The 115,343-nt window shown below is 45.7% G+C and carries 113 protein-coding genes and 2 pseudogenes (2 of these 115 cut by a window edge); 51 read left to right on the forward strand and 64 right to left on the reverse strand.

The annotated features are described in order from the left end of the window. The 16 genes from ORJ00_RS04190 to murJ all read right to left on the reverse strand — a co-directional run. Positions 1-515 carry the 5' portion of a PilW family protein gene (locus ORJ00_RS04190; RefSeq protein WP_306139074.1) on the reverse strand. 439 nt of this gene lie to the left of the window's left edge, so 515 of the gene's 954 nt are visible here — the first part of the coding sequence; it begins with the start codon at positions 513-515; the stop codon falls past the left edge of the window. A 2-nt stretch (positions 516-517) separates the two neighbouring features. After that, complete coding sequence (gene pilV, locus ORJ00_RS04195; RefSeq protein WP_306139075.1) at positions 518-1,012, reverse strand: type IV pilus modification protein PilV; 495 nt, start codon at positions 1,010-1,012, stop codon at positions 518-520. Positions 1,013-1,092: 80 nt separating this feature from the next. Next, complete coding sequence (locus tag ORJ00_RS04200; protein ID WP_306139076.1) at positions 1,093-1,503, reverse strand: type IV pilin protein; 411 nt, start codon at positions 1,501-1,503, stop codon at positions 1,093-1,095. 11 nt (positions 1,504-1,514) lie between these two features. After that, complete coding sequence (locus ORJ00_RS04205) at positions 1,515-4,928, reverse strand: pilus assembly protein (RefSeq protein ID WP_306139077.1); 3,414 nt, start codon at positions 4,926-4,928, stop codon at positions 1,515-1,517. Between the two features lie 17 nt (positions 4,929-4,945). Next, complete coding sequence (locus tag ORJ00_RS04210) at positions 4,946-5,455, reverse strand: pilus assembly PilX family protein (protein ID WP_306139078.1); 510 nt, start codon at positions 5,453-5,455, stop codon at positions 4,946-4,948. Between the two features lies 1 nt (position 5,456). After that, positions 5,457-6,440 (reverse strand): PilW family protein, encoded by a 984-nt coding sequence (locus ORJ00_RS04215; RefSeq protein WP_306139079.1) that lies wholly within the window; start codon positions 6,438-6,440, stop codon positions 5,457-5,459. Further along, on the reverse strand, positions 6,437-6,859 hold the full coding sequence (pilV, locus tag ORJ00_RS04220; protein WP_306139080.1) for a type IV pilus modification protein PilV: 423 nt from the start codon (positions 6,857-6,859) through the stop codon (positions 6,437-6,439). Before pilV (ORJ00_RS04220) ends, ORJ00_RS04215 begins: the two co-directional genes overlap by 4 nt. Before the next feature lie 3 nt (positions 6,860-6,862). Then, positions 6,863-7,429: a GspH/FimT family pseudopilin gene (locus ORJ00_RS04225; RefSeq protein WP_084153535.1), complete on the reverse strand. Its 567-nt coding sequence runs from the start codon at positions 7,427-7,429 to the stop codon at positions 6,863-6,865. A 123-nt stretch (positions 7,430-7,552) separates the two neighbouring features. Continuing rightward, a complete protein-coding gene (locus ORJ00_RS04230) occupies positions 7,553-8,263 on the reverse strand; it encodes a LytR/AlgR family response regulator transcription factor (protein WP_027670775.1) in 711 nt (236 codons plus the stop codon). A 10-nt stretch (positions 8,264-8,273) separates the two neighbouring features. Then, a complete protein-coding gene (locus ORJ00_RS04235) occupies positions 8,274-9,296 on the reverse strand; it encodes a sensor histidine kinase (protein WP_306139082.1) in 1,023 nt (340 codons plus the stop codon). Positions 9,297-9,376: 80 nt separating this feature from the next. Beyond that, positions 9,377-10,306, reverse strand: a complete 930-nt coding sequence (ispH, locus tag ORJ00_RS04240) for a 4-hydroxy-3-methylbut-2-enyl diphosphate reductase (protein ID WP_027670773.1) — start codon at positions 10,304-10,306, stop codon at positions 9,377-9,379. Positions 10,307-10,308: 2 nt separating this feature from the next. Continuing rightward, positions 10,309-10,746 carry an FKBP-type peptidyl-prolyl cis-trans isomerase gene (fkpB, locus tag ORJ00_RS04245; protein ID WP_306126055.1) on the reverse strand — a complete coding sequence of 146 codons (438 nt, stop codon included), beginning with the start codon at positions 10,744-10,746 and terminating at the stop codon, positions 10,309-10,311. Then, positions 10,743-11,231, reverse strand: a complete 489-nt coding sequence (gene lspA / locus ORJ00_RS04250; protein WP_037054128.1) for a signal peptidase II — start codon at positions 11,229-11,231, stop codon at positions 10,743-10,745. Before lspA ends, fkpB begins: the two co-directional genes overlap by 4 nt. Then, positions 11,231-14,059 (reverse strand): isoleucine--tRNA ligase, encoded by a 2,829-nt coding sequence (gene ileS, locus ORJ00_RS04255; RefSeq protein ID WP_306139083.1) that lies wholly within the window; start codon positions 14,057-14,059, stop codon positions 11,231-11,233. Before ileS ends, lspA begins: the two co-directional genes overlap by 1 nt. Continuing rightward, positions 14,056-15,039 (reverse strand): bifunctional riboflavin kinase/FAD synthetase, encoded by a 984-nt coding sequence (gene ribF, locus ORJ00_RS04260; RefSeq protein WP_370298057.1) that lies wholly within the window; start codon positions 15,037-15,039, stop codon positions 14,056-14,058. The genes ileS and ribF overlap by 4 nt, the downstream gene beginning before the upstream one ends. A gap of 41 nt (positions 15,040-15,080) precedes the next feature. Further along, positions 15,081-16,655, reverse strand: coding sequence for a murein biosynthesis integral membrane protein MurJ (murJ, locus tag ORJ00_RS04265; RefSeq protein WP_306139084.1), 1,575 nt, complete (start codon positions 16,653-16,655; stop codon positions 15,081-15,083). A 175-nt stretch (positions 16,656-16,830) separates the two neighbouring features. On the opposite strand from murJ, the gene rpsT reads away from it, so the two are divergent. After that, the gene (rpsT, locus tag ORJ00_RS04270) at positions 16,831-17,100 is read left to right on the forward strand and encodes a 30S ribosomal protein S20 (RefSeq protein WP_027670768.1); all 270 of its coding nucleotides are present in this window, start codon (positions 16,831-16,833) and stop codon (positions 17,098-17,100) included. Between the two features lie 50 nt (positions 17,101-17,150). Here the strand turns inward: rpsT and ORJ00_RS04275 are convergent, their stop codons facing one another. Then, positions 17,151-17,456: an ArsR/SmtB family transcription factor gene (locus tag ORJ00_RS04275; RefSeq protein WP_027670767.1), complete on the reverse strand. Its 306-nt coding sequence runs from the start codon at positions 17,454-17,456 to the stop codon at positions 17,151-17,153. A 257-nt stretch (positions 17,457-17,713) separates the two neighbouring features. Between ORJ00_RS04275 and ORJ00_RS04280 the strand changes: the two genes are divergently transcribed. Beyond that, positions 17,714-19,045, forward strand: coding sequence for a M20/M25/M40 family metallo-hydrolase (locus ORJ00_RS04280; RefSeq protein WP_306139085.1), 1,332 nt, complete (start codon positions 17,714-17,716; stop codon positions 19,043-19,045). A gap of 1 nt (position 19,046) precedes the next feature. Here the strand turns inward: ORJ00_RS04280 and ORJ00_RS04285 are convergent, their stop codons facing one another. Beyond that, positions 19,047-19,454 (reverse strand): hypothetical protein, encoded by a 408-nt coding sequence (locus ORJ00_RS04285; RefSeq protein ID WP_305976461.1) that lies wholly within the window; start codon positions 19,452-19,454, stop codon positions 19,047-19,049. Positions 19,455-19,636: 182 nt separating this feature from the next. Between ORJ00_RS04285 and ORJ00_RS04290 the strand changes: the two genes are divergently transcribed. Both ORJ00_RS04290 and smrA read left to right on the forward strand, forming a co-directional pair. After that, positions 19,637-19,924 (forward strand): hypothetical protein, encoded by a 288-nt coding sequence (locus tag ORJ00_RS04290; protein WP_027670764.1) that lies wholly within the window; start codon positions 19,637-19,639, stop codon positions 19,922-19,924. 73 nt (positions 19,925-19,997) lie between these two features. Next, complete coding sequence (gene smrA / locus ORJ00_RS04295) at positions 19,998-20,576, forward strand: DNA endonuclease SmrA (RefSeq protein WP_306126051.1); 579 nt, start codon at positions 19,998-20,000, stop codon at positions 20,574-20,576. A 314-nt stretch (positions 20,577-20,890) separates the two neighbouring features. On the opposite strand, the gene ORJ00_RS04300 is transcribed toward smrA, so the two are convergent. Together ORJ00_RS04300 and ORJ00_RS04305 are read right to left on the reverse strand one after the other, a co-directional pair. Next, positions 20,891-21,481: a GNAT family N-acetyltransferase gene (locus ORJ00_RS04300; RefSeq protein WP_306139086.1), complete on the reverse strand. Its 591-nt coding sequence runs from the start codon at positions 21,479-21,481 to the stop codon at positions 20,891-20,893. Position 21,482: 1 nt separating this feature from the next. Then, positions 21,483-22,403, reverse strand: coding sequence for a 2-hydroxyacid dehydrogenase (locus tag ORJ00_RS04305; RefSeq protein ID WP_306139087.1), 921 nt, complete (start codon positions 22,401-22,403; stop codon positions 21,483-21,485). Positions 22,404-22,491: 88 nt separating this feature from the next. On the opposite strand from ORJ00_RS04305, the gene ORJ00_RS04310 reads away from it, so the two are divergent. The 6 genes from ORJ00_RS04310 (at position 22,492) to ORJ00_RS04335 (ending at position 30,377) form a co-directional block, all read left to right on the forward strand. Then, the gene (locus ORJ00_RS04310; protein ID WP_306126048.1) at positions 22,492-23,277 is read left to right on the forward strand and encodes a UDP-2,3-diacylglucosamine diphosphatase; all 786 of its coding nucleotides are present in this window, start codon (positions 22,492-22,494) and stop codon (positions 23,275-23,277) included. A 92-nt stretch (positions 23,278-23,369) separates the two neighbouring features. Continuing rightward, positions 23,370-25,076, forward strand: a complete 1,707-nt coding sequence (gene olsF, locus ORJ00_RS04315) for a bifunctional ornithine lipid synthase OlsF (protein WP_305976465.1) — start codon at positions 23,370-23,372, stop codon at positions 25,074-25,076. Positions 25,077-25,253: 177 nt separating this feature from the next. Then, on the forward strand, positions 25,254-26,669 hold the full coding sequence (locus ORJ00_RS04320; protein WP_306139088.1) for a DUF3300 domain-containing protein: 1,416 nt from the start codon (positions 25,254-25,256) through the stop codon (positions 26,667-26,669). A 131-nt stretch (positions 26,670-26,800) separates the two neighbouring features. Continuing rightward, positions 26,801-27,499: an OmpW/AlkL family protein gene (locus ORJ00_RS04325; RefSeq protein ID WP_305976467.1), complete on the forward strand. Its 699-nt coding sequence runs from the start codon at positions 26,801-26,803 to the stop codon at positions 27,497-27,499. A 104-nt stretch (positions 27,500-27,603) separates the two neighbouring features. Beyond that, positions 27,604-29,460, forward strand: a complete 1,857-nt coding sequence (locus ORJ00_RS04330) for a bifunctional acetyl-CoA hydrolase/transferase family protein/GNAT family N-acetyltransferase (RefSeq protein ID WP_306139089.1) — start codon at positions 27,604-27,606, stop codon at positions 29,458-29,460. Next, entirely contained in the window at positions 29,460-30,377 is a 918-nt protein-coding gene (locus tag ORJ00_RS04335; protein WP_027670756.1) for a histone deacetylase family protein, read from the forward strand. The genes ORJ00_RS04330 and ORJ00_RS04335 overlap by 1 nt, the downstream gene beginning before the upstream one ends. A 39-nt stretch (positions 30,378-30,416) precedes the next feature. Here the strand turns inward: ORJ00_RS04335 and ORJ00_RS04340 are convergent. The 8 genes and pseudogenes from ORJ00_RS04340 to ORJ00_RS04375 form a co-directional block, all read right to left on the reverse strand. Then, a pseudogene (locus tag ORJ00_RS04340) lies at positions 30,417-30,531 on the reverse strand (type II toxin-antitoxin system prevent-host-death family antitoxin); the annotation flags it as partial. Between the two features lie 297 nt (positions 30,532-30,828). Further along, positions 30,829-31,251: a DUF4124 domain-containing protein gene (locus tag ORJ00_RS04345; RefSeq protein WP_305977223.1), complete on the reverse strand. Its 423-nt coding sequence runs from the start codon at positions 31,249-31,251 to the stop codon at positions 30,829-30,831. 34 nt (positions 31,252-31,285) lie between these two features. Continuing rightward, positions 31,286-33,046 (reverse strand): ABC transporter ATP-binding protein, encoded by a 1,761-nt coding sequence (locus tag ORJ00_RS04350; RefSeq protein ID WP_305977224.1) that lies wholly within the window; start codon positions 33,044-33,046, stop codon positions 31,286-31,288. After that, positions 33,043-33,612, reverse strand: coding sequence for a hypothetical protein (locus tag ORJ00_RS04355; RefSeq protein ID WP_306139090.1), 570 nt, complete (start codon positions 33,610-33,612; stop codon positions 33,043-33,045). The genes ORJ00_RS04350 and ORJ00_RS04355 overlap by 4 nt, the downstream gene beginning before the upstream one ends. Further along, positions 33,605-34,123, reverse strand: a complete 519-nt coding sequence (locus ORJ00_RS04360) for a MauE/DoxX family redox-associated membrane protein (protein WP_306139091.1) — start codon at positions 34,121-34,123, stop codon at positions 33,605-33,607. The genes ORJ00_RS04355 and ORJ00_RS04360 overlap by 8 nt, the downstream gene beginning before the upstream one ends. 5 nt (positions 34,124-34,128) lie before the next feature. After that, entirely contained in the window at positions 34,129-35,004 is an 876-nt protein-coding gene (locus ORJ00_RS04365; protein ID WP_305977227.1) for an SDH family Clp fold serine proteinase, read from the reverse strand. Then, a complete protein-coding gene (locus ORJ00_RS04370) occupies positions 34,992-35,996 on the reverse strand; it encodes an MvdC/MvdD family ATP grasp protein (RefSeq protein ID WP_306139092.1) in 1,005 nt (334 codons plus the stop codon). The genes ORJ00_RS04365 and ORJ00_RS04370 overlap by 13 nt, the downstream gene beginning before the upstream one ends. Positions 35,997-36,053: 57 nt before the next feature. Beyond that, on the reverse strand, positions 36,054-36,230 hold the full coding sequence (locus ORJ00_RS04375; protein WP_305977229.1) for a hypothetical protein: 177 nt from the start codon (positions 36,228-36,230) through the stop codon (positions 36,054-36,056). 377 nt (positions 36,231-36,607) lie between these two features. Here ORJ00_RS04375 and ORJ00_RS04380 point away from each other — a divergent pair, with 377 nt between their 5' ends. The 3 genes from ORJ00_RS04380 (at position 36,608) to ORJ00_RS04390 (ending at position 38,997) form a co-directional block, all read left to right on the forward strand. Continuing rightward, positions 36,608-37,636 (forward strand): DJ-1/PfpI family protein, encoded by a 1,029-nt coding sequence (locus ORJ00_RS04380; RefSeq protein ID WP_306139093.1) that lies wholly within the window; start codon positions 36,608-36,610, stop codon positions 37,634-37,636. A 6-nt stretch (positions 37,637-37,642) separates the two neighbouring features. Continuing rightward, complete coding sequence (locus ORJ00_RS04385; RefSeq protein WP_306137482.1) at positions 37,643-38,608, forward strand: GlxA family transcriptional regulator; 966 nt, start codon at positions 37,643-37,645, stop codon at positions 38,606-38,608. 164 nt (positions 38,609-38,772) lie between these two features. Further along, positions 38,773-38,997 (forward strand): hypothetical protein, encoded by a 225-nt coding sequence (locus ORJ00_RS04390; RefSeq protein WP_305977232.1) that lies wholly within the window; start codon positions 38,773-38,775, stop codon positions 38,995-38,997. A gap of 48 nt (positions 38,998-39,045) precedes the next feature. Here the strand turns inward: ORJ00_RS04390 and ORJ00_RS04395 are convergent, their stop codons facing one another. The 3 genes from ORJ00_RS04395 to ORJ00_RS04405 form a co-directional block, all read right to left on the reverse strand. After that, entirely contained in the window at positions 39,046-39,471 is a 426-nt protein-coding gene (locus tag ORJ00_RS04395; RefSeq protein ID WP_370304636.1) for an EAL domain-containing protein, read from the reverse strand. 184 nt (positions 39,472-39,655) lie between these two features. Further along, on the reverse strand, positions 39,656-40,507 hold the full coding sequence (locus ORJ00_RS04400) for a hypothetical protein (RefSeq protein ID WP_306139094.1): 852 nt from the start codon (positions 40,505-40,507) through the stop codon (positions 39,656-39,658). Positions 40,508-40,610: 103 nt separating this feature from the next. Then, a complete protein-coding gene (locus ORJ00_RS04405; RefSeq protein WP_306139095.1) occupies positions 40,611-41,813 on the reverse strand; it encodes an anhydro-N-acetylmuramic acid kinase in 1,203 nt (400 codons plus the stop codon). Positions 41,814-41,950: 137 nt separating this feature from the next. Between ORJ00_RS04405 and ORJ00_RS04410 the strand changes: the two genes are divergently transcribed. From ORJ00_RS04410 to ORJ00_RS04435, 6 genes are all read left to right on the forward strand, one after another. Continuing rightward, the gene (locus tag ORJ00_RS04410; RefSeq protein WP_305977187.1) at positions 41,951-42,811 is read left to right on the forward strand and encodes a MurR/RpiR family transcriptional regulator; all 861 of its coding nucleotides are present in this window, start codon (positions 41,951-41,953) and stop codon (positions 42,809-42,811) included. 142 nt (positions 42,812-42,953) lie between these two features. After that, positions 42,954-44,510 (forward strand): cytochrome ubiquinol oxidase subunit I, encoded by a 1,557-nt coding sequence (locus ORJ00_RS04415; protein ID WP_306139096.1) that lies wholly within the window; start codon positions 42,954-42,956, stop codon positions 44,508-44,510. 1 nt (position 44,511) lies between these two features. After that, positions 44,512-45,648 carry a cytochrome d ubiquinol oxidase subunit II gene (gene cydB / locus ORJ00_RS04420; RefSeq protein WP_305977189.1) on the forward strand — a complete coding sequence of 379 codons (1,137 nt, stop codon included), beginning with the start codon at positions 44,512-44,514 and terminating at the stop codon, positions 45,646-45,648. A gap of 17 nt (positions 45,649-45,665) precedes the next feature. Next, on the forward strand, positions 45,666-45,779 hold the full coding sequence (gene cydX / locus ORJ00_RS04425) for a cytochrome bd-I oxidase subunit CydX (RefSeq protein ID WP_027670741.1): 114 nt from the start codon (positions 45,666-45,668) through the stop codon (positions 45,777-45,779). Then, on the forward strand, positions 45,751-47,490 hold the full coding sequence (cydD, locus tag ORJ00_RS04430; RefSeq protein WP_306139097.1) for a thiol reductant ABC exporter subunit CydD: 1,740 nt from the start codon (positions 45,751-45,753) through the stop codon (positions 47,488-47,490). The genes cydX and cydD overlap by 29 nt, the downstream gene beginning before the upstream one ends. Next, positions 47,483-49,111 (forward strand): amino acid ABC transporter ATP-binding/permease protein, encoded by a 1,629-nt coding sequence (locus tag ORJ00_RS04435; protein WP_306139098.1) that lies wholly within the window; start codon positions 47,483-47,485, stop codon positions 49,109-49,111. Before cydD ends, ORJ00_RS04435 begins: the two co-directional genes overlap by 8 nt. Positions 49,112-49,311: 200 nt before the next feature. On the opposite strand, the gene ORJ00_RS04440 is transcribed toward ORJ00_RS04435, so the two are convergent. From ORJ00_RS04440 to ORJ00_RS04450, 3 genes are all read right to left on the reverse strand, one after another. Then, positions 49,312-50,586, reverse strand: coding sequence for an ammonium transporter (locus ORJ00_RS04440; protein ID WP_306136855.1), 1,275 nt, complete (start codon positions 50,584-50,586; stop codon positions 49,312-49,314). 12 nt (positions 50,587-50,598) lie between these two features. Next, positions 50,599-50,937 (reverse strand): P-II family nitrogen regulator, encoded by a 339-nt coding sequence (glnK, locus tag ORJ00_RS04445; RefSeq protein WP_027672351.1) that lies wholly within the window; start codon positions 50,935-50,937, stop codon positions 50,599-50,601. A gap of 114 nt (positions 50,938-51,051) precedes the next feature. Beyond that, complete coding sequence (locus tag ORJ00_RS04450) at positions 51,052-51,189, reverse strand: hypothetical protein (protein ID WP_306139099.1); 138 nt, start codon at positions 51,187-51,189, stop codon at positions 51,052-51,054. A gap of 85 nt (positions 51,190-51,274) precedes the next feature. Between ORJ00_RS04450 and ORJ00_RS04455 the strand changes: the two genes are divergently transcribed. Then, the gene (locus ORJ00_RS04455) at positions 51,275-54,628 is read left to right on the forward strand and encodes a sensor histidine kinase (protein ID WP_306139100.1); all 3,354 of its coding nucleotides are present in this window, start codon (positions 51,275-51,277) and stop codon (positions 54,626-54,628) included. On the opposite strand, the gene ORJ00_RS04460 is transcribed toward ORJ00_RS04455, so the two are convergent. The 3 genes from ORJ00_RS04460 to ORJ00_RS04470 all read right to left on the reverse strand — a co-directional run bounded on the left by ORJ00_RS04460 (position 54,625) and on the right by ORJ00_RS04470 (position 60,225). Continuing rightward, positions 54,625-55,011 carry a YacL family protein gene (locus tag ORJ00_RS04460; protein WP_306139101.1) on the reverse strand — a complete coding sequence of 129 codons (387 nt, stop codon included), beginning with the start codon at positions 55,009-55,011 and terminating at the stop codon, positions 54,625-54,627. The genes ORJ00_RS04455 and ORJ00_RS04460 overlap by 4 nt on opposite strands. A gap of 175 nt (positions 55,012-55,186) precedes the next feature. After that, on the reverse strand, positions 55,187-57,784 hold the full coding sequence (gene acnB, locus ORJ00_RS04465; protein WP_306139102.1) for a bifunctional aconitate hydratase 2/2-methylisocitrate dehydratase: 2,598 nt from the start codon (positions 57,782-57,784) through the stop codon (positions 55,187-55,189). Positions 57,785-58,152: 368 nt separating this feature from the next. Beyond that, entirely contained in the window at positions 58,153-60,225 is a 2,073-nt protein-coding gene (locus ORJ00_RS04470) for a M13 family metallopeptidase (protein ID WP_306139103.1), read from the reverse strand. A gap of 149 nt (positions 60,226-60,374) precedes the next feature. Here ORJ00_RS04470 and ORJ00_RS04475 point away from each other — a divergent pair, with 149 nt between their 5' ends. Genes ORJ00_RS04475 through ORJ00_RS04485 form a run of 3 tightly spaced genes read left to right on the forward strand, consistent with a single transcriptional unit; the run spans position 60,375 to position 62,868 of the window. After that, positions 60,375-61,337: a DUF2157 domain-containing protein gene (locus ORJ00_RS04475; protein WP_027672356.1), complete on the forward strand. Its 963-nt coding sequence runs from the start codon at positions 60,375-60,377 to the stop codon at positions 61,335-61,337. Further along, on the forward strand, positions 61,334-62,374 hold the full coding sequence (locus ORJ00_RS04480; RefSeq protein WP_306139105.1) for a DUF4401 domain-containing protein: 1,041 nt from the start codon (positions 61,334-61,336) through the stop codon (positions 62,372-62,374). Before ORJ00_RS04475 ends, ORJ00_RS04480 begins: the two co-directional genes overlap by 4 nt. Beyond that, entirely contained in the window at positions 62,371-62,868 is a 498-nt protein-coding gene (locus ORJ00_RS04485; RefSeq protein ID WP_306139106.1) for a GDYXXLXY domain-containing protein, read from the forward strand. The genes ORJ00_RS04480 and ORJ00_RS04485 overlap by 4 nt, the downstream gene beginning before the upstream one ends. Before the next feature lie 131 nt (positions 62,869-62,999). On the opposite strand, the gene ORJ00_RS04490 is transcribed toward ORJ00_RS04485, so the two are convergent. Next, positions 63,000-64,451 carry a DUF3612 domain-containing protein gene (locus tag ORJ00_RS04490; RefSeq protein WP_240474930.1) on the reverse strand — a complete coding sequence of 484 codons (1,452 nt, stop codon included), beginning with the start codon at positions 64,449-64,451 and terminating at the stop codon, positions 63,000-63,002. Between the two features lie 392 nt (positions 64,452-64,843). Here ORJ00_RS04490 and ORJ00_RS04495 point away from each other — a divergent pair, with 392 nt between their 5' ends. The 3 genes and pseudogenes from ORJ00_RS04495 (at position 64,844) to ORJ00_RS19065 (ending at position 66,829) form a co-directional block, all read left to right on the forward strand. Further along, positions 64,844-65,356, forward strand: coding sequence for an aldolase/citrate lyase/malate synthase family protein (locus ORJ00_RS04495; protein ID WP_027672360.1), 513 nt, complete (start codon positions 64,844-64,846; stop codon positions 65,354-65,356). Between the two features lie 273 nt (positions 65,357-65,629). After that, positions 65,630-66,304 (forward strand): annotated as a pseudogene (locus tag ORJ00_RS19060) (PAS domain-containing protein); the annotation flags it as partial. 27 nt (positions 66,305-66,331) lie between these two features. Beyond that, on the forward strand, positions 66,332-66,829 hold the full coding sequence (locus ORJ00_RS19065) for a methyl-accepting chemotaxis protein (protein ID WP_440480643.1): 498 nt from the start codon (positions 66,332-66,334) through the stop codon (positions 66,827-66,829). Positions 66,830-66,953: 124 nt separating this feature from the next. Here the strand turns inward: ORJ00_RS19065 and ORJ00_RS04505 are convergent, their stop codons facing one another. From ORJ00_RS04505 to glsB, 5 genes are all read right to left on the reverse strand, one after another. After that, positions 66,954-68,069, reverse strand: coding sequence for an ABC transporter permease (locus ORJ00_RS04505; protein WP_305977011.1), 1,116 nt, complete (start codon positions 68,067-68,069; stop codon positions 66,954-66,956). Continuing rightward, positions 68,047-68,979, reverse strand: a complete 933-nt coding sequence (locus ORJ00_RS04510) for an ABC transporter ATP-binding protein (RefSeq protein ID WP_027672469.1) — start codon at positions 68,977-68,979, stop codon at positions 68,047-68,049. Before ORJ00_RS04510 ends, ORJ00_RS04505 begins: the two co-directional genes overlap by 23 nt. Continuing rightward, a complete protein-coding gene (locus tag ORJ00_RS04515; RefSeq protein WP_306139108.1) occupies positions 68,976-69,914 on the reverse strand; it encodes an HlyD family secretion protein in 939 nt (312 codons plus the stop codon). The genes ORJ00_RS04510 and ORJ00_RS04515 overlap by 4 nt, the downstream gene beginning before the upstream one ends. Next, positions 69,907-70,554 (reverse strand): TetR/AcrR family transcriptional regulator, encoded by a 648-nt coding sequence (locus ORJ00_RS04520; RefSeq protein WP_027672471.1) that lies wholly within the window; start codon positions 70,552-70,554, stop codon positions 69,907-69,909. Before ORJ00_RS04520 ends, ORJ00_RS04515 begins: the two co-directional genes overlap by 8 nt. 119 nt (positions 70,555-70,673) lie before the next feature. Beyond that, on the reverse strand, positions 70,674-71,600 hold the full coding sequence (glsB, locus tag ORJ00_RS04525; RefSeq protein ID WP_306139109.1) for a glutaminase B: 927 nt from the start codon (positions 71,598-71,600) through the stop codon (positions 70,674-70,676). Between the two features lie 397 nt (positions 71,601-71,997). Here glsB and ORJ00_RS04530 point away from each other — a divergent pair, with 397 nt between their 5' ends. The 5 genes from ORJ00_RS04530 (at position 71,998) to ORJ00_RS04550 (ending at position 75,467) form a co-directional block, all read left to right on the forward strand. After that, positions 71,998-73,323 carry a methyl-accepting chemotaxis protein gene (locus ORJ00_RS04530; protein WP_306139110.1) on the forward strand — a complete coding sequence of 442 codons (1,326 nt, stop codon included), beginning with the start codon at positions 71,998-72,000 and terminating at the stop codon, positions 73,321-73,323. Between the two features lie 230 nt (positions 73,324-73,553). Then, positions 73,554-74,039 (forward strand): RDD family protein, encoded by a 486-nt coding sequence (locus ORJ00_RS04535; protein ID WP_306136862.1) that lies wholly within the window; start codon positions 73,554-73,556, stop codon positions 74,037-74,039. Between the two features lie 87 nt (positions 74,040-74,126). Further along, positions 74,127-74,498 carry a VOC family protein gene (locus ORJ00_RS04540; RefSeq protein ID WP_027672473.1) on the forward strand — a complete coding sequence of 124 codons (372 nt, stop codon included), beginning with the start codon at positions 74,127-74,129 and terminating at the stop codon, positions 74,496-74,498. Between the two features lie 10 nt (positions 74,499-74,508). Continuing rightward, a complete protein-coding gene (locus tag ORJ00_RS04545) occupies positions 74,509-75,219 on the forward strand; it encodes a cupin domain-containing protein (RefSeq protein WP_306139111.1) in 711 nt (236 codons plus the stop codon). After that, complete coding sequence (locus ORJ00_RS04550; protein WP_027672475.1) at positions 75,216-75,467, forward strand: TIGR03643 family protein; 252 nt, start codon at positions 75,216-75,218, stop codon at positions 75,465-75,467. Before ORJ00_RS04545 ends, ORJ00_RS04550 begins: the two co-directional genes overlap by 4 nt. Before the next feature lie 33 nt (positions 75,468-75,500). Here ORJ00_RS04550 and ORJ00_RS04555 read toward each other — a convergent pair whose 3' ends face one another. After that, positions 75,501-76,682, reverse strand: a complete 1,182-nt coding sequence (locus ORJ00_RS04555; RefSeq protein WP_306139112.1) for a nuclease-related domain-containing protein — start codon at positions 76,680-76,682, stop codon at positions 75,501-75,503. Positions 76,683-77,042: 360 nt separating this feature from the next. Here ORJ00_RS04555 and ORJ00_RS04560 point away from each other — a divergent pair, with 360 nt between their 5' ends. Both ORJ00_RS04560 and ORJ00_RS04565 read left to right on the forward strand, forming a co-directional pair. Continuing rightward, positions 77,043-77,264 carry a hypothetical protein gene (locus ORJ00_RS04560; protein WP_027672476.1) on the forward strand — a complete coding sequence of 74 codons (222 nt, stop codon included), beginning with the start codon at positions 77,043-77,045 and terminating at the stop codon, positions 77,262-77,264. Between the two features lie 215 nt (positions 77,265-77,479). After that, entirely contained in the window at positions 77,480-78,070 is a 591-nt protein-coding gene (locus ORJ00_RS04565) for a carboxymuconolactone decarboxylase family protein (RefSeq protein ID WP_306126345.1), read from the forward strand. Positions 78,071-78,095: 25 nt separating this feature from the next. On the opposite strand, the gene ORJ00_RS04570 is transcribed toward ORJ00_RS04565, so the two are convergent. After that, positions 78,096-79,478 (reverse strand): ADP-ribosylglycohydrolase family protein, encoded by a 1,383-nt coding sequence (locus ORJ00_RS04570; RefSeq protein WP_306139113.1) that lies wholly within the window; start codon positions 79,476-79,478, stop codon positions 78,096-78,098. Between the two features lie 248 nt (positions 79,479-79,726). Between ORJ00_RS04570 and ORJ00_RS04575 the strand changes: the two genes are divergently transcribed. From ORJ00_RS04575 to ORJ00_RS04585, 3 genes are all read left to right on the forward strand, one after another. Then, complete coding sequence (locus ORJ00_RS04575; RefSeq protein ID WP_306139114.1) at positions 79,727-80,476, forward strand: substrate-binding periplasmic protein; 750 nt, start codon at positions 79,727-79,729, stop codon at positions 80,474-80,476. A 177-nt stretch (positions 80,477-80,653) separates the two neighbouring features. Then, positions 80,654-81,361 carry a PepSY domain-containing protein gene (locus ORJ00_RS04580; RefSeq protein WP_306139115.1) on the forward strand — a complete coding sequence of 236 codons (708 nt, stop codon included), beginning with the start codon at positions 80,654-80,656 and terminating at the stop codon, positions 81,359-81,361. 127 nt (positions 81,362-81,488) lie between these two features. Beyond that, positions 81,489-82,691 (forward strand): acyltransferase family protein, encoded by a 1,203-nt coding sequence (locus ORJ00_RS04585; RefSeq protein WP_306139116.1) that lies wholly within the window; start codon positions 81,489-81,491, stop codon positions 82,689-82,691. 130 nt (positions 82,692-82,821) lie between these two features. Here ORJ00_RS04585 and ORJ00_RS04590 read toward each other — a convergent pair whose 3' ends face one another. Beyond that, positions 82,822-83,172 (reverse strand): barstar family protein, encoded by a 351-nt coding sequence (locus ORJ00_RS04590; protein WP_306139117.1) that lies wholly within the window; start codon positions 83,170-83,172, stop codon positions 82,822-82,824. Further along, on the reverse strand, positions 83,172-83,591 hold the full coding sequence (locus ORJ00_RS04595; protein WP_306139118.1) for a guanyl-specific ribonuclease: 420 nt from the start codon (positions 83,589-83,591) through the stop codon (positions 83,172-83,174). The genes ORJ00_RS04590 and ORJ00_RS04595 overlap by 1 nt, the downstream gene beginning before the upstream one ends. Positions 83,592-83,941: 350 nt before the next feature. On the opposite strand from ORJ00_RS04595, the gene ORJ00_RS04600 reads away from it, so the two are divergent. Next, positions 83,942-84,265: a hypothetical protein gene (locus ORJ00_RS04600; protein ID WP_306139119.1), complete on the forward strand. Its 324-nt coding sequence runs from the start codon at positions 83,942-83,944 to the stop codon at positions 84,263-84,265. A 163-nt stretch (positions 84,266-84,428) separates the two neighbouring features. Here the strand turns inward: ORJ00_RS04600 and ORJ00_RS04605 are convergent, their stop codons facing one another. The 3 genes from ORJ00_RS04605 to ORJ00_RS04615 form a co-directional block, all read right to left on the reverse strand. Beyond that, positions 84,429-84,563 (reverse strand): hypothetical protein, encoded by a 135-nt coding sequence (locus tag ORJ00_RS04605; RefSeq protein ID WP_306139120.1) that lies wholly within the window; start codon positions 84,561-84,563, stop codon positions 84,429-84,431. A gap of 165 nt (positions 84,564-84,728) precedes the next feature. Next, positions 84,729-84,938: a cold-shock protein gene (locus ORJ00_RS04610; protein ID WP_027672545.1), complete on the reverse strand. Its 210-nt coding sequence runs from the start codon at positions 84,936-84,938 to the stop codon at positions 84,729-84,731. Between the two features lie 316 nt (positions 84,939-85,254). Then, positions 85,255-85,815, reverse strand: coding sequence for a hypothetical protein (locus tag ORJ00_RS04615; RefSeq protein ID WP_306139121.1), 561 nt, complete (start codon positions 85,813-85,815; stop codon positions 85,255-85,257). Between the two features lie 302 nt (positions 85,816-86,117). On the opposite strand from ORJ00_RS04615, the gene ORJ00_RS04620 reads away from it, so the two are divergent. Then, positions 86,118-86,969 (forward strand): hypothetical protein, encoded by an 852-nt coding sequence (locus tag ORJ00_RS04620; RefSeq protein WP_306139122.1) that lies wholly within the window; start codon positions 86,118-86,120, stop codon positions 86,967-86,969. A 76-nt stretch (positions 86,970-87,045) separates the two neighbouring features. Here the strand turns inward: ORJ00_RS04620 and ORJ00_RS04625 are convergent, their stop codons facing one another. The 10 genes from ORJ00_RS04625 to ampD all read right to left on the reverse strand — a co-directional run bounded on the left by ORJ00_RS04625 (position 87,046) and on the right by ampD (position 98,896). Next, positions 87,046-87,438 (reverse strand): T6SS amidase immunity protein Tai4 family protein, encoded by a 393-nt coding sequence (locus ORJ00_RS04625; RefSeq protein ID WP_306137010.1) that lies wholly within the window; start codon positions 87,436-87,438, stop codon positions 87,046-87,048. Between the two features lie 91 nt (positions 87,439-87,529). Continuing rightward, positions 87,530-88,942, reverse strand: coding sequence for a dihydrolipoyl dehydrogenase (gene lpdA, locus ORJ00_RS04630; protein WP_027670856.1), 1,413 nt, complete (start codon positions 88,940-88,942; stop codon positions 87,530-87,532). A gap of 156 nt (positions 88,943-89,098) precedes the next feature. Beyond that, positions 89,099-90,769 carry a dihydrolipoyllysine-residue acetyltransferase gene (gene aceF / locus ORJ00_RS04635; RefSeq protein WP_306139123.1) on the reverse strand — a complete coding sequence of 557 codons (1,671 nt, stop codon included), beginning with the start codon at positions 90,767-90,769 and terminating at the stop codon, positions 89,099-89,101. Between the two features lie 11 nt (positions 90,770-90,780). After that, a complete protein-coding gene (gene aceE, locus ORJ00_RS04640) occupies positions 90,781-93,447 on the reverse strand; it encodes a pyruvate dehydrogenase (acetyl-transferring), homodimeric type (protein ID WP_305977347.1) in 2,667 nt (888 codons plus the stop codon). Positions 93,448-93,512: 65 nt separating this feature from the next. Beyond that, positions 93,513-94,271, reverse strand: coding sequence for a pyruvate dehydrogenase complex transcriptional repressor PdhR (pdhR, locus tag ORJ00_RS04645; RefSeq protein WP_027670859.1), 759 nt, complete (start codon positions 94,269-94,271; stop codon positions 93,513-93,515). A 213-nt stretch (positions 94,272-94,484) separates the two neighbouring features. Beyond that, entirely contained in the window at positions 94,485-95,735 is a 1,251-nt protein-coding gene (locus ORJ00_RS04650; RefSeq protein WP_306139124.1) for a sensor histidine kinase, read from the reverse strand. Next, positions 95,732-96,427, reverse strand: a complete 696-nt coding sequence (locus ORJ00_RS04655; RefSeq protein ID WP_306139125.1) for a response regulator transcription factor — start codon at positions 96,425-96,427, stop codon at positions 95,732-95,734. The genes ORJ00_RS04650 and ORJ00_RS04655 overlap by 4 nt, the downstream gene beginning before the upstream one ends. Beyond that, a complete protein-coding gene (locus ORJ00_RS04660; protein WP_305977605.1) occupies positions 96,427-97,344 on the reverse strand; it encodes an alpha/beta hydrolase family protein in 918 nt (305 codons plus the stop codon). The genes ORJ00_RS04655 and ORJ00_RS04660 overlap by 1 nt, the downstream gene beginning before the upstream one ends. A gap of 140 nt (positions 97,345-97,484) precedes the next feature. Next, complete coding sequence (gene ampE, locus ORJ00_RS04665; RefSeq protein ID WP_306139126.1) at positions 97,485-98,342, reverse strand: regulatory signaling modulator protein AmpE; 858 nt, start codon at positions 98,340-98,342, stop codon at positions 97,485-97,487. Next, positions 98,339-98,896, reverse strand: a complete 558-nt coding sequence (ampD, locus tag ORJ00_RS04670; RefSeq protein ID WP_306139127.1) for a 1,6-anhydro-N-acetylmuramyl-L-alanine amidase AmpD — start codon at positions 98,894-98,896, stop codon at positions 98,339-98,341. Before ampD ends, ampE begins: the two co-directional genes overlap by 4 nt. Before the next feature lie 68 nt (positions 98,897-98,964). Between ampD and ORJ00_RS04675 the strand changes: the two genes are divergently transcribed. The 12 genes from ORJ00_RS04675 to yacG all read left to right on the forward strand — a co-directional run bounded on the left by ORJ00_RS04675 (position 98,965) and on the right by yacG (position 110,124). Further along, on the forward strand, positions 98,965-99,498 hold the full coding sequence (locus tag ORJ00_RS04675) for a retropepsin-like aspartic protease family protein (RefSeq protein ID WP_306139128.1): 534 nt from the start codon (positions 98,965-98,967) through the stop codon (positions 99,496-99,498). A 2-nt stretch (positions 99,499-99,500) separates the two neighbouring features. Next, positions 99,501-100,370: a carboxylating nicotinate-nucleotide diphosphorylase gene (nadC, locus tag ORJ00_RS04680; protein ID WP_306139129.1), complete on the forward strand. Its 870-nt coding sequence runs from the start codon at positions 99,501-99,503 to the stop codon at positions 100,368-100,370. An 87-nt stretch (positions 100,371-100,457) separates the two neighbouring features. Then, the gene (locus ORJ00_RS04685) at positions 100,458-101,123 is read left to right on the forward strand and encodes a DUF1294 domain-containing protein (protein ID WP_306139130.1); all 666 of its coding nucleotides are present in this window, start codon (positions 100,458-100,460) and stop codon (positions 101,121-101,123) included. Positions 101,124-101,451: 328 nt separating this feature from the next. Continuing rightward, positions 101,452-101,811: a pilin gene (locus ORJ00_RS04690; protein ID WP_306139235.1), complete on the forward strand. Its 360-nt coding sequence runs from the start codon at positions 101,452-101,454 to the stop codon at positions 101,809-101,811. 70 nt (positions 101,812-101,881) lie between these two features. Beyond that, positions 101,882-103,288, forward strand: coding sequence for a sulfatase-like hydrolase/transferase (locus ORJ00_RS04695; protein WP_306139131.1), 1,407 nt, complete (start codon positions 101,882-101,884; stop codon positions 103,286-103,288). Between the two features lie 91 nt (positions 103,289-103,379). Further along, on the forward strand, positions 103,380-104,465 hold the full coding sequence (locus ORJ00_RS04700) for an acyltransferase family protein (RefSeq protein ID WP_306139132.1): 1,086 nt from the start codon (positions 103,380-103,382) through the stop codon (positions 104,463-104,465). Positions 104,466-104,544: 79 nt separating this feature from the next. Next, positions 104,545-106,242: a type IV-A pilus assembly ATPase PilB gene (gene pilB / locus ORJ00_RS04705; protein WP_306139133.1), complete on the forward strand. Its 1,698-nt coding sequence runs from the start codon at positions 104,545-104,547 to the stop codon at positions 106,240-106,242. Positions 106,243-106,323: 81 nt separating this feature from the next. Further along, positions 106,324-107,556: a type II secretion system F family protein gene (locus ORJ00_RS04710; protein WP_306139134.1), complete on the forward strand. Its 1,233-nt coding sequence runs from the start codon at positions 106,324-106,326 to the stop codon at positions 107,554-107,556. A 13-nt stretch (positions 107,557-107,569) separates the two neighbouring features. Further along, positions 107,570-108,439, forward strand: a complete 870-nt coding sequence (locus tag ORJ00_RS04715) for a prepilin peptidase (RefSeq protein WP_370304637.1) — start codon at positions 107,570-107,572, stop codon at positions 108,437-108,439. Then, positions 108,439-109,044 (forward strand): dephospho-CoA kinase, encoded by a 606-nt coding sequence (gene coaE / locus ORJ00_RS04720; RefSeq protein ID WP_306139136.1) that lies wholly within the window; start codon positions 108,439-108,441, stop codon positions 109,042-109,044. The genes ORJ00_RS04715 and coaE overlap by 1 nt, the downstream gene beginning before the upstream one ends. Before the next feature lie 46 nt (positions 109,045-109,090). Next, a complete protein-coding gene (gene zapD, locus ORJ00_RS04725; RefSeq protein ID WP_027670870.1) occupies positions 109,091-109,837 on the forward strand; it encodes a cell division protein ZapD in 747 nt (248 codons plus the stop codon). 59 nt (positions 109,838-109,896) lie between these two features. Further along, positions 109,897-110,124, forward strand: a complete 228-nt coding sequence (gene yacG, locus ORJ00_RS04730; protein ID WP_306139137.1) for a DNA gyrase inhibitor YacG — start codon at positions 109,897-109,899, stop codon at positions 110,122-110,124. A 35-nt stretch (positions 110,125-110,159) separates the two neighbouring features. Here yacG and mutT read toward each other — a convergent pair whose 3' ends face one another. Together mutT and secA are read right to left on the reverse strand one after the other, a co-directional pair. Continuing rightward, positions 110,160-110,579: an 8-oxo-dGTP diphosphatase MutT gene (mutT, locus tag ORJ00_RS04735; protein ID WP_205623199.1), complete on the reverse strand. Its 420-nt coding sequence runs from the start codon at positions 110,577-110,579 to the stop codon at positions 110,160-110,162. An 87-nt stretch (positions 110,580-110,666) separates the two neighbouring features. Beyond that, a complete protein-coding gene (gene secA / locus ORJ00_RS04740) occupies positions 110,667-113,384 on the reverse strand; it encodes a preprotein translocase subunit SecA (RefSeq protein WP_306126326.1) in 2,718 nt (905 codons plus the stop codon). Positions 113,385-113,582: 198 nt separating this feature from the next. Here secA and ORJ00_RS04745 point away from each other — a divergent pair, with 198 nt between their 5' ends. Then, positions 113,583-114,056, forward strand: coding sequence for a DciA family protein (locus tag ORJ00_RS04745; protein WP_306126325.1), 474 nt, complete (start codon positions 113,583-113,585; stop codon positions 114,054-114,056). A gap of 32 nt (positions 114,057-114,088) precedes the next feature. Here the strand turns inward: ORJ00_RS04745 and lpxC are convergent, their stop codons facing one another. Both lpxC and ftsZ read right to left on the reverse strand, forming a co-directional pair. Further along, positions 114,089-115,000: a UDP-3-O-acyl-N-acetylglucosamine deacetylase gene (gene lpxC, locus ORJ00_RS04750; protein ID WP_305975263.1), complete on the reverse strand. Its 912-nt coding sequence runs from the start codon at positions 114,998-115,000 to the stop codon at positions 114,089-114,091. A 132-nt stretch (positions 115,001-115,132) separates the two neighbouring features. Next, positions 115,133-115,343, reverse strand: the end of a protein-coding gene (gene ftsZ, locus ORJ00_RS04755; RefSeq protein WP_027670876.1) for a cell division protein FtsZ. The gene runs 959 nt beyond the window's last position; only the last 211 of its 1,170 coding nucleotides appear in the window; its start codon lies beyond the right edge, outside the window; its stop codon occupies positions 115,133-115,135.

Below are 115,343 nucleotides of genomic sequence, written 5' to 3' on the forward strand. Positions count from 1 at the left end.
AATCCTGCGCTATCACTACTAACAAAGCGGCTATGCTGCCATTGAGTTTCAAGATAAAACCGATTCTGTCGCATCTCGGCTATTGGCGTTTGTAAACCAATTAACCGCTTAACTTGCAAAAATTCAGTCTGTGGCAGTGGTTCTGGCAGACAGTTTAGTTGGCGGCCACCATTAACAAACTGCGCATAAAGGGTAACAAAATGTTGATCTTGGCTTGGAAAGCTACCGCTATCCAGTGCTGGTTCCAAACAATCTCCGACTGGCAAGATTGGTAGAGCAAACGTTGTGGCCATAGCGGGTGCTGAACGCCCACCCCAAAAGCCGACATTCGCCAGTTCATTGTGAAATAAACTGATTAACAGTTGTGCGTTTTGCTGCAATTCAGCCAGCTGCTGAGCTTGCCGTGTGGATTTACTAACAGCACTAAAGGCAGTTATCGCCATGCTAAGCAGAATTAACCCCAGCATCATGGCAATAAGTAACTCAGTTAAAGTGAAACCTGATAAGCGCTTCATTGCTACCACCCACCGCCTTCAACAGCTAAAGCACTGCGGCCGGTTGCAGCATAGCAAGACGCCGTATCTTGTGGTGACTGTGCTGAGCGTTGCTGCCAACTCATTTGCAGCAAAAATGAAGGCCCCTGCGACTGCAAACACATTGTCGGATTACTAATATTACCGCCAGCAGTACTTTGAAAACTGCCAAACCAGTTATTAAGTTGGTTAGCACCAATTTGCATGAGATTACATTGGGAAGGGGGTGTACAGTCCGGTGCGGGCGGCAATTCAGAGCTAATTGTTAACTGCTGACCAATCACATTAGCCAGTTGCCGATTGGCCTGTAGTTCACTCAATAGGCTATGGCTTAACGCAACAGCCTGAGTTCGCTGTATTGCATCTTGAAGCTGGCGCAAGCTCATTGTTTGCGCCACCAAAAGCCCCAGCAAACCCACTTTTAAAATCAGCAGTGTTACTAAGACTTCAACAAGACTAAATCCATGTTGTAACCGCATATCCCTATGCTCTTAGTTAATTAAAATTAACTATAAAGTTACAACATTATTTCAAAAGATCAAATTTTCAAATCAATATATTACCAACAACTTCTAACAGCATTAGCATCAACCCCACCAGCGGCACCCTTTTGACCAGATTGGTTTAAAGTTAACGTGCCGCATTCAGAATCGTTTTGTAATGACGTTGGAGCAGCAGACAAAGTAAATGTTCTTGCTGCATGATTTCCTAATGTGATGGTATAGCGTTGAGATAACTCAGTAATGCATTGGATCGGCGGCAACACAAAACCAGCCGGATTATAGGCCATGTTTTGTGTATATGTGCGTTCAAAAATCTGAGATAACTCTACTAAACATGCCGTTGCTGCAGTTCGATTTGCCTTAATAACATACCGCTGATAAGCAGGTAAAGCGACGCTTGCCAGAATACCAACTATCGCAACAACAACCATTATTTCAATTAATGAGAAGCCCATATCTTTTTTCATACCATACTTCCTCAATTTGACATCTCACGCCAAGATACACGGCCAGCTATCGTACCGGTATTAATATTAATAACTTCTAATGGCTGCACAAATCCTTCTTCACCAACAATTAAAATATCACCCGACATTCCATCAAATTTAACACCACTTGCCACAGAGGCATCTCCCGAATCAGGGTCTGTTATTGCATCATCACCATCAAAATTACCATCCTTAGAGATATCAAAATAATGCACTGCTAACCGGCCTCCCGTAAACGGATTGACCGCCATTACCCAACCATCGCTTGAAGGACTACAGAAATCACTGGTTGGCACAGTGGATGCAACAATTAATCCACTACCCAGGGTGCTGCCTAAATTCACTGAACGCACTTGAGGTTTTTGCACAATACGCTCACGAGTATCAACCAAATCGATAAACCATCCCCGCTTGGCTGCAAGATCATTCGTCGACACATCTTCGATACTTCTCGCTTCAGAGCTAACATTTGTCATAGTTCGCTCTACTAACTGAGAATCGCGGCTAATAATAGGACTGCCATCTTTTATGCCATACCATGACTGTTGATCAGTATTGATAGGGTCGGCATTTGATAATAGTTTACCTGTACCAAAATAGACCCAAAGCTGTCCGGTACCTGGCTCTCGCGCCAATGAAATACCACCAGTTATAGATTGCTTTACACCTGCTCCTGATTTTGCGGTAAATAACGGGGTATTACTGTAAGCAATACCATTAGCTGTAGGATCTGCAACGGTTAAATCAAACTTCCAAACATTACCGTGTAAATCGCCGGCAAAAACCCAATCTAAATTGCCATCTTCATCAGCATCCCAACCTTCAAGCTGGCCAAAACCATTATCGGTAGCAACACTGTTTGGTAAATCAATTTGCCACAACACTTCACCGTTATTGCTTAAATCTATTACCAGTAAACCACCTTTATTTGACCGCTCGTTATTGTAGCCATAGCCAATAATGGCAACCCATTTATTATTCTTCAAGCGTGCTACTAAGGGTTTAGCTGTTGTTACACCCAAAGCAGAGTAACTTCTGTCCCATAAAACATTGGTTTTTGTGAAACTAGTTGGCTCAGTGATATCCAGTGCGAATAAACTGTTGCCACCTCGACCCATACTGCCTAACAAGATACTTTTCCAATTACCACTTGAATCCTGAATGTCTGCAACAATAGGAGAGCCATCAACATAATAGCGGTGCACATAATCTGGGTCTGTTAGTTTGTCAATATTTTCCATTGCGGCAACAGGAATGTACGCAAAACGTTCATCTCCAGTAGCGGCATTAAAAGCATGCAACATACCGTCATTAGCGCCGACATAAACCGTTGGTGCACGAGTTAACCTGTCTTTTCGGAAAGACTCATAACCTGCGCCCCAGCTATATAGTTGATAATTACGATTCGTAATACCTTCGACTAATAATGGCGTAGAATTAGCGATGTCACCCAATATAGAGCCACGATTTCTGAAGTTGCCCCCATTTTTTTGCTCTTTGGTTGTTTCACCTCGTAAATAGTCTACTTGATCATCAGTTAAAATTGAGTCGGTAACATTTGCTCCAACAAAAATATCAGCAGTCGTATTGGTTTTACCAAAATATATCATCCGGCTTGCAGGAGCTCGGGTGTCAAGTTTACTGGCGGCTGACCATGTTTGGCTGAACGCATTATTGGTATCTACTGCAACTAAATCACCAGACCAGTCACCACTATTAAAACTGGCGCTAAACAAACCGGCTTCAGACTCCAAAGAGGTTGTTGACCCCGCCAGGTTGGATGCACTTCCTGTTGCTTCAGAAATACTACGCAAAATTCGTTGAAGTGCCTGAGTAAACTCGTCAGGTTTAGAGGCTGCAATAAACTCACCACGCCCGTTTACTGCAGCATGCCATAAGTCGTCTATTTTTTCGCCATTGCCATTACTGGGGTTGGGCCAATTTCCTGGCGCATCTGATTTTGGATCTTTAGTACCTTTAACACCAATTGACACAGCATAAGTTGACATATGCTGCCAAAAAGCAGGGTTTTTGCCACTATTGGCCAAGGGTACATTATTATCGAGATCTGTACGTAAATCATTTTTCCAATATTTCATGGCAACGTCAGCCAGAGTATTTGAATGGCCATCGTTATAAGGTTCTTCAGCTATATACTGAAAATTATTGTTGGTATTTGTTGGATGTACAAATTCTACCCCATTGGCGTTATCAATATTACCTACACCGGGCGACGCCCCATTGTAATATCCATCTGTTGTTACAATGGCAAAAGACTGGCGACAACTTATTTGATCATCATCAGACGCAGGCCCCCAAGGCCCCGCAGCATCGGTACGAGTATACTGATCTCCCACCCATTTAATCGCATTACGCAAAGGGGTGCTATTGTTCATTGGCACCTTAAACAGCAAATCAAACCAGTTATTTTTATTGCCGTCTGAGAAAGTGCCTTTTTCAATATCGCCCAGTGAAGGCAGTGGAATGGCTAAGGTGTTACTCGCAGTTTTTGAAGCGGCAAGAGTAGTAAAGCCAATACGATAGTCAGCTGTTACATCGGCAAAGGCAATACTGGTACCGGCTCTGGCAGCAAGGATACGAGAACGATAATACGAGAACCAGTTTGCGAAGTTTTGTTTTTCCTCTGAAATTGAGCGCGTAAAGTTCTCTGTAACTGAATTTCCTAGAGCATCAACCACTGTTCTTTGCCAGCTGAAAGCATCATATTTTCTAGTCCATGAGCCATTACTGCTCATGTTTTTTTCATAAACACGGTTGCCTTGGATACTATAACCTTTGTAATTATCAGGATCGGTAGTACTACCGCTCCCGTCGTAAACAAAAAAGGTCATTGGCCAATAATTTTTTGAAGAGGAACTAGTACTATAGCTATTTAAATTGGACCCGTGCGAATACCAGCGATCAAATGACTGCTGCGCAGTTAAATTGATACTGCCAACAGAACTTACGTAGGGGTCCCAAAGCGCATTGGTGGGTGACATATTGCCAAAGCTACTGCCGTCACTTTTTATCCAAGGTTGATAAGTAACACTCGGATTATAAAATACCTTATTGATTTCAGCTGAACGTTTAATAATGTGGTGAATGTTATCGTCATCAAACTCAGGAATATTTTTAGTGAAATGATTTGCTCCCTGGTACATTTGTGCAGGAATAGGAAACAAATACCCAAGAATATTCGAATTTACAAACGCATAATCGTCTGGCATCACTTCCCACTGCATTGAACCAGAATCATCTAACACAAAATAAATATTGGGGGCTACAGCGCTACCTGTTTGTAATGGTGCTTCGGCAATTTCAACAGCCGCGTTTGCTATGTTAATGCCAAGCCCTAAGCCAATCAAAAACGCTAGCTGTACCGATTTTAAAAAAGTTTTCATAATTGACCTCATCGCCATCATATACGGAATATAGATTGCAGCATGACATTCGCACCGCCTGCATCTGTTGTACGAGCAGTGATACGCCAAGTATCGCGTAAACATTCTTCAGGAATTTCTGCCTGACCAGCATTTGAGCAGCTGTCTATAGCAGTGTTAACCCACTGCCCCATATACTCTGCAATATATTCTGCAGTACCAAGTTGGCCGTCATCGGGGCCATCATTACCCCATACCGTATTCACGGCCACCCATCTATCTGCAAGCGTGGGGTCTGGCTGACAGTAAAATCCTGTACGCCCGCCTCCACATAACAAAAAAGGGTTGGCAACATTAACTTGTTGCTGGGCAAACATTAACGTTGCTTCAACAAGCTGATAAGCCAGCTCACGCTCCGTAAGATTGGATGTCATACGCTCTTGTAAAGAACTGTCGCGCATTGATGATACGGCTAACAATGTAATTGCCAGTAATAGTAACAAACCTACAATTAACGCTATGCCTTGCTGTGCTTTAACAGATTTCATATCATTGCATCCTATTTCTGTTAGCAACCATATGGTTCATTGTGTTCAGGTTGTCCGACATCTGTGTACCATTTTCCATTGTTAGGACAACGCGCACACTAATAACAAGCCCCCAACTGGTTGCAGGAACATTATTTGCCGACATCCAAACGCCCGGAGGCGCCGTGCCTTGAAGCACTTCATATTCAAATTGCAAATTATCGACGCCATCTATAATTTCATCTGCCTGTTCAGCCCCATTCACCACAATTGAACGGTATAACGATTTTCCATTGTTTTCGTTTTCTGCTACAAACCATGCAACTGACTCCAAAGGCATAACCATTGCACCTAAACCAAAGGTTGTAGGTGAGCCAAGAGGCAGCCCTAAAAAACCGCTGGCATTACTGGCAGCGCCTTGCAAATGCCGGACTTGAAACGGAACCGCATTCGCAATATTGGTTATTTCGAACAATGCGGCCTTTGCGCTTGCATCACAAACTAAAGCTAGCTCACCAACCACAAACCCGTTTGCGGCAGGGCTAAGGTTTACGGTAAAGGTGCTACTGGCAACATCGTGGCCAGAAACGGTTACACCATCACCGGTACCGTACATTAGTCTGATTGCATCAGTTCCGGCAAAAGGTGTCATACCAGCGATTTGTGGCAGGGCGGTATCATAACCAAGTACGCCGCCATTCCAAGTTGCCCATGGCGCTGCAGCTGCGTTAAATGCAGTGGTTACATTGACCACGTTCGGGTTGTTACCGCAACCAGAAAAGGATGCACTACGTAAATCACGGGAAAGTAATTGAAAAGACACGCGTGCAGATGTTTGAAGTTGGCTAAGTTGACTATTTATTCTACTGGTTTCTTGATTAGCTAAAAAAATGCCAATGACACCACCTAACAAGATAATACCAAGTACCATGGCAATCATTAACTCTATGAGTGTAAAACCATGGTTTTTATTCTGCCAAGACGAGATATCAGGTTTTCTGTTCATGGTGTTACTCGAAGTGATAAAGAAGAATCTGGACCCAAGGCAATTCGCTCATCGGACCAACTTAAGGTGAGGACATAGGTTGCCGTATCTGCTTGCCAGTCTATTTCAACACAAGCACTGTCGTTATTTAAAGCAGTCCTTACCATGCCAGTCCAAGTGGCTAATGCTGCGTTGTCGCACTCAATATCATAATTCCCTAACCGAGCACTTCGAGCATCCGCTCGCAGCGTTTCGGCTAACATGTCCATTAGAATAACGGCTTGAGAGCGCTCATAAGAACTTTGAACATTTCTTAAACTTGCCGTTTGCAAACCTGCAACCCCCAAAATACCAATTCCAAGCACCAGCATTGCAATTAACACTTCGAGCAACGTAACGCCTTTTTGCCGGTTTAATACACGTATCGAACGCATTTTCATCGTTTAAACCTCCGGCTTCGCACAGGTGCCACTATTGGTTAAAAAGCGCTCTATCATAATACGCCCTCCACTGCTAATCTCTACGTCACGCCCATTTGAATCCAGGGCAGAATCCACTACACAAACACGTATAATGCCGTTATACGGTAAGCGGGTATTTGCCGCATTTCTGGCTAACCCCATTGGGGTAAATACAATAGTATCATTTGTCATACCGGTGTCCGAAAGCACATTCAAACTTGAATTTATAATATGACTGGTTCGTAAAACCCCATTTAGAGGGTCAAGCACTAACCATTGCTGCCACGCACCGGATGTAGAGTTGCAAGTAGCACCATCAGTCGTATTACAAAACATAATGTTTCTATTCAACCTTATTGCTTCTGAACGGCTGTAAGTAATTGCAGATAACATTTCATTTGCCTGAGCACTCAAGCGATTAGCAGCAATAAAACGTCCATAAGAAGGGATAGCGATGAAGGCAACGATTCCTACAACAGCCACGGATATCATTAACTCCACTAAGGTAAACCCTTTGTTCAAACTCCTGTTTGTAATATGACTTTTCATTTATATACCACTAGTGTTTTGAGGCTGTAATAGTTTAATTTCACAGGTTAATATATAGAAGCAGATATTGAAAGTACAAGGCTTACTGATTAACGGTAAGTTGTAACGACGAATGGTAAGTTATCACAAAATGACTGCCGCAGATTTAACAGACGACACGGCCCGTCGGCTAACTTTTAACTTTATATCTGTTTGGTTTAGTGTTATCCAATGCTGACCTTCAATTAAGTACAGGCGCTGGATGTAACTGATATTGACCAAATTCTGACGATGAATTCTCAAAAAAAGTTCAGGCTTTAATGTTTCAAGGTGTGCCAAGCTTTGCTCGATCAATGCATCACCATCGCGGTATACCATGCGAACGTATTTGTCTTCAGCGGTGAAATATAAAATATCTTTCATCGCGATTTTACGAGAAACGCCGCCTTGCATAAAAGTAAATTTGGCTTCTTGTTGCTTCTTTTCAATGTGCGCTTTTGTCTGCTTGCCAACACGCTCAAGTGCACTAAGCAACCTTTGTTCCGACACAGGTTTTAACACGTAATCTGCAGGTGATGCCTGATAAGCTTCTAACGCATATTCAGGATGTGCAGTAACGTAAATTAGAGCAGGTGGCGTGGGCAACGCTAGAATGCGCTTGCCTAAGCTAAGCCCGTCTTGCTGCGGCATCTCTATATCAAGTAATAAAACATCTGGCTGTAGAGCACCAACTAATTCAAATGCCTGCTGCGCCGTTTCTGCTTCACCAATGCAGGTGTAGTTTGTATACCCCGCGATTAAACGCTTTAGTCTTGCTCTGGCAAGTGGTTCATCATCGACAATTAAAATTCGCATTTATACTCCGTTAAGACTTTGGAATGACAAGCTTAACCCGATACAACCCTTCACTATTACCGAAGGTTAAACTTGCGCTGCTGCCATATTGCAGCATAAGACGCTGGCGAATGTTATCCAAAGCAATACCATTTCCTCCACTGCTTTTAATGCTTTGATAATAAGGATTAGTAATTACTATTGTTAGTGCATTGCGGCTTTCTATAGAAAAGATATTCAGTTTGCCGACTTCTGCACTATTTTCAATGCCGTATCTAATGGCGTTTTCCAATAATGGCTGAATTGTTAAAGCAGGGATCTGAATAGCGGGTAAGGCATCAGGAATTTGCCAATTAACGTTCATCCGACGCCCAAGCCGCCACTGTTCTAATGACAAATATTGCTTAGCTAATTCCAGTTCAGTCTGCAATGGCACCAGCTTTCCTACATCCAACGCAGCTCGAAACAATGCTGATAACGCCAACAACGATTTTTCCGCGGCATCAGCATCAATATGGGTAAGTTCGGCTACGGTGTTTAGAGTATTGAATAAAAAGTGCGGTTGTATTCTAGCTTGTAACGCGTTTAGTTCTGCATGGGTTTGAGCGTTTAATTGCTCGCTTTTCTCGGCATGCACAATCAAAAACTGCACAGCAACCAAGGCAACAATAAAGGCAACCATCAGGTTTTTCGCCAAAAAATCACTCATTTCATGGTTAATGCTATTAAAAAGCGTGCTGAATAGTGAAAATGCAACTGCGCTAACAATAAGAGTTAGCGTTAAAAAAATACACAAAACCACACTAATTATGCTAATGGGCTTAAGTTGGTTAATCTTATGCCGCGCAGCACATAAACATAGTGTTGTGATAATAGAAATCCAGTGCACAAAAACACTAATGAAACCCAGTCGAGCCCATACGTCGCCATAAACACCCGGGGCAAAAGCCAACACAACAGCAACGGCCTGAGACACCACTAACACCCTGACCATAAACTGGCCATGACATAGAAAAGGAATTTGCAACTTGGGCAAGGAGAGTTGGGTAAGCATTACGCCATTCTTTTTAACAGTTATATCGAAATACTACACCCAACACTTACAAACATGAACACGTTGATGAATTTAACAAATTATCTAAGCTCCGCTGGAATCGCAAAAACCACGTTTTCTTCCCGTCCGGGGTTCTCACTGACGGTTTTACCGCCCCACTGCTGCAACTGTTTCACCACTTGCTGCACTAGTACCTCAGGTGCAGAAGCCCCAGCCGTAACGCCAACCGCCTGCACGCCGTCTAGCCAGTGTTGCTGAATATCATTCGCCGTATCAATTAAATAGGCTTTACAGCCCATCTTATCAGCCAGTTCGCGCAATCGATTTGAGTTGCTGCTGTTTTTAGCTCCCACCACCAATAACAAATCGGCCTTGCTGGCTAAATCACGCACCGCATCCTGACGATTTTGTGTGGCATAACAAATATCGTCTTTGCGTGGCCCTTCAATACCAGGAAAACGTTGACGCAGCGCGTCTATTACATCCGCGGTGTCATCTACTGACAACGTCGTTTGACTGCTAAAACAGAGCTGCTCTGGGTTTTTAACGTGTAATGTGCCTACGTCTTCTGCTGACTCAACCAGGTAAATGCCACCAGCCGGGTTATCATACTGCCCCATGGTGCCTTCAACTTCAGGGTGTCCTGCATGACCAATTAAAATGCATTCAATGCCTTTGCGGCTGGCTCTGGTTACTTCCATATGCACTTTTGTTACTAGCGGGCAAGTTGCGTCAAACACTTTTAATCCGCGTTGCCTGGCGGTTTCGCGGACGGCCTGCGACACACCGTGCGCGCTGAAAATAACAATATTGTCATCTGGCACTTCGGTTAGTTCATCAACAAACACTGCGCCGCGTCGACGCAAACCATCTACAACAAACTTATTGTGTACCACTTCGTGGCGCACATATATTGGCGGTTCGTATAATTCTAACGCACGCTCAACAATGCTAATAGCCCTATCTACCCCGGCACAAAAGCCACGCGGATTCGCTAATAAAATGTCCATATTCAATTTACCTGCACAATTTCAACGCTAAAGGTCAATGTTTGCCCGGCTAAAGGATGGTTAAAATCTATTGTCACTGACTCGCCAACCACTTCGCGCACCAAACCCGGCATTTCAGAACCGTCAGGCATGGTAAAGCCAATAATCGTTCCCGCTTTAGCTGGAGCATCAGCTGAGAACTTACTGCGATCAACATAGTAGATATTGTCAGGGTTTGGCATACCGTAAGCATCTTCTGGCGCCAGCGTGAAGGTTTTTTTGTCTCCCGCTTTTAGGCCAGTTAGCTCAAGTTCAAACGCTGGAGAAATACTGCCATCACCCATTTGCAGCTTAGCAGGCTTATTATGTACCCGGGTACTCTCTGCCGCACTGCCGTCGGATAACTTAATGTCAAAGTGAAAAATAACGCTACTTTTAGCGCCGATTACTACGTCTGTCATTTTTTCACCTCGTTACTACTAAAACTGTCCCAAATCAATAATCCTGCACCAATACAGATAGCTGAGTCAGCTATGTTAAATGCCGGATAGTGCCAGTTCTGATAATAGACATGCAAAAAGTCTATTACGTAACCATAAACGCTGCGATCAATAAGGTTACCAATAGCCCCTGCCAACACCAGGCTAAGCGCTAAATTCAACTTGAGCTGTTCTTTGTTGTTACGCGCCAACCATACCGCTAGCACACAACTGATAGCCACTGCTATAAACGTGAAAAACCAACGCTGCCAGCCTCCGGCATCACTTAAAAAGGAGAATGCCGCACCGTAATTTCTAACATAGGTAAAGTTAAAAAACGGCAACAGTTCAATTGACTCAAACAGCTGCATATTGGCGATAACCACTTGCTTTGTCAGTTGGTCAGCCAATACCAGCAACAGCATTAGCCACCATAGTCGCCAGCCTGTATCTTTAAATAGCGTCATTATGCAAAAGCCCGCAATTCGCCATCACCTTCAACATTGTCGATACAACGCAAGCATAAACCCGGATGCGCGGTATTAACGCCAACATCCTGACGATGGTGCCAACAACGTTCACACTTAGCGCCAGCTGAAGCAACTACCTGAACACTTAACCCAGTCAGTTCAGTTTTTACCGCATCTGTAGGTGCGTTATCAGTGCTAACATTTGCTGTTGAAGTAATTAATACAAACCGCAGCTCGTCGCCTAATTTAGCTAAATCTGCTGCAAGCTGACTAGACGCGTATAACGTCACTTCGGCTTGCAGTGATGCACCAATTTTTTCTTCCCGACGTGCCGCTTCAAGTACTTTGTTTACTTCATCGCGAACCTGCAGCAGTTGCTGCCAAAATGCATCATCAAATTTACCTGCCGGTATGCCGGCAAAACCGCTATACCAAACATCGGTAAAGACAAACTCATCACGCTCACCCGGGAGCGCCTGCCAGATTTCCTGAGCAGTAAAGCTCATAATAGGTGCCATCCAACGCACCATTGCTTGTGCAATGTGATAAAGCGCCGTTTGACAGGAACGACGAGCTAAACCATCAGTGTGCGCAGTGTATTGCCGGTCTTTAATCACATCCAGGTAGAAACTGCCAAGCTCGACCGTACAGAAGTTCATTAGCTTACTGCTGACCTGATGGAACTGGTAATTGTCATAGGCATCAACAATTTCTTGTTGCAATTTGGCTGCACGGCTTACTACCCACAAGTCCAATTCAACCATTTGGTCAAACGGAACAGCATCCGTTGCCGGATTAAAACCGTTCAGGTTTGCAAGTAAAAAACGTGCAGTATTACGAATACGGCGATACTTATCAGCAGCGCGATTTAAAATTTCATCTGATACCGTCATCTCTGAGGTATAGTCAGTGGTTGCCACCCACAAACGCAAGATATCTGCGCCAAGTTTGTTCATTACATCCTGTGGCGACACCACATTACCAAGCGATTTTGACATTTTGCGGCCATCACCATCAACGGTAAAGCCGTGGGTTAACACCTGCTTGTAAGGCGCTTTATGGTTAATGCTTACGCCCGTCATTAATGACGACATAAACCAGCCTCGGTGCTGATCTGAACCTTCCAGATACAAATCGGCCTGCTCGGCACCGCCGAATTCAGCTCGTGCGCCCACGACACAAGCATGGGTAACGCCAGAATCAAACCAAACGTCTAGGGTGTCACTTACCTTAACATATTGTTCTGCATCAGCGCCCAGTAGGGTTTCAGCGGCTAAGTCAAACCAAGCCTGAATACCCTCTTTTTCTACCAACTGTGCAACTTGCTCCATCAACGCAGCAGTATTCGGGTGTAAAGCCCCCGTGTCTTTATCGACAAACAACGCAATAGGGACACCCCAGGTACGCTGCCGTGAAATACACCAGTCCGGGCGCCCGGCAACCATTTTTTCAATACGCTGCTGGCCCCAATCTGGTATCCAACGCGTTTGGCCGATTTGTTCTAAAGATTGACTGCGCAAACCCTGTTTATCCATACTGATAAACCATTGCGGCGTGGCACGAAAGATAATAGGTGTTTTGTGGCGCCAGCAATGAGGATAGCTATGTTTGTAAGCTTTATGCACCAGCAAAGCCCCTGCTGCGTTAAGCGCTTCAACGACAGAGTCATTAGCCTTAAACACGTGCTGACCAGCAAACAGTGGCGTATCAGGTAAATAAACCCCATTGGCACCAACGGGATTAGCCACTTCAAGGTTATACAATTTACCAACGATAAAGTCTTCCTGACCATGGCCGGGCGCAGTGTGTACACAACCTGTACCGGATTCGGTGGTTACATGCTCCCCCATAATCAGTGGCACAGTAAAGTCATACAGCGGATGCCTAACCTGCACCAACTCAAGCGCTATACCTTTAGCAAAACCTAAGGCGTGATAATGTTCAATACCTGCACGCGCCATAACATCTTGTACTAAATCGGTAGCAATAATTAACCGCTCAGCACCGTTTGGCCCTTGCTCTACCTGAACCAGGCTATAATCCAACTTAGCATTTAACGCAATGGCACGGTTGGCGGGTATCGTCCAGGGCGTCGTTGTCCAGATCACCACAGACACCTTGCCATTACCGCGTTTTTCTTCAGGATGGTCAAAGCGGTCTACTGCTGTCTCGTCAACCAAGGCAAAACGCACGTCGATAGCAGGTGAGAGTTTATCTTGATATTCCACTTCAGCTTCAGCTAACGCAGAGGCGCAGTCGGTACACCAATGAACCGGCTTAAAGCCTTGTTGTAAGTGACCATTGTCGATGATTTTACCCAATGAACGAATAATATTGGCCTCAAAGTCAAAATCCATCGTACGGTATGGATTCTGCCAATCACCGAACACACCTAAGCGGATAAAGTCTGTGCGCTGAGCATCAATTTGTGTTGCCGCATACTCACGGCATTTTTGTCGAAACTCTGCCGCGGTTAATTTAGTACCGGGTTTGCCATATTTCTTTTCAACGACTAATTCTATTGGCAAGCCATGGCAGTCCCAACCTGGCACATAGGGCGCATCAAAATCTGACAGTGTTTTCGCTTTAACGATAATGTCTTTTAGAATTTTGTTAACTGCATGCCCAATATGAATATTGCCGTTGGCGTATGGCGGGCCGTCATGCAAAATAAAGCTCTTTTTGCCTTTTTTTGCTGCACGGATCTTGCCGTATAAGTCTGCTTCGGTCCATTTTGCCAGCATTTGCGGTTCACGCTGCGCCAGATTGGCGCGCATCGCAAAAGCCGTTTCCGGCAAATTAAGGGTATGCTTGTAGTCGCTCATCCGTTCTGTTCCGTCTTATCAGTAGTTGCGCTTGCTTCCAATAAAGCATTGCGCTGAAAAAATAATTCTGCTGCCGTTACGTCTGCAGCAATTTGTTGTTGCAGTGCCTCAAGGCCATCAAAGCGTTGTTCTGGCCGAAGCTTATGCTGCAGCTGTACTTCAATTTGGCTACCGTATAAATCGCCTTTAAAATCGAGCAAATGCGCTTCAAGTTGCTGTCGTTGCCCCTGCACCGTAGGCCGATTGCCAATATTTGCTACGCCATAAAAACGACCAAACACCGTATTTGCCGTTATCGCATATACACCCGCTACAGGCAGCTTACGCCGGTACAAAAACACATTTGCCGTAGGGAAACCCAAGTCACGGCCTAACTTACGGCCATGCCGTACCCGGCCGGTAAGTGAAAATGGCCGGCCTAACATTTGCGTTGCTAACACCAGGTTGTCCTCGGCCAACGCTTGGCGTATTAATGTACTGCTAATACGTTGCTCAGCCATAATCAGGCTGGATGTGTTACACAGCCCAAACTGATGCTGCACTGACGCCAGCGCTAACAGGTCAAAACTACCACTACGGTTTTTACCAAAGCGGAAGTCATCACCAACAATAAGATGTTCAACGCCTAGCTGTTTTAACAACAATTGCTGAATAAATTGCTGTGGCTGTTGTGCTGCAAAAGCGGCTGTAAAATTAACGCACAGCAAACGATCAATACCAAGCTGTGCCAACGCCGTGTACTTTTCGCGAAAACGACTTAATCGCGCAGGCGCCGCTGTACCAGCAAATACCTCAAGTGGTTGCGGCTCAAACAGCATGACACATGAGGGCAGTTGCTTTTGCTTAGCAATAGCAACCACTTTCGCTAATACTGCCTGATGCCCAAGATGCACCCCATCAAAGTTACCAATAGTGAGAACGCAACCGCGGTGCTGAGGCTGAATATTATGTAATCCGCGAATTAACTCCATGCCTGCCATATTTAACTGCTGCTTATAAACCGCGCATTATAACCACTTAATCAATTGCTTTCAGCAACAGAATTGGCTTTAAAATGTTGCAAACGTACACCTAACACCCATAACAGCGCAAAATACGCGACAACTGCCAGCACACACAGTGTACTCAAACGCCAAACCTGAACAGTTAAACTAAGTTGCACCCAATCAGTCAGTGTTGGTGTATACCAATACAGCACCGCGGCCATCAGGCTACTCGCTATCAGCAATTTCAGCAAAAATAGCATGCTAGCTTTACTTAGTTGGTACACCCCAACCTGTTTTAAACCACGATACAATAAAAATGCATTTAAACTGGCAGACATTGCTGTTGCTAACGCCAAACCGACATAGCTTAAAAAAGGCGCTAACATGAGGTTAAATACCATATTCGCCACCATGGCAATAATGCCAATGCGTACCGGCGTTTTTATATCCTGGCGCGCGTAAAAGCCGGGTGCCAGCACTTTTATCAGCATGTAGCTAAGCAAACCGGTGCTGTAGGCAATTAAACTGTACGACACCATTAACACATCATTTTGCGAAAATTCGCCGCGCATAAACAGTAGCGCAATTATCGGCTGCGCCAGCACGATTAAACCTGCCATTGCCGGTATACCAAATAACGCAACAAAGCGCAGTGACCAGTCCAGTGTTTGGCTAAAACGCAGGGTATTTTCATTTGCATGGTGACGCGACAAATTTGGCAAAATCACTGTTGCGATAGCAATACCGAATAATCCCAGCGGAAACTCAATTAGGCGGTCAGAGTAATAGAGCCAGCTAACGGCGCCAGTAAGCAAAAAAGAAGCAATAACCGTATCTAATAACAAATTGATCTGACTAACTGACACGCCAAATAACGCCGGCAGCATTAATTTGCGTATTTTCACTACGTTGTCATCGCGCCAGCCCCACTTTGGCCACACCAACAAGCCGGCTTTGGCTAAAAATGGCAACTGAAATAACAACTGGACCACACCGCCAATAAACACCCCCCAAGCCAGAGCCAATGCAGGTTCTTGTAGCGTAGGCGCCATAAATAAAGCACAGGCAATAATGGCGATGTTCAAGAATACTGGCGTAAAGGCGGCTACAGCAAAACGGTTATAGGTATTGAGTACCGCACCAGACAACGCGACTAAACTAATAAACCAAAGGTACGGAAAGGTAATTTTCAGCATCAGGCTGGCCAGTTCGAACTTATGCGCATCAGGGCCGTCGTTTAACCATTCAACAAACCACCCCATACCAAACAGCATAGCCACTAACGGCGACGCTATTACGCCAAATAGGGTGACCAAGGTAACAACCACTCCCAGACTTCCTGCTACTTCAGCCAGCAATTCGCGCACGGCATCATCACCATGTTTGGCTTTCACCTCAGCCAGCACCGGTACAAACGCCTGAGAAAAAGCGCCTTCGGCGAATAAACGTCGTAAAAAGTTGGGTATACGATTAGCAAAAAAGAACACGTCAGCTGCAGCGCCAGCACCAATAAAGTTGGCCACCACCACATCCCGCACCAAACCTAATACTCTGGAAATCAATGTCATAGCACTGACGATAAGGCCTGATTTTAATAACTTTGCCGACACTGATATGTCCTTATATAATGAAGTCGCTATTTTGCCTTGTTATGACAACTGATTACCAGTAGGTTCACAGATTAAAATCTGTAACTTTACCGTTAAAGCATTTGACAACGGGCCATTAAATAGGCATATTATGCGGCCTTTGATGGGTCCGGTTTAGTTTTTTAGGAGTGTTACCTTGGCTAACATTAAGTCTGCTAAGAAGCGCGCAATTCAATCAGAAAAACGTCGTCAGCAAAACGCTAGTCAACGTTCAATGATGCGTACTTTCATTAAGAAAACCTACGCGGCGGTATTAACTGCTGACGTAACTGCTTCAACTGAAGCATTCAAGAAAATGGTGCCTGTTCTGGATCGTATGGCCTCTAAAGGTCTGATCCACAAGAACAAAGCAGCACGTCATAAAGCTCGTTTAAATGCACATGTTAAAGCATTAAGCGCAGCTTAAGACACCAGTTACAACAAAAAAGCCGGCTTACGCCGGCTTTTTTGTTGTTGTTAGTTTATCGGATCTGAGCAATACAACTTGTGCAGCAAGGCAATCAACTCTTCTGCTTCTTTACTCTGCAGGCTGTAATATACCGTTTGTGCTGCCTTACGCGTTTTAACCAACTTATGCTTGCGTAATAACGCCAAATGTTGCGACAAAGCAGACTGACTCAATTCAAGCTTTTGATTCATTTCACCTACTGACAACTCACCTTCTAATAAGTGACAAAGAATAAGTAAACGTCGCTCATTCGACACCGCTTTAAGCAACTTCACGGCTTTAGCCGAGTTTTCCAGCATATCTTGTAAATTCATTACGCCTGACTCTGTCTTTCGTGATGCCTAATCTTACCGATTTAAGGACAAATCGACAATATAATCATTCTTATTTAACAAAGAATAACGTTTTAACGACCTGCACACTGAGCGGCCTTACTGCCATACACGTATCCTTAATGACTGAATTCATTCCATCGGACAAATACACACTTCTACCGGTTGTTATTGTAGAACCAAAGTAAAAAGGTGTTAAAGTCATAACTAATTTAGCAATAACGGGACACAGTAAAAAGATGAAATGCTGGCTAACTACTCTTACAGCGGCACTGAGCCTAAATGTCGCGGCAAATGACCTGATATTGGACCACAATCTGGCCTATCAACTAACAGAATCACTCACGGTAGAAGTGGGCCAGCGTCTTGCTGGCAGCGAAGCAGACGCACGTGCCGTCGCCTGGGCTGAGCAAAAATTTAACCAGTTGGGGTATGACAAAGTCTGGACCGAACCGTTCAACATGCAATACTGGGAGCGTGGTCAGGCAAGTTTAACTGTCAGCGCGCCGTTCAAACAAAGCTTGGTCGTCACTGCGCTTGGAGGCTCCATTGCCACTCCAGTTGATGGCATTAACGCGCAAGTTGTCATGTTTGACAGTCTGGAACAACTGAAAGCCGCAGCATCGGCCCAAGTTAAAAACAAAATTGTATTTATTAACAAAGGCATGGGCAAAGATAAGCTCGGCAGTTTTTATGGTGCTGTCGTCGGTGCTCGCGCAACAGGTGCCATTGAAGCAGCCAAACTTGGTGCTAAAGCTATTGTTATTCGCTCGGTTGGAACCAGCATTAATCGTTTCGCCCATACCGGAATGATGCGCTACAGTGATGAAGTAGAACGTATCCCGGCAGCTGCTATATCAGTACCTGACGCGTTGCAACTGGCTAAAATGCTGAAACTTAAACCAGAGCTTAGCTTGCAACTTAACATGCAAAACAAATTGCCCGGTACCGTCACCAGCTATAATGTGATTGCCGAAATTACTGGTAGTAAGTACCCGGAAGAAATCGTATTAATTGGTGCTCACCTGGACTCATGGGATGAAGGTACCGGCGCGCTGGATGACGGTGCTGGTGTCGGCATAGTAATGGCCACTGCTGCTTTACTGAAACAACAAGCGCGCCCAGAACGCACCGTGCGTGTTGTGTTATTTGGTAATGAAGAAGGTGGCTTAATAGGCGCCCGCGCCTATGCCGCCAAGCATGCTGGAAACTTATCTAACCATGTATTTGCTTCTGAATCAGATTTTGGCGCTGGGCTTATCTGGCGGCTAGATACCGGTTTTGGTGAAAATTCCTTAGCATTTGGCCGTACATTACAAGAAAAGCTGGCACCTTTTGGTGTAACAATGGGTGATAACACCGCCTCCGGTGGACCAGACATTTCTGTACTCAAAGCCCAAGGCGTGCCAGTTGTTAGCCTGCAACAAGATGGTACGGATTACTTCGACTATCATCACACACCAAATGACACTCTGGATAAAATCGACCCAGCTAAGCTGCAGCAAAATCTACAAGTTTGGCTAACGACAATAACGACGATAGCCAATAGTCAAATTGATCTGAGAAAATAATTTAGATCCGATGATGCAGTGGTCTGTATCTTTTTACCAATACAGGCCGCTGATGTTTGCGAGAACTTACACGAAGCATCCACACGTGAATTCCAATTACTAGCATCAACATAGCAAACGGATAAGCGTATGTATTTTCGCTACTAACAAATAGTAACAGTGCAGCCGAGCAATAGCTAAATGGTAGCATTTCATAAAGCCAGAAAGGCAGTACTCCGCCGTATTTCTCATTAGCGTTTTTTACATCTGAACGACGATTATTAGAGCGTAATATCCAAATCACTGCACCTGCGGCTGCGATATAAAGCCCTGGCAATATAGCCAGCCAAGAATCGAACATCAACAGAGTGCCCAAGCCTAATCCGACATATGCATAAGGTAACACTTCGTACACTTTTCCAGGCAACATAATCTACCCTCCATGTTTAGCTCCAATTAAGTGTAGAACACTTTTTAACCAGCAGCGCAAGCTTTGATTTAATGCATCAATTTAACTAATCTGAATGCGGTAAAATTACTCAGTTGAGCAAGCTAATTCAGATCAGCATAATGCGCACAAATTTTGGTCAGACAAGCAATTGGAAACGCACCATGGAACATATCGTGTTCGACATTATTAGCTGGATTGGTTTAACAATCTGTATTGGTGCGTTTTTTATTAAAGACGTTTTTTGGCTACGCCTCGCCACTTTAGTAGGATGCAGCCTGCTCTTTGTTTATTACAGCCATATCGCTATTCCACAAGGTGTGATTTCTAATTTATTAGTATTATTAATTAATGCTTATTACTTATTACACTTCGCAAAAGCCCGACGAGCGGAAAAAGCAAGTCAGCAGTCGGCTATTCCGGCTCGTTCGTTGACGACTGAAGCGGAGTAACAGCGGCTTACTTCTTTTGTCTCGTCTTTAAGCGGGTTATAATTATTGACCCGCTAAGATAAGAGTATCCAGAATGCAAAACGATGACATAGACATGTTTCTGCAAGAGATGTCTGGTGTTAAACCTCTGTCACAAGATGAGGTATTGCTGGAGCCAGGTGAATTCAGTCCAACCTTGGCTCAACAAGCCAGACGTAAAGCAGCAGAACAGGAGATGGAATACGACGCTAACTATCTCAGCATGGAATATGTTGACTTAGTCAAACCCGATGAGCCGTTTACCTACAAGAAAGATGGGGTTCAGGATGGCGTTTATCGCAATCTGCGCTTAGGAAAATATCAGCTGGATGCTACGCTAAACTTGCTTGGCAAAACGCTGGCCGATGCACGTCGTGAACTCTTTTTCTTCATTGAAGACTGCCACAGACGCGGTATTCGTACCTTATTAATTCATCACGGTATGGGACGAAACAGTAAGCCTCATCCAGCTATTTTACGTAGCTACGTGTTTAAATGGCTACCTCAAATACCGATCGTTTTAGCGTGTAATACGGCGCAAAAACAACATGGCGGTTATTCAGCTACTTATGTACTTTTACAGAAAAATTCTGAACAAAAAAGAGAGAATCGGGAACGACATAGCAAACGCTAGTCACTTAAAACATCAAGGGGCCGGTACCGCGTTCACAGTACAGACCCCTTGAATTTAGGTCAATCCATTTGACCAGATTCGGTTCCTGCTATCCACACAAAAGGCAGACAGCTTCGGCTTTGGTTAAAAATGCCGATAACGCCATTAAACATACAACAACAGCGATTGCGGTAAAGCCAAAACCACGATTGGACGCTTTACTCATAATAAACCTCAAAACACATTTTATTATTTTATTTAGTATCTTGGCTTAAATTATCTTAAGCCGGTACAGAGTGTAGTTAAATTGTAATAAAGTTACAATAACTGTATATTTAACCAGCATTTTCAGCATGATACGCCAAAGCTGAATAAACAAAATCTGCCGCAAGAATACGGCCATCATTTAACTGCGGTAATGCCTCTTGCGTTGTTTCACTATGGGTCAAAGTAAACCCTGCTCGTTGATAATTTTTTAACGCAGAAGGATGATCCGCAGAACAGGTATGCAGCCATATTTTTGTTGCCTGCCATTGTGCCGCAAGCATCACGGCGGCCTGTGCTAAAGGCTGGCCTAATCCTTGCCCGATAAACTGAGGCAACAAACCAAAAAATTTAATTTCAACACTGCCATCGTCATGCTTTAGCAATTCAACATACCCCGCTGGGGTACCTTTTACCCACAACAGCCAGGTACGTACTTGTTGTTGTGTTAAATACTGCAGCCATTGCTGATAAGTCCAGCTTAGCCGACTAAACCAACGCCAAGGCCCGCCAACGGTGCGAAACATAAATTGATTTAATTCTGGGCTAGCTATTTCTGCCTCTACCAACTGCACCTTGTCAGGCCACGCCACGTGTGAGGGGATATCTGCATCAAACTGCAAAAACCAGGTGGTAATTTCGATTATATCGTTTGTCGACATATTAATAGCCCCGCTTAATATCTACCAGATTCAGCATCATTTCGCCGCGCATACTACGCCGATAGTTTTCAGCAATCTGTGCCACCGCCGTATTCACGTTTGTCACGGCAGAAACGTGTGGTGTGATCATAATGCCAGCATGCTGCCAAAACGGATGATGCTTGGGCAACGGTTCTTGCCGAAAGACATCAAGACAAGCTGCTTGTAACTGGCCACTATCCAGCGCCTCCAGCAAGGCGTCGTCATCGACTATGGCGCCGCGTGCCACATTAATAAATACCGCACCCTCTTTGAGCTGTTGAAAAAACGCTGTATTTATCCGGTTTTCTGTAGCAGGCGTTAATGGCAGTAAACAAATTACAATATCGGCGGTTGCCACTGCAGCAGCTAAGCCATCATCACCAAAATGGCAGACAATGTTGTCTAGCGCTTTGCGGCCTCGAGACCACCCATGAACGCTATAACCCAGTTGAACAAAATGCTGTGCGACAGCAGCACCTAATTCACCCAGCCCTAACACAGAAATAGTGCTAAATTTTCTGGGACTTTTCGCTTTCCAAACTCGCTGCAACTGCTGAGCACTAAACTGATCCAACCTTAGCCGATAGTGATTCACCACCCCATCCAGGTAACGCACCATGGTGTCGGTTAGCGTTGGATCTACAATGCGTGCTATGGGCAAGGCTGGCAACGAAGGATCTGACAAGATAGCATCAACGCCCGCACCAAAACATTGAATAGCTTTTAGGTTTTTCATGCAGGCCAGGCTGCCATGTGGCTGCTTCCATACTACGGCAAAATCAACCGTGTCAGGCTCAGCGATTTGGGGCCAGATTTCAATGTGGGTATCGGGTAGCAAATTCGCCAAACGCAGGCGTAAGTCATCTAATTTACGATCAGGGATGATCAGGGCAAGGCTCATAGGTCACCAAAACGTCAAAAATGCGTCATACCGTTGACACAGCCAACAGTAATGCTGGAACGGTTCAAAGATAACATGGTACAGACTGATGCTGAACTGCCGCACTATCTTTTTATCTGACGTACATCTGGGCTGTAAAGACTGCCAGGCTGATTATCTGCTTAACTTTCTTGAGCAAGCTAAGGCCGATACCATTTACCTGCTGGGCGATATCGTGGATCTCTGGGCTATGCGTAAACAAGTTCATTGGAAATTAAGCCAGAATAAAATTGTGCGTTGTTTGCTGGATAAAGCCGAACAAGGCGTCAAAATCGTGTATATCCCTGGTAACCATGATGAAGCAATGCGGCTTTACGCCGGGAAACGCTTTGGCAATATTCATATTGCACTACGTGGTAGCCATACCACAGCACAAGGCAAAAAATTGCTACTACTTCATGGTGATGAATTTGACAAAGAGGTGAATTTTGGCCGCGCCCAAGCCTGGCTTGGCGATAATCTCTACGATTTGCTGCTATTTTTAAACCGTTGGTATAATCGGCTGCGTCGTCTTACCGGTGGCAGTTATTTTAGTCTTGCCGCTTACATTAAAAGTAAAGTCCCTGGCGCACAAAATGCTATTGCCCGTTATCGCGATGCGGCTATCGCCAAAGCCAAACGTGGGGGTTTTGATGGCGTGGTATGCGGCCATATCCATCACCCCGAAATTCGGCTACAACAGGGTATTATCTATTGTAATGATGGAGACTGGATTGACAGCTGCACGGCCTTAGTTGAGCAGTTAGATGGCTGTCTGGCGTTGTATCATTGGACAGAACAAGCCGAGATAATTGCTGGTCTTCCGCTAACGGGTAACAGTAAAAAGGCTGCCTGAAATTTCCACAAACTGCCATAAAAAAGACACCTGACTGTCATACAACACCATTAGCCTGACTGCAGCCTATTGCAGTGCTACCGGAGCTAAGTATGATCAATGTTGAACAAGTGCTTTCACAAAACCTTCCCGGGCTAACCAGCAAGCCCTGGCTTTATAAGCCGGTAAAAGGTGCCTTGCGCCGGTTGTTGCATGAACAGGATTTTATCCACTTTGCTGAACGCTACCCGCATTTACAAGGGTTAGAATTTGTTGAGCAGGTACTGGATTACTTTAATTTTCGCTATGCCGTACGCGATAACGAAATAGAACGCATACCCTCGTCTGGCCGCATCGTTATTATTGCCAATCACCCAATAGGTTCGCTGGACGGCTTAGCCTTACTAAAGCTGGTAAGCGATATTCGGCCAGATGTAAAAGTTGTTGCTAATCAGCTACTCATGGCGCTAAAGCCACTGCACAACTTATTGCTACCGGTAAATAATATGCAGGGGGGTACTGAACGGCGTGCGCTGGATAATATTCAGCAGCATTTAGCCGCAGAAGGCGCATTAATCTTGTTCCCTTCAGGCGAAGTATCCAGGCTGCGCCCAGATGGCATTCGGGACGGTAAGTGGCATAACGGCTTCCTACGTTTTGCCAGCAATGCTAAGGCACCCATTTTACCCGTATTTATTGATGGCCGAAATTCGGCACTATTCTATGGCGCTTCTATGCTGTACAAGCCGCTGGCAACCATGTTGCTGGTGCAGGAAATGTTTAAGCAGCAACGCAAAAAACTCGAAATACGTATTGGCGAGCAAATCCCTTATGACGCTTTTGCTAATTTAGCATTGGAAACCCAGGCCAAAGTTAAGTTATTTAAAAAACATTTGTATCGTCTGGCCAAAGATAAGCCGCCGCTTTTTACTACCCAAAGTGCCATTGCTCATCCGGAAGAACGGATAGTGCTTAAAAAAGCGGTAGAGAACTGCGAGTTGCTGGGCGAAACCGCCGACGGTAAACAGATTTATCTTTATCAACATCAGCAAAGCTCTCCTGTTTTAAGGGAGATTGGCCGCCTGAGAGAATTTGCATTTAGAGCCGTGGGCGAAGGCAGTGGGTTACGCCGTGATATCGACCGCTTTGACAGCTACTATGAACAGCTTATTTTATGGGATAAAGATGATCTGGAAATTGTTGGCGCCTACCGTTTTGCTAACACCCGCAATATTATTGCAAAGCACGGTTTAACAGGGCTTTATACCGCATCTTTGTTTCAATTCGACAGCAGTATGAAGCCTTATTTAGATGCGGGGCTAGAGCTTGGACGCAGCTTTGTTCAACCCCGATATTGGGGTAAACGTAGCTTAGAATACTTATGGTATGGCATTGGCGCATACTTAAAGCGTAACCCGGATATACGCTATTTATTTGGTGGCGTGAGTTTGTCACATAGCTATCCGCAGGCAGCACGTGATTTGATGGTGTATTTTTACAGTTTGTACTTTAGTGATCCAAGCTGTGCCGCCGTATCAAAACAGCCTTATCAGCTACCACAGGCGATACTCACTGAGCTGCAACAACACTTTTGTGGCAATAACTACCTTGGCGATTTTACCCAGTTAAAACATTTACTGGCCAATATGGGCGTTAGCGTGCCCACACTGTATAAACAATACAGTGAGTTATGTGAACCTGGCGGCGTGAAGTTTTTAGCCTTCGGCACGGATCCTGATTTCGCTAACTGCGTTGATGGCTTGGTGCTGGTTGATATGACGATGTTAAAAGCGAATAAAAAAGCACGCTATATCGACTAACCTCCTTCTTCACTTCTATTCTTATAAACCAGCGCTGGCAGAAAATACTGCCAGTGCTTTAATGTAAAGGTTACGTAAAGTTCAGTTTCAATTCAGCCCCAGCCCCCTATAAGCTATACAGTGTTCAAAAAGCCATCAGCGCAACAATACCCTGACGGTGAAACTGAGGATAGCAAGATGAAAAATTTCATGCTGCAAGTAAGCCGGCTACTAGCCGCTGTTTTAATTCTGCTTAGCACAGCGAGCATTGCACTAGCCAATGAAGACGCTTTAACTCAAGCAGAACTGGATCAGATGCTCGCACCTGTTGCGTTGTATCCTGATACCGTATTAACCCACGTACTGATTGCGGCAACTTATCCACTTGAAGTGGTGCAAGCATCACGTTGGGTAAAAGCGAACCCTAATCTAACGGGTGAAGACGCTGTAAACGCGGTTGAAGATAAAGGCTGGGACCCAAGTGTTAAAGCTTTGGTGGCATTTCCACAGCTACTGACACGGCTCAGTGATGATTTAGACTGGACCGAACAACTGGGTGAGGCTTTCTTAGCCGATGAAACCACCGTTCTTGCCAGCATTCAAACCCTGCGGCAAAAAGCGTATGACAATGGCGCGCTAGATGATAACCAACACATTGTGGTAGAACGTGAACGCGAAATCATCATTATAGAACCGGCGCGTCAAGAAGTCGTGTATGTGCCGGTATATGATACTCGTGTTGTTTATGGTAACTGGTGGTGGCCTTCTCACCCGCCGGTATACTGGCACACAGCAGGCGCATACTATCGTAATAGTCCATTTTATTGGGGTGTAAGTGTCAACGTTCGTCCCTGGTTCTATTTTGGCATATTCGACTGGCGTCAACGCCATGTGGTCGTTCAACACAATTACTATCGCACACCGCCACGGTATTACCCCAAACGCCATAAACATTATACGGATGCCCGTCGCTGGCACCACAACACCGAACACCGTCGCGGCGTACACTACCGGCATGAACGTTTAAACCGCGATTATAATGCCGGTTATGGTTACCGCCAGCCTACACGCGAAACGAAAAGTACTGCAGTACGGCACACTCGCAATGATCGTGATGTGTCGGTGCGTGAACACAAACAACAGTATCAACGTAAAACTGCCGAACAAGTTACCGTGCTAAAACGCGAACAGCGAATTGGCGATGGTGATGCACGCCAGCGCAATGAGGCCCTGCGCCAGCAACGCAGCAAGTATGATGAGCAGAAAGTACATGCTAACAATAACCGTGATGAGCTGCGGCAAAAAGCCCAGCAACGTTTGAATGAGCCTCTACGCGACCAGCGAATGGTTAGGGAACCGGTTACTACAAGAGCCGTAAGTACTGAACAGTTACGCCAGCGCGATACGGCTCAAACACAACAGCGCGTAACTCCTCGGCAAGAGCCTCAGTATCGCACTCCGGCGGTACCACAGCGTCAGCCACAGGTCACAGTTCAGCGCCAGGTGCAAAGCGCTGCTGAGCCAAAAGCAGTGACACACCGTGCGCAACGAGAGTCCCCTTCCCGTCAAACTACGGCTAGAACGTCGGAACGCCAGGCTAGAAGTATCGATTAGGTGTTATTTTATTGATGCAAAACAAATTACGGGGCTGAATATTAATTCAGCCCCGTTTTTATTGATCCAGACCAATATTTATCATCGCCAAAAGCAGACAATCTACGCAGAACTTATCTGTGGAGAGTGTTATGAAAAAAACGATATCCTGCCTTACTTTAGTTACAGTGCTGGCTTCAGCACCAGCTTTGGCAGATTTTGCAATAAACGTCGGCGCTATCAGCGTCGCACCTGACGACAGCAGTAGCAGCTTAAATGTCATTGAACAAGTTGCCGGTTTGCCAACGGGTTCTACAGCAGTAGGTGTTAATTCAAATACTCAATTAGGCCTGACGGTAGACTACCAATTTACACCACAGTGGTCAGTGCAGCTAATTGCTGCAACCCCATTTAGCCACGACATTGCTGTTAAAGGTTCAGCCATTGACGGTTTAAAAGTAGGCAGCACTAAACATTTACCACCAACATTGCTAGCGCAATATCACTTTATGCCAGCAAACGCTACATTCGATCCTTTTGTTGGCGTGGGCCTGAACTACACAGTTTTCTTTGATAGCCAAACTGACACTGAGCTTGAAGGCGCTCTTTCTGCGTTAAATGTTACAGGCCCAAATGACGTAGTCGATTTAAAACTAAAAAACTCTTTTGGTTTGGCTTTACAAGCAGGGATAAACATTAGTTTTACTGACAATCTTGGTCTGCATTTAATGTTAAGCAAAATAGACATTGATACCACAGGCCGGGTACAAGTAAATGGCAGCACAGTGCAAAGTGTTGATGTCAATATTGACCCCTATGTTGCCATGGTTGGTTTGCGCTGGCAGATATAATATCGAAAGCGTGGTCAACTAGACTAAAGGCGACTGCAATACTGTCGCCTTTTTACGTTACACTGGTATCAATCAGTTACACATGAGCCAAACGGAGCCTAACAGTGGCAAAAGATCCGGAAAAACTAAACTGGCAGCAGTTGTTAAAATCTGGCGATCGTATTTTTATTGGCTCACATGCCGCCACACCCACCTTGCTGATAAACGATTTAATTACTAACGCCAAACAACTGCACGATATTGAAATAGTGCAGGTGTACTCCTTGTCAGATAATAAGTGGGCAGAACCAGAACACCAACAGCTGTTTAAAATTAATGCCTTGTTTATTGGTGGTGAGCAGGTACGCCGCGCGGTAGCAGAAGGCCGCGCCGACTATACACCCTGCTTTATGTCTGACATACCTTCGCTATTTAGCGACGGCATATTACCCTTGGATGCAGCGCTGATAATGGTTAGTCCGGCTGACGAACACGGATATCACTCGCTTGGTGTCTCTGTTGATATTGTTTCAGCGGCTGCAAAAGCAGCAAAAAAAGTTATTGCTCAGGTAAACCTGTCAATGCCGATCACCTATGGACAGTCGTTTATTCATAAAGATCAAATCAGTGCTTATTTATATGCCGAACAACCCCTTGCACAGATGCCGGCAGTAAAGTTGGACACCGTTACCGAGCGCGTTGGCCAGTATGTGTCTTTATTGGTTGAAGATGGTGCAACCATTCAAATTGGTGTTGGCAAAATGTGCGATGCAGTGCTGCGCTACCTGGGCAACCACAAAGATTTAGGCATTCACAGTGAAATGATCACCGACTCCATGATGGAGCTGATGAAAAAAGGCGTCGTAACCAATCGCAGAAAAACGTTTCACCCAGGCAAAACCGTGGCCAGTTTTTGTGTGGGCAGTAAAGCGCTATACGACTTTGTGCACTGCAACCCGCATATGGGCTTTTACCCTAGCGAGTATGTTAACTCACCGGCCAATATTGCCCGCAATGACAATATGGTATCCATTAACAGCGCAATAGAGGTCGATTTGACTGGCCAGGTTGTCTCTGACTCTATTGGGCATTTATTCTACAGCGGTATTGGCGGTCAGGTCGATTTTAGCCGTGGCGCTTCGATGAGTAACGGCGGCAAGCCCATTATTGCTATGCCCAGCACAGCAAAAAACGGCACAGTATCACGCATTGTTGCCCATTTAAGCCAAGGTGCAGGTGTTGTCACTTCGCGTGGCCATGTACATTATGTCGTTACCGAATTTGGCGTGGCGTCTTTACGTGGTAAGAGCATTCGCGAGCGAGCCCTGGAGTTAATCCGCGTAGCACACCCGAAGTTTCGCCAGCAACTGCTGGAGCAAATCCGTCTGCATTTCTGGGTGCCGCATTATCAGTTACATACCCCCACCGAAGTGCCAGAACTTGGCAGTATTGGCTTTAAAGAACTGTTTATTGATGGCGAAGAGTTTGATCTGCGGCCACTAAACCCGTCAGACGAGCGCCGGTTACAAGAGTTTTTTTACTCGCACACCAAAGAAACACTGCAACTGCGCTACAGTGCTGTGCCAACACAAATGAGCCGGGAGAAATCTTGCACACTGGTTGGCGTCGATCAATCCAGAGATTTGGCGCTGTGTATTGTTAAGCAAAAAGGCTCAGCGGTACAAATCCAGGCCGTAGGCCGTTATTATTTACTCAATGATAATCAAGGTTGTGAAGTGGCCTTTGTTACGCGTGAAAAGTATCAGGGTAAAGGCATGGCCAAGCGCCTGCTGCAAGAACTAATAGAGGTAGCCGAGCAACGTGGTCTGAGTAATATGCTGGCTTTTGTCCGTGCCGAGAATAAAGCCATGCTGGCAGTATTCCAAAAAGCCGGCTTTGCGCGGCTTCCTGGTGACGACCCAACCGAAGTGTATTTGCAATTGCGCTTACCACGCGTAACAAGCAATGGAGAACCTAGCTGATGGCCATTACCATGTTTAGTCACCCCAGCTGTTACCAGCACCTAGCCGGCGATGACCATCCTGAGCAACCAGCCCGCCTCAGTGCGATTAATGATCAGTTAATACGCTCGGGTATGGAGTATATCGTGCAGCAGCGCGATGCCACTGCTGCCACCAAAGATGCGGTCTATCGCGCGCACAGCAACTTATACGTCGATGAAATTTTCGTTAAGACACCTGGTGAGGGTCATATCTGGCTGGATCCGGATACCCAGATGATGAAGCACAGCCTAAACGCGGCCCTGCACGCCGCTGGCGCGGGTATTAATGCGGTAGATTTAGTGATGCAAGAGCCCAATCAGCAAGCATTTTGCAGTGTGCGCCCACCTGGACATCATGCTACCCGCGGCGAGGCCATGGGCTTTTGTATTTTTAACAATATTGCTATCGCAGCTTTGCATGCACTTGAACAGCATAAGCTTGAACGTATCGCTATCGTCGATTTTGATGTGCACCATGGTAACGGTACAGAAGATATTTTTGCTGGCGATGAGCGGGTGTTGTTTTGCTCGTCGTTTCAATTTCCGCTTTACCCTAATACGGGTGACACACCGCTGGGCAATAATATTGAAAACCTACCACTGCCCGCCTTATGCAAACCAGCGCTATGGCGCGAGCAAATTGTTAAGCACTGGCTGCCTCGTATAAACCACTTTAAACCGCAGCTTATTCTGGTATCAGCCGGCTTTGATGGCCACCGCGAAGACGATATGGCGCAGTTTCTGCTCACCGAAGATGATTATCAGTGGATAGCACAACAACTGAAGCAATTAGCCGACACCCACTGCGACGGGCGTCTTGTAGCTACGCTGGAAGGTGGCTATGCCTTAAGCGCACTGGGGCGCAGCGTGGTCGCATTTTTAAAAGGGCTTATTTAGGTTCTTGATGCAGTGTTATAGGCTGGCATGAGCAGGGTGTAGCTCAACAAGGTATGCAGATGGCTGGCCATGCTCCGTGCTCTTTCGACAATTGCAGCTCTGCCAGAATCCTTGTAGCTTGACGCTTGAGGTTCGTAACTAGCTCAACTTTGATAGCGTCACCCAGTTCTAATTGCAAAGTGACACTATAGTATCACTTTACGGATGAGGTAATCCTAGCTGGCAAGGCTGTAGAAAATGCAGATTCAGACTATTCTTGCCTCGTTTTTCTGTAAATTTTTAATGGGCGAAACATTGCATTGGGCAGGCGTTTATTGAGGGCTGACGACTATCTGCTTTTGGCAATTAGTCCTTCATGGACCGGTCTTGATTCTTGCCTTCGTTGAGTGGCAATTAGCAAGACCTACTCCATAGCTTCACATTTAGAGAACCAAACTTTGCTTTGCAGAAATCAATTTGACCAGGCGTTAGAATTTTTACCACACTCTTTTTCTAATGCCCTTTTTTGATCACTAAGCATTTTCACATAATCGGCTTTTTCTTTGCCCTGCAGACCATCTGCCGCCTCAATTAAAAAGCCAAGACTATTCCCTTTTCTCCAACATTCATCAGATTTCTTTTGCGATTTTTTTGCATTCTTATCTGCCGATTTAGCGGTATCGGCAGTTTTGTTCTTTTTTACACCTTCAAACTTTACTGGTTTGGTTTCGTTTACATTAAGCTCTTTAGCCTCACCAACCTCATTCGGCTTTGTTTGTGAGTAATGCGTTACACCTTTTTCATCAACCCAAGTGTAAATAGCCGCATTTACGACAAAACTGGCGAAAAATAAACTACAAGACAACACGGTAACAACCTGCAATTTTCCTATCATTGTATACAACCTAATATGCCAAAAACTACAGCGCTTATATCGGGTTTACAGCGCTATGCCTTAATTGCATGCTCATTAACTGATAAAACGCTCCCTTTTGTTGCGCAGACAAATGCTGCGGCCTGCCCTCTTGCACTAAACGCCCTTGCTCAAGCACCAAAACCTTATCAGCTCTGGTAATGGTAGAAAAACGATGAGCAATAATTAACGTCGTTCTGTCTTGCATCAGATAATCTAACGCCTGTTGCACTAAAGTTTCACTTGCAGCATCCAGCGCGCTGGTTGCTTCATCGAGTATCAGAACCCGGGGATTCCGTAATATTGCCCTGGCTATGGCAATACGTTGTTTCTGTCCACCCGATAATTGCGCACCATGTTCGCCAACTTGCGTTTGATAGCCCTGAGGAAAGCGACGGATAAACTCATCCGCACAAGCCAATGTTGCCGCTTTTATAACCTCCGCGTTGCTGACATCACGTTCAGCAACAGCAAACGCGATGTTTTCAAAAATGCTCCCACTAAACAACGATGGCTCTTGTTCTACGACAGCAATTTGCTGACGTAAGAATGCCGTATCCAAATCAGTCAAATTTTCAGAACCGAAAATAATTTGACCTTGTTGTGGCTGATAGAACCCCATTAGCAAAGCAACGACAGTAGACTTTCCTGCACCAGATGGACCAACAAGCGCTACTTTTTCACCGGGTTGAATACTGAAACTCAGCTGCTGTAACGCACAATGTTCCGGCCGTTCTGGGTAACTAAAACTCAGGTTCTGAAACTGTATGGAACCATCAATTTCTCGACGTTGGCTACCTCCAGAATGCTCGGCGTCGCTCATGAGATTGAAAATTTTGCTGGTCGCTCCTACTGTTCGCATCCACTCCCCCCAAAAGTCACTTAAGGTGGAAGCAGACATACTTAGCATGCCGGCATACAACACAAAACTTGTAAGGTCACCGGTCGAGATATTACCTGAGCTAATTTGGCCAGCGCCCAGCCACAGCGTTAAAAGTAATGAACCGAAGGTCAGCAGCAATGAACCCGACTGAAATTTGGCAAATAGCGCGGTGTTCTTGAGAGAAATATGTAGCGACTTTTTGTTAGCGTCGACATAACGTTGATTAGCAAAAGATTGCTGGTTAAACGCTTTCACCAAACGAATATGGCTTAAATACTCCTGAGCGGTCTTACCGCATGCCGCTAAAGCATCTTGTTTTTGCTCCGACCGGACTCGAAACTGCTTACCAATCCATTGCGCCATGAACAAACTTAGCGGAATTAGCATGATAAGCACTGACGCGAGGGATAAAGAAATACTCAGCATCATAATTAAAGCACCGATAAATAATAGCGAAGCTCGTAAAAATAGGGCCAATCCCATCGTTAAGGTGTCATGCAAAGCCTCTACGTCTGAACCTAAGCGGCTGTTAAGTTCTCCAACATGATGTTTATCAAAAAATGTAACAGGTTTATTGAGTATACTTTGATACAACTGCTTTCGAACGTGATGCACGAGCAAGTAGCCGGTTGACTCAAACACATAGTAGCGACCTGCCATTGCTGTAGCCTGTAGCACTAAAATACCCAGCATTAATATTGCCAGCCGGTTCAGCAATGCAATATCCGGTGTGTTCAAATGATCAATGAAATACGCTAGCCCTTTAGGTAGGGCTAGTTGAAAGATAACCGTTAAAACCATAAGGGCAAAGCCACAAGCAAGGCGCCAACGAAACAGCCATAATAATTTGAACATTTGCTGTTGCACTTTACTGTTCTGGTCAGCCGGCATCATGCAACACTCTGTTCAACATCCGTGAAGCCCTTTAATTGTTCGCATAACAATTGCCAGTTTTCGTCGCCTATCAAACCGGTCGCTTCAACTTGACCTTGCTGATCAATGAAAAGATACGCTGGTGACATTTGTTGGGGGTTTAATTGCACATAGTCTGATTGTCGCACCATTAAGCAATGGCTTGCTAATTCTGCATGCGCTAAAAAGCGTCGATAAGGCCTTGCTGACTCATTCGTAATAAGTTTAATCTCAAGCCCGGCACCTGATGCCAATAACAATAATTCTGGTAGTTCACTTAACTTAGTTTTGCACTTTGCGCAGCGACTAGCTAACAGCAGCAGCGCTGTAGGCCGGCCATGCTGCCAAACGGGTGAGACCTCTGCATTAAGTAGCGCTTTTCCAAGCACTAAAGGCAAAGCAGTCCCTATCGCTAATGGTTCCGGAACCCTTGTAAAACCGGGTAAATACCTAACCCGTTGGTAAAGGGCATAAGTCAGCTTCAAATTCAGCCCAAGCAACAAAGCCAAGCAACACACTAATGCACTTAGCAGCTGTACTTCAGTCATAGTCGCTCCTTTTCGTCAGCAACTCAGTAGCCTCGTGCAAATGAATTAACACCACGGCAAAAACAAACGCTATCGATAGCACAGGCATAAACATTGAACTTTGCAGCTGCAATTCTGGTGAAACCAGATATAAGCTCATTGCACATATCATTATCGCGTTACGAGCAAGGTCGGCAATTGAAAAAGTTCGCCGTTGCTCGCCAAAGCAGTTACATGTTACTGGCCCACGCCACAAGTAAGTCAATACAAGCACCAGACTAAACATAGCCATCATTGACAAAGCTAGCGTCATTGCAATTTTGGCTGAGCCTAACGCCGAAAACAGCCACCAGGCTATGCTGATTTCCAACGTTGCGATAGTCAGTGCAGAAACGGTACGGAGTGATTCCGGCATACCAAAAGATTCAACCAGGCTGTGACTAAAAGCATTCTTGTTTATAAGCTTGGAAACCGCTGCGATTAAAAACAACCAGGCAATACTGTAACGGCAAAGACTTAATAGTAATTCCATACTGGTTACTCTTGCAGCCAGGCAGCTTTCATTTGATCTGGCTGCTGAACGCTCAAATACACTCGCTCAGTACTAATCAAAGCCGTATCAACTCTGCTGTCATCAGCGCGCTCAACTGCCCCTGCACCAACAGATTGTTGTAATGTTAAAGACAGTTGCCACAGCAAGGCTTCAAGTTGAGGTTCACGCTTTACATTAAAGCCAAGTTGTCGCATCTCATCGCCTGACAAAGCGTAGTGATGAGAATGATACCCAGCGAGTAAGTTTCGAATCATCGCGGCACGTTGTTCACCAGGCAGCGCAGGAAGCTGCCATTGCAGTAATTGCTCACCAATAACCTGCGCCTCTAAGCTTGCACGGTAAAATGCCGTCAAGGTTGGAGGGAACAATTGCTCACACAAAGTGGTTAATAATGCTGTTTGGCTCTGCTCTGAACTAAGCCCAAACCAATCTGCAGCCATATCTTTGAATTTAGAAATATCTAAACTTGAAACCGCTGTTGCGGCTTCACCGGCACCTGAACCATGTAAGTGGGGATCGATAGGAGAAAACATGGCCAATTCGCCGGCAATAATATTATCAGCCGCCAATGCCAACATTGTTGCTGCAGACTGACAAAAGTAAGGCACCAGTATATTCAATTGCTCGCAGTAACTGCGCAGCAACATTGCAATACGCCTACTCGCATTTATCTCTCCGCCACGGCACTGCAGCACCACATCGAGTTGCCGAACGGAACCTAAATGTTGTAATTCGTTATACAAATGCGGCAACAGATCCAAATCTAAATGAGTTGCAGCCAGCACAAGTACTTTACTGTCCCTTAACTGCTCTAATTGCGTAAGTGTCGAGCGAAACTCCACTGTTTTTAGTTTTGACATAACGCACTCTCTGTTAACAGATCGGCCATCACCTGGCAAAGCTGAAACTCTGGCACCTGTTGCTCAACATACAAAAACTGACCGTTGGGATTATTTTCCAGAAAAATCAGTTTCTGTTCCGGACTAACAATAAAATCCAGTGCGCTATATAACAAACCATAGCTACGGACGAAATTCAGGATAGACTGCGCCCATTCTCCCGGTAAATGATAAGGACTGTATTTCGCCACGACACGGCTATCTCTGCAATCGACACTATTGCTATTGTCATAATTAGCGTCAATGCGGGCAGCAAACACCTGATCTCCTATAACGGTAACCCGTAACTCGTACTGCTTTTCGCTGTAGTGCTGAAAGTGACACGGTAGTTCGGTGACGGCCGATAAATCTGACAAATCCTGTTCCGTTAATAAGGTTGTAGCCAATCCGGTACAAAGCTGTTGATCTTCATCAACTTGTTCTGCAGCTAGCCAGGATGAAGACAAGGCTTTAAAAATGATTCCACCACGACTGCTACTTGCCAAGCGTCGCACGCGGCTGGGTATATTAGTAATTAATGACTCTGGAATATCAAAACCGAAAGCAATAGCACGTTTTAACTGCTCAACTTTCCACATCGCGCCTCTTAGCTGCAGAGGATGATTTACCCAAAAACACTTCAAGCTATATAGTAACCCCAGTAAAGCGTGCTCAGTTTCTTCAACAGCAAACGCTTGCTCTTGTTGTGATAAATCAGCGGAAATAAAACTAAATGGAGCGGGTTTGCGAAGCCATACTGCGGTGATGTCGGCAAGTCTGATACGTTTGCCTGAAGGTAGATGCAACAGCTCGCCGTCCAAGCCATCCGGCGTGTAGCCATACCAAAACTGATAGTCACGAGGAAAACAGTCTGCGTCCAATCTGAACAATTGAATATCCTCGTGTGATATCAATGACAAAACCAGATCAACATGAATATCTTCAGAGTGGGAGACGGCCAGTACTACAGACATCAAACAAAACTCCACAGAAAAAAAAGCCCTTCAACCTGTGAAGGGCATTGATAAAACTTAGCACCACATGCCAGTATCTCTGCCGAACCGTCCATCAGCACGATAATCTGGCGCTGAGCAACCCGCTGTAGCGGCGCTGTTGCGAGCTTGCCATTTATCAGCATCTTTTGGCGTATTTTTAGCTTTTTCAGCCAATTTGAAAGCGAACAATTTAGGTTGATTTTGCTTTTGCATTTTAAGACCCTCGTTGATTAACTTTTTATTCTCATTTATCACTTATGTGACAACATCATATTAATCACTGAAACCTAAAAAAAACAAGACTAAATACTTATAACGAATCTAAATTGTCAACTTAAAGGAAATAAACATAATAAATTAATAACTTACGTCAACTTGGCAGGAGATAACTAATTATTACGATTAACTTGTCTTACAACAGCCAGATACTCGCGGGCACTTTAGCTCTTAGGATCAGGTCTGATTCTATTGCCTGTTTAGATAACTATTCGATGGTTTGAAGCTTTGGCAGAATAAGTATTAAACGTGTCATACTGCCAACAGTTTGTGCTTTTAAACTATGAGCAGATTTGAACAACAGGAAAAGAGGCATGAAAAATCTGACACCTTATACTGGACTATGGCTGCTTGAAATTATTAAACACATCCGCGTCCTTCGCTGGCTTCCACTCGCTCTTATCCTCCCGCTACTTTCTTTGCCCGTGCTGGCAAACAAGCCTTTCACCGTGGCGATTTTAATGTTTGACGAGGTGCAGATTATTGATTTCGCTGCGCCTTATGAAGTATTCGGCCAGGCTAAATTTGAAGTATTTACCGTGTCAGCGACCGGTAAACCGCTTACTACTGCTATGGGCTTGAGTGTCACCCCAAAATACAGCTTTGCTAACATGCCGGATGCAGATGCCATCCTTGTACCTGGAGGCGATACTAGCGAGGTTATGCATGATGAAAAGGTAATAGGTTGGCTTAAAGCGCAACAGGGTAAAGTTGAACATATATTATCGGTGTGCACAGGCGCACATATTCTGGCTGAGTCAGGCTTACTGGATGGTAAATCCGCCACCACGTTTCATCGCGCGTTAGAACGTTTTGAAAAAGATTACCCGAAAATTTCAGTGCGGCCGGATAAACGCTTTGTCGATAACGGTCAAATTGTTACATCGGCGGGGTTATCATCCGGCATTGATGCGTCCCTACATTTGGTAAGTACAGTATTAGGGGAAGACAAAGCCCGCACGGTAGCGCTGCATCTTGAATACGACTGGGATCCCAATGGTGGATTTGTCCGGGCTAGTATGGCCGACCGCATGCTGCCGCAGAACGAATACGACTGGCCCGACGGTATTTTGTTTGACCGCATAAGTGCATTTGGTGACGAGCAGCGCTGGCAAATTAAGTATCAGGTTAAAACCAGCGCAACAGCACAAAGTTTGATGCAAGTGTATAAAACCGCCATGGCCCGTCATGATAACTGGCAAGTTAAAGATACCGGGGGGGCTTTACAAGGTGAATGGCTTGGTGTGGCAGACAATGAGGGCTGGTTAATCTCTGCTGCAGTCACTACCGGCAATGCGCCTGACACCTATTTCTTTATGCTTGATGTTTATCAGCGGCCGTAATTAAGCATGCTGCGTAGAAAAATCGGGTTTCTATTGTTTGAAGAGTTTAATGGGCAGGATCTGATTGGTCCGCTCGAAGCGTTTCATTCAGTTCGTGATGTTACCGAATCGCCCTACGAATGCCTTTTTATTGGCCCTGCTGCGGGCCAGTATCGTTCCGAATCGGGTCTGGCCATGATGGCAGACGTTTCTCTGGAAGAGCTGGCTCTGGTAGATGGACACCAGCTGGATACGCTGATTATTCCAGGCGGTGCAGGCTCGCGAACGCCCCGGGTGCAGTCTGCAATATGCCCTTGGTTGCGCCAGGCAAGGCCTGCTATCAGACGGATTGCCAGTGTTTGCACCGGAGCCTTTATATTGGCCGAAAGCGGACTACTGGATGGTTTACACGCCACGACCCACTGGGCCTTTGTCGATGCACTTGCTAAACGCTATCCGAACATTCAGGTACAGGCCAACGAATTGTTTGTCGACAACGGCCATATCGCGACATCGGCTGGCATTACTTCGGGTATCGATCTGAGCTTAAAACTGATTGAAAATGACTTGGGGACTGAAATTGCCAGCCAGGTAGCGCGTTATCTGGTGGTCCATTTTCGCCGTGCTGGCGATCAGGCACAATATTCCGTGCCGCTGCAGTTTCAGAGTAAGTCTGATACACGATTCAGTTCACTAACAGGCTGGGTAATGCAAAATTTACAGAGTGATTTAAGCGTGAGCACTCTGGCTAATTACTGCGGCATGAGTGAGCGAAATTTCTACCGCCACTTCGTCGCACAGGTAGGTGAAACGCCAGCGCGATACGTGGATTCACTGCGCTTAGATTACGCCAGACAACTGCTGGTTGAAAAAGGCTGGCCAATAGACAAAGTGGCGCAGGCGTGCGGATATCAAAGTAGTGATGTTTTCAGGCGTGCCTTTTTGCGTAAATTTTTGCTGGCACCCAATGCCTATCGGGAGCGGTTTAGCTGATCTCTACAGATACCTCAACCCAGCATTGCCATTGGTTAATGGTTAGTTGTGTAGCTTAGCGTTAGATCTAACAGATTCAGGCTTTCAATCTGAGCGCCTCAGAGAATCTAAGCGACCATGAGCAATTTTGCCAACAAGATATCAATACAAGCTGTGCGCAATACTTGGAACAACAACTGCTTGTCTTACCCCTCTTAAGCCACGGTTGGTATCGGGTAAAGGGATTTCAGCTCGATTATATGTTTGATCAGCATCAGTTTCTGTCATTGCAAGCGGAGGCTGATTATACCCGTATTGAGCCCGAATTACTGGGTACATCCAGCAAACAGCTCTATCAGGAGCTTGGCAGCACTCTTTTATTGCAACAAAAGATAAGTAACCTGGGTTAGCAAGACAAAAACTGGCTACGGGTCAGAACCTGAGGTATCACTACGAATTTAACCCTGATCTGCTGCCGGGATCAGTGAAGCACCTGCTTTAAGTATCGCGGCCAACGACTGCGGAACCATTGGAAAACCGAAGTAATGCCCTTGTCTTTCGTCGCAACGCTCAGCCAGCAGGAACGCATACTGCTCTTGTGTTTCCACTCCTTCCGCTATCAGCCGTTGATGCAAGCTTTTACCCATGCTGATTACCGCCTGCACAATGGTAGCATCGTCCGAATTAGCAATAAGCTGGTTCACAAAATACTTGTCGATCTTTAAGGTATTAATCGGAAACCGCCGAAGATAGTTCAAGCTTGAATAACCGGTGCCAAAGTCATCGATCGACAGCCTGATGCCCATGTCCGACAGCGAATGCAGCACGGAATTAGTCGACTCCACATCACGCATCAGAATGCTTTCGGTTATTGGCCTCTGTATGAACCTGCCCGCAGACCCAGAGTTACTTTAAGTTTTGCCGCTCAACAGCAGTTCTACAAATTTTTACATTAGAACGTCAGCCAAAAACTGCCGTTATACCTATTTAATTGAGCTGCACGCCTATGTAAGCAGGCATAAAAAAGGCTGAAAACTCAGCCTTCTTCATCTTTGTTGACCTTTAGTGTTACCGCTTGCGTTTAGTTAACAGCAGCAAACCGGGTAACAATAATAAGATGCTGGCAGGCACTGGAACCTGTGATGGCTCCTGCGCCGAAGGTGGTGGAATTAATGTTTGAATATTTAACTGCAGCGCTCCGGCAAGAATACGGGTGTTATTAAGTGTAGCACCGTCCCCCACTTGCAAAAACATATTAGGTGCCAACAAGTTGCCTTGAATATTGCTGGTACCAAACAGCCCGGCTGATAACGTTGTGTATTCTTCAGCTTGATTTTGGCTATGGAAATTAAAAAACACCTGGTTTGGGTTTATACCATGTAAAAAAATGCCGCCGCCGTCCATCATAAACCATTGGCTGATATTAAATACAAAGGTGTCATCAGCACTGCCAAACAAGTTAATAACTTGATGCGCCATAATAACCGGGTTTAACGAAAATACATTTAAACCACCATTACCCGTGTAATTATTTAAACTCTGTAAATTTGTCTGCGTACCGCCCAGGCCCTGCAGCTGTTGCGATAACGCACTTAACTGATCTTGCAAGCTGATAAACTGACTATTGTTCCACTGCTGCCAGCCTTGCGTAATGTGAATACCTGCACCTTGTTGTTGGTTGATACCCGCAGCATAACCATTAACAATAGTGCCCGCGCCAAACTCTAATTGTTTCGCGGCAATGTTGCCATGTACATCACTCTCAGAGCCAAGCCCCATGTACCCTGACTGACTACTAGCCCCGTTCGCGCCAGCAAACAAAGCAAAGTTAGCTAACTCTCCTAAATGAATCGGCGTGGCCAACACACTAGTGCTAAATAGCAAACCAAGGCTAAATCCTTTAATTAGTCGACCGATCATTCCTGCTCCTGAAATCGTTTTTTGAGTTGGCTGCCCTACTAATGACAACGGTGTCATTGTATAAGATTCATACATTCCTTTCAATGTATCCTTTTACCGGCTATTAATCAGCGAAGCTGATTTTTCCCATGCTTACTCCCGGTATGCCTTCACGGGCATTGCTAAATTGTTGCTTGCCCCCCACCAAACATTCATTCGCAAGTACAGCAAATAATACCGCCTCTTTAGCATCAGGGTTTATGCCAAGATCTGCCGTTGTTTTAATGTCCACGCCAGGCAGTGCAGCCTTAATTTGTGACATTAACAACGGGTTATGAATACCGCCGCCGCTGGCATAAATGACAAAATTATTTAACTGCGCTGTAGTGCGCGCAATAGCACTGATAATCATATCGGCAGAAAAGCGATTAAGGGTTGCCATCACATCGGCAGGGTTCAGGCTTGTTGTGTCACTTTGTTGCTGTGCTTTAGCCAGATACGCCAGATTAAATACTTCCGGACCGGTGGTTTTAGGAAAACCAAGGGCAAAAAAATCATCCTGCTTCAACGCTTCAAGCAAAGGCTCACTGACTACACCCGCTTTAGCCAGTTTGGCGTCTGCATCAAAATATTGCTCAGGGTAATGTTGCTGAATAAAGGCGTCCATTATGGTATTGCCGGGGCCAATATCCGTACTAAATACGGCCTCAGCGTCTCGTGTTTTTGGCAACCAGGTGAAGTTAGCTATGCCGCCAATATTCAGCATAATGCGATTTTCGTGCTCACTACTAAACAGCAAATAATCACCGTATACGGCTAAGGGCGCCCCTTCACCACCCGCGGCAATATGTTTCTGGCGAAAATCACTTAACGTAATAATTCCGGTGGTAACCGCCAGATGATCACCATCGCCAATTTGCAAAGTAGCATTACCGTAATCTATGAGGTTGTGCTGGCGTTTCGGGCAATGAAAAATTGTTTGGCCATGGCTGGCAATAACATCAACATCGCTTTCCGTTAGCTGCCATTTGGCCAGGCACTGGTTAATTATCCGACCATGCTCAATACCAATCCACGGGTTAAGCAGCGTAATAGCCTGCAGGTCTACTTCACGTTTAGAAAATACCGCCTTTACCCGCTGCTTATAGTCAGCGTTATAATCAACGGTAGTAAACTGCAATACCTTAATAGCGGTATTTAACCCAGCGCCGGTTAGCTCACACAGCGCCACATCCAAGCCATCAAGAGAAGTACCGCTCATCAAACCTATAACCCTGCGGCCAGGCTTAGTCGCTATGTTATATAGCTGCTGAATATGGTGGTGCATACCGGTTTCCTCTGCATGCGACGACAAAAATGAATAATTTATGCGTATAATAAGCCGTAGATTACCAATTAACGCCTTGCAATGCTGCATACTATGGCAAAATCTGTTGGTGTTGCGCATAGCACAAAGGATATCCGATGTCTGTACTTGATAAAATTGCCGCCCTACGCGATAAATTTCCGCGCGCTGAACAGCAGCTTGCAGAATATATTCTGGCGAATCCAGATCATATCCGTGATATGCCATCACAGATGTTGGCCAAAGCTGTAGGCATTAGTCAGGCCAGTGTGGTGCGTTTTACTCAGAAGTTAGGTTACAAAGGCTACCCCGATTTTAAATTTGCTATCAGTGACAGCTTGCATCATCAAACACCTGCGGCCAGTACAGATAAACTGCACGGTGAAATTTCACTGGACGATACCTTTAGCACCATGAGCCAAAAATTACTGGCCAGCAAAATTAATGTGCTGCAAAAAACCTTCGCCATTAACTCACAAACCAGTTTTGAGCAGGCTGCAATGTTGCTGCGTAACGCAAAACGCGTGCTGCTGTGTGGCAAAGGTGGCTCTGCACTGGTGGCAAAAGACTTATCATACAAGCTGCAAAAGTTAGGTACCGCCGCGCTGGCAGAAACCGATACCCATGTCCAGCTGGCCAATATTGCCAATTACACCAGTGACGATGTTTTAGTGGTATTAAGTGAATCTGGCGAAACGCCTGATAGCGTAAAAATTACCGAACAAGCTGCAGCCAACGGCGTTAAAATTATCAGTATTACCGCTTTTGGCGGCAACAGTGTGGCTAAACTGGCCAGCCTAAATTTATTTACCGTTGCCGATGAGAGCTCTGCGCGCTTGTCATCAATCCTGGCGCGAAACGCACAAGAATTAGTAATAGACACCCTGTTTATTTTACTGACACAAACCTGCCCACAAGGCCGCAAAAAACTTGCTGCCTCCAATCAAGCGGTTGATACCTTCCTAGCCCGCAAACGCTAACGCATTCAACTTTACTAATATATCTAAACAGAAACTTGATCCAGCGCATAAGCGCTGGCCATCGATGCAAGTATAGTGGCCAGACTGTACTACCTTTGTAGCTGCAGTGCTCCTTTTTAACCTGCGCTTGCGGAGTAAGCAGATGGATATTGTAGACCTGTCCCGACTTCAGTTTGCCTTTACGGCAATGATCCACTTTTTGTTTGTCCCTTTAACCCTTGGCATGACATTTTTACTGGCAATAATGGAGTCAGTCTATGTTATGACTGGTAAAACCATCTATCGCGATATGACTAAGTTTTGGGGTAAATTATTTGGTATAAACTTTGCGCTAGGGGTTACCACCGGTATTGCGATGGAGTTTCAGTTTGGTACGAACTGGTCCTACTATTCGCACTATGTTGGCGATATTTTTGGTGCACCACTAGCCATAGAAGCCTTGATGGCGTTCTTCCTTGAATCTACGCTGATTGGGTTATTCTTTTTTGGCTGGGATCGCCTAAGTAAAGAGAAACACCTGGCCGTTACCTGGCTGATGGCACTAGGCACCAACTTGTCGGCATTGTGGATCCTGGTTGCTAATGGCTGGATGCAGCACCCGGTAGGTTCCGTCTTTAATATTGATACTATGCGCATGGAGCTCACCAGCTTCAGCGAGGTAATATTTAATCCGGTAGCTCAGGTTAAGTTTGTTCATACCGTATCGGCAGGCTATGTTACCGGCGCCGTTTTTGTGCTGGCAATTTCCAGCTGGTATTTACTAAAAGGCCGTGATTTAGCCTTTGCAAGACGCAGTTTCGCTATTGCTTCAGCTTTTGGTTTAGCCAGTGCGCTGTCGGTAATTGTGCTGGGTGATGAGTCTGGTTACGAGCTAGGTGATGTACAAAAAGTAAAATTGGCTGCCGTAGAAGCAGAATGGAACACCCATCCGGCTCCTGCCGCTTTTACCGTGTTTGGCTTACCAAATGCAGAAACACAAACAACCGACTTCGCATTAAAAATACCCGCTGTGCTTGGGCTTATTGCTACCCGTTCACTAGACGAAGAAGTGCCTGGGCTAACAGAGCTAAAAGCCCAGCATCTGCAGCGCATTATTCGCGGCCAGGAAGCTTACGTATTAATGAAGCAATACCGCGCTGGTGACAAGTCAGCCGCTACAGTGGCTCGCTTTAACGCGGTTAGCGATGATTTAGGTTACGGTATGCTACTCACCGCCTATACCGATGATGTTGCCAATGCCACGGCCGAACAGATTGCACTGGCTGTAGAAGCCTCAGTACCTAAAGTGTGGCCATTATTTTGGAGTTTCCGCATTATGGTTGCCTGCGGTGTGTCAATGTTACTGCTGTTTGCATTCGCCTTTTGGCATAGCGCCAAGCGTACCGTCAACAAGCCGAAATGGTTACTCAAATTTGCCATATTTAGCCTACCTTTGCCTTGGATTGCCTGTGAAGCCGGTTGGTTTGTCGCCGAATACGGTCGTCAGCCCTGGGCTATCGGTGAAATTTTACCCACCCATATGGCGGTATCTCAGCTTAGTGTCAGCGATATTTGGTTTAGTTTGGCCACCATAGCGGTGCTGTATACCGTGTTTGTCATTATCGAAATGTGGTTAATGACCAAGTATGCCAAAATTGGGCCTTCCGCCTTGCATACCGGTAAATATGACTTAGAAAGCCCAGTAGCGAAGGAGGCATAACATGGATTACGAAGCACTGCGATTTATCTGGTGGTTATTAATTGGCGTATTACTCATTGGTTTTGTGGTAACCGATGGCTTTGATATGGGTGTTGCTGCGCTACTAAAAGTACTCGGCAATAGCAACGACGAACGCCGGGTAATGATTAACGCTATTGCACCGCACTGGGACGGTAATCAGGTTTGGCTGATTACCGCAGGTGGGGCACTATTCGCCGCCTGGCCTACGGTGTATGCGGCCTCGTTCAGTGGGTTTTATATCGCCTTAATGCTAACGCTATTTGCGCTATTTTTACGCCCTATCGGTTTTGAATACCGCGCAAAAATTGATACTGAGCAATGGCGCAGTCGCTGGGACTGGGCGTTAACTGCAGGCTCTGCAGTTCCGGCCGTTATTTTTGGTGTGGCGTTTGGTAACTTGCTACAAGGCGTACCATTTTATTTTGACGATATTTTGCGCCTGCATTACACCGGCAGCTTTTGGGCATTGCTTAACCCCTTTGCTTTACTGGCCGGCGTGTTAAGCCTACTGATGATCGTTAACCATGGCGCCACCTATCTACAACTAAAGACTGAAGGCGAACTTAAAGCCCGCAGTGAAAAACTGTCGTCGATACTAGCATTAGTATGTGCCGCACTTTTTGTATTGGCCGGTGTCTGGCTATATAGCGCCATTGATGGCTACAGCGTTACCAGTATGATAGATACCAACGGCGGAAACCGCACAACAGAAAAAACCGTCGCCATTGCCAGCGGTGCCTGGTTTGCCAACTATGCTAAATGGCCGCTGCTGTGGCTAATACCGGCACTAGGCGTTACTGGCTTCTTAATTTGCGCGCTGGCCAGCAAAAGCCGCCGCCATATATTAGCGTTTGTTAGCTCTGCGCTGGCACTGGCAATGGTTATCCTGACTGCGGGCGTAAGTATGTTTCCGTTTGTTATGCCTTCAAGCAGCCATCCGGCACACAGTCTAACTATGTGGGATGCGACTGCCAGTGAGTCTACGTTGATGATCATGTTCGTTGTAGCGTGCATCTTTGTACCGCTTATTCTGGCCTACACGGCATGGAGCTACTTTGTCATGCGAGGCAGATTAAACGAGCAGCATATTCGTGATAACAGCCATTCATTGTATTAATTAATCAGGAGCACTCTATGTGGTATTTTGCCTGGATTTTAGGGGTATTACTGGCCTGTTCTTTTGGCATCATCAATGCCATGTGGCTGGAATTAAAAGGCTATGAAGGCGAGGACACTCAAACTGACTAAAGCGGTAACGGCAGCTCAACAGCTAAACCGGCTGCTAGGGCCACAGCAACGACGACTGCGTATTGCACTGTCGCTGGCGGTTGTCAGCAGTATGCTGTTTATTCTGCAGAGCTATTTGCTGTCAGTTGTGTTTGCTGATTGGCTAATGGCCAGCCAGCAAGCACAGCCACTTAGCGCTTCTGTACTGTTGGCGATATTGCCTGCTTTAGCGCTATGTTTGCTCTTTAGGCCTTTGCTGCAATATGGCCGGGAACAATACAGTTTACAGGCCAGCAAACATATTCGACTGGCGTTGCGTAACACCTTGCTGGATAAATTAGCCAGCGCAGGGCCAGGTAAAAGCCTGTATGGCAGTGATGGCAACTTAAGCAGTAAGTTACTTGAGCAAGTTGATGCACTGGATGGCTTTATCAGCCGTTACTATGTGCAGCGTTACCTGGTGGTGATTACACCATTATTGTTGGTAGCCGCAACCTTTTACTACAGCACACTCGCCGGCATTATTTTATTACTTACCGCACCCTTGGTGCCGGTGTTTATGGTACTACTGGGCAATGCCGCGGCTGAAGCCAGCAGGAAGCAGTTTCGCCAACTTGCCCGTATGAGCGGTCGCTTTCTGGATTTAGTTCGCGGCATCAACACCCTGCAGCAGCTACAAGCAACGGATCGCGCCACGCAGTCGGTCGCCAATGCAGCACAGCGTTATCGAGACAGTAGTATGGGCGTGTTAAAACTGGCCTTTTTATCCAGTGCCGTACTGGAGTTTTTTTCAGCATTGGCAATTGCATTACTGGCACTGTATTTAGGCCTGGGGCTGTTGGGCATTTTACCCTGGGCTAAAGGTGTAATACCGGTGCCTTATCAGGGTGCCTTATTTATTTTGTTGTTGGCGCCAGAATTTTATGCACCGCTGCGCCAGCTGGGTAGCGATTACCATGCTAAAGCACAGGCTGAAGCGGCACTGGAGGAGCTAACCCCAATACTGCAACACCATGCCTGGCATCATCAAGGTTTAAACAAAATAACCCTAAATCAGCCCCCCGCCATCTGCATGCGCCAGCTACACATTTTAACCACGAATGGCCGCGAGCGGCTGGCGCCGGTTGATATACACCTTAACCGTGCTGAGCGTATTGCACTGCAAGGTTACAGTGGCAGCGGTAAATCTTCGATGTTGCAAGCGCTGTTGGGCTTTGTGCCTTTTAAAGGCGATATACTTATTAACAACACTCCCTTAGGCGAGATGCATCGGGATCACTGGCAGCAACAGTTAGCCTATCTGGCACAACATAGCCCGATAGCTGCGACCAGCATTGCCGAAAATTTGCGTCTGGCAGCCCCCGAGGCAACTGAGCAGCAATTGCTAGACGTATTGCAGCAGGTTGAGTTATTGCAACTGATACAACAACTTCCACTTGGACTGAACACCCTGCTAGGCGAGCGCGGCCTGGGCTTATCCGGTGGCCAGTTACAACGATTAGCACTGGCACAACTGCTGCTGCGTGATGCCAAACTTTGGTTATTGGACGAACCTTGCGCGCACCTTGATGACGCAACAGCCTATCGTTTGTACCAACTTATAGGCCAATTGAGCAGGGGTAAAACAGTGATGATTATCAGTCACACGCTATCAGGGCTTAATTGGGTAGATAGAGTGGTAACCCTTAACGATACCGACAACATAAGCCAAGGATATACCGCCAATGCCTGAGAGAAATCGGCAGCAGATCCAGCTGCGCACGCTACTACACAGCCGCCGCAATGCCTGGCTTCTCGCCCTGCTACTGGGGAGTATTACCCTACTGGCGGCAGTCACGTTGCTGGCATTGTCAGGCTGGTTTATTAGTGCGGCAGCCTTAGCTGGCTTGGCAAGTATCAGTGCCGTCGGATTTGATTATTTTCGTCCAGCGGCCATTATTCGTTTATGCGCCATTGGCCGCACTGCAGGCCGCTACGCCGAACGATTAACATCACACTATGCTGCGCTTGGCTTACTTAAAGACTTACGTGTCAATCGCTTTACTGCGCTAGCCAACAGCCGCGCAAACCAGCGCCACTCTGGCGATACCCTGCAGCGTCTGGTAACGGACATAGACTTGCTTGATCAATTCCCATTAAAAGTTATCGCACCCTGGTTTTGGGCCTGCAGCTTATCGGCGTTAGTCTTATTATTTTGGTACTGGTTAGCACCCGCACTGTTTATTAGCGCCAGCGTGCCACTGCTATTAGCTTTGGCTGTTCCGCTTATCACACTGCGAAGCGGTATAATACTGGCAAAACAAGACACCGCTGCCGCAGCAAAGCGCCGTACAATGTTACTAGAGCCACTGTCTATGCTTACCGCACTGCTGCTTTGGCAGCGCTGGTGCGACAAAACACAACAATTCAGCACCGAGGATAGCGCCTATCTGACATTGCAAATACGTCAGCAACTATTAGCCAGCCGCAGTGGATTAATACAGCAATGGTTATTGGCTATAAGTCTGTTAGCGCTATTATGGCAAGGCACTGCGTTAGTAAACGACACAATGCTCAGTGTGCCGTTACTGCTAGCAGCAGTGTTGGCATTGTGGGCTTTACATGAAGTCTTGATGCCACTGTGCCACAGTTTTATTGCCCTTGGGCTTAGCATGTCAGCGCGAGACCGGCTTAACCAAATACCGGGTACTGCACTCGCCGACAATAGCGAAAAACCGGTGCCTACAGGCCCTTTTCAGCTTAACGTTTCCCAGCTTTTCGCCCGCCAGAGTAACGCTTTATATGGCCCAGACAATATTAGCTTTTCATTACAAAGTGGTGATGTGCTTCTAATTAGTGGCCCGTCTGGCGCAGGTAAAACTACCTTACTACAAGCCCTGGCAAATCAGCTGGCCTATAGCGGAACACTCGAGTTGAACAACCAGCCGTTTCATCACTGGCAACTGGAGCAGACGTTAGGTTACTTGCCGCAACAGCTGGATATTTTTGACTTAACATTAGCGCAAAATCTGCGTTTAGCCGCACCCGACGCCAGTGATGAAATACTTTGGCAAGTTCTCGCCGATGTTGCTTTGGCCGATTGGGCTAAACACCAGCCTGACGGCCTTAACACCGTGTTGGGCGAATATGGTGCAGCAATATCTGGCGGGCAAGCACGGCGCGTTGCGCTAGCTCGTTTACTGTTAACAGAGCGGCCAGTGTTAATGTTGGATGAACCCTTTGCCGGGCTGGATAACGCAACCACACAACACGTACTAAGGGTTCTGCTCCAGCGTCAGCGCTATGGGCTACTCATCATTGTCAGCCATCTGAAGTTAGATGTGCCGCAAGCTAAATTTTTAACCTTAAAGTAACGCCATGCGCTAGTAATCAGCTTGGGTTAGAGAATAAAAAACCCCGCGCTATAAAGCGCGGGGGGTCAGATAAAAAGACAAAGGACAAGGATAGACGTAGTTTGGTGATGTCGTTCAGTTCGCTGGGGCGGTGGCAGATACGGCAGCCACCTCCTCGCTCACTCGCTCCCGGGAAGTTTCACCAACTCTTCCCAGGCTGCTTACTTTACTGACGAGACGAATTCAGGGTAGGCTTCAATACCACACTCTGACGCGTCTACGCCTTCATACTCTGCTTCTTCGCTAACACGGATACCCATTACCAGTTTCAGCACATACCACACAATCAGGCTGGTACCAAATACCCAAACAAAGATGGTTGCAGCACCCACTAATTGCCCAACAAAGCTTGTACCTTCTTTAGTTAGTGGTACTAACATCAAACCAAAGAACCCAACAACACCGTGCACAGAAATCGCACCTACAGGGTCATCAATTTTCACTTTATCCATCATCAGAATAGACACCACTACAATGACACCCGCAACCGCACCAAATAAGGTAGCTTGCAGCGCTGTTGGGGTTGAAGGTTCAGCAGTAATAGCCACTAAGCCTGCTAATGCACCATTTAATACCATGGTTAAATCGGCTTTACGGAACAACACAACAGATAGAATCATCGCAGCAACGGCACCAGCGGCGGCAGCTGCATTGGTGTTTAAAAATACCATGGCGACACTGTTTGCATTGCCAATATCACCCAGCTTTAATACTGAGCCGCCATTAAAACCGAACCAGCCCATCCACAGAATCAAAGTACCAATAGTCGCTAGTGGCATATTTGAACCGGGAATAGCGATAGCTTTGCCATCTTTGCTGTATTTGCCTTTACGAGCCCCTAACAGCAACACACCTGCCAACGCTGCAGCGGCGCCCGCCATGTGTACAATGCCTGAGCCAGCAAAATCTGAGAAACCAAAATCATCACCTAAAGAATACAGACCAAATACGGCATTGCCACCCCAGGTCCAGCTACCTTCCATCGGGTAAATTACTGCCGTCATTACGACTGCAAAGGCCAGAAATGCCCATAGTTTCATACGCTCAGCTACTGCACCTGATACAATCGACATCGCTGTAGCAACAAAAACCACCTGGAAGAAAAAGTCTGACGCTTTTGAATATATCGCACCGCCAGTGAAGCCATCTTCACGGCCAGCAAACTCTGTTAACGTTGCATCAACGTCTACTGCGCCAATGCCTGACAAGAAGTAACCGCCGCCATACATTAATTCATAGCCGCACACTAAATACATAATGCAGGCAATGGCATAAAGTGAGACGTTTTTAGTTAAAATTTCAGTCGTATTTTTTGCTCGAACTAAGCCAGCTTCCAGCATGGCAAAACCTGCTGCCATCCACATAACCAGGGCACCGCAAACCAAAAAGTAAAAGGTGTCCATTGCGTATTGTAAGTGAAAAATTTGCTCTTGCATGATAACAGCTCCTTAAATGGCTTCAGCGTCAGATTCGCCGGTACGAATACGCACAGCCTGCTCCAGGTCATAAACGAAAATCTTACCGTCGCCAATACGACCGGTGTATGCCGCTTTTTGAATGGCTTCGATTAAGCGATCAACCTGATCATCCAGCGTAGCAATCTCCAGCTTCACTTTAGGCAGGAAATCAACCTGATACTCAGCACCGCGGTATAATTCGGTATGCCCTTTCTGGCGGCCGAAACCTTTTACTTCTGTTACCGTTAAACCTTCTACCCCAATGTCAGCAATAGCTTCGCGTACATCGTCCAGTTTAAACGGCTTGATGATGGCACATACAAGCTTCATATCGTTTTCCTTTTTACTTTTATAATGCGATTGCAATTTATATAAGAAAACCTTGTGCCACTTTTTCATTTCAAACAAAATCATGCACTTATGAAAATACAACGTTACAACTGATTATATTTCGCACCAATTTAGTGCACTTTTTCCCTCTGGCTGTGCAAAGGTAAAGCTCAAGCACAGCGCAACTAATTCAACTACACTCACACCAGATGGCATCAAATTAAGTAGTTGCAGCAAAGCGAGTTTTTCCATACCGTTTAGTTTCTAGCCATGCTATTAACAATCAGCTTGAAGCTCACAACTGAGAATGTATTGGTTTAAATAATCAAGGTTGGTTATGTGTCGTAACGTACAAAAATGTGTCGTCTTGGTAATAGCATTTATCGCGCTGCAAATGCATACGGTATTATTGGCCGCCGAGCCTTTAGCATCACGTTTTGTTCGTTTGGATATACAACAAGGGTTATCGCAAGCCACCGTTACCGCAATAGCACAAGATGACATTGGCAATATTTGGATTGGCACCCAAAATGGGTTAAACCGTTATGACGGCTTTAGTGTAGAGGTGTTTCAACTTGATAAACAGCAGCATACCGTATCAGATAACTTTGTTACCTCGCTGGTTATCGACAATCAAAAGCAACTATGGATTGGCACCTTAAACGGGCTAAACCGGTTTACTCCCTCAACAGCAACTTTTGCTAATGTCAATTTATTAGCCAACCAGCAGCGTCTGGATAATGCCATTCTTTCATTACACCTGGATAACCAACAACGGCTTTGGGCTGGCACAGAGCGTGGCCCTGCGTTATTAAACACCAACGGTAACGTACTGCTATCCTGGCCCCTGAAGGCAACGAACGAGCATATTTTTCAGCAAGAAAACATCACCGCAATAACAACTGATAACAGCGGGCACTTATGGCTGGGTACGCCACGGGGATTATTTTGTATAGACATTTCAAGTGGCAACGTAATTGACATTACCGACTATCCTTACCCTGACGCATCCGTTATGGCCTTATTATATGATGATGTTGGCAGGCTATGGGTAGGGCTTGAAAATGAAGGCTTGATGCTGCGTGAAGCCAACAGCGAAAATTGGATTCAAATAACGTTAGCCAGCTACAACAACGGTATTACCAGCAAAGAAATTCGCAGCATTGAGCTGGATCACAACGGCGTTCTCTGGGTAGGTACCCAGCATGGGCTAAATCAGCTGCAGCTATTCGAAGGCCAGTGGCAGCAAAAAGCCTCTTACTACCATCAACGTAACAATCAAACGAGTCTTGGCAGCGGTAAAGTCATCTCACTGTTTGAAGATAAAGATAACAGCCTTTGGGTGGGTACCTGGAATGGTGGTGTGTCACGCCTGCATCAGGCGAGTAATTTATTTACCAGTATCACGCCAGACTTGTCGCTCATGGCAGCTGCCCGAAACCCGGCAACTATAACAATAGCCAGCCAGAGACAGCACATCTGGGCTGGCACTGCCGATGGCTTATTCAATATGAATTGGCTCAGCGCAGAATTTAACCCGGTAGGTGATCCGCAAGAAAGCATTACGTTTTACAGCACATTAAAACGTGCAGACAGCATACTTTTTGGCCACAGTAGCGGCATAAAACAGCTTGAAATTAGTACAGGTGCCTATCGTGATTTAACTTTACCCGTTGATCTGCCTGCTGGTCCGGTAAGACGCATGTTGGATACGTCTGCGCATTTGTGGTTAGCCATTGATCAGTTTGGCATTGTACTACTGGACCCTAAGCTACAATTTGTTGTGAAGCACCATAGCTTTAGCCGCTCTATTACTTTTATTAAACCGCTTCAACAATTTATCTTAGTCGGCTCTTACGATGGCTTGTCTTGGTTTGATGCTAGCACCGGTGAACTGCTCTTTAACCATGCTATTGGTACATCATTTGACAATAACCAGGCTGAGCTAAAGTTTGCACCAATGGATTATGTGCAAACGCCAGATGGCAAACATTGGTTGGCAACCAACGGTGGCGGCTTAAAGGAGCTTATCATTCCAACCCCTTTTGACAACCCGGCTCGTGCCGGTTTTAAAGCTTATACCGATCCTCAAGGCTTGGTAAGTAAACAACTTAAATCAGCAGAGACGGATAATGCAGGAAACATCTGGTTTAGCACCTCCTCTGGCATTGCAGTATTTCTCCCTCAAAGCAGCACTTTTCGCAATTTTAGTGCCTACCACGGTACGCTGAACCGCGACTACATTAATGCTTCCAGCAGCAAACTGGATAATGGCGATATTGTGTTTGGTGGTATGGATGGCTTTACCGTGTTTAGCCCAGAACTGGTGTTAGCATATCAAGCACCTGACATTGCCACACCACATATTAAAGAAATTGATGTCAATGGCATCCCCTTGCAGCTTGATACCCTTAATACAGACGCGTCTTTAGCCAAAGTACTGCACAGCGATAAGCACCTGACAATTCCTGCAACAGGTTCACGCAGTGTCAGTTTTAAGTTTTCTACCCGTGAGTTTATTGAAAGCCAACAGATAAAGTTCCAATACCGCTTAGATCCGCTGTCAGCCGCGTGGACGACTAAAGACTCTAACAATCGCTCTGCAGATTTTGAACGACTACCGCCGGGCACGTATCTGTTACGTTTGCGTGCAGGTTTACCCCAGTCGGGCTGGAGTGAAGAGCAGCAACTTACTGTTGCAGTATTGCCGCTATGGTGGGAAACCTGGCTCGCCAGACTCCTCATAATTAGCTTTATAATATGCCTATTACTTACTGTACATGTTATGCGTTTACGCCAGATGCAACAGCGACAAGAAGAACTTGCCTGGCTGGTTGAAGAGCGCACAAATGCGTTAAATGAGCGCAGCAAGGCACTGGAAGAGTCTAAGAACCGAGCAGAACACACTGTGCAACAATTGGCGTCTACGATGAAAGAGTTAGTGCGCACAGAAAAAATGGCCGCGCTAGGCCAACTAGTAGCGGGTGTAGCACATGAAGTTAATACACCGCTTGGCGTGGCATTAACCGCCAGTAGTATTGTCAATGAAGAAAGTGTTCAGCTAACAAACCGCTTAGCAAGTGGCAATATTCGCCGTACCGAACTAACAGAGTACCTCAACAAACTTACCCAAGCGACTCAACTACTCAATACTAACCTGCAACGTGCGGCACATTTGGTGATAAATTTTAAGCAAGTATCGGTCGACCGTACTGCGGATAATCAACGTCGGTTCAATCTAGCCGAATACATAGATGAATTACTTGAAAGCTTACGACTAATGTGGCGCTCTCGAGAAATTAGCATTGAGGTTAGCTGCGCCAATAATATTATGATGGATAGCTACCCTGGTACTGTCGGTCAAATTATTACCAACTTTTGCCAAAATACCATGTTGCATGCCTTCAAAGATCGCGAAATTGGTCATATCACTATCACTTGTTGCCAGCGTGATAATCTGGTTGAAATTGTATTTGCCGACGACGGTATAGGCATTAGCAAAGAGAATTTAGAACGTATTTTTGACCCATTCTTCACCACTAGCCGTCATCAAGGCGGAACCGGTTTGGGTTTGCACATTGTTTATAACCTGGTCACGCAAAAACTGCGCGGTAATATCAGTGTTAACAGCACAGAAGGGCTAGGTACTCGTTTTACTCTGCTACTACCGCTTAAGGTATCGGGGAATTAATCTGCCAGAAACTGTTGCCATTCACGCAGCAGTTTTAGCAAGTCTTCCAGCCCACATTGCATCGTCATACCCTGCTCGTCCAACTGCAAATCATCGTCTTCAAGCTTTTGTTGTTGCTCGGTTGTAGGGTGTTCTGCGCTATAGAACAGCGTATTATGACTTAACGTCACTTCCCCTTCGTCCACTTCCAGCAAAAACTCTTTACCCTGATATTGCATAGGCTGATGAGCATTTTGCTCGCTAAGCTGCTGAATAATTGCCTGATAAGCCTCAGCCTGCTGACCAAATTCGTCCAGCAAAAAGCGGCCCAATACCTCATGCTCTGCAGCCAGCTTAATGCTGAACTGCAGCGTATTACGGTCATAAATAAAGTCGTATTCCATACTTCTGTTCCATGTTTAAGCAGTAGTTGGAGCTTTGCGCTAGCGGCGCCTGCATACTCTGTCAGGCTCGCCAAGCGTTCGTCTGTTTACCGGTCATAAAATTGTAGCTGGTAGCGGTATATTAGCGAGCAGAAAAAAGGCCTGCAAATGCAGGCCTTTAGCAACAGAGCTGGAATTACACCGCTTGCTGAATAATCACGTTATCCGCTTTTTTGGTGTACTGCTCCATGCGATGGAAGTTCAGGTATCGGTAAGTATCGGCCGCTGTGGCGTCGATTTGCTTCGCGTATTCCAGATACTCCGCTACCGTTGGTAACTTACCAATGATAGAGGCTACCGCCGCCAACTCAGCTGAAGCTAAGTACACGTTAGCGCCCTGACCTAAACGGTTAGGGAAGTTACGGGTAGAAGTAGACACTACCGTTGATTTCTCTGCCACACGCGCCTGGTTACCCATACACAGTGAACAGCCTGGCATTTCAGTGCGGGCACCTACTTTACCGAAGATGCTGTAGTAACCTTCTTCGGTTAACTGTGCCTGGTCCATCTTCGTTGGTGGTGCAATCCACAAACGCGTTGGTAACTGGCCTTTGAACTTATCTAACAGCTTACCTGCAGCACGGAAGTGTCCAATGTTGGTCATACAAGAACCGATAAACACTTCATCAATCTTGTCGCCGGCTACTTCAGACAGTAAACGTGCGTCATCCGGATCGTTAGGCGCGCACAGTACCGGCTCTTTAATATCAGCCAGGTCAATTTCGATAATTTCGCTGTACTCAGCATCCGCATCTGCAGACATCAACTGCGGATCTTTCAGCCAGGCTTGCATTGCCTGAATACGACGTTCGATAGTCCGTACATCACCGTAGCCTTCAGAAATCATCCACTTAAGCATCACGATGTTTGATTCTAAATACTCAGCAATAGACGCGTCTGACAGCTTAATAGTACAACCGGCAGCTGAACGCTCTGCTGAGGCATCAGATAATTCAAACGCTTGCTCAACAGTTAAGTTTGGTAAGCCTTCGATTTCAAGAATACGGCCAGAGAAGATGTTCTTCTTGCCTTTCTTATCAACCGTTAACAAACCTTTTTGAATAGCCACATACGGAATAGCATGCACTAGGTCGCGCAGGGTAATACCCGGCTGCATTTCACCTTTAAAGCGCACTAACACTGATTCTGGCATATCCAGTGGCATAACACCGGTTGCTGCAGCAAATGCGACTAAACCAGAGCCCGCCGGGAACGAAATGCCAATTGGGAAACGGGTGTGCGAGTCACCACCGGTACCTACGGTATCAGGCAGTAACATGCGGTTTAACCAGCTGTGGATGATGCCATCACCCGGACGCAGTGATACACCGCCACGGTTCATAATGAAATCTGGCAGCGTGTGGTGCGTATCAACATCTACCGGCTTTGGATAAGCCGCAGTGTGACAGAAAGACTGCATAGTTAAATCGGCTGAGAAACCTAAACAGGCTAAGTCTTTTAACTCGTCACGCGTCATTGGGCCGGTAGTATCTTGCGAGCCTACGGTGGTCATCTTCGGTTCACAATAAACACCTGGGCGCACACCTTTCACGCCACACGCTTTACCCACCATTTTCTGCGCCAGCGTGAAGCCTTTGCCTGAATCAGCTTTAGCTTGCGGACGACGGAATTTGTCAGATGGGCCATGGCCTAAAAATTCACGCGCACGGTCAGTTAAACCACGGCCAATGATTAGTGGAATACGGCCACCAGCGCGCACTTCATCGATAAGTACATCTGTTGCCAGGCTAAATTCAGCAAGTACTTCATCAGTACCGTGACGTACCACTTTGCCCTCGAACGGCAGAATGTCGATTACATCGCCCATTTCCAGCTGGTTTACGTCAACTTCAATGGGTAGTGCACCGGAGTCTTCCATAGTGTTAAAGAAGATTGGCGCAATTTTGCCGCCTAAGACAAAACCACCACCGCGCTTATTTGGTACGTATGGAATATCATCACCCATAAACCACAGCACAGAGTTAGTCGCAGATTTACGTGAAGAACCAGTACCTACAACGTCGCCAACGTAAGCCAGTGGGAAACCTTTCTTATTCAGTTCATCCAGTTGCTTGATTGGGCCGACAGTACCCGGTTGATCCGGATTGATACCTTCGCGGGCATTTTTCAGCATCGCTAAAGCATGCAATGGGATATCAGGACGTGACCAGGCATCGGGTGCCGGTGATAAATCGTCGGTGTTGGTTTCGCCCGACACTTTAAATACGGTAACGGTAATTTTTTCTGCTAAGGCTGGCTTGGCTTCAAACCATTCAGCGTCGGCCCAGCTTTGTACTACTTGTTTTGCATGCGCATTACCCGCATCGGCTTTTTCTGTTACGTCATGAAACGCATCAAAAATTAATAACGTATGTGATAAGGCTTTTGCAGCAACCGGAGCCAATTTGGCATCGTCTAACAGGCTGATTAATGGCTCAATATTGTAGCCACCCATCATAGTACCCAGCAGCTCAGTCGCGCGTTCTGCGCTGATTAAACTGCAGTTGGTTTCACCTTTAGCAACAGCAGCTAAAAAGCCAGCTTTAACGTAAGCGGCTTCATCCACACCTGGTGGTACGCGGTTTATCAATAAATCTAAAAGGGTTTCTTCTTCGCCTTTTGGCGGGTTCTTTAACAAGTCAACTAAAGCGGCTACCTGCTCTGCATTGAGCGGTTTTGGCGGGATACCTTGCGCTGCGCGCTCGGCCACATGTTCGCGATATTGTTGTAGCACAGTATGATCCTCTTGGTCGTTTGCTGCAGTCTTGCCACTGCAGCGTCATTCTTAGAATGAATGGGCGTGATTATATGAAATTTCGGGCCAAATTGACATCTGGTCGTTAACCACCCTACTTATAATGGGTATAAATACGGTGAATGCAAAACCGAATGTTTTATATTATCTATTATAGTGGTCAGACCAATAAAAAGGCTGAGCAGTTGCATGCTCAGCCTGTGTAGTCTAGCAGAAAAATATTACCCAATGGATTTCAACATGCACGTAGGCGGCAAGACCATCAATCTCCATGAGCTTAGCTTCTCTAAGTGATTGGAGTTGATGGCCGCAGCTAACACCCTTGCATTTTGAAAGACGACGGGTAATTACCAGATCTTAACGCGCTGCTCTGGCGCAATATACATCGCATCGCCTTCTTTAATATCAAAGGCAGTGTAAAATTGCGGAATATTAGGCAGCACGCCAATAACACGATAATGCGCCGGAGAGTGTGGCCCGGTGCTTAGCTGACGCTTAAGCGCCTCTTCGCGATATTGCGAACGCCACACTTGCGCCCAGCTTAAGAAAAAGCGTTGTTCGCCGGTAAAGCCATCTAATACTGGCGCCTCTTTACCTTCCAGTGATAATTGGTATGCTTTTAATGCTACCGTCATCCCCCCCAGGTCACCAATGTTCTCACCCAGTGCCAATGCACCGTTAATGCTTAAGCCTGGCAGGGGTTCAAACTTATTGTACTGGCCAATTAACTTAGCTCCACGCGCCTGGAACTGCATTCTGTCTTGCTCAGTCCACCAGTTGCGCAGGTTACCGTTACCATCGTATTTAGCCCCCTGGTCGTCAAAACCATGGCCAATTTCGTGGCCAATAACACCACCGATACCGCCATAGTTCACTGCATCGTCTGCTGCCATATTAAAGAAAGGCGGTTGTAAAATAGCCGCAGGGAATACAATTTCGTTGTTTACCGGGTTGTAGTAGGCATTTACCGTTTGCGGAGTCATAAACCATTCGCTCTTATCGATTGGCTTACCCAGCTTGTTCACCATTTCGTCATAGCCCCAATGACTGGAGCGAACAAAGTTACCAACCAGGTCATCAGCTTTAATTTCAAGTGCGGAGTAATCTTTCCACTTATCCGGGTAACCAATTTTCGGCGTAAAGGTACTGAGTTTTTCCAATGCCGCTACTTTGGTGTCTTCCGTCATCCATTCCAGTTCTTTAATGGCGATTTCGTAAGCCTTAATCAGGTTAGCGACTAATTCCTCCATACGTGCTTTCGCTTCTGGCTTGAAATGTCGCTCAACGTAAAGCTTACCGGTCAGCTCACCCAATACCTCATCTGAAGCGGCAACTGCGCGTTTCCAACGTGGCTGCTGCTGCTCTATGCCACTTAATGTTGTGCCATAAAAAGCAAAACGGCGGTCTGCAAAGTTGCTGCTAAGCTTGTCGGCATAGCCATGAATGGTTTTAATGCTTAAATAGTCTTGCCAGCTTTGTAAATCAGTTGCCGCTAATACCTTAGCGAAACCTTCAAAATAACTTGGTTGACGTACGATAATGTCGGCAACGTTATTAAGCTTTACTCCAGTTGCGAAGCTGGCCCAGTCAAAGCTGCCCATAGTGTTATCAAGATCAGTGGCGGCAATTTTGTTATACGTTTTATCAGCATTGCGGCTTTCAACCCTTGTCCAGTGGTGCTCAGCCAGTGCTTTTTCCAGCGCGTATACCCGCTCAGCTGCAGCAGCGGCATCTGAGTTACCTGCCAGGGTAAACATGTCTGTTAAATAGGTTTTGTAATCAGCAATCAGCTTTAATGAGGCTTCGTCATCTTTAAAATAGTAATCGCGATCGGGCAAGCCTAAACCACCTTGACCAAGGTAAACTGCATACTCGGTGGAGTTTTTCGCGTCGTTGTTAACATACCAACCAAACGGAATGGCCACACCATCACGTTGCAAGCGGGCAAACAGCGGCGCCAGTTGCGCCTTGTCGGTAAGCGCTTTAATGGCATCCAGCTGCGGCGCCAGTGGTGTTAATCCGAGCTTTTCAATCGTAGCTTCATCCATAAAACTGTTGTAAAAACTGCCTAGCTTTTGCTCGTCTGAACCGGCTTTTAAGTCTGTGCGCGCGGACACTTCATCGATAATGGCTTTAACCGCTTGCTGTGAATTGTCATTTAAAATATGGAACGAACCATAGGAGGCTTTGTCAGCAGGAATAGGCGTTTCGGCTAACCATTTACCGTTAACTGCCAGGAAAAAGTCTTCGCTAAACTTTACGGCTGGGTCAAAGTATTGCGTGTCTATACCCGATACTAATGGCGCTGCGACTTCTGCAGCTACGGGTTGTTGCACTTTCGTTTCGGTATCTTGATTGTTACACGCCGTAAGGCCAAGTGCCAACGCCACTGAGGCGGCGGCTAAAGTAAGCTTTTTCATTGTTGTTATCCTGGTTAGGTTACATATTTTAACGCTTTGACATACTAACCTGAGCTAACCCTATATAACAAACACCTCACCTGATGAAGTTGTAACAAGTTATAAAAACGCTATGATGTTATCCACTTAATGCTACGCTAAGCCAAAATATGGATAAACTGCGCCGCGCCGACCAATTGTTTCAGTGGACCGAGCAACAGCAACTGAACGCCAGCCAACTTCAGTTGGCAGAAACACAGTTCAGCCTGCAACCAGGCCAACAACACTGGCTGACATTAGCTAACTACGTGCTGTTATTTGGCAGTGTGGTGCTACTTAGCAGTGCGTTAATTTTCTTTTTTGCCCACAATTGGCCACTAATGCATTATCTGGCTAAATTTGCTCTGGCTGGCAGTGCGGTACTCGTAGCAGGTAGCGTGGCAGTATTTAGCCCCGTTAAAAGCTTAATGCAGCGTGCAGCCATGCTGGCCACTGCCATTCTAACCGGCGCCTTATTGGCATTAATTGGCCAGACTTATCAAACCGGTGCCGATATCTGGCAATTATTTGCGGGATGGGCTGCACTCATTACCCCGTTGGTACTGCTTAGCAAAAGCCGGGGCTGTTACCTGTTATGGTTTAGCTTGATCGAACTGGCCTTGTTGCGATATCTGGATAATAACTCGTGGCTTTGGCTACTAAGTGCATCTTATATTGCGCTGTATTTGGCGCTGGCGAATTTTGTACTGCTATTACTAAGCGAACTTGTGTTGCAAAAGCTAGGCGTTAACAATCCCAAGCCATTAGCATGGCTAAGTGCGGTTGCGATGATGCTGCCACTCACCTTTGGCGCGACTCTGGGCGTGTGGGAAACAGAGTATCAGCCAAACCTGCTGTGTTACTTATTGCTAGGTACCGGGTTGGCATTGTGGTATTTCCGCCTACAGCGCGATTTGCTCGTGTTTGCCCTACTGCTGTTCAGTGCCATTGCGGTGAGCACCGCAGCCCTTGCACGCTTAATGGCCTTTAGCGACAACTTTTTTATCATCAATTTGTTGGCGCTTTATGTTATCGGTAGCAGTGCCGGTGCGGCGGTGTGGCTTAAGAAACTGCAGCGGGAGCAGTCGCGATGAACAGCGAAAAAAAACTAACCTCAGAGCTACTGCAACAAGCAGACATTATTGATGAAGCCCAAATGCAGCAATTGCAGCAACACGGCTCGCCTTGGTGGCTACAAATACTGCAAGGTATTGCGGCCTGGATAGCGTCGTTATTTATTATCAGCGCCTTTATTGGCCCAATACTGGCAGTCTCCGACGGCAGTACTATAAAAGCAGGCGTTGCCGTTATATTGTTGGCAGGCAGTATCTGGCTGGCAACCCGGCGTCAGGAATTTGTGCAACATCTGTCCGTTTCCGTCGCACTCGCAGGTCAGGGCTTGCTGGTATACACCCTATATGAACTGTTTAATCATGTTGATGCTGCTGCTTATGCCTGTGCGGTTATCACCGCACTATTGCTGTTAAGCCCTCTTAATCAATTGCATCAACGCCTTAGCATAAGCATCGCGTTGATATGCTTGTTATCGTTACTGCATTCGGCAACCGTTGTTGCGCTAGGCAGCAATGTGCTGGCAGCAGGGGCAATTCTGCTGTGGTGTAGCCGATTGAAATGGGCCGGTATTCGCCACGCCGATAAGTTAAAAAGCCTGTTGGAAGTCACAACGCTGGCAGGGCTTTGTTTAGCATTGATGGGCCAATGTTTACCTATGCTTGATCTCAGTGATTGGCTGGGTAATAAGCTGGATGTCGCCCGCGCGCTTTATAGTGCGCTTGGCAGTGTAATATTAATATCGACCGTATTTTGGCTCAGTCGTTTTGCAACGGTGCCGAGCCGTTTAGCCTTAATAACCATCACAACCGCGTTATGCGTGTTGTTGTATCCGGCATCGGGCTTATTGTTTAGCACAGCATTAATGCTGGCGTGTTTTTATGGTAGCAGCACCCGCTGGACCTTGTTATGCCTGTTAAGCATGTTAGTTGCTATTAGCCAATTTTATTACCAATTGCAGCTTAATTTACTGCACAAGTCTGCCATTTTGGCATTTAGCGGTTTGGTATTGCTGGCCGCCTGGTGGCTGCTACAACGCTATCAACGGAGGCTGGCATGACACTCAAACGCTACCCGCTGGCTATTGCTGCGGCGGTACTGCTTATTCTGGCGGCTGCCGGGCTAACTATCTACCAGTTTGAACAAACGCTGAAAACCGGTCGACTGGTGAATATTGAACTGGCGCCTGTCGATCCGCGCTCTATTATGCAGGGCGATTATATGGCACTGGCGTTCGCCATTGACCGTGAACTAAAGGACGATGCCCGGCAGTACAAATATGCCTGGATCAAGGTTAGTGATAAGCAGCAAGCCCGCCTGCATAGCCTGTCAAATACCCAGCCTAAGGCAGCACCAGAATTGGTCGCCGTGCTGCTACGCAAACGTGACGGCATAATTAGTATTGGCCCTAATGCCTTCTTTTTTGCCGAAGGCACAGCAGAACGCTACGAGCAGGCGCGTTATGGTCAGTTTCGCATAGATGCCAGTGGTAAGGCGCTGCTAACCGGGTTGCTGGATAAAGATCTGAACCTACTAGAGGAAAACGAGCGTTGATAACACGCGGGATTATCAAAACAGAATCGGTTTAGCCTTAGTCAACCGTTGAAGCCCTGGACGGGCTGAAACGAGCCCCCATGGATGGGTTCATGGCGTGTTGACGTGGGTAAACCGGTTCTGTTAGGGCATCATACCCGAAGGCTTTCACACTGATAACAGCCGGGGCTACGTGGGCAGCTGTTGCCACGAGCGCAAATGAGCTGTGCCGGTTTTTGTAAGCTGCGCGCAACCCAATTAATGTTCAGTATGTTGGCGACACTGGTTAGCGCCGTTTGAATCTTTTTCGGTACCCTGGCGCCACCGGCACTGCCGATACATAATTGTTTTAACTCGCCTGCCATACTGTCGGCATCTTCGCCCTGCGCCAGCAACGCCGGGTTCAAATCGATACCAGCGCACAGCACATGGGCATTACCGGCTAAATCACTTACCTTGGTCGACTCACAGCAATAAATACGCGGCATGCCGTTTACATCAAGCAACGACAACTGTGCTGAGCTGCTAACCCCTTCAACATCAAACATACGAAACACTGCCCAATGCTGACACGGATCCTGCACCTGTCGCATATTGCCCCACGGCAAAGGAATACCGTTGCCGCGATAGACGGCTTTTAATTTCCCCGGTGTGTAAGCATCAAAATAATGCCAATGGGTGTAAGGCGATACCGCCGTCATTCGCCGCATGGCAACAGACGCTGACACGCCGGCCTGTTGGTGGCTGCTTATTTCATAGCCGTGGCGGTCAAGTAACTGGCGAAATGGCAGTTTTGGGCACAACAGCGCACCGGCAAAAAAGCTCGATTCAAAATCGCGCCAGGCATGCAAAATATCCTGCGGTTGAACAGCGCTTGAGTCCGACAAGTCATCGTCTCGTGCCCCGCCTACCATCATGCTACTTTTTACACCGTCTTTGTTGTGCAGCACCGCATGGCCGATATGCACCGCTAATTCGTACTTCAACCGGGTAGGAAAGGCTTTTAATAAGCTGTTTAAATGCAGCGTATTCGGTGGCGCAAAAAACGAGGTTGAAACATTTTTTGACAGCACCCCAAGCTCGTCTAACAGCTCTTTTGGCGTTTCGGTAAACCATTTAACGCTTAGCCCCAACTGCTTGGTGATAACCAGTAAATCGTCGACACTAAGCGGCATTCGCTTTTGCCCCACCTCCTCAGCAGCACGTTCCAGCTCGGGAAAGTGGTTTTGGTTATGCTCTTGATGAGCACGTATTAGCAACTGCGCAAACTGTTTGCCGCTGGTACCGGTTTGCGACAACATTTCAGGTATCGCAATTTGTAAAATGTCATTTGAAAACAAAAAGCCCGGTTCCAGCGCCATGCCATTAATGCCGCCTTTGGCACCTTTTTGTGGCGTTAAGTCCTCGCCGGCATCGTCACCATCCAGAAACCAGTCAATGTCTTTTTGAAACACCTCCGCAATCACCTCCAGCATTTCAATGCCAGGCGTGCGCTTGCCGCGTTCAATCATGGACAAATAAGACACCGATGGCGCTTGCTCCGGGTTTACACGGATACAGCGGGTAGATAAATCTTCCATCGTTAAGTTATTGCGTTTACGCAAGTTTCTTATCTTGGTTCCAAGAAAATGTGACTTTCTAAGCAGGCTTTTGTTTATTTTCATTTTGTAAAATTCACACTGTAAAATTTTTATTGTGAAATTATGCTGATTTTTAGCCTAGACTAGTTTTTAACCGATAGCAACTGGTCTGATGTTTAACACTGATGACCATAGAAGCAGATACTCAGACACTGACGGTACAGGGGCAGACCCATTTCGCGTCAGCGAAGGCGGACACCACATTCGTCTGGAACGAATGTGAACTGCGCAGCAGGTCCGCCTGATGTAGGGCAGGATTGCCCGTAATCCCGCTGCCACGAGCATGCCAGTATCTGAGTATCGGTAATTAAACTCTGGACTGGACGATAAACATAGTTAAAAACGAGGATGACATCATGACAACACTGGCCCAACAACACAGCAATCAATCACAAAGCCAAACCGCCTGGATGGCAACCGAGCTTAGCGTGATTAACCAGCTGAACCAGCGCCATGTTCAGCAGGTGATGGATTACTCAAAAGGCTTTTTAGATAAAACTTTCCCACTGCAGCAAGGCTCGCACAAAGACGTATGCAGTTATGTGGTGTATTACCAGCAACTGCTGGCGTTCTTTGCAGATGGCAGCACCAGCGGCCTGCAAAACCCGGCGCAGTTTGTTGCATTAAGCGGCCATCGTGAAACACCAAATTCTATCGTACTGAATAACAGTGGCCGCCATGTAGAATTAATTTTAAACCGCAACGGTTTTAACGGTTGTCAGGATAAAGCCAGCATTGACGATATTCAGCTGCAAACCTCTGAGCCCAACAGTATTTGGTTTAGCATGGTGACCGGCCGTCAGGTAAATTGCGCTCATAAAGGTAACAAACAGTTTACTTGCAAAGATGGCTTGCCGTATTCGCTTTAATTTATCGTTGTACACTGCTTAGCACCAAGCCCTTTTGCTGCAAACAAAAGGGCTTTTTATATCTATAAAATATTTCCCGCACCAAAATATACATCTACACTTAATATGCAATGCAATGCACCCCCTTAAGATCCAGCGAATTTAATACTAACCGCAGTGAAGAGGCAGACTATGTCATTTTTCGGATTTAAACGCAGCAGTACGACAATTGAACCTATTATTGATGCCTCAATTATTGCAGCGAAGGACACCCTTAGCGCGGTTAAAACATCAATGCCCTATATTAGTTTTGCGCCAGATGGCACCATACAAGATGTCAACAACCTGTTTCTCAATGTCGTCGGTTATTCTGCTGAAAGTATTATCGGCAAACATCACAAAATATTTTGCCTTTCCAGTTACACTAATTCTGATGAATACCGCATGTTCTGGCGCGACCTTGCCAACGGTAAAGCCTCTAGTGGTAGTTTTTTACGTATTAAGAAAGATGGCTCGCCGGTGTATTTGCAAGCCAGTTATATTCCGGTTAAAAATGCGCAAGGCAACGTAAATCAGATCATTAAAATTGCCAGCGACGTCACCTCACAGCACAATGCATTGGCCGATAAAGAAGCCGTTTTTTCTGCACTAGACCGCTCAATGGCGGTTATCGAATTCACCAATGATGGCACAATAATTACCGCAAACGATAATTTTACTAGTGTTATGCGGTACTCGTTAGGTGAGCTAAAGGGTAAACATCATCGCATTTTTTGTTTTGATGATTTTTACCATGACAACCCCAATTTTTGGCAGCGCCTTAGCGATGGCAATTTGTACTCAGGCCGCTTTAAACGCAAAGACGCCAAAGGCAATACTGTGTGGTTAGAAGCAACTTATAACCCAATAGCCGATGAACGTGGCAAAGTGTACAAAGTCATTAAATTTGCCACCGATATTACTGAACGTGTACAAACTGCCCTACAAGCAGTTGAAATGGCGGCAGCAACCTCAGAACAAACCTCACAAATTACCCATAATGCCGTTGAAGTGCTTAATGAAGCCGTGACAACATCAAGTGATATTGCCACCCAGGTACAACAGGCTTCAGCCATTGGTGCTCAGCTGAGCAAACAAGCCAAAAGTATTGACGATATCGTCACCACTATCCGGGCCATTGCCGATCAGACTAATTTATTAGCACTAAACGCCGCAATAGAAGCTGCACGAGCCGGAGAATCTGGACGAGGTTTTGCCGTGGTTGCAGATGAAGTACGTACGCTGGCGGCACGAACGTCAGTCGCTACGGCCGAGATTACTAAAGTGGTACGAAACAATGCCGATTTAATCAAAAATATTGATCAGCAATTAAGCGAAATTAATAGCATTGCCGAAAAAGGCCAACATAGTATTAGCAATGTGGCTTCAGGTATCGCCGATGTGGGAGCCGGCGTGGCGCAATTTGTTGGTATGGTTGAAAAGCTGCGTCCTTAAACGCAAAAACCAATATTTCTCTCGCGGTTTGCTAATGCTGATTCGTTAAGCAGAATCGTTTTTTAGGGCGTATTAGTGTGGGCAAACCGATGGCTACTTAAACGTTAACTGACTGGCAAACTGGCTAATCCAAACGCTTTTTAAACCGTAATGTGGCGAGTAATAACCCCACCAGCGTAAAGCAGGTTAAATAAATCACGTCATAGCTTAGCGACCACCAGTGCGCGTCACGCAATACTACCGCTCTTATCATCCGGACATAATGCGTTGCCGGTAAAATTTCCGCCAACCACTGCGCTGCCTTTGGCATAGCCGCATAAGGAAACATAAAACCAGACAGTAAAATAGAGGGGAGTAAAATAAACACAGTCATCTGCATGGCTTGCAACTGCGTGGCGGCCCGCGTGGAAATAATAAGCCCCAGCGTTAAACTTGCCAAAATAAATAGCAATGTGACTATGACTAATGACACCCAATGCGTAGGTAATGGTACGGCAAATAAAACATGTCCCAAACCAAGAATAATGCTGGTTTGAATACAGCCTACGGCAATGTATGGGATTATTTTACCCAGCATCAACTCAAGCGGTTGCATTGGCGTGGTAATTAAAAACTCCATATTACCCTGTTCCCGCTCCCGCACCACGGCTGCCGAGGTAAACAGTACCATTGTCATAGTCAGTATTATCGCAATAAGCCCGGGCACAATATTTACTGCTGTGCGTTTTTCCGGATTAAAATAACTGACGATCTCCATAACGGCCGTCGGTGCGTTGCTTCCCTGCACGCCGTTAAGCGTTAACGGTAACTGGCTCAGCGCACTTACCGCACCACTTAATATCGGATCGCTACCATCAGTTATCCATTGTGCTACCGGCTGATGCGATAACCCGCTTTGGCGTAATATCAAGCGACGCTGAAAATCGACTGGTAACACCAGCACTGCGGCCACATCTCCCTTGGTTAAAGCTTGTTCTGCTTGCTGTACACTATCGAAACGCTGTATAAACACCACAACTTGCGACGCCTCCAGATCGTACAACAATTGCCTGCTCTGGCTGGTGTTGGCAAAATCGACCACAGCCGCTGGCACATGACGCACATCCGTGTTAATGGCATAACCAAATAACACTAATTGGATAAGCGGGATCATCACAATCATGGCGAAGGTTATACGGTCGCGCGCCAGTTGACGCAGCTCTTTAAGCATAATGGCATTAATTCTGAATAGACTTGGCATAACCCACTCCAGTACTTGCAACAAAAACATCTTCAAGATTGGGTTTAACCTGCTCTATATTAATATGCGCTACCTGTTGGTGTAGCCATGCTTTAGCGTCAGGCAAACCGGGGGTCAGCAACACACGCAGGGTATTACCAATTTGCGCAGTAGAAATAACCGGGGCTAAATCCGCCAGCTGCTTGCCTACTTGTCGTAACCCGGCGCCAGTTAGCTGAAACACAGTCGCTTTTAACTGCTCCATTAGCTGTGCCGGGCTGCCATCAGCACGCTTTTTACCCAGTTCCATAATCGCCAAACCATGGCAACGCTCTGCTTCATCCATATAATGGGTTGAGACTAAAATAGTGGTGCCACTATCGCTTAGGTCGAACAAGCGCTCCCAAAACTCTCTGCGGTTTTCCGGATCAACCGCAGACGTTGGCTCATCCAGTAATAATAACGGGGGTTCATGTAACGTGGCCGCAGCCAAAGCCAAACGCTGCTTTTGTCCACCGCTAAGTGAGCCCGCTCTAACGTGTTGTTTATCTTCCAGATGATACATGGCTAATAATTGAGACAGCCGCTCTCGACGCTGACCGCGGGACAAACCATAAATTTGCGCCACAAACTGCAGGTTTTCCAGTACGCTTAGGTTGTCGTATAACGAAAATTTTTGCGTCATATAACCAATTTTAAGCCGCAGTGCTTCAGCTTGATTTGGCAGATCATAGCCAAGGACTTTTACTTCGCCAGCACTGGGTGTTAATAAGCCCGTTAACAGCCGCATAGTGGTAGATTTACCACAACCATTGGGACCAAGAAAACCGTAAATGCTACCTCGCTTTATGGCTAAATCCAGATCATTTACCGCGCAGTAATCGTCAAAATATTTGGTCAGACCTTGAGTTTTAATAACAATATCATTCATGGCAACAACACCCGAATTGGGGTTCCAGTGTGTATACCAAGGTCTTGTGGCAGGCTTACTTCTGTCAGATACACCAGCCGGCTGCGTTCTAACTGATGCAGCGCAAAGTGTGGGGTAAATGCGGCATTTGGACTGATATAACGAATAGTGCCATTAACTGCAGCATCGCGCCCTTCAAGCCATACCTCTACTTGCTGCCCAAGCCGCCAGTTTGCTAAAGCATTGGCGGGCAAATATAACCTTGCATACGCACTGTCATCCACAGACAAGGTTAACAGCGTCGCCCCCGCTGGCACGCGCTCCCCCCTGCGCCAAAGGATATCGTCAACAGTACCGTCCCGCTCTGCAATGACGGTAAGTTGTTGTAATTGCCACTGCACTTGCTGCAATCGCGCTTCAAGCTGTTTTACCTGTTGTAGCGCCTGCTCAATGTCAGGCTGCCTACTCCCGGCCATCACCTCTTTTAGTTGCTGCTCTGCAACATCATAACTCGCCTGTGCTACCGCTAACGCTGCGTCAGCTTGTTGCAACGCCGCGGCAGAGCTCAACTTTTGAGTAAAAAGTGCGACCTGACGAGTTTGCGTCAGCTTAGCATCGTCTAACATCGCCGCAGCGCGTGCCAAATTAGCTTTAGCTTGTTCTTGCCGCTCTTGCCTGCTGCCTTGTTGTAACAGTGTTAACTGCGCCTTGGCTAATGCAAGTTGTGCCTCATTTTGTGCCACGATAAGCAGTTGCTCGGTGTTATCTTGTTGTAGCAATATCTGTCCGGTTTTAATGCTATCGCCTTTTTGTGCGTTGAGTACAGTAATCAGCCCTGATGTCTGGGCATTAACATGGATAAGGTCGCGTTCAACCGTACCAAACGCTGCAGCAGGCTCTTGCCATTGACACGCCATTAGCAATAAACCGGTGAATATCAGCATAAGATTACGCATTTTTTTCTCCGTGCTGCACTATTTTTGCAGGAATGAATAGTCGATCAGCCAAGCTAGCAATTGCAGCCAATTGATCTGAGGTAGCGGAAAAGTTCAGAACCTGCCGAAAAGGTGGTGGCAACAAAAAAGGAAACACGGCCAAGGCCAACGCACTAACAACCACGGCTTTGCCGTCTACATCATCTGTTGCCGGGGTAGAGTGGCTTATCTGCTTTAACAGTCGGTCAATACCAAAGCGCAGCACACCATCAAATACCTGCATAACAATGTCATACTCGACTGAATCGGGGTTATGTAAAGCGCGAAAAATCAATTTTGGCAGCTCTGGGTATGGCAGCATCATACTGTGGTATTGCTGAACCAGTGCGGCCAAATTAACCGGACCGTTTGGCGCTGGATGCTTATTAATCAAGTTAAGCATCGGCGCGACCGTCTCACGTAACACAGTTTCAAAAAGCCCCGCTTTATGGCCAAAGTAGTAGCGAATCATGGCAGGATTGACAGCAGCAGCTGTGGCGATATCGCGTGTTGTCGTGGCCGCGTAGCCATGAACACTAAAGTGGTGCCTTGCCGCATCGACTAACCGGGCCCGGCTTTGGTTTTCGGAAGCGGATAAGGGACGCCCTTGAACATTCTGCATTGCTATAACCACAGTATTAACCAGTTGATTAATAGCCTAGCGCTGTTTATCTGTTCAGGACAGCGGAATAATTATCCAATACCGCGGTATTGATTAATTCTTCCGCTACAAAAAAGTCATTAAAACAGCGATAAGCCTAGCTCGTCGGCGAGCAAACTAATCAGTTGCATAGCCACGACAGAATTACCAAAGCGGTTAAGTGGCGGGCTCCAGGCGGTTATCACGCCAAATTGTGGCACTATGGCAATAATGGCGCCGCCGACACCACTTTTTGCCGGCAACCCCACTTTAAACGCAAACTCGCCAGACTGATCATACATGCCACTGGTAGATAAAATGGCATTGACACGGTGTGCGTCACGCCGGCTACAAATTTGTTCATTATTATGCGGCTGCACACCTCTATTGGCTAAAAACAATAATGAACGCGCTAACTGTTCACAGTTAATAGCGGTAGCACACTGGTGAAAGTACTGCTCTAACACCTGTGGCACTTCGGCTTCAATATTGCCAAAGCTTTTCATCAGGTAGGCTAATGCCGCATTGCGATTGCCATGTTCCAGCTCAGATAAATACACCTGCGGGTCAGCATAAATCGCCTCTTCTCCACACAGCCTTCGGATAAAGGTTAAAAAAGCGCTTTTACTGGCAGAATAGTGACTGACCAACACATCGGATACTAAAATAGCACCGGCGTTTATTACCGGATTGCGCGGAATACCCTTTTCCCATTCTAATTGCACAATAGAATTAAATGGCTGACCGGAAGGCTCCATATTAACGCGCTGCCATAGCTCATCGCCAATACGGTTCATCGCCATGACCAGTGCGAAAATTTTCGACACACTTTGTAGTGAAAATGCCTGTGTTGCGGCACCTGCGCTGTACACAGTGCCATCAAGCGTAGCTACCGCAATACCCACTTGCTCAGGCGCCACCTGCGATAACACCGGTATATAGTCTGCCACCTTACCTTCTACATATAACGGCTGACATTGTTGCAACAGGGCATCTAGTAGAGCGTTAAGCTGGTGTGGCTGAGCCATCGGCAAAATCACCTTTAGGTTTTGGCATTTGAAAATTGATTTAACTCAAATTAACAAGATTAACATGAAAAAAGCAGCCGCAATATGCCATGCAAAAATTAAGATAGATCTTAAACCATTTAACGATAAGCTCCAGTGAATAAAACACTTTTTGGCACTGTCAGTCAGATTTAGTTTTCTATTTTGCATATCGGCAAAAACTGCATATAAAAAATGCAGCGTTTTTTTCGATTTTTTTTGACACCAACCCCATTTGTCGCTATTGTCTCATTAGACCTAAATGGCCTAACATGAAGTTAGGCATTAGCTAACAATCTTAGGTCGTAAATTAAAGAGCAGTTTCGTTTGCATTGATTAGAATTTATGCAAGCCTTTTAAGACAGAGCTGAGGTTGAGTATGATGTTTTTTCCAAAAAAGGTTAGTCTTGATGACTATGAAAAGTTAGCGGCAAAAAATGCTAGCCTACAAGCAGAAAGGGACGCTATTTCAAATTCATGCGCGACAATTTATTTTTATCCTGACGGTACAATCATTTCAGCAAGCAAGATGTTTTTAGCGACGGTAGGTTATACGCTGGAAGAAATTAGTGGTAAACATCACAAAATATTATGTTTGCCTCAATTTGTAGCATCGGCAGAATATCATCAATTTTGGCAGCGTCTTGCAAGTGGCGACACAATTAAAGGGACGGTGCATAGAAAACACAAAAATGGTTCTGATATCTGGCTTGAAGCAACCTATATTCCGATTTCTGAAAATGGCAAAATTACACGAATTGTCAAAGTCGCGAACGATATCACAGTATCTTACCAACAAAGTTTGTCTACTGAGTCACTGATGCAGGCTATTAACCGTTCAAATGCAGTAATAGATTTCTCTCCGGAAGGCACCATACTTGATGCAAACAAAAACTTTACTAACGCTATGGGATATACCAGCATAAATGAAATAAGGGGAAAGCATCATAGAGAGTTTTGCACAGATGAATTCTATAGAGATAACCCTAACTTTTGGCATGAGCTGGCAAAGGGGGATATAAAAGCGGGGTTATTTAAACGGATAAGTAAAACGGGCGCAACAGTATGGATTGAAGCAACATACAATCCTGTATTTGACGTTAACTGCAACGTTGTAAAAATTACTAAAGTTGCCAGTGATGTAACCAATAGAGTTGAAAGACAACTGGCTATTCAGAGAGCAGCAGAAATCGCGCATAGCACCTCAGTAGAAACGGCACAAGTGTCTGAACGAGGTGCAAGCCTGTTAAAAGATAATCACGAAAACTCAATAAAAATTGCAGAGGATATTCACTCATCGGCAGTCTTAGTTGAGCAACTCAGTACACAATCAGCAGAAATATCAAAGATTGTCACAACAATAGGCTCTATTGCTTCTCAAACCAACCTACTTGCTTTAAATGCAGCTATTGAAGCTGCTCGAGCTGGTGAATACGGCCGCGGTTTTGCAGTAGTCGCAGACGAGGTTAGAACGTTAGCATCAAGGACCACGACATCCACATCTGAAATTAATCAAATGGTCGAAAAAAACAGCGAGCTAGTAAAAAATGCCAAACAAAATATGCTCCATGTTACAGAGAAAGCCATTAACAACACCAACCTTGTTGCAGAAGCTGCGGACATTATAAATGAAATACTTAAAGGGGCTGAGCATGTTTCCATTACTGTAGGCGATTTAGTTAACAATACCCAGTACAACACCTAAGCTAATGCATTTAACATCGGCGAATACTGATAAATAAATAGCATGAACATATGTGTTACTTCTACTTTAATATATTGACAATGCTATATAATATTTGCAGATTTACTAAGGCTGCGTCAGCTGTTTTAGTATCGAGACATAATGACTAGTTAACTACCCCTGTACTTGTCAGTACATTGCTTACGCTTAATAGCGGTACCTGTCTGGCAACCTAATATGAGATGCTCACAATGAATACTGCGCCAGCTTCGTCTGCGACCGCGCTAAAATACGTTGGCTTTTGGGAACGTGTGGTTGCCTCTGTTATTGATAGCTTGTTGCTGGTCTGTATTACGTTACCATTAATGTTGCTTATTTACGGCTGGGCTTATATAGACCGCAGCAACTTTCAGGTTACCGGCGCCTATTATCTGGTGCAGTGGGTATTTCCTATTCTGGCCATTATTGCGTTTTGGCTGTATCGTCAGGCAACCCCAGGAAAAATGGCGCTTGCAGCACGCATCGTTGATGCTAAGACCGGCAATAACCCAACAACAAAACAATGCGTTATTCGCTATATTGGCTATTATCTGGCGGTCTTGCCGCTGGGGTTGGGTTTTTTCTGGATTGGCTGGGATGCGAAAAAGCAAGGCTGGCACGACAAGCTGGCAGGCACCGTCGTAGTAAAGCCTACCTATAACAGCAATAATCTGGCGCACTTTACGCAAAACCCCTAAAACAAATTCGTTTTCACACTGCACCATTTCGCCTTAAGCTGCGTAATGGTCAGATATCATTTATTTCTTCTATCTGGAGCGTCAAATATGATCAGTTATGTAACCTTGGGTGTGAGTGATTTAACGGCGGCTAAAGCGTTTTATGGCCAGTTATTGGGCGATCTGGGCAGCAAATCATTAATTGATATGGGCCGCATTGCCTTTTTTGGCAAAAGTATGGCACAGCCCATGCTAGCGGTATGCGTACCCTTTAACCAACAGCCAGCAAATCCGGGCAACGGTAATATGGTATCGTTTTCACCGGGTTCAAAAGCTGCGGTAGATACGCTTTATCAAAAAGCGATCAGTTTAGGTGCAACCTGCGACGGTGCGCCAGGGCAACGCATTGAGAACACGTTTTACGGCGCTTATGTTAAAGACGCCGATGGTAATAAGCTGTGCTTCTGCCATTTCGGTTAATGGCTAACCAATGCAGGTAAATAGTGATTTTAGTCAGCGTGTAGTAATACACGCTGCACAACATGAGTTTGTTGACTCACCATTACCTGGCGTAAGCCGCATGATGCTGGACCGGGCCGGAGCAGAAGTTGCTCGTGCCACCAGCATTGTCCGCTATGGACCAGGTAGTGGCTACAGTGCACACACACATGATGGTGGGGAAGAAATACTGGTATTAGATGGCGTGTTTAGTGACGAACACGGCGATTATCCAACAGGCACGTATTTGCGTAACCCGCCCGGCACATCACACAAGCCGTTTTCAGCTAATGGCTGTACCTTGTTGGTTAAACTGTGGCAATTTGCCGTCAGTGACACCGAACAACAGGTTATCAATACACAACAGCAGTCATGGCGGCCTGGGTTAGTGCCGGGCTTATCGGTATTACCCCTGCACGAACATAATGGTGTCAGTACAGCCTTGGTACGCTGGGCCCCTAACACCCACTTTAACCGCCATATTCATGTTGGAGGGGAAGAAATTCTGGTACTGGAAGGTTTGTTTTGCGATGAACACGGGCAATACCCCACCGGTAGTTGGCTTCGTAACCCACGCTACAGCCAGCACACCCCCTTTACTTTAGAACAGGGCGCATTAATTTATGTCAAAGTTGGCCATATTGATGCGGGCTTACTGGGTGATAAGTTTATCAGTAACACAATTAAAGAAGGTAAAACATGAACCTGTCTGATGCGGCCAGCGTGTCACGTATTATCGAAATGGCCTGGGAAGACAGAACCCCGTTTGAGGCAATTGAACAACTGTACGGCCTTAACGAAACGGCCGTCATTACATTAATGCGGCGTGAACTTAAGCCCTCTTCTTTCCGGCTTTGGCGGGCCAGAGTGCATGGGCGAAAAACCAAGCATTTAAAATTACGCAACCCGGATGTTAGCCGCGCTTATTGCCCAACACAATATAAACGTTGATAACACAAACAAAGCCTTTACGAGCGCTAACGTTCAGCGCTCGCTCGCTTGCTTTAACACGGCACCAAAGCGGTTTAATTGCTCATCAGTAAAACAAGGCTCTGTAAACTTTTTCAGGTACATTGAAACAACATCAACATAGGTGACTTGTGCAGGCATCTCAGTTTCAAATTGCGACAAGCGGCTAAAAGCCACAACCGAATGCACATGCTGCGCAGTATCGCTATTTTGTATATGCAATAGATGCTTAACCGCTTCAATATTTTTAAAGTTCTGATGTAACGGGTTCATAAACTGTTTTTTGTTACCAAAATACTGCCGGGTCCAGTTGGCTTGGGTTTCACTGCCGAAAATACGGCCCCGATTGCTTTTTACCATAATAACAAAAATGCCGTACGGGCTAAGCACCAGATGATCAACATCGGTTCGCTCGTCCTTCGCCGTAAATAATTTAAGTTTGCGAAAATGCTGATAGCGCCCTGACAAGCGCCAGCGTAATAAACGGTTTAGCTTATACTCGGCAAACACGCCTTTAAAACCAGGTAAGTTCAAACCAAACCAGGATGTCAGCAAAAATATTACCAGCAAGACGGCAACGATATTGGCAGCCACCAGCGGGATATTACTCAGTATTAGCATCATAGCGTCGTTTAATATAATAGTGTCGTTTAATGCAGGCATATCTTTGGATACCGCCATATCATCAAGTACCGCAACGTTATTCGGTATTGCAACTGCGTCAACGCTTGTTTGATCCGTTCCCAAGGTGGTGGTTACCTCAGTAACTGGCGCTTCAGCAGCCACAAGTTCGGGCTGGGCTGCAACAGTAATAGTTTCGGACGCCGCCTGATCTGGTTTCGGCTCAGGCGAAGATGCTACAGAAACGGGCGCTAACTCTGCTTTGGTTTTAGCTGGCAAGGATTCAGTAACCGTTGTAGCGTTAACCACCTCCGTTGTGCGTTTAGCGGGAGGGGTCACTTCGGTGGTCACAGTCTCGCGCTTGTCCCTCACCGCCGGCTTTGGTGTCACGGCAGGTGTTAAGCAAGATCTTTCGTATTCACGCTTTGCGTAACGATAATTCGAATTTTGTGGCTGAGCAGCAAAACGATCTATCTGTTGTTGCAACAAAATGCAGGCGCCAGCAGAATATTGCTGTCCTGTAGCTTGGATAGAAATGAGTAGCAACAGCGATAGAGTACATTGCATTAAACGCATAATTCGTCCCTGATTATTAGCATGCTGATGCTAACCTCAAAATATGAAATATCAAAATACCTTTATTGTTCAACGTTAACAAACACCACTTCTTAACCACTTCCACACCATACTTTTTTGAATTTGTGCAAACTCGTTAAAGTTAGTTAATACCAACGCAATAACAATAGCAATTTAGATTAAAAGCGTAGTGAATATTCTGACCAATTAATAGCTAAAATCGCCAAAACCCGCACTCCCACCCAGAATGCCAACCGATAACAAATATAAGCAATTGATTTAAATAAAAAATAATAATGGCACGGCATTTGAATAATTATTAATAAATAACAAAACATGCCAGATTAGCAGGAGCAGGATATGAACAGAAAAATTGCCATTATCTTATTAATTGTTGTAGGCATTTACTGCTTGCCAACATTACTGGCGGCATTTGCAACGGTGCTGGGGGTTGTCGCGGCAGTTGCAGGTACCATTTTAGGTGTCGGGCTATCACTTATTGCTTCTGTGTTACCCCTACTTATTGTTGCTTACCTTATTTGGTGGCTGGTTCGCGACAACCGCAATAGCCGCCAACATTAAATCTCAGACGTACATCGGCGTACTTACCTAATACTGGTTAAACTAACCGGTATTAGGTGTAGGCTAATACCGCTGAGCAAACGGTTAGTTTTCTGCCTGCTTACAACTTGCTCTAATAAAACTTATCAATGCCAATTGTGGCAATGCACTTTACAGTGGCAGTAGTTTTCTGTTTTTATAAAAACTTACCCTTCATTTACAAAACAGAGGACAGCATGCCGTTTGTCACACCACTAACCGCCGACGCCAATCCAGAGGTTGCCGAACTGGCGCGCTTTTTCAATGAAACCCTAGGGTTTTGTCCTAACAGCGTTTTAACCATGAGCCATCGACCTGCGATAGCCAAAGCCTTTATTCAGTTAAATATGGCGGTTATGGAAAATAATGGCCGGGTAACTTCTGCATTAAAACGGCTTATTGCCTACGTATCCAGCCATGCAACCGGTTGCCGCTACTGCCAGGCCCATACTATTCGCGCCGCAGAACGTTACAACGCCCCCGATGACCAAATCGCTAATATTTGGCAATTTAGAACCCATCCGGCCTTCAACGCTGCAGAACGTGCCGCGTTGGAATTATCAATTGCAGCGTCTCAAGTACCCAATGCCGTAGACGAAGCTATTCAGGCAGAAATGCGTCAACACTGGGACAATGGCGAAATTGTCGAGATCATGGGCGTTATTGCACTATTTGGCTATTTAAACCGCTGGAACGATTCCATGGCAACTTCGCTGGAAGAAGGGGCTATTGCCTCCGGTGAAGCCCTGCTGGCCAGCGACGGTTGGACAAGCGGCAAACACCGCTAAATGATTCGCAAAAAAACGCTAATGCTTATGGCTCAGTTATCGGCTTAACAACCGCTGGAATATGCCAGCAGCTGGCATCGGCAGGCATGCTTAAGGCCAAGTGCTGGCGTAAAACATCTTCAACAATCGTGCTTGCCATATGTGCCATATTGGCAAAGTTGTCTATGCCGTTGTTGGCAAAACCTTTCCGCGTGAGATGGATGTTAAATTTAGTGGAGAAGCGCTGTTCAAAAGCTTGCTCTACTCCGCGCCTGCCAAGGATAAAACCATACAATCCGCCCCAGGTAGCAGCAGGGTTGTCTGAATCCCATCCCGCAAGTGTGGCTATTTTAAGTGTTTGTTGTATATCGCCTTCGCCATAAAACAAACTGACTAAGCTGGCTGCAAAATTTATTCCGGCAGCAAAACATCCATTGCAATATAACTTTTTGCCGGTTATTTCATAACCATCCTGTTGCTCCAACTGATAACGCTGATACAGCGCATCCCTGGCGGCTTCCCATGGCACACCCGCTTTATAAAGCGACAGCACAAAATCAAACATTTTTGCCGGATATTGATTTGACGGCAAGTCAGCACGAGCTTGTAAGGCAATATGCAGTATTTGAGGTTGCAACGGTTTATTGCTATCCACCGCCGCAGCCAATGCATGCAATACCACATAAAAATTGGCAATGTCTGCCGCCTCAGCATATGCCGTTGTACGGATAGGTAAATAGGCCAGCCTCGACGCTACGTCAGGACGAAATGGCGCCAAAATACCAAACAATTCGGTTGTAAGCTGCGCGTCAATCATGTCGTAGTGTGGGTTATTACCCGGCATGCCAGTATACGGCGGTAAGATATTTTGCAGCATTAAATCAAACGCGTACTGATTCGACACCCAGAGATAATTTTCCGGCTTGCCGTCTAACGTTTTAAACGGCGTGTCAGTGTCGGTGTATATATGTGCTAGCCAGCCGGCTCTAATTTGCTCAGCGCTAAGTAAAGGCTGACGGCTGTCATACATCAATTTAAGATAGATATATTCAATATCACTGTCGTCATCAGACCCCCAAACGTTATCTTCCGCTGCAACAACCCAATCAATAGTGCCAGATAATTCACTTGGGATGCCCTGCCCCCAAATACTTGGTTGGTCTTTCGCTTGCCAATCATTGCGGGTGTAAAACTGCCCTGCCGGCCCGTCACCACCAATTTTATCCATTTCGGTAACCAACCCCGTCCAATTACCAATGCTTAACCCAAGCCAAAACCCTTGCACTTTGTCTACATAGTCGTCCTTTTGCATCACATGCCCATTGGCGGAAAGCGGCTGACACACCGAAGCCGGTGCGGTTACCGCTGCAGCTGGCAGCGTCATTATTAACAGTAACGGTAAGAACAAGCGACAACCAGTAAATTGCATAATCACACCAATGTAAGCACTTTCATTCCATTGTTATGCAATAACCTGCAGCGGCCGTCAAGGCCGCTAGCTAACAAAAAATGACCTTAAAACCTAAATGACATCGTTAAGGCTAACACTACAGCGCCTGTCGATTGCGGGTAAATGCTGTTTTTCTTGCAAGCTTAGCGCGCGGTTCTAATAACAAAAATCATATTTTGGTGTATCTTTAAACATCGTTTGTAATGGTATTATAGCGAGCAAGCGCCATGAATGTGCGGTTTTATTTTTACGTGTCCCTCTTAAGTGCCGTGGTAGCAACATTTAACCTAAAAGCCGCACCTACTGAATATCATTTTTATACCGAACAATTTCCGCCTTACAGTTACTTGCAGCAAAATGCCATAACCGGCATTAATGTTGATCTGGTGAACGCCTTGTGCCAGCGGTTACAGTTGTCTTGCACTATTACCTTGTTGCCTTGGCGTCGTGCTTTCGAGCAAGCGCAGCATCATCACTTTAGCGGTGTATTTTCTACTTCTCGTAGTGCTGACCGCGAATCACTGTTTCACTGGGTTGGCCCTATTGCCAGTGAGCCGGGCTACCTATTTCGCTTAAAAGGCCGCACTGAAATAAACCCGACCAATTTAACAGAAGCCAAAAACTATATTGTGGCCGTATCTCGCGGAGACAGACTAGAGGCTTTCTTGCAAAGTAATGGCTTTAACTATGACAAGAATTTGATGGGTTTTTCTACCCGAACCGAGCCAATACCCCTGTTTTTAGCTAATAAAGTCGACTTGTTGGCCGGTTCTAAACGAGCCTTACGTAGCTGGATGCTGGAACAGAATATGCCAGCCGATACGGCAGAGCCACTTTTTAAGCTAGAGGATGTTGGCAAACACTACCTCGCGTTAAATTTAAGGTTCCCCACTGATATTGCACTGGCAATGCAGGTCGAGCTGGACAATATGCGAAAAAATGGCGAGCTTGCAGCATTAGTACAATCTTACCAGTGATGATATATCTTTGACGTTTAAATGGCATAGCAGCAAATTCACGGCGCTGGGTAAAGAACGAGCTATTTATCGTTTAACCACCGGTAACTTGTGTAAGCTGCTGCGACATTTTGCCGCTTTACATTAGCAACCCATTTCTGTTGATATAGCCTTATTAACCTTATCGATTAACGTCTTATGATGAAATGGTGTCGGCGTCTGCACAACTGGCTGGGTTTAATTTTAGTCGTACAAATACTGCTATGGTTTTTAAGCGGGCTGGTTATGGCGGTGCTACCCATAGAGCAAGTCAGAGGCGAGCACTTACATACTCAACCAGTGCCCCGCTGGCAGCAGGCATTGGTAAGCCCCGCTTCGGTACTGGAACACCACAGCAGCGAAGCCAGCTTTAGCATCAGCCAACAGTTAACCCTTGATAACAACCAGCTTAGCGCTATGCCGGTGTACGTTATAGACGATGCAGGCCAGCGCTTTCGTTATAGCGCCAGCAGCGGTAAGTTGCTAAACACGCTGTCTGAGCAAGATATAACCCGGCTAGCACAAGCTCAGTACACGGGTAAAGGCGCCCTGAGCTACAGCCAACTACTGCAACAACTGCCAGCAGAAGTAAAACATTTGCCAACGCCACAATGGCAGGTGCAGTTTAACGACGACAACAACAGCACCTTTTATCTCGACCCGTCCACGGGCGCAGTAAGCCGGGTAAGAACCAGCCTGTGGCGGGTGTTCGACTTTTTTTGGATACTGCACATTATGGATTACGACGAACGCAGCAACTTTAACAACCCGCTGCTTATCAGTACAGCTGCCGCATCACTCCTGTTTACCCTTACGGGCCTAGTACTGTTATGGCAACATTACCGGCCAAAACGGTATCTTGCGTGAGCAAGTTGCAAACATTGAATTTATCACACACAATCAGCATCAGGTAAAAGAGATGACGTTAAAAGTATTTACAATTACATCACCAAGTACATAAAACCATAAAAATACAATAAGGAATGTTGAGGTTATGGAATACCGCTACCATGGAAAAATTGCTGAAATAGAAGGGTTGAGAGGTATAGCAATATTGCTTGTTACCATTCACCATTTCTGGCCAAGCTCTGGTGATATTTACCAAACATTGTCACCTATTGCTCATCTTGGTTGGATAGGTGTAGATTTGTTTTTTGTGATAAGCGGTTTCTTGATTGGCGGCATATTAATCGATACAAAAAACAAAGAGCATTATTTTAGAAATTTTTACGTGCGAAGGGTTCTTCGAATATTCCCGCTTTATTATGCGTTTGTTATTGGTCTTTTTATCATCATTCCGGTCGCACAGTCTTTTATTCACAACGTCTCGTATTGGGATGCAGAGTTTATAAAAGAATCAGGCAACCCACTGTGGTATTTATTCTTCCTGGGTAATGTCAGAGAATCTATAACAGGCGTTGAACCCTCTTATTTCTTAGCCCCTTTATGGTCAATTTCGATAGAAGAGCAGTTTTACCTGCTGGCACCATTGCTGATTCACAAACTCACAATCAAACAGCTCAAAATCACTTTGGGGTTATTGATCTGCATATCGCCAATTTTCAGATTTTTAATGCTTGATTCCTTCCCAGACAACGAAAGAATTCAGTACTTAGCTACCATATCAAGATTTGACAACTTGAGTGCAGGTCTTGTTCTGGCCATTATTGTGAGATCAAATTACTTTATCAATAAACAACTTGTTAGTTATTTTTTAGTTACCTTAACAATCTGCCTTGGTGTAATTTTCTATGCCGGAGGGCTTGATAGATATACTTTTTTCTGTCGGGTTTTTGGCTATTCAATTCTAGCCTTGTATTTCTTTACCTTGGTTTTATGGTGCATTCAAAATAGAGATACAACAGCGTCTTTTTTATTGAGAAGCCGGTTTTTAACATATTTAGGAGGGCTATGCTATGGCCTTTATTTACTCCAAAGACCGTCAGAAATACTTTTATTGAAATCACTCAGCTATATAGGATGGGATCTTGCTCAACATCCTTCATTGTCGCTAATCTTAAAAACCGTCTTTGCAATATTAGTCAGCCAAATTGTTTGGAGTTATTTTGAAAAACCGATAAATAACTTAAAAAATAAATTTGAAACTGCCAATCATCCTGCAAATTCACCACAAGGCCGTGTTGCTATTGATGATTCGCTAAACGGGATAACACCATCTCAAAGGCAAATTGGGTAGTTACTATGGTATTCCATACATAGTGTTATTGGCTCAAATTCATAACTGTTGGCAGCATAAAAAACATAGTTCGTTACCTCAACTAGAGGATGCTAAGTTTTTGTTCTGCCTTTGAAAGTTCATGCTCGCGCTACGGCTCGACAAATAACTCAACCTGCAGCATTACCCCTTTGCCGGATGCATAATCTATTACGTCTTGCATTAATTGCTGCCAACGAGCCAACGCATCATTATCTGTGTTTGCGTTCTTCCCTGTACAAAATTGCCAAACAGTTGGCTGGTTAAGGGTATCAACAACGTCCAGCAACAGATCAAAGGCGGCGTCTAAATTTTCACCAAAATAATCAGGAAACAAAAAATGCACTTGCAAGCTGGCTAAGATGGTTTGCTGGTTAAGGCTGCCGTCTTTCGAAAGACAAATAGCATGAGTCGGGGCTTCAGCGTAGTGAATCAAAACAGCGCTGTGAACAGCTTGTTCCATTATTGAGCACCAGAAATAGTGCGAAACGAGCGATAATGATCTTCGGTGTAGTAATAAACATCCGGCGGATTACCTCCGGTTACCACGCGTCGCGGCCCGCGATGTGACAGGCCCGGCGTATCAACAGTATATTCCCGATAGTAACCACTCGCTTTTAATGGCAATAAACGCTCTCTGTTATGGAAAGTAATACCATCGCGATCATATGGGAAGGGGCCGTTATTACGGATCCGCAGAAGCGTTTTTTGCAGCTCACGCTGCTGGGCAGACAAATGTTGCTGCGGATAATCGCTTGGCTTGGTATCGCTTTGCTGGATATCAACCTTTTGATAATCAGCATTAATACTTTCGCTTAAATTGCTTCCCTGAAAATGGTAAATGCCAGCCAACACCAGCAACAACACGAGAAACTTTTTCATCAAAAATCCTTTTCGAGGTTTATAAGCATAATCATCGCTGACAATAGCGCAAATGTTTATCCGACTCTAATAACTTTTGGGATAGACGCATACCGATATTGGCGAAGCCAGCCGGCATTTGTTTGAACAGTTGCTTTAGAAACAAACGTTTTGAACCTATCTATTAACAGCCAGATACTACTTTGCGGATTTGCCTAAGAGGCTGGTTTAATTTTGTTATGAGTTTAAAATGCTCACAATATATATCTCACTGACCCTATAGATTCGATCGTATAGATTCCTAAAGTTCTTTTAAATGGCAATAAACAAGATACGCCCCCATTTCCCGCTCTTTCACCAAGGTTATTTTGATGCATAAAGACGAAAATGAGCTGGCAACATGGCAATTAACTGCTGGGCTCACGCTATTTGCAATTCTTACAGTCTTCGGCTTTGGTTATTTTGGCTATTACCTGTCGCTACTGCTTAAAGGATTGTTCAGCCATGTTGAAGCGGTAACGTTAAATAAAGGTGCTTTTTACTGCTTAGGCGCGGCAGTAATTGGCTGTATGCTGCTGTATTTTGATTGCATTGAACTGGCACTGGCAGACTGTGCAGATTCTCCAGACCGACAGAAATGCCGGTTATTGCCGCAATTCAGTACAAATACAGTAACTATTGGATCTAACCCATAAGGTTCAGAAGCCGTCAATTAGCAAATCAAGGCCCTTCTTTGATTTGCTGGCGGCAACTTTGCAAGTTGATTTCCGTAGCTTTTAAACGCTTTGCCGATACCGACGCAATATCCAGCAAGTCGATAAAACTAGCTTGTTCTTCAATAGTGACGGGTATTTGGAATTAGGCTAATAAGGCAGCGGTTGTTTTCGGCTTAATCAGCGCTACCAGCAAGACATCAATATTGTGAAACAGGGTATTAGTCAGCACCACAACCCGCTGTTGCTCTATGCGGGCATCGCTAAACTGTTGCAGCACTATATTTGCCCGAGCCGCTCAGCAAAGGTGCCGTGCTCAGCAACTTGCTGATTATAAGCTGCTATCGCATCATGCAGGCATTATGGCATGCGATAAAACACGTCATTTGCAGCATAAAAAAAGGCAAACCCAGTTGGGTCTGCCTTTTTTACACTTAACTATTTATTAGATAGTTACAATATTCTCGGCTTGCGGCCCTTTTTGGCCATTCGTAATAACAAAGCGCACCTGTTGGCCTTCTGTAAGGGTTCGAAAACCTTCGCTGGCAATGGCACTGAAGTGGGCAAAAACATCCGGGCCAGATTGTTGTTCAATAAAGCCAAAGCCTTTCGCTTCGTTGAACCACTTAACGATTCCGGTAGTTGTATTAGACATAATAATATCCTGAAATTTATATAGTAATGCCTTCAAGAGGCTTGAATTACTTAAAAATATTGACTTGAACTTAAAAACTGCAGGACGGAGGATTACGAATAAAACAACGAAATGTAGGATGTAAATAACAGACTTCTTTCTAGCTGGAGGTGACTCTATAGTGTTAACTGATACCTGTCTAGTGTTATTTTATTTATGTTCAATACACCACATAGACATCACTAACAAAAGAACACCGTTTTTTAAAAGCTCACAAGGAAGCTGGTCGCGTATACGCGTTAAAAATAACTACCGCTATCTTGCAGCACAGACATTATTACTCACAATCGTGCGATGGAATATCTCGGCTAATGGTATTATTTTCGCTCGCTTCGCTATTTTCTTGTAGTGTTATAACCAGCTGCTTTCCCTGCTGGCTAAAACTAAATTGCCCCAGCCAGTCTTCTTTGCTAATTGGCGTAAGCGTGTAGAAACCGAATGGCTTGCGACATAAATATGAGAAATAATGATACGACTTGCCCATCGCCCCCACATCCGCTGTATAAAGCTGAATATTGCCATTAGCACGATAAAACTGAGTTTTAGTACCAAATAAAACCATGCCCAAACACGCGACTGCGAGTAAGCAAATATGCAATAAACCTAATGATACTGCGCTAAATTCAGCCAGCTTAGACACACCAGTCACAGGCTTTTTGAATAAGAGCACTATACCTGCAAGCGTTAACAGCAGCTTTACCGGCACCAAATACACACTCACCTGGTACATCAGCACCGGGCTGTGCCACTGCAGGCCAAATGTATTGCCTAAGAACACGCTGTCGATAAGCGGCACAAACACCAGTAGCAACGCTATTAAAAACCGCTTTTGCTTCACCCTTTAACCTCAGCCTTTACTTGAGCTAAATGCATTTTGGTCAACACCTTACGGCTGCTAAGCGCCATATTCAACCTGATAATTAGGGCCAGATTAAAATTAAAGCTGCTACACATCAGCTGAATCAGTTAATTTTGATCTGACCCTGAGGGATCCCCACGAATTCAGCCCCTAATATTTACCCTAATATTTGTAGTTCCAGTAAATGCTTTACCGCTTCGGTGTGTTATTTTATGCTCAATAACATCCCCTGAAAGTAATTCAAATTGCCTGTAAATTTAAATGTATTTTGAGATCGTTTTATGAAGAAAATAAGGAGTAAAGTCACCATAATTCTGAGCGTATGCATCTCGACTCTACTCATGCTCTACATCTACTCAATTAACTTTAATAATAAAAACAACGCTACAGAGCCCGCAAGCCATGAATTAAAAAGTGTAGCGCCGGTAGGTACAACTCCAGAAATAATTTCATCGAATTTAGGTTTGGCAGACGATTTTTCGCCCAATAGCATTGATTCAAAAGAGAGCCAGCGCTCGATTTTAATTCCCAACGATAAAAGCAATCTGATAAATACTGAAAAAAAATTATATAAACTTGAAACTCCGGCTGAGTCATTAGCGTCATTTAACAAACATGTACTTGCAGAGTATTGTTTAAATTACTTCAGCACTGTCTCTACCTATGGGAGCGTGGAGCAGGCTGCAAATAACTTCACCAATGAAACCGGCCATGACTATAGCGAATTGAACCAGCGGTTTAGCAATGCCCAGTTTGAATGTCAGAATTATCAAAATATGAGCGAAGCAGACATGCTGCTAGCTGTGGATAACTATCTCATTGAGTCCGTAAACTTAGGGAATGAAGTTGCTCAATCAAAGTATGCTTCAATGCTTAGTCAAAAATCAATTTTTGCTCAAGAACTCTATCAGCGCGATGTTCGTTTAAAGTTTCATCAGCAAGCAATTGAAGTGTTAACAAAACTCAGTGACAAGGGGCATCCAGAAAGTATGTTATCACTCGCAATGCTTCTAGCAGACTATATTCATTTCCCTGAAACTTATGACTCCGAACTAGCGCGCCAATACCTAGACAGGTATGAAGCGTTGACTAACAGAGATATGAGCAAGCTGAAACAAACGATAGCAGATTAAAGAATATCCAGTTTAAAGCGCTTAAAAACAACAAAGGCCGCATTCGCGGCCTTTGGTTCATTCTATTCTCGCGAAATTAATTCTTCTTATTCATATCCGGCAATTCAGCGGCGTAGCCCTGATAGATCTTTGTCACCAGCTCTGACTCTGCAAAGTCTATACACTTCATCAGGTTATTTTGCTTGCCCGCTTGCGTGGCGTAGTCTTTTTGCAGCCACTGCTGTATCGGCTTTATCAATGCGTCGTAGGCCTCCAGCGGCATAGCACCAAACTCGCGATAGCCGTTTAGTGCACTTACTGCCTGATCGTAAATCTCACCTTCAGTAAAGGCGGTAGCCAAACAACTGGCCTGAGCATAGTGTTGAAACAGCTTTACGCCACTCTGATGTTTAAACGCCATATCGGCATGTGCGCTAAAACTGAGCAAAAGCGCTGAGATGGCTGCATTAACAGATTTATTAGTAAACATAGCGACCTCCTCCGTACGTCCCCTGAATTGCTGGTATAAAACAACAAAGGCCGCATAAGCGGCCTTGGTCTTAAACACTCACTCAGAAAAATTACTTCTTCTTTGCTTTCGGGTTTGGCAGGTCGGTGATTGAACCTTCGTACATCTCGGCGGCTAAACCGATAGACTCGTTCAGCGTTGGGTGAGCGTGAATGGTTAACGCGATGTCTTCTGCGTCGGCACCCATTTCTACGGCTAAACAGATTTCACCCAGCATTTCACCGGCGTTAATACCGACAATAGCGCCACCGATAATGCGGTGCGTGTCTTTGTCGAAAATCAGCTTAGTGAAGCCTTCAGTACGGGCTGAGGCGATAGCACGGCCTGACGCTGCCCATGGGAAGGTAGCGGTTTCATATTTTAAGCCCTGCTCTTTCGCTTCTTTCTCAGTAACGCCTGTCCAGGCCATTTCCGGGTCGGTGTAGGCTACTGATGGAATGCAGCGTGGGTCGAAGTAGTGCTTCATACCAGAGATAACTTCAGCAGCCACGTGGCCTTCGTGTACGGCTTTGTGCGCTAACATTGGCTGACCGATAACGTCGCCGATAGCATAGATATGGCCAACGTTAGTACGCAGTTGCTTATCTACATTGATAAAGCCGCGCTCGTCGACGTTAACACCGGCTTTTGCCGCGTCTAACAGGTTGCCGTTTGGCTTACGGCCAACTGCTACCAGAATTTTGTCATAACGAACAGCTTTTTCTGGTGCGTTTTTACCTTCAAATGTAACGTACAGGCCGTCGTCTTTAGCTTCAACTGCCGTTACCTTGGTAGATAACATGATGTTGAAGTTTTTGCTGTTGTACTTGGTGTAGGCTTTAACTAAGTCAGCATCGGCTGCGGGTACTAACTGGTCAGCAAATTCTACTACCGATACTTTAGAACCCAGCGCACGGTAAACAGTGCCCATTTCTAAACCGATAATACCGCCGCCCAATACCAGCATTTCGCCCGGGATGTCTTTTAATTCCAGTGCGCCGGTTGAGTCGATAACGCGGTCGTCATCTTTTGGAATGAATGGCAGTGCAACTGGCTCTGAACCAGCGGCAATAATAGCCTGTTCAAAGGTAATAGTGGTGTCGCCAACCTGTAAGGTGTTCGCACCGGTAAATTTACCGAAGCCATTTACTACCTTAACTTTACGCATTTTCGCCATGCCGCCCAAGCCGTTGGTTAACTGACCAACCACTTTGTCTTTCCAGGCACGGATTTTATCTAAATCAATTTCTGGTGCGCCAAAAGTCACACCGTGTGATGCCATATCGCGGGCATCGTCAATCACCTTAGCAACGTGTAATAAGGCTTTAGACGGAATACAACCTACGTTTAAGCACACGCCACCTAAGGTGCTGCGGGCTTCAACCAGGGTAACGTCTAAACCTAAATCTGCTGCACGAAACGCTGCAGAATAACCGCCAGGGCCTGCGCCCACGACTACTACCTGAGTTTTAATATCGTTGCTCATCGTATTACCTTTTATATCGGGTCAGTTCGGGTGACTGATAGCAGCATGTAGGACAAGGCTATCAGGCGAAAAAAGTGGCAGAATTTTAACATCCTGCCTGAGCGATGTCCCGTAACTTTTCAGCACGGGACACAAAATTTGCTCAAGTAAAATGTATTACATAATGATCTGGCGAATATCGGCCAGATAACTGGCCAGTGTTGCGGTAAAGCGTGCTGCCAGGGCACCGTCTATAACGCGGTGGTCGTAAGACACACTTAACGGCAACATCAGCTTAGGCTCAAACTCTTTACCGTTCCATTTTGGCTTAATGTCAGACTTCGATACCCCTAATATGGCAACTTCCGGCGCATTTACAATAGGCGTAAACGCCGTACCGCCAATGCCGCCTAAGCTTGAAATGGTAAAACAGCCGCCTTGCATGTCGCTGGAGGTTAATTTACCCTCGCGCGCTTTTACCGAGATTTCCTGCAGCTCGCGTGACAGCTCGATAATGCCTTTTTTGTTAACGTCTTTAACCACCGGCACCACTAAGCCATTGGGTGTATCTACCGCAATACCTAAGTGCACGTATTTCTTTAATATTAAGCTTGCACCGTCTTCTGATAGCGAGCTACAGAAGGTGGGGAATTCTTCCAGTGCTTTGGCCACGGCTTTCATAATAAACACCAGTGGCGTGTACTTAACACCGAGTTTTTTCTTCTCGGCCAATGCGTTTTGCTCTTTGCGGAAGTCTTCCAGGCCGGTGATATCGGCTTCGTCAAACTGGGTAACATGCGGAATGCGCACCCAGTTACGGTGTAAATTGTTACCAGACAGTTTTTGAATACGTGACAGCGGCTTGGCTTCAACTTCGCCAAATTTAGCAAAATCGACTTTAGGCCAGGCGATTAAATCAAAGCCCATGCTGCTTCCTGCTCCAGAAGCGGCGCCTGAACCAGCGCTTGCTGCACCAGACTCAACCTGTTTCACCAGTTGTTTCACATAGTTTTGTACGTCTTCTTTTACTACACGGTCTTTACGACCGGTACCTTTAACCTTGGCCAGGTTAATACCAAATTCACGTGCTAAACGGCGAATAACTGGTGATGCATGCGCATAGGCCGTGTTTTCAACAAAGCCGTCGTTTGACGATGCAGGAGCAGAATCAGCTTTGCTTTCAGTTTTGACCGGCGCAGCTTCAGCTTTAATTTCGGCTTTGCTTTCTGCTTTTGGCGCTTCAGCTTCTGCCGGTACAGCATCGGCCGAGCCTGTGGTTTCAAACACCATAATCAGGCTGCCGGTAGACACCTTGTCGCCGACACTGATTTTAATTTCTTTAACCTTACCAGCGAACGGCGCCGGTACTTCCATACTGGCTTTGTCGCCTTCAACACTAAGCAGTGACTGATCTTCGGTTACCGTGTCGCCCACTTTAACCATAATCTCGGTAACTTCTACTGCGTCACCGCCAATATCCGGTACGTTAACATCTTGTACGGCGGTTTTGCTTTCTGTCTTGGCCGCCGTGTCAGCTTTAGCGTCGGTTTTAGCGTCAGCTTTCGGCTCGGTTTTAGCTTCTTGCTTCGCCGGTGCGGCGTCGGCTTTAGCAGCGGCTTCGCCTTCAAAAATCATAATCAGGCTGCCGGTGTTTACCTTGTCGCCTACTTTAACTTTAATTTCTTTTACCACGCCAGCTTCTGCCGCTGGTACTTCCATTGACGCCTTGTCACCTTCAACGCTAAGTAAAGACTGATCTGCGGCAACCTTATCGCCTACCTTGACCAGAATCTCAGTGACTTCAACTTCATCAGCACCAATATCCGGAACTTGAATTTCAATAGTCATTTGCAATCCTCTTATGCGTACAGCGGGTTGGTTTTACCGGTGTCGATGCCAAATTTCTTAATCGCATCAACCACTACCGCTTTTTTCAGTTCGCCTTGTTTTACCAGCTCGGTTAATGCCGCTACCACAATGTAGCCGGCGTTAACTTCAAAGTGACGACGCAAATTCTCACGGCTGTCAGAGCGGCCGTAACCGTCTGTACCCAGCACCTTGTAAGACGCCGCAGGCACAAAGGCACGCACTTGATCAGCATAGTTTTTCATATAGTCGGTTGCCGCTATGGCCGGCGCCGCGTTCATAACACTTGCAATAAATGGCGTTTTGGCTTCGGCTTCCGGGTTTAGCATGTTAAAACGCTCGCAGTCCTGGCCGTCACGTGCCAGCTCGTTAAACGAGGTTACCGAGTACACGTCAGACGCAACGCCGTAATCTTTACTTAAGATTTCAGCGGCTTTACGCACTTCGTTTAATATCGTGCCTGAGCCTAACAACTGCACTTTACCGCGGTCGCCATTTAAGCTTTCCAACTTATAAATACCGCGACGAATACCGTCTTCAGCGCCTTTAGGCATTGCCGGGTGATGGTAGTTCTCGTTCATTACGGTAATGTAGTAGTAGATGTTTTCCTGTGCTTCGCCATACATGCGGTGAATACCGTCATGCAGAATAACCGCCAGCTCAAAAGCGTAGGTGGGGTCGTACGAAATACAGTTAGGCACGGTGCTGGCTAAAATATGGCTGTGGCCATCTTCGTGCTGCAAACCTTCGCCATTTAACGTGGTGCGCCCTGCTGTGGCACCTAACAAGAAACCACGGGCTTGTTGATCACCCGCCATCCACGCCATATCGCCAACACGTTGGAAACCAAACATGGAGTAATAAATGTAAAACGGGATCATCGGTAAATCGTTGGTGCTGTAAGACGTTGCTGCAGCAACCCAGGATGACATAGCACCCAGTTCGTTAATACCTTCTTGCAGTACCTGTCCACCGATATCTTCTTTGTAGTAGCTCACTACAGAACGGTCTTCCGGTGTATACGTTTGGCCGCCCGGGTTATAGATACCAATTTGACGGAACAAGCCTTCCATACCAAAAGTACGGGCTTCGTCGGCAATAATAGGCACAATTTGCTTACCTATGTGCTGATCTTTCAGCAAAATATTCAGCGCCCGCACATAGGCCATGGTGGTAGAGATATCCCGCTTTTGCTCTTCCAACAATGCATCAAAAGCAGATAATGCCGGCAGTTCCAGTTTTTGCGTAAAATTAGGCAAACGTACTGGCGTGTAGCCGTTTAACGCCGCACGGCGGTCGTGCAGGTACTTCAGCTCTGGCGAGCCTTCCGGCAACTTAATATACGGTAAGTCGGCCACCGCCTCTTCGCTGATATAATCTTCCAGACCTAAACGCTTGCGCAATTGCAGCACGTGGGTCATGTCCATTTTTTTCACCTGGTGCGCGATGTTTTTACCTTCTGCCGCATCGCCCATGCCGTAACCTTTAACGGTTTTAGCTAAAATAACCGTCGGTTTATCGGTACATTCCTGTGCCGCTTTAAACGCAGCAAACAACTTAGACGGCTCATGACCACCGCGTTTTAGCGCGAAAATTTCTTCGTCAGTCATATCGGCTACCAGTGCGGTGGTTTCCGGGTAACGGCCAAAGAAGTGCTTACGCACATAGGCACCATCGTTAGCTTTGTAAGTTTGGTAGTCGCCGTCGACGGTTTCGTTCATCAGTTGCAGTAATTTACCAGTGGTGTCTTTGGCCAGTAATTTGTCCCAGCCACGACCCCATACCACTTTAATGACGTTCCAACCGGCGCCACGGAACAAGCCTTCCAGTTCCTGAATAATTTTACCGTTACCCATTACCGGGCCGTCAAGGCGCTGCAGGTTACAGTTAATTAAGTAACACAGGTTGCCCAGCTTCTCACGCGCGGCGAAGCTGATAGCACCGCGTGATTCTGGCTCGTCCATCTCACCGTCACCTAAAAAGGCATATACGCGCTGCGCACTGGTGTCTTTTAAACCACGGCCGTGTAAGTACTTTAAGAAACGCGCCTGATAAATTGAAGCAATAGGGCCTAAACCCATCGACACCGTAGGGAACTGCCAAAACTCTGGCATCAATTTAGGGTGCGGGTAGCTAGATAAGCCTTTGCCGTCTACTTCCTGACGGAAGCTGTCTAACTGTTCAGCCGTTAAGCGGCCTTCAACAAAAGCGCGGGCATAAATACCCGGTGAAATATGGCCCTGGTAATACACTAAATCGCCACCGTCTTTGTCGTTTGGTGCGCGGAAAAAGTGGTTAAAACAGGTTTCATAAAACGCAGCTGAAGACTGGAACGATGCCATGTGGCCGCCCAAATCCAGCTCTTTTTTCGAACCGCGCAATACGATCATAATGGCGTTCCAACGGATAACCGAACGAATACGTCGCTCCAGGTTAACATCGCCCGGATAAGCCGGTTCTTGCTGCGTAGGAATAGTATTAATGTAGTTCGTTGTTACGCCGGTTGGCATAGCCACACCGTCTAACCGGGCCTGCTCCAGTACTTGCTCTAACAAGAACTGTGCCCGCTCTACCCCTTCGGTGCGAACAACTGATTCCAGCGCTTCAAGCCACTCTTTGGTTTCCAGAGCGTCGATGTCAACTTTACTGACTTCAGACATATCGAGGTTTCCTTTGGTTATGCACGCCTGTGCTATAGATGCCCATGTGCGTTAATAATAAGATACTAGCCTTGCTGCGTGCGCCGTAAAGACCGCTCAATACGCGAGCGCTCTTTGCCAACATCCAGCAAAGCTTCTTCAATAAAGGCCAGATGGCCATTGCTAGCCTGGCGGGCTTTTTCTGGCTCGCCATTAATAACCGCTTGCATTAGCCGTTGCCGATGCGAATTCAGCTGGCTGACAATGCCTTCTTTTTGCTGCAGTGTTTCCAGGTTTACCCGGATATTCTGCTCTACTAATGGTGTTAGGCCGCGAACTAAATGCAGTATCACCACATTGTGCGACGCTTCTGCGACGGCTAAATAAAAACTGCCTACAGCACGGGCTTCTGCGTCTATATCGTTTAACTGCTGCGCCTGACAAATAGCGTCATAGTGTGCAGTAATTTGAGCAAAGTCGGCATCTGTGCCACGCAATGCTGCGTAGTACGCACAAATACCTTCCAGTGCGTGCCTGAATTCCAGTAAATCAAATTGTGACTCTGGATGGCGGGCGATCAGTTCAAACAACGGATCAGTAAGCCCAACAGCTAAATTGTCACACACGTAGGTGCCGCCACCTTGACGCCGGCTAACTAAACCCTTGGCTTCCAGTTTTTGAATGGCCTCACGCAACGATGGCCGCGACACCGCAAACATTTCAGCTAAATCACGTTCTGGTGGCAGCTTTTGCCCTGGCGTAAAACTGCCTTCAAGCAACATATTCTCTAGCTGCTCGACAATGCGATCAGAGAGTTTTGCCGGTTTAATTTTTAAATCTGCCATGCTGCGCTGTATGCCCTGGTACAGAGCCCGCATTGGACTCGATGTAAATTGGTCTTACCAATTTATTTTTAGTGGTGATAAGGTAGCAGTTTCTGCATAATAAGTAAATAAAGCAGAGAATCTATGCAAAGGCAAAAGCGGAAAATAGTTAGAGTAATAACTCAACATGGCTAAGGTGTGACAGGCGTAGAAAGAATTGGTCTGACCAGATTATTAGTCAGGGAATTGTAGCCGAACACAAGTGCCTTGGTTATTGCTATGAAGCTGATAAAGGATCTGCCATTTGTCACACAACCGTTTCACCAAGGATAAACCCACACCCATACCCTGGCTGCTTTGTCCCTTAACACCGGATTCAAATACCTGTTCACGTATTGAAGCGTCAATACCACTGCCACTATCCTGCACTGTCAATACCTGATGCTGAAATGTGATACCAATAACTCCTGATGTCGTATGTTCAAAGGCATTACCTATCAGGTTATTCAGTAAAATAAGCAGCGAATTTTCATCCATCGTTAGCTGCGATTGCACGGAAATATCAAGCTGCAGCTTAACGGTCTTGCCGTCTAACTTAGCTTGCTGTTGCAGTATGCTTTGCTCTACCAACGGCAACAGCTTAACAGGTGCCGCAGCGGGTAGTTGCTCTCGTGCCAGCAGCATAAGTGTCTCTATTGTTTGATTTATTTGTAACTGCGCACTTTGCAAACGTTGTACTAACAGTACTTGCTGCGTCGTTAACGGGCTATGTTGTATTAGCGTAAGCGCGCCCTGAATTACCGTAAGTGGTGTGCGTAACTCGTGCGACACATCCTGAGTAAACTGTTGTTCACGGCCGATAAATTCAGCGACTCGCTGCCAGGATTTTTGCAGTGCTTGTGCCAGACGACCAATTTCATCCGGGCTAAAGTCATTGGCAAAGCTTGCGGTTAATGGCATAGCAGACTGTTGCCCGGTACTATCAACCACCCGGGTTAATTGATGCAGAGGCTTTAACACGCGTCTCGCCAGCAAATAAGCAAAGCCAGCAGAGCACAGCACAACAATAAGCTGCAGCGTGAACAGAAACACGGCTAACTGTTGCCGCATTTGCCTAACCACTAATTGCTCAGTAACATCGGCCAGAAGAAACCCCTTGGATAACCGGAATAGGTGGAAGTGCCGTCCGCCGTCCAGAGCAAACTCGTTGCGTGTAGGCGCATGTAGCAAGCTAGTTTGAATAGGCTGCGGCAGCGCTGATATTTCCTTATAGTAGCTCGCAAACGTCAGCCGCGGTGTTACCAAGGTATCAGATGCTAACTGCTGCTCTACATAGGACGCTTCGGCTTTTAAAAAGGTTTCAAAAACCTGATCCTCAGTATGATAAGCAAAAATAATGGTACTTAAACCAAACAGCAATGCCGCCAAGGCTGAACTGGCGATAAAGGCAAGCAGAATGCGGCGTCTCAGTGATTGCATTTTCATGTTGCAGCCTTTGTTTTTAAGGCAAAGCCAACGCCGAGCAAGGTTTCAATAGTTATTGAAGCGCCATGCTGTTGCAGGGTTTTTCGTAATTGATAAAGATGTGAGCGCAATGCATCAGACTCCGTCAGCTCATCGCCCCAAATCCTGCTACACAACTCGCTGCGGCAAACCGGACGCGGGTGCGTTTCCAGTAATATGTTCAACAGCTGAAATCCGATAGGTTTTAATTCCATCACCCTAGCATCACACATTACCTGATGTAAGTGCTTGTTCAAGCAAATGTTTCCAAATATTAATTGATGATGCTGCTGCAGATAACGTTTGGCTAGCACCTGCACCCTGACCCATAGTTCAGCCAAATCAAACGGTTTTACCAAATAATCATCCGCACCGACATTGAAACCGTCTAACTTGTGCTGCAAGCTATCTCGTGCGGTTAGCATAAGAATAGGAATATGCCGCGGCGCGCGCTTGCGCAGCAGTGCACAAACATCAAGCCCATCTAACTGTGGTAAGGTTAAATCAAGCACCACTACGTCATAATAATTTTGCAATGCCAGATCAGCGCCTTGCCGGCCCTGCAAGGCAAAATCCACCACGGCACCTTGCATAGTAAAATAATCGGAGATATTAGCCTGTATCGCCCGATTATCTTCAATTACCAACACAGATAAGCTGTTACTTACTGACATTACAACCATTGCTCAAACAGTTGCACATAATCTGCCGGTAGCAAGTGGCCACTAGTAAACACGTGATACTGTTTATCGGCATTAGGTAAGGCGTTAAATAGCTGCATGTTTTCTTTTTCACTCGCATATTCATCATCATTAGCAGTTAAGAGTAATACCGGATTATCTGCTAGCCCTTGTAACATGTTCAACGGCGCCACGATGGCCGTGCGACTGTTAACATGTGGCGGCACCACAGCGGCAACGCGGCGTACTCTATTATCTACTGCTGCCAGCAACAAACTAACGTGCGCGCCCATGCTATAGCCTGCAACATCAATACGCGTTGCGTCAAACTGCGGTTGAGTACCAAGCCAGTCTATCAGCAAACGATGATCGCGCACGGTATCTATCAGCATCTGTTCATATGGCTCACGCTCACCCCACCAATGCAAATTATTAATGATATCAACGATACTGTGGTTAGGATCTTTGCGTTCACCATGGTTACGCGCATCTATGGTTACCACAGCATAGCCTTTTGCCAATGCCATGCTGGTGATCTTGTCGGTGCTCTCCCTTGTTGGCCTGTCTTTAAAACTATTTTGCCACCAACGCACATGCGCACGCCCCATCGCATGTGCACCAATCAGTACCGGTAAGGGTTGTGACATTTGCGTTGTAGATGTGGGTAAACGCATATAGCCGTTTACTTTGGCGCCGTCAAAACTGTTGTAGTGAAAATGATAGCCATTGTTGTCATCTTGCTGCAGTTGCAGGTTAACCGGCTGAGATAGCGTATAAGCATAACGCTCTGTAATGTCCGCGGCACTTACCGTGTAGGGTTTTAAGCCAAATAAAGCGTACCAGCCTGCAGCCAAGGCAGTAATAACCGCACCTAAGGTTAGTAGCATTTTTTTCACTCCGATTTTGTTCATCCTAATTACCCGTTTCAGGTTGTGTTTAACTAACAATCAGGGTGTCATGGTGTTTGTGAAATCAGCGTGAAGTTGGCATAAAATGGAAAAATAAGCACAAAAAAGGCGCCATAAAGGCGCCTTAACAACAGACTAGCGGTTTACCCCAACCAGCCACTTAGGGTTAAAATAGCTGCAAATGCTAAGAAAAACAGCATATTGCGCTTAGCCAGCTGCACCATATAGCTGCTGTCTTCCAACGTATTCAAGCTCTCAACAGGTAAGGGCTCGGCTGCGGTAGCCACATCAGCAACGACGTGTTCGTTGTCGGCGGTAAAATCAAGGAAATAACTTAGCAGCGTGGTTGAGGCGCGTGAAAAATGCCCCACCAACGCAAAACCCAAACCAAATAAACGCGCAGGAAACCAGTGCGCCCAGTGAGCAATACAATGCACCGCCTTGTTGTCATCACCCAAGCAAACGGCATAATCTGCCGCATCGTCGTCTGCTACAGTTTCTTGTAGGTGCCTTACCAGCGCATAAGTTATGACACCAAATACGCCAAGTAACAAAAACCAAAACACGACGGTGGCGTAATAGCGAAAATTCAACCACACCAACAGTTGGCCATAGCTGCTTTGCTCACGTTGACTGCCCATATCGGTGCGTATTTGTTGCATGGCCAGAAATGCGGCTTCTTCGTCGCCTCGTTCCATGGCATTTAAATACTGCTTGTACAGCTGACGATAATGCCAACAACCAATCGCCACTAACAACACCAAGGTGCTGACAACCAGTGAGAGCAAATGACTGTCGGCTAAATAAAGTAGCAATGTTAGCGCGGCACCTGGCAATGCCAGCCAGAGATACTGGCCAAGCTGATGCGATGCCAGTTTATTAAGGGCCGACCCTGCGCTAAACCTTACATAAGCCCGACAATAACGACTCGCCTGCCAGGCGTTACTGCGCACTGCCAACCGTTCAATAATTAACGCCAGCAGCATACTAATTAATGTCATACAGAAAACTCCTTGATGGCTCTTTGGTAACGCTTCCAGTCAAACGCGATGCCCGGGTCAGTTTTTCGCCCGGGCGCAATATCACAGTGTCCCACTATACGCTCTGACGTAATAGCCGGATGCTGCTGCAACAAAAAATCCGTCAGCTGTATCAAACTAAGATATTGCTGCTCAGTATAAGGTAAATTGTCGGTGCCTTCTAACTCGATACCAATAGCAAAGTCGTTGCAGCGCTCACGGCCATTAAAATCACTTTTACCTGCATGCCAGGCACGCTTGTCAAAAGGGACATAATTAAAAATACGGCCATCGCGCCAAATAACACAATGCGCAGACACCCTCATTCCGCGCAAATCGTTGAAGCTAGGATCCGCGTTGCAATCCAAAGTGCCCATAAACAAGGCGTCAACGTAACTTTGTTCTGGTTGCAACGTAAATTTGCCAGCAGGCAGGCTAATATTGTGGATCACCAACAAGCTGATGCTTTCGCCCGCGGGGCGCGCATCAAAATGCGGGCTATGGCGAATGGTCATGGTAGGCGCATGGGCACTCATCAGAAGTTTTGCCTTTGCCGGATGGTATCAGTAAGCTATAGCGCTATTGTCAACGCAGGACGCTATTAATGCAAGCACCTGAACCAACTAACAAATATGGTAAGACCTTTGCCATTATTGCCTGGTTAATACTGATGGTACTGCTGTTTATGTTTTTTCAGGACACCATTGATAAACAGCTTAACCCTAATCAGCAACTACACAGCATACAGGGCAGTGGCGGTGAAACCCGCACAGTATTAATTCGCAATAAAAGCGGCCATTATGTTGGCACTGCACTTATTAATAACCAACCGGTCAATTTTATGCTCGACACCGGCGCTACTACTATCGCAATAGATGACAGCACCGCTAAGCAGCTGGGTATGCCATTTGGTCAACCTATGCAGGTTAGCACTGCCAATGGTGTGACTCAGGCATTTTTAAGCCGGGTAGACAGCCTGCAACTAGGTGATATTACGTTGTACAATATTCCTGCCAGCATAGTGCTTAATTTAGCCAATGGTCGTGGCGATGCAGAGATATTACTGGGCATGAGTGCGTTAAAACAGTTAGAATTCCATCAACAAGGCAACCAACTCACGCTGATCCAACACCAATAATTATGCATACTGACTACCTTGATTTGCTGCAACATGAAATACAACGCGCTGTCGCCAGTGCACTATCTGAAGACCTGGGCTTTTTACCGGTTGCACAAGGCGACATTACGGCGTCTTTAATCCCTGCAACCCAGCTAGCCAGCGCGCACATTATTACCCGTGAAGACTGTGTCATATGTGGTACCACCTTTGTCGATGAGGTATTTAAGCAACTGGGTAACGACGTCACGGTTGTTTGGCAGGTTAAAGACGGCGATAAGGTAAGCGCCAATGCCACGCTATGCACACTGCAAGGCCCGGCGCGTATTTTGCTGACAGGTGAACGCAGTGCATTAAACTTTTTGCAGCTACTCAGTGCTACCGCAACACAAACTGCGCATTATGTGCAGTTTTTAGCCGGCAGCAACACGCGGTTACTGGATACGCGTAAAACTATTCCCGGTTTGCGCTTTGCGCAAAAATACGCCGTCTTTGTTGGCGGTGGTAAAAACCATCGTATTGGCCTGTTCGATGCCTTTTTAATTAAAGAAAACCACATAGCCGCCGCAGGATCCATTGCCAAAGCGGTGGCAACAGCCCGGCAGAATTTTCCTGACAAACCGGTTGAAGTAGAAACAGAAAACCTCGACGAGCTGCAACAGGCTCTTACTGCAGGCGCGGATATTATTATGCTGGATAACTTTAGCCTGGCCGACATTAAACAGGCGGTTAGGCTTAATAACGGCCGGGCCAAGCTGGAAGTGTCAGGTAACATTACCAGTGAGCGTTTAGCTGAGCTCGCGGCAACGGGTGTCGATTACATATCCAGTGGCGCATTAACTAAACACGTGCAGGCCATTGATTTGTCTATGCGACTAAAGAATACCCCCTAAACAATGCCTAAATAATATAATGTTGTTTAAACTTCTGGTACGTTGTTGTGGTCTCAGGGAGCGAGGCGATAATCCAGGATATGTTTAATGCATTTAACCGGTACAGTGGTGTTTTGGCGCGACGATAAAGGCTTTGGTTTTGTGTTGTGCGACAACACGGCTGAAAAATTGTTTTTCCATATAAGAGACAACACCGACCGCACTGAAAGGCCAACACAAGGCGATCGACTGCAATTTAGCCTGGCGCAAGATAAACAGGGCCGTAATATCGCCGCACCCTGGCAGTTAATGACAAGCAAAACTACCAGTAAAAACAAAAATACCAGTACGCCTTCGCACTACCCTACCGAAGGTTTTAGCATTCAGTATGCGCATCAAATTGCACTTATTTTTCGTATTAGCTTCTTAATTGCGGTTGCGGCTGCACTGCTATTTGGCCGGTTAATCTATGTGCTACCGCTGCTGTATGTTGAAGCCAGTATTTTTACCTATTGGCTGTATAAAACAGATAAAGAAGCGGCCATAGCGCGGCATGGTAATCGTTTAACTGAAGAAAGCCTGCAATTGTTTAGCCTAATAGGTGGCTGGCCCGGCGCTTATCTGGCACAGCAGCAACTGGCGCATAAAAACCGCAAACATCAGTTTCGCCGTGAATTCGGCTTTGTTATTTTAGGAAATGCCCTACTCGTTATCTGGCTGTTCTCATCCTGGGGCCAAGCATTTTTGGCCAGAATGGCATTGCTGGCAAACTAACATTCTAATACGGCTTAATGACAATACGCCCCCAACTAAGGCGATACAGCTTAACCCGCCCCGTTTTTTGCAAATTTAATTTGTATGCTGGATAACTGCATAAAACCACAAAACACCATCGGTAAAACCGCTTATTTTTAGAGCACCAAAACTAGTACTTTAATACTATAAAAATACAATGAGTTTATATTTACATTCAGTAAATATTCATAAATAGCAATAATTTAGGAGTGTTTGTCAAATTTACGTACATTTTACTTGCAACTGCGATGAAAATAGCCAAAATATGCAGTAGCCTTATTGGCTAACAAAACATCAGGAGAAGTAAATTATGAAACGTACTCAACAAGGTTTTACCTTAATTGAATTAATGATCGTTGTAGCGATCATCGGTATTTTAGCAGCAGTAGCATTACCAGCTTACCGCGACTACACTCAGCGCGGTGCAAACGGCGCTTGTATGAACGAAGCTAAATCATATATGGCAACTGCTGTTGCAAACTTAGCAAATGACGAAGCGGCAACTGCTTATGTTGCGTCAGCATGTGCTTCAGGCGCAACTCCTACAGCTGCGCAATATCAAGGTGGAACTGCAGTAACTTTTGTCACTAAAGTTCGTGGTACATCTACAGTGAAAAAAGACGTATCTTGTAACGCTGGTTCAGGTGCTTGTACATTCAGCAGCTAATTGTTATGTAATACTACAAACACTCCGCATTGCGGAGTGTTTTTTTTTTGCGCGATAATTAGATTTATTTATGAACATAAAAAAAGATTTAATCAAACCTTTAATATTACTTGTTGTACTACCAAATATATTTTTTGTATTGGCGGCGAGCTATTTTCACTTAGGCCGCTCGTTAGTAAATCTTGATTACCTGTTTGCCGCATTACTAGTGGTAAGCCCATTTACAATAATTGGATATGTTTTATTTGCTATATTTTTACTGGTTGACTTGTTAGCTTTAGTTAGCCAAATATTTCAGTTCGTTCGTTTGGATAATTTGCTGTACTTATCCTCATTCATTCTCGAAGCACCAACCACCTATCAACTAACTACTGCATTCGGTGCTGTTATAATACTAATATTTTTTTGGGGTGTATTCAGCATCAAAAAAAATGTCGGTGCCGCACACACGCTGGTGTTATTTAATTTAGCGATAGTTATTTATGCTGTATCTTTTTATTCAGATTCACGCTCCATCGAGGAGCAAAGGGTGTGGCGCGTTGATAATCCACCTTTAGTTGGTAGCCCTACTTATTACACCTGGCGTTTGAGATCTGACCTCTTTTTTCAAAGTGTCTTTTTAGATGGCCAAGTTTTTTCTGATCATAAAATATCCGGCGCCACATCTAAAGCGTATTCAAATTTAGAACAAGAAAAATATCAAAAAGTTTTACTCATTGTTAATGAGTCTTGGGGCGTTGTGCACAACGATAATATTAACGCAAAACTGCTAAGTCCATTGAAACAGCTAAACGACAAAATAACAGATTTTTCATCTGGAGAATTTGGTTTTTCTGGTGCTACAGTAGCGGGTGAATTGCGTGAATTATGCAATCTGGCGCCTCTGCACTTTAATTTAAAAGATGTAAAAGAGGGTTTTCAACATTGCCTACCGCATAAATTAAAGCAGCAAGGATTCAACACTACAGCCTTTCATGCTGCCTCTGGTGTTTTGTACGACCGCATTTATTGGTACAAGACAGCAGGATTTAATAATTTTTACTTTTTCGAACATCTAAATTGGGACAGGCGTTGTTTTTCATACCCAGGTGGTTGTGACTTTGAGATTATTCATGACGTAACTAAAAGCTTGAGTGAACCAGGGAAGCAATTTGTTTACTGGCTAACACTAAACTCGCATGCAACTTATGACAAGAGAGATATAGTTTTAGATATATTCAATTGTGAGGAGTTTGATGTAGACCCAAGCACACAAAGTTGTCGTAACCTTAAACTACAAGCACAGTTTTTTGCGACCTTGTCTAAAGCTATAGAAAATGCTGAATTAGACAATGCATTAGTTATTGTAGTATCAGATCATGCACCGATAATTAGTGATCAGGAAGAAAAAATCAGATACTTTGTTGATAACAAGGTTAATTGGTTAAGCTTCACTGTTAAAGCGGACATTTCCAATTCTATGACTTCAGTGGATTAACAGTCTATATTAATAGCTATAGGGCGCAATTTAATTTTGGAGAAGCACTTTGAGAAATTTCCCCATCTTTAAAATGTGTAAACAGGAGGTGATGCTAGAGAAGACTACTTCTCTTTATCTTGATTTTTTGCGCTTACTCTCGGCCTTATTAGTATTTGCTTATCACGCACGGGCAGAACGCTTAAACGGTCAGTGGATAGGGGTAGTAGGTAATTTTGGCCATGATGCAGTTATCGTTTTTTTTGTATTGTCTGGTTTTGTAATCGCTTATACAACGGCTCGAAAACCTGCTGATATAAATAGTTTTATAAAGAGCCGTTTAGCCAGATTATACTCAGTTGCTGTACCGGCCTTAATTTTTACGGTTCTGGCCGACTACATTGGTCAATATTTCAATCCTTCTATTTATATTACCCCCTACTACGAAGACAGCCAACCACTAGCAAGATTTGTTTACAACCTGCTTTTTATCAATGAGATATGGCATACCTCATGGCGGGCATTTTCAAACGGACCGTTTTGGTCTCTTTCATATGAGTTTTTTTACTATTTAATATTCGCGCTGGCTTTTTATCTCAAAGGCTGGCGGCGCCTATTATATGTTGCGCTTGCGGCGCTTGTTGCTGGACCCAAAATACTGATCCTATTACCCACATGGCTGGTTGGTGTATTACTTTTCCATCTAAATAAAAACATAACTCTTAGATTTTCGTTTAGTTTATTTTTAATGTTCGGCTCTATAGTTTTGTATTCGGCATATCGCCTTTCCGGGCTACCGAATTATTTGTATAACGCAACCAAAGAATTAATAGGTAAGGAATTTATACTCATCAGTCTAGATATGAGTCGGTGGTTCCTAAATGACTACATTGTATCTATGTTAGTTGCAATGAACATTTTAGGTACAGCTTCAATATTAAGGTATATTTCAATAAACCATAGAGTAAGCTTCTTCATCCGCTATTTTGCTGGCATGACGTTCACGCTATATTTATTTCACTACCCCTTGCTACAGTTATTTGGCAGTACTTTAAGTAATAACGTCATTATTGTTACCCTTAGTCTTGCTAGTGTCATGATTATTGCACCAGTAACTGAAGGAAGTAAAACTCATTGGTTGCGACTGTTTAACCGAATACACCAGCTTTTAAGAAAGCCGACCTACGAAAGGTATTAAACTTGAATAACTATCGTTTAGTGGCATAATCTACAGATTATGCATAGTCTTATTTGCAAAATCAGGATGTTTTCGCTTAATGGCCGTTACGACTACCTCTACCTTATTTAGACGCTTAGTACAGCTGGGCATTATTAACGGCGACCAAGCCACTAAAATTGTTACCGACAAAGGTGGCCAGTTTAAAAACCTGCCCGAGCTGTTGATAAACGAAAAGCTGATTACCTCAGAAGGGCTCGCCCGCGCAGCCAGCGGTATTAGCCATGCCATTAGCCTGGATTTAGAGCATTACGATCTCGCTTTTGTACCCGAAGATTTACGCAACGAAAAACTGATCCGTAAAACCGATATGCTGCCGCTGGGTAAACGCGGCCGTAATATGTTTTTAGCGGTTGTCGACCCCACTAATATTCAAACCATTGAAGATTTTGAGTTTAATACCGGCTTAAACGCTGAAGTGGTTGTGGTGGAATACGACAAGCTGCACAAGCTGATTGATAAACTGTTTGATAACAGTATGGGCGGCGATTTTAGCGACAGCGACTGGGATTTAGGCTCAATGGGCATTGAGCAAGCCGAAGAAGACGACGGCCCAGGCGCTCAGCCAGATAAAGAAGATCAGCCCATTATTGCCTTTATTAACAAGATGCTGCTGGATGCTATTCGCAAAGGAGCCTCTGATTTGCACTTTGAGCCCTACGAAAAAACCTACCGTATCCGCTTTCGTATTGACGGCATTTTAAATGAAGTTGCCAGCCCACCAGTAGCCTTATCTACGCGATTATCGGCGCGTTTAAAAGTCATGTCACGCCTGGATATTGCTGAAAAACGAGTACCGCAAGATGGCCGGATTAAGCTAAAACTGTCAGCAAAAAAGTCTATCGATTTCCGTGTTAGTACCTTACCAACGCTTTGGGGCGAGAAAATTGTAATGCGTATTCTCGACTCAGACAGTGCCATGCTGGGTATTGATGTGCTGGGTTATGAAGAAAACCAGAAAAAGCTCTATCTAGATGCGTTGGCCCAACCGCAAGGCATGATACTGGTAACGGGTCCTACAGGTTCGGGTAAAACGGTATCACTGTATACCGGTTTGGCAATTCTTAATACTAGCGAAACCAATATATCAACCGCAGAAGACCCGGTAGAAATTAACTTAGCCGGGGTAAACCAGGTACAGGTCAACCCACGTGCAGGCCTGACATTCGCCTCTGCGTTAAAAGCTTTTTTACGACAAGACCCTGATGTCGTTATGGTGGGTGAGATACGGGATTTAGAAACTGCTGAAATTGCTATTAAAGCCGCACAAACCGGTCACTTGGTATTATCCACCCTGCACACTAACTCGGCGCCGGAAACCTTAACCCGCTTGCTTAATATGGGGGTGCCATCTTACAACGTTGCCAGCTCGGTGTCGTTAATTATTGCCCAGCGTCTTGCCCGCAGGCTTTGTGGTCAATGTAAACAACTAGAAGTGTTGCCTGAAGCTGAACTGTTAAAGCAAGGCTTTACGCCCGAGCAGCTACCTAGCATAAAAATATTTAAACCGATAGGTTGCGATCATTGCACTAACGGTTATAAAGGCCGGGTGGGTATTTATGAAGTAATGCCAATCAGTGGCAAGATGGCCGACATAATTATGCAAGGCGGTAACTCGTTAGATATTGCCACCCAAGCCCAGAAAGATGGCGTGAATAATTTGCGTCAGTCAGGTTTAATTAAAGCAGCTGCAGGCTTAACCAGCCTCGCTGAAATAAACCGGGTAACCAAAGGTTAAATTTATCTTTACAATCGTTCAGCGGTGCGTCAATTTACCCCGCTTAGATAGTGCGTTTATGCACAGCAACAGGACACAACTATGGCTCAGGCACAACAATTTAAAATAAAAGAGCTGGAAGCATTTAGCTATAAAGGCGTAAACCGGCGCGGCAAAAAAGTAGACGGCGAAATTAAAGGCACCAGCATAGCGGAAGTAAAAGCCTTATTGCGTCAGCAGGGCATTACACCATCAGGGGTTAAGCGCAAACCGAAATCGCTATTTGGCGAAGGCAAAGCCATTAAACCGGTAGATATTGCTATTTTCACCCGACAAATAGCCACAATGTTAGGTGCTGGTGTGCCGCTGGTGCAATCTATTGATTTGATTGCTAACGGTTCTGACAATAAAAATATGCGTAATTTAATGCAGAAAATATCAGTAAAGATACAAGCTGGCTTACCGCTATCAGAAACACTGCGTGAGCACCCCAAGTATTTTGATGAATTATATTGTGACCTGGTTAAATCTGGTGAATCTTCCGGTTCATTGGATGCCATTTTTGACCGCTTGGCAGTTTATAAAGAAAAAGCCGAAGCACTTAAGTCTAAAATCAAAAAAGCCATGTTTTACCCGATAGCCGTATTGGTAGTGTCTGCCATTGTAACATCGATACTGCTTATTTTTGTGGTGCCACAATTTGCCGAAATTTTTGCCGGCTTTGGCGCTGAATTGCCAGCTTTTACCTTGTTTGTCTTAGGCATTTCTGAATTCATGCAAGAGTACTGGTGGCTAGTACTAGCCTTTATTTTTGCATTTGGTTATCTGGTAAAAAAAACGTATGCCAACAACCTGAAATTCCGTACCTGGGCCGATGGGCGTATTATTAAGTTGCCTGTTATTGGTGGTATTTTGAATAAAGCCGCTGTTGCGCGCTATGCCCGTACTTTGTCTACTACCTTCGCTGCCGGTGTGCCATTAATTGAGGCGTTGGAGTCTGCTGCTGGCGCTGCTGGTAATGAAGTATATAAAAACGCCATTTTGTTTATTCGGGAAGAGGTATCCTCCGGTAATCAAATGTATTTAGCCATGAAACAAACTGACCAATTCCCTGAAATGGTGGTGCAAATGGTGTCTATTGGTGAAGAATCCGGTGCACTAGATAGTATGCTAGCCAAAGTGGCCAATATTTACGAGCAAGAAGTCGACGATGCAGTAGACGGCTTAACCGCCTTGCTGGAACCGCTTATTATGGCTGTGCTAGGCGTAATAATTGGTGGTTTGATTATTGCCATGTACCTGCCAATTTTCCAACTTGGCGCAATTGTAGGGTAATGTAGTGCAAAATATCGTTGAGCTATTTAGTAGTTACCCTGAATCATTTATCGCTGCCGTCGTTATTTTTAGCCTGATGATTGGCAGCTTTTTAAATGTGGTGGTCTACCGGCTGCCAAAAATGATGGAAAACGACTGGCAACAAGAATATCAGGCCTATTTTAACGCGGACCAAACCCAGCAAGAAACTAGTAAATTTAACCTGGCCGTGCCTCGTTCTGCCTGCCCCAGCTGCAATACACAACTTAAGGCACGAGATAATATACCCGTGCTTAGCTGGCTGCTATTAGGCGGTAAATGCCGCAACTGTAGTGCACCTATTAGCAAGCGTTACCCGGCAGTGGAGACGCTTACTGCGGTTATGTCTGGTGTCGTAGCGTGGCAGTTGGGTTTTGGTGTTCCGGCGTTGTTACTTATTATCATTACCTGGGCGCTTATTGCACTCACGTTTATTGATATCGACAGGATGCTACTGCCTGATCAATTAACGTTACCTCTCTTGTGGTTGGTACTGGTATTTAGTCTGTCAGATTCAGCCTTTGTTAATCCTTCACAGGCCATTATTGGCGCCGCTGCAGGTTACCTTAGTTTATGGTCGGTATACTGGCTATTTAAACTGCTTACCGGTAAAGAGGGCATGGGCTACGGTGACTTTAAGTTAATGGCCGTGTTTGGTGCTTTGTTAGGCTGGCAACAATTGCCGCTAATTATTTTATTATCGTCTGTCGTTGGTGCTGTAGTGGGCATTACATTACTAAGTGTGCAGGGTAAGGACAAGGCGACGCCAATACCTTTTGGCCCTTACATCGCCGCCGCAGGCTGGATAGCTATGCTGTGGGGTGAGCAACTAACAAACGCCTATCTACGCTATTTAGGCGTGTAATGTCGGGCTTTGTGGTGGGCCTTACCGGGGGCATAGGCTGCGGCAAAAGTACTATTGCTAAGCTTTTTGCTGACTTGGGTGTAGGCTATGTTGATGCTGATATTGTCGCACGTGAAGTGGTGTTACCTGGCACGCCTTGCCTTCAGGCAATTGTACAGCGATTTGGTAACACCATTTTGCAAGCAAATGGCGAATTAAACCGCCATAAACTGCGGCAGCATATTTTTAGCCATGCCTCCGACAAAGCCTGGCTGGAACAATTGCTTCATCCTGCAATAAGGCAGCAGCTACTCGAGCAATTGCACACGCTAACGTCACCCTACGCTTTGCTGGTGGCACCCTTATTGTTGGAAAACAAGCTAAACCAATATGTGCAACGGGTGTTGGTTATAGATTTACCTGAAAGCCTGCAGCTAGAACGCGCGATGACACGTGATGCAGCCAATGCTGAACAGATTAATGCCATAATGGCTGCACAGATGTCGCGTACGCAACGGCTGAAACTGGCCGACGATATTATTACTAATGACAGCAGTCTCTCTGAATTGCCCGCTAAAGTTGCCGCCCTGCATAAGCAGTATTTGTTGCAGGCAACATCACAGTAGTTTCTGGCGTTGAGTGTGTTGTCCTAACAGGTGTAACAACATACCAATGACTGAAATACTTTATGAACACCCACTCAATGAAAAAATGCGCACCTATTTGCGCCTAGAACACTTACATAATCAACTGCAAAATTTAACGTCGCTTGAAAATGAATGGCAGCAACAAGCTTTTTTTAACGTACTGTTTGAAGTGATAGATGTGTTAGATCGTAATGATATCCGGCCTGAACTGATTAAAGACTGCGAACGAACCGAGTCAGCCCTGGTTGCATGGTCTAAACATCCATCGGTGTCTGACGATAAGCTAACACCGGTATTGCAACAAGCTGTACGCTTACAAAGTGAGCTGTTACGCAATGGCAAGCTGGTAGGTAATTTAAAAGACGACAAGTTTCTCGCCCCACTGCGACAACGTTTCGCCATACCTGGCGGCACCTGCTATTTTGATGTACCACAATTGCACTATTGGTTTAACTTAGCCATTGAGCTGCGTCAACCCGCCGCACAGCAGTGGTGTAGCGAACTTAGCCTAGTGCAGCAGGCTGTTAGTTTTATACTGGGTTTTACTCGCGAGAAAGGCGCCTTTGTTGAGATAAAGGCCAAGAATGGCTTTTACCAAAGTAATACCGAGCAACACGAGCTATTGCGTATTCGCTACACACCGCTAGAACATGCTTACCCAACAGTCAGTGGCAACAAATATCGCTATGCCATCAGGTTCATGCAGCTTTGCGAAGAAACCGGCCGCAGTAATAGTGATAAACATGTCAGTTTTCAATTGGCATGCTGTTAACGTTCAAACAATAGACTTGAAAATGCTAGAATGACGGCAACTGAATTCGGAGTTACGTTATGAAAGTTAAATGCCCTACCTGTGATAAAGATGTCGTCTGGTCGGCTGATGCCTCCTTCAGGCCATTTTGTTCTGAACGCTGTAAGTTAATAGATCTGGGCGACTGGGCAGCAGAAAACCACCGTATTCCCGACAAGGCACCAATAGATGCGGCCTTGTCAGAAGAATATCTGGCAGAGCTGGAACAAGAATTTATTGCGCAGGACAACAATTTTTTCAAACACTAACACCATCTGTGTGGTAGATCTCGCTTTTGTGTGTGTTAGCTCTGTGACAAATACTCTTGGATACGCTCAACGATGGGCTGATTTGCATCGGGGAATTCGATAGTGCTCAACTCGGTTGAGCTTGCCCAGCGTAGCGGTTGCCCTTCACGGCCATGCGGCTGGCCGTCAAAGCCGGTAACCAGATATATATCCAGCAATACCGTTTTCTCGGGGTAGGCGTACTCTAGCTGCATAAAAGCGCTGCTTTGTGTTACGGTAATGGTTATCTCTTCATACAGCTCACGGCTAAGCGCTTGTGGCACTGTTTCACCAGCCTCTACCTTGCCACCGGGAAACTCCCATTTACCGCCCTGATGCTGTGTGCTGCTGCGTAGCGCCAGTAAAACCTGACTATCACGCAATATCACCCCGACGGCCACATGAACAACCTTCACCATGCTGTTTGTTTGCTGCATTGTCTTACCTTGCAAAATAACACCCTAGTCTAAAACAACAAAGCCAGCCTAAGCTGACTTTGCGTTAACCCTGTGCCACCGAGTTGGTTAAACTAACTTACCGTGACACTGTTTGTATTTCATACCTGAGCCACAAGGACAGGGATCATTACGACCTACTTTATCTTGTTCGCGAAACACCGGACCGCGTGGTAAATCGTCTGGCACATTACCACTAACCTGCTCAGCCGGGGCGTGTTGATATGCATGTGGTACGGCATCCGCTTTTCGGCGTTGCTCATCAACCGCGGCAACATCTTCAGCCGCTTTTACCTGAACCCGGCCTAATACACCGACAACATCAATCTTCAGGTTTTCTAGCATAGTAGAAAACAACTCGAAAGCTTCACGCTTGTATTCTTGCTTCGGGTTCTTCTGTGCGTAACCACGCAGGTTAATGCCCTGACGCAAGTGATCCATTGCCGCCAAATGCTCTTTCCAGTGCGTATCCAAACTTTGTAACATAATTGCTTTTTCAAATTGGCGTAATACGTCTGGGCCAACCATTTGCTCTTTGTCGCTGTAAGCTTTTTCAACTTCTTGTTGAATACGCTCGCGGAGCTTTTCTTCAAATAACTTCTTATCCTCTGCCAACCATTGCGTAATAGGCAAATTCATTAAGAAGTCGGCTTTTAAGCGTTGCTCTAAGCCTGGTATGTCCCACATCTCATCCAGGGACTGAGGCGGAATATACTGGCTAATAATACCGTCAATAACATCAAAACGGATTGCAGTGATGGTTTCACTGATATCAGTCGCATCTAACAGCTCGTTACGCTGTTCGTACACCACTTTACGTTGGTCGTTTGCTACATCATCAAATTCAAGCAGTTGCTTACGAATATCAAAGTTACGCGCTTCAACTTTGCGCTGTGCATTTTCAATGGCACGGCTTACCCAAGGGTGCTCAATCGCTTCGCCTTTTTCCATCCCCAAACGACGCATCATCCCAGCCATACGGTCGGAAGCAAAAATACGCATCAGGCTGTCATCCAGCGACAGATAAAATCGGCTTGAACCCGGATCGCCCTGACGGCCTGAACGACCACGTAACTGGTTATCAATACGGCGTGATTCGTGACGCTCAGTAGCGATAATATGCAAGCCACCCGCGCTAATTACCGCATCGTGTCGCACTTGCCATTCGGCTTTCACTTTTTCTTTATCAGCATCAGTAGCGTCAGCACCCAGTGCCGCCAATTCGGCCTGCAAGTTACCGCCCAATACGATGTCTGTACCACGACCTGCCATATTGGTTGCAATGGTTACCGTACCGGGTTGGCCGGCTTGAGCGATAATTTGCGCTTCATTCGCGTGGAACTTGGCGTTCAGTACCTGATGCTTAATTTTGGCTTTGTTTAACAGGTTAGATAAGTACTCTGAGCTTTCAATTGATGCAGTACCCACCAACACCGGCCGTCCGGCATCGCGCGTTTCAATAATGTCGGCGATAATCGCCTGATATTTATCTTCAGCATTTAAGTAAACTAAATCAGCCATGTCTTTACGAACCATCGGCCGGTTAGTTGGCACTACAATCGTTTCCAGACCATAGATTTGCTGAAATTCAAAAGCCTCAGTGTCAGCTGTACCTGTCATGCCAGACAGTTTGTCATATAACCGGAAGTAATTCTGGAAGGTGATGGATGCCAGCGTTTGGTTTTCGTTCTGAATTTTAACGCCTTCTTTGGCTTCAACAGCCTGGTGCAAACCCTCTGACCAACGGCGGCCTTCCATTGTGCGACCTGTGTGCTCATCGACAATGATGATCTCACCCTCTTTTACTACGTAATCAACGTCGCGCTTAAACAGCTGGTGCGCCCGCAGTGCAGCATAGACGTGATGCAGTAAGGTAATGTTAGCCGCTGAAAACAAGGTGTCATGCTCTTGAATTAAGCCATGCTCACGCAGCATGTCTTCAACTTTTATTTGACCTTGTTCAGTTAAATACACCTGGCGGGCTTTTTCATCGACGGTAAAGTGGCCATCGCCGTGAGCACCTTCTTCGTCTTCTTTGTCCTGCTTAACCAGTTGTGGTACCAGTACGTTAATTTGCTTATACAGCTCTGAGCTGTCTTCAGCCGGACCAGAAATAATTAATGGTGTACGCGCTTCGTCGATTAAAATTGAATCCACTTCATCGATAATAGCGAATGCTTGGTCACGTTGAGCGCGATCTGCTGGCGAAAACGCCATATTGTCGCGCAAATAATCAAAGCCAAATTCATTGTTGGTACCGTAGGTAATATCCGCGGCATAGGCTTGTTGCTTTTCATGGGGGGCCATACCAGGAACGTTAACACCCACGGTTAACCCCAGGAAAGAAAATAATGGTGCATTGGTCTGGGCATCGCGCCGGGCCAGATAATCATTCACCGTAATAACGTGAACACCGCCACCACTTAACGCATTCAGGTAAGCGGGCAAGGTTGCGGTTAAGGTTTTACCCTCACCGGTGCGCATTTCAGAAATTTTCCCCTGATGCAGCACCATGCCACCGATTAACTGCACATCAAAGTGGCGCATACCAAACACCCGCTTACTGGCTTCGCGCACAGTTGCAAATGCCTGCGGTAAAAGGTCATCCAAGGTGCTGCCATCGGCTAGTTGCTGTTTAAATTCTTGCGTCTTCTGTTTCAGCTGGTCGTCGGATAAGGCTTCAAATTCTGCCTCTAACGCATTGATCTGCTGTGCTTGTTTTTCTAATTTTTTTAAGAAGCGGTCGTTGCGGCTACCAAATAATTTGGTAAAAAGTTTTCCAAACATTATCCAAATACCATGTTAAGTTAAAACTGCAGTGCAGCCCTGGCGGCGCTCGGCCCGACCAGTAATAAGATTAAAACCCCAGCATATTACGCCAGATATGGTGACCAATGCCAACGCTTTCAAGGTGCAACATTCTCTGTCTTCACAGAAGCTGCTACACTGGGCCAATACATGTAATGCTGCAAAGGCACAGAAGCAATGGCCCGTTATACACAAAAACCTCAGGACATAAGCAAGGTGTTATCACACAGCACGTTAGCTATGCAGCAGCAACAGGTTAGCTTGGTGCAACAGCTAAATCAGGTACTTGCTGAGGTACTCCAACTTGAGCAGCTCAGTTTCTGCCAGGTTAGCTGCATTCGCGATGGCCGGGCAGTCATATTATCTGCCTCTGCGCCCTGGCTAACCCGTTTAAAATTGCAGCGCGACGCCATTCTAGACAATTTTCGCCGAAAAATCTTGCCTGATTTGGCAGGAATTGACATAGAGGCCTCTCCAAATGGCCAGATCAATAAACTGCAAGTGCCAATACCTCAAAAAAACAGCCATCATTTATCTGCCAGCGCAGCTGTAGCATTGCGGGCCGTGGCAAAAGGTAGTGATGGCGCGTTAAAACAGGCACTGCTAAAACTCGCGCAAAACGCCGATATCAAAAACAATAAAACCCGGTAAGAACCGGGTTTTATGTTGCTTTTAAGCTGACGTTACGCCAATTGCGGCGCTAAATAAGAAATAGGCATCTGTGCTTTGTCTTCAAAACTCACAAACTCCCAGTTTTCCTGATTGGCAAGTACCGCACACAATAACTGGTTATTTAGTGCGTGACCTGTTTTGAAAGACTTAAACTCGCCCAAAATACTGTAACCTGCCATATACAAGTCACCAATGGCATCCAAAATTTTGTGCTTAATAAATTCATCGTCATAGCGCAAACCATCTTGGTTCAGCACTCGGTATTCGTCCAATACCACAGCATTATCAAAGCTGCCACCCAGTGCAAGATTATTAGCTCGTAAGTACTCTACTTCATGTAAAAAACCAAAAGTACGGGCGCGACTAATATCCTTAATAAAACCCGCAGCAGAAAAATCCATTACCATATGTTGGGTGGTTTCTGCGATGACCGGATGAGCAAATTCGATGGCAAAATCAATTTTAAAACCATGGTGAGGCTTAAACTCTGCCCATTTATCACCATCTTCAACCCGTACCGCTTTTTTGATGCGAATAAATTTTTTCGCTAAGCGTTGTTCTGCAACACCGGCTTCAAGTAGTAAATAGACAAAGGGGTTGGCACTGCCATCCATAATAGGAATTTCGGCTGAGTCTACTTCAACAACTAAGTTGTCGATTCCCAGCCCGGCAATGGCCGCCATCAGGTGTTCAGTGGTGGATAACCGCACGCCATTTTCATTAATTAAACAGGTACACATTACTGTATCACCGACTAATTCCGGCTTTACTTTAAAATCGACGACAGGGTTAAGATCTACACGACGGAACACAATGCCCGTATTATCCGGCGCAGGTCGGAGAGTAAGCGTAACCTTTTCGCCTTTGTGTAATCCCACTCCAATGGAGCTTACTGTCTTGTCGATAGTACGTTGTTTAATCATAATTTCTTCCTGCTCAAAATTTAAGCAATCACAAAATGGCGGCGAAGCATAGCATAACGTGGCAATTATGCCAAATTTCACTGAACAGCAGCTTAATCCTGCTGTCGGCCTTGCCTGCGACTCAGTATAGACTTAGTCGGCTTGTTTGCGTAAAAACGCCGGAATATCAAATATATCGATATTTGCCTTACTTTCAGCCTGAGGCTTAGCTGACGCTGCCTGCGGCTGCTCCAATTTAGTATGTTGTACTTCTGGATTCAGTGCTGCGCCACCATGAGTGCCATAAAACGGTTTTTGCGTCTCTACCGGGCGGTTGCTCGGCACTAAGCTGATATCTGGGCGG

The sequence above is a fragment of the Rheinheimera baltica genome, from assembly GCF_030731985.1.
Classification (GTDB): Bacteria; Pseudomonadota; Gammaproteobacteria; order Enterobacterales; family Alteromonadaceae; genus Alishewanella; species Alishewanella baltica.

Bases quoted from the DNA above. Each gene is read 5' to 3' on its own strand.
- pilV (WP_306139075.1), bottom strand. From the start codon at position 1,012: ATGCGGTTACAACATGGATTTAGTCTTGTTGAAGTCTTAGTAACACTG.
- ORJ00_RS04200 (WP_306139076.1), bottom strand. From the start codon at position 1,503: ATGAAAAAAGATATGGGCTTCTCATTAATTGAAATAATGGTTGTTGTT.
- ORJ00_RS04205 (WP_306139077.1), bottom strand. From the start codon at position 4,928: ATGAAAACTTTTTTAAAATCGGTACAGCTAGCGTTTTTGATTGGCTTA.
- ORJ00_RS04210 (WP_306139078.1), bottom strand. From the start codon at position 5,455: ATGAAATCTGTTAAAGCACAGCAAGGCATAGCGTTAATTGTAGGTTTG.
- ORJ00_RS04215 (WP_306139079.1), bottom strand. From the start codon at position 6,440: ATGAACAGAAAACCTGATATCTCGTCTTGGCAGAATAAAAACCATGGT.
- pilV (WP_306139080.1), bottom strand. From the start codon at position 6,859: ATGAAAATGCGTTCGATACGTGTATTAAACCGGCAAAAAGGCGTTACG.
- ORJ00_RS04225 (WP_084153535.1), bottom strand. From the start codon at position 7,429: ATGAAAAGTCATATTACAAACAGGAGTTTGAACAAAGGGTTTACCTTA.
- ORJ00_RS04230 (WP_027670775.1), bottom strand. From the start codon at position 8,263: ATGCGAATTTTAATTGTCGATGATGAACCACTTGCCAGAGCAAGACTA.
- ORJ00_RS04235 (WP_306139082.1), bottom strand. From the start codon at position 9,296: ATGCTTACCCAACTCTCCTTGCCCAAGTTGCAAATTCCTTTTCTATGT.
- ispH (WP_027670773.1), bottom strand. From the start codon at position 10,306: ATGGACATTTTATTAGCGAATCCGCGTGGCTTTTGTGCCGGGGTAGAT.
- fkpB (WP_306126055.1), bottom strand. From the start codon at position 10,746: ATGACAGACGTAGTAATCGGCGCTAAAAGTAGCGTTATTTTTCACTTT.
- lspA (WP_037054128.1), bottom strand. From the start codon at position 11,231: ATGACGCTATTTAAAGATACAGGCTGGCGACTATGGTGGCTAATGCTG.
- ileS (WP_306139083.1), bottom strand. From the start codon at position 14,059: ATGAGCGACTACAAGCATACCCTTAATTTGCCGGAAACGGCTTTTGCG.
- ribF (WP_370298057.1), bottom strand. From the start codon at position 15,039: ATGGCAGGCATGGAGTTAATTCGCGGATTACATAATATTCAGCCTCAG.
- ORJ00_RS04275 (WP_027670767.1), bottom strand. From the start codon at position 17,456: ATGAATTTACAAGATATGCTGGAAAACTCGGCTAAAGCCGTGAAGTTG.
- ORJ00_RS04280 (WP_306139085.1), top strand. From the start codon at position 17,714: ATGAAATGCTGGCTAACTACTCTTACAGCGGCACTGAGCCTAAATGTC.
- ORJ00_RS04285 (WP_305976461.1), bottom strand. From the start codon at position 19,454: ATGTTGCCTGGAAAAGTGTACGAAGTGTTACCTTATGCATATGTCGGA.
- ORJ00_RS04290 (WP_027670764.1), top strand. From the start codon at position 19,637: ATGGAACATATCGTGTTCGACATTATTAGCTGGATTGGTTTAACAATC.
- smrA (WP_306126051.1), top strand. From the start codon at position 19,998: ATGCAAAACGATGACATAGACATGTTTCTGCAAGAGATGTCTGGTGTT.
- ORJ00_RS04300 (WP_306139086.1), bottom strand. From the start codon at position 21,481: ATGTCGACAAACGATATAATCGAAATTACCACCTGGTTTTTGCAGTTT.
- ORJ00_RS04305 (WP_306139087.1), bottom strand. From the start codon at position 22,403: ATGAGCCTTGCCCTGATCATCCCTGATCGTAAATTAGATGACTTACGC.
- ORJ00_RS04310 (WP_306126048.1), top strand. From the start codon at position 22,492: ATGCTGAACTGCCGCACTATCTTTTTATCTGACGTACATCTGGGCTGT.
- olsF (WP_305976465.1), top strand. From the start codon at position 23,370: ATGATCAATGTTGAACAAGTGCTTTCACAAAACCTTCCCGGGCTAACC.
- ORJ00_RS04320 (WP_306139088.1), top strand. From the start codon at position 25,254: ATGAAAAATTTCATGCTGCAAGTAAGCCGGCTACTAGCCGCTGTTTTA.
- ORJ00_RS04325 (WP_305976467.1), top strand. From the start codon at position 26,801: ATGAAAAAAACGATATCCTGCCTTACTTTAGTTACAGTGCTGGCTTCA.
- ORJ00_RS04335 (WP_027670756.1), top strand. From the start codon at position 29,460: ATGGCCATTACCATGTTTAGTCACCCCAGCTGTTACCAGCACCTAGCC.
- ORJ00_RS04345 (WP_305977223.1), bottom strand. From the start codon at position 31,251: ATGATAGGAAAATTGCAGGTTGTTACCGTGTTGTCTTGTAGTTTATTT.
- ORJ00_RS04350 (WP_305977224.1), bottom strand. From the start codon at position 33,046: ATGATGCCGGCTGACCAGAACAGTAAAGTGCAACAGCAAATGTTCAAA.
- ORJ00_RS04355 (WP_306139090.1), bottom strand. From the start codon at position 33,612: ATGACTGAAGTACAGCTGCTAAGTGCATTAGTGTGTTGCTTGGCTTTG.
- ORJ00_RS04360 (WP_306139091.1), bottom strand. From the start codon at position 34,123: ATGGAATTACTATTAAGTCTTTGCCGTTACAGTATTGCCTGGTTGTTT.
- ORJ00_RS04365 (WP_305977227.1), bottom strand. From the start codon at position 35,004: ATGTCAAAACTAAAAACAGTGGAGTTTCGCTCGACACTTACGCAATTA.
- ORJ00_RS04370 (WP_306139092.1), bottom strand. From the start codon at position 35,996: ATGTCTGTAGTACTGGCCGTCTCCCACTCTGAAGATATTCATGTTGAT.
- ORJ00_RS04375 (WP_305977229.1), bottom strand. From the start codon at position 36,230: ATGCAAAAGCAAAATCAACCTAAATTGTTCGCTTTCAAATTGGCTGAA.
- ORJ00_RS04380 (WP_306139093.1), top strand. From the start codon at position 36,608: ATGAAAAATCTGACACCTTATACTGGACTATGGCTGCTTGAAATTATT.
- ORJ00_RS04385 (WP_306137482.1), top strand. From the start codon at position 37,643: ATGCTGCGTAGAAAAATCGGGTTTCTATTGTTTGAAGAGTTTAATGGG.
- ORJ00_RS04400 (WP_306139094.1), bottom strand. From the start codon at position 40,507: ATGATCGGTCGACTAATTAAAGGATTTAGCCTTGGTTTGCTATTTAGC.
- ORJ00_RS04405 (WP_306139095.1), bottom strand. From the start codon at position 41,813: ATGCACCACCATATTCAGCAGCTATATAACATAGCGACTAAGCCTGGC.
- ORJ00_RS04410 (WP_305977187.1), top strand. From the start codon at position 41,951: ATGTCTGTACTTGATAAAATTGCCGCCCTACGCGATAAATTTCCGCGC.
- ORJ00_RS04415 (WP_306139096.1), top strand. From the start codon at position 42,954: ATGGATATTGTAGACCTGTCCCGACTTCAGTTTGCCTTTACGGCAATG.
- cydB (WP_305977189.1), top strand. From the start codon at position 44,512: ATGGATTACGAAGCACTGCGATTTATCTGGTGGTTATTAATTGGCGTA.
- cydX (WP_027670741.1), top strand. From the start codon at position 45,666: ATGTGGTATTTTGCCTGGATTTTAGGGGTATTACTGGCCTGTTCTTTT.
- cydD (WP_306139097.1), top strand. From the start codon at position 45,751: ATGAAGGCGAGGACACTCAAACTGACTAAAGCGGTAACGGCAGCTCAA.
- ORJ00_RS04435 (WP_306139098.1), top strand. From the start codon at position 47,483: ATGCCTGAGAGAAATCGGCAGCAGATCCAGCTGCGCACGCTACTACAC.
- ORJ00_RS04440 (WP_306136855.1), bottom strand. From the start codon at position 50,586: ATGCAAGAGCAAATTTTTCACTTACAATACGCAATGGACACCTTTTAC.
- glnK (WP_027672351.1), bottom strand. From the start codon at position 50,937: ATGAAGCTTGTATGTGCCATCATCAAGCCGTTTAAACTGGACGATGTA.
- ORJ00_RS04450 (WP_306139099.1), bottom strand. From the start codon at position 51,189: ATGGAAAAACTCGCTTTGCTGCAACTACTTAATTTGATGCCATCTGGT.
- ORJ00_RS04455 (WP_306139100.1), top strand. From the start codon at position 51,275: ATGTGTCGTAACGTACAAAAATGTGTCGTCTTGGTAATAGCATTTATC.
- ORJ00_RS04460 (WP_306139101.1), bottom strand. From the start codon at position 55,011: ATGGAATACGACTTTATTTATGACCGTAATACGCTGCAGTTCAGCATT.
- ORJ00_RS04470 (WP_306139103.1), bottom strand. From the start codon at position 60,225: ATGAAAAAGCTTACTTTAGCCGCCGCCTCAGTGGCGTTGGCACTTGGC.
- ORJ00_RS04475 (WP_027672356.1), top strand. From the start codon at position 60,375: ATGGATAAACTGCGCCGCGCCGACCAATTGTTTCAGTGGACCGAGCAA.
- ORJ00_RS04480 (WP_306139105.1), top strand. From the start codon at position 61,334: ATGAACAGCGAAAAAAAACTAACCTCAGAGCTACTGCAACAAGCAGAC.
- ORJ00_RS04485 (WP_306139106.1), top strand. From the start codon at position 62,371: ATGACACTCAAACGCTACCCGCTGGCTATTGCTGCGGCGGTACTGCTT.
- ORJ00_RS04495 (WP_027672360.1), top strand. From the start codon at position 64,844: ATGACAACACTGGCCCAACAACACAGCAATCAATCACAAAGCCAAACC.
- ORJ00_RS19065 (WP_440480643.1), top strand. From the start codon at position 66,332: ATGGCGGCAGCAACCTCAGAACAAACCTCACAAATTACCCATAATGCC.
- ORJ00_RS04505 (WP_305977011.1), bottom strand. From the start codon at position 68,069: ATGCCAAGTCTATTCAGAATTAATGCCATTATGCTTAAAGAGCTGCGT.
- ORJ00_RS04510 (WP_027672469.1), bottom strand. From the start codon at position 68,979: ATGAATGATATTGTTATTAAAACTCAAGGTCTGACCAAATATTTTGAC.
- ORJ00_RS04515 (WP_306139108.1), bottom strand. From the start codon at position 69,914: ATGCGTAATCTTATGCTGATATTCACCGGTTTATTGCTAATGGCGTGT.
- ORJ00_RS04520 (WP_027672471.1), bottom strand. From the start codon at position 70,554: ATGCAGAATGTTCAAGGGCGTCCCTTATCCGCTTCCGAAAACCAAAGC.
- glsB (WP_306139109.1), bottom strand. From the start codon at position 71,600: ATGGCTCAGCCACACCAGCTTAACGCTCTACTAGATGCCCTGTTGCAA.
- ORJ00_RS04530 (WP_306139110.1), top strand. From the start codon at position 71,998: ATGATGTTTTTTCCAAAAAAGGTTAGTCTTGATGACTATGAAAAGTTA.
- ORJ00_RS04535 (WP_306136862.1), top strand. From the start codon at position 73,554: ATGAATACTGCGCCAGCTTCGTCTGCGACCGCGCTAAAATACGTTGGC.
- ORJ00_RS04540 (WP_027672473.1), top strand. From the start codon at position 74,127: ATGATCAGTTATGTAACCTTGGGTGTGAGTGATTTAACGGCGGCTAAA.
- ORJ00_RS04545 (WP_306139111.1), top strand. From the start codon at position 74,509: ATGCAGGTAAATAGTGATTTTAGTCAGCGTGTAGTAATACACGCTGCA.
- ORJ00_RS04550 (WP_027672475.1), top strand. From the start codon at position 75,216: ATGAACCTGTCTGATGCGGCCAGCGTGTCACGTATTATCGAAATGGCC.
- ORJ00_RS04555 (WP_306139112.1), bottom strand. From the start codon at position 76,682: ATGCGTTTAATGCAATGTACTCTATCGCTGTTGCTACTCATTTCTATC.
- ORJ00_RS04560 (WP_027672476.1), top strand. From the start codon at position 77,043: ATGAACAGAAAAATTGCCATTATCTTATTAATTGTTGTAGGCATTTAC.
- ORJ00_RS04565 (WP_306126345.1), top strand. From the start codon at position 77,480: ATGCCGTTTGTCACACCACTAACCGCCGACGCCAATCCAGAGGTTGCC.
- ORJ00_RS04570 (WP_306139113.1), bottom strand. From the start codon at position 79,478: ATGCAATTTACTGGTTGTCGCTTGTTCTTACCGTTACTGTTAATAATG.
- ORJ00_RS04575 (WP_306139114.1), top strand. From the start codon at position 79,727: ATGAATGTGCGGTTTTATTTTTACGTGTCCCTCTTAAGTGCCGTGGTA.
- ORJ00_RS04580 (WP_306139115.1), top strand. From the start codon at position 80,654: ATGATGAAATGGTGTCGGCGTCTGCACAACTGGCTGGGTTTAATTTTA.
- ORJ00_RS04585 (WP_306139116.1), top strand. From the start codon at position 81,489: ATGGAATACCGCTACCATGGAAAAATTGCTGAAATAGAAGGGTTGAGA.
- ORJ00_RS04590 (WP_306139117.1), bottom strand. From the start codon at position 83,172: ATGGAACAAGCTGTTCACAGCGCTGTTTTGATTCACTACGCTGAAGCC.
- ORJ00_RS04595 (WP_306139118.1), bottom strand. From the start codon at position 83,591: ATGAAAAAGTTTCTCGTGTTGTTGCTGGTGTTGGCTGGCATTTACCAT.
- ORJ00_RS04600 (WP_306139119.1), top strand. From the start codon at position 83,942: ATGCATAAAGACGAAAATGAGCTGGCAACATGGCAATTAACTGCTGGG.
- ORJ00_RS04610 (WP_027672545.1), bottom strand. From the start codon at position 84,938: ATGTCTAATACAACTACCGGAATCGTTAAGTGGTTCAACGAAGCGAAA.
- ORJ00_RS04620 (WP_306139122.1), top strand. From the start codon at position 86,118: ATGAAGAAAATAAGGAGTAAAGTCACCATAATTCTGAGCGTATGCATC.
- ORJ00_RS04625 (WP_306137010.1), bottom strand. From the start codon at position 87,438: ATGTTTACTAATAAATCTGTTAATGCAGCCATCTCAGCGCTTTTGCTC.
- lpdA (WP_027670856.1), bottom strand. From the start codon at position 88,942: ATGAGCAACGATATTAAAACTCAGGTAGTAGTCGTGGGCGCAGGCCCT.
- aceF (WP_306139123.1), bottom strand. From the start codon at position 90,769: ATGACTATTGAAATTCAAGTTCCGGATATTGGTGCTGATGAAGTTGAA.
- aceE (WP_305977347.1), bottom strand. From the start codon at position 93,447: ATGTCTGAAGTCAGTAAAGTTGACATCGACGCTCTGGAAACCAAAGAG.
- pdhR (WP_027670859.1), bottom strand. From the start codon at position 94,271: ATGGCAGATTTAAAAATTAAACCGGCAAAACTCTCTGATCGCATTGTC.
- ORJ00_RS04650 (WP_306139124.1), bottom strand. From the start codon at position 95,735: ATGAAAATGCAATCACTGAGACGCCGCATTCTGCTTGCCTTTATCGCC.
- ORJ00_RS04655 (WP_306139125.1), bottom strand. From the start codon at position 96,427: ATGTCAGTAAGTAACAGCTTATCTGTGTTGGTAATTGAAGATAATCGG.
- ORJ00_RS04660 (WP_305977605.1), bottom strand. From the start codon at position 97,344: ATGAACAAAATCGGAGTGAAAAAAATGCTACTAACCTTAGGTGCGGTT.
- ampE (WP_306139126.1), bottom strand. From the start codon at position 98,342: ATGACATTAATTAGTATGCTGCTGGCGTTAATTATTGAACGGTTGGCA.
- ampD (WP_306139127.1), bottom strand. From the start codon at position 98,896: ATGAGTGCCCATGCGCCTACCATGACCATTCGCCATAGCCCGCATTTT.
- ORJ00_RS04675 (WP_306139128.1), top strand. From the start codon at position 98,965: ATGCAAGCACCTGAACCAACTAACAAATATGGTAAGACCTTTGCCATT.
- nadC (WP_306139129.1), top strand. From the start codon at position 99,501: ATGCATACTGACTACCTTGATTTGCTGCAACATGAAATACAACGCGCT.
- ORJ00_RS04685 (WP_306139130.1), top strand. From the start codon at position 100,458: ATGCATTTAACCGGTACAGTGGTGTTTTGGCGCGACGATAAAGGCTTT.
- ORJ00_RS04695 (WP_306139131.1), top strand. From the start codon at position 101,882: ATGAACATAAAAAAAGATTTAATCAAACCTTTAATATTACTTGTTGTA.
- ORJ00_RS04700 (WP_306139132.1), top strand. From the start codon at position 103,380: ATGCTAGAGAAGACTACTTCTCTTTATCTTGATTTTTTGCGCTTACTC.
- pilB (WP_306139133.1), top strand. From the start codon at position 104,545: ATGGCCGTTACGACTACCTCTACCTTATTTAGACGCTTAGTACAGCTG.
- ORJ00_RS04710 (WP_306139134.1), top strand. From the start codon at position 106,324: ATGGCTCAGGCACAACAATTTAAAATAAAAGAGCTGGAAGCATTTAGC.
- coaE (WP_306139136.1), top strand. From the start codon at position 108,439: ATGTCGGGCTTTGTGGTGGGCCTTACCGGGGGCATAGGCTGCGGCAAA.
- zapD (WP_027670870.1), top strand. From the start codon at position 109,091: ATGACTGAAATACTTTATGAACACCCACTCAATGAAAAAATGCGCACC.
- yacG (WP_306139137.1), top strand. From the start codon at position 109,897: ATGAAAGTTAAATGCCCTACCTGTGATAAAGATGTCGTCTGGTCGGCT.
- mutT (WP_205623199.1), bottom strand. From the start codon at position 110,579: ATGCAGCAAACAAACAGCATGGTGAAGGTTGTTCATGTGGCCGTCGGG.
- secA (WP_306126326.1), bottom strand. From the start codon at position 113,384: ATGTTTGGAAAACTTTTTACCAAATTATTTGGTAGCCGCAACGACCGC.
- ORJ00_RS04745 (WP_306126325.1), top strand. From the start codon at position 113,583: ATGGCCCGTTATACACAAAAACCTCAGGACATAAGCAAGGTGTTATCA.
- lpxC (WP_305975263.1), bottom strand. From the start codon at position 115,000: ATGATTAAACAACGTACTATCGACAAGACAGTAAGCTCCATTGGAGTG.